Consider the following 115,343-nt stretch of genomic DNA (forward strand, 5'->3'; position numbering starts at 1 on the left):
GCAAAACACCGCTGCGTGCCCATGTGTTGCCGCCATCTGTTGTTTGCAAAACATCGCCGTTATTACTGGTCATATAACCAACTTTAGCGCTAACAAAGGTGATGTTACTAAAGTCTGTACTTGATCCCACCGCACTTACAGAGATAGCCTGCCATGTGTTTCCACCGTCGGTAGTGCGCACAAGCGTACCGGATGAACCGCAGATAAAGCCTGTATTTTTATCGGTAAACCATACGCCGTAAAAGTTACTTTCATAATTGGTGTAGGAAAGCTGATTCCAGTTATGTCCGCCGTCGGTTGTTTTGAATACCGAACTTGGATTGTATGCATTACTGTTTGTAACTACATAACCAACAGAATCAGAAGCGAAATACATATTCGTAAAACCTGACGCATATTGCGGACTTGGCGGCCAGGTAAGCGGAAACCATGTATTTCCGCCGTCTTCGGTTTTAAGCATCGGTGGCGACTGGCCCGATATGTACCCTGTTTTACTGCTGGTAAATTGTACCCTGTAAAAATCATTCGTTATACCGCTATTTACTTTTTTCCAGGTTTGCCCTGCATCATCCGACTTAAGGATTACACCACCCGTTCCCACTGCAACGATACGGGTACCTGCGTAAGTTGCATCATTAAGTGAATAGGTTAAATTTTGAAATGATTTGGCGCAGGCTTCTGCCAGGTTAGCCTGCTGATTGCTTACCTTGATTGCAAATATTTTTTGAATAGTTGAGGTTCCCATGGTAGCCTGTACCCGGATAGAATATGTATTTCTGATCGCAAAATTAAAGATTGAGGCAGATTGCAACGTTCCATTTACTATCGTAAAACTACCGTTATCGGCACTACCGTTGCCTGCTACCAACTGGTATTGGTATCCGGAGCCATTAGTCACCCCGAAAGCTCCTATTGAGGTATTTACAGGTAACTTTTCGCTGATGACCTTATTTGATAAGGTAAAAGCGGCATTGCTGTCGGCAAAAACAATCTCTTTATTAAGCCCCCCGGAAGGAACTACGGGCGTTTTCATCACTGTACCAGACGCCGTGCCGTTTAAATTATATATAAAGTCCGTTTCGCCGCTGTTATCATTACTTTTTATTGTTAGCAACGCGCCAACCTGTTCGGCTTTAAGTGGCGAATATAACAGGTTAAAACTTGTTTGGCCGCCCGGCGGTAAAGTTTGGGGCGGAGTACCATTTACATAAAAGGACGCTCCCGAAACGCTTATTTCGCTAAAAACAAGTGCATTGTTACCTGTATTGGTCAGATTTACCTGATTAGTCACCACGCTATCTGGTTTTGATGCAATAGCTGATGTAGCCCCATTAACCAGTTTTTGTTGTTTCATGCTAACTTGCAACTGTCCGGCCGGCTCATTATTCCAAAGCCCTACGGGATAATTTGAATTAATTGTAAAGTAAAGATGGCCGTTGCCATCAAACAAACCTTGAGGCTGAGTTGGCTGATTGATGGCCTGACTGGCTGTAGTGCCGTTGTAACTCCATAATGCGCCCTGACTGCTAAAAAATAATTTACCGTTTGATACTACGGGCGTAATATTGTAGTCTACCATAGCATTTGCAGCTTGAACAGTACCTGCGGCAGTTCCATCCGAAGTATATAGCTTAGCATTAGAGGTAGCAGCAAAGTATAATTTGTTATTAAAATTGACAAAGTTGCGCATATTATTGTACGCAAGCCCCTGCGGCCAATCGTATGACCCAACTATTTTTGTACCGGCTGGGGTGCAGTCACTCGTCCATAAAACATCAGTGCCGCTTGAACCTATACCGCTGGTGCGGATGGAGAAAAAAAAGTTGGATCCCACCGCGGTTATGTTGTCGATAGTACTGGTAGAATAACCGCCCGGGTTAAATGACTGAAGCAGAACAGGCTTACTGCTTGATGGCGACAACGCATAAAGATTCACGTTCTGAAAGTAGTAGTTTTCATCAGTAATGAAAACCAGATTATTGTTTATATTGGTCAGCATACCAAGAATCTGGTTATTATCGACAGGGATTTGTTTAGTACCGGCAGCCGTACCGTCTGATGCCCAAAGCCCGTTTTTGCTAAAATATAACTTATTACCCGCCACTACTAACTGTGAAATAATAGAATAGTCATTTACAGTTACCTGCACCGTACCATTTGATGTGCCATCAGTTTTCCAAAGCGAAAAGGTGATCCCATCGGATGTTCCTACAAAATAAAGAAGACCATTGTAAGTTGTAAACAGCCTGGGTTGGAAACCGTAGCCTGTAGGTGTAGGGCCTACATTTTTAACCATCATTGTGCCATTGACTGTACCGTCGCTTCTCCACAACTGTGTGCCATGAATACCATCATTGGCTGCGAAATAGGCGTTGCCTTTAAAAATGCCGATAGATGTTATGCCCGATCCGTTTGTGCCGGTGTAAATGTCTTTCACCATCACCGTGCCGGCTACTGTACCATCTGTTTTCCATAATTCCGGTCCGTGTATGCCATCATCACCAGCAAACAACATCCCGTTGCCGAATTGTACAAAAGCCGACACCGAATTGAAATTCTTTATAAAATTTTGCGAATGAGCTTCGGTAACCCCAATAAAACAGGCAATAAAAAACAAGCCTAATTTTTTTATCATAACAATAATTGTAATAAGCTACTTAGTTAACAAGGTTATAATCAAACATGAGTAAATCACCGGAAACATAACAGGAATGATGTAATGCGTAGGATTAATAGGCGCAGTACCTTTGTTAAGAATTGTGATAAATATATGTTTAGTTATGCGTACTAAGTTAAGTCATATTTTCATAATGTACAAAGGAGAACTTTTAACAGAAAAAGATAACATTAAAGCATTCATCGGTATCCCGCATAAAATCTATAACGGCATGTAAATGACCAAAAAAACCAATCAGTATCAGTTGTTGGCAATACTTACAAATCTTGCGGGAAACATTTGGCAGAATTAATACCTAACTAACAACTTGAGTTAATTAATAAAAAGTCAGTTAAAATATCTTACAGCTACAGCTTGGTTATTTTGCAAAAAAAAACCGCCCCATAACAGGGCGGCCTTCAAACCAAACTAACTACTTTATGAAAACAGTCTTTAATTATTTTACAGCTATTTCTCTTGTTTGAAATTTAGCTTCTTCTCTTTTTGCTACAGTAAGTTTCAAAATACCATCGGTATAATCTGCTTCAATTTTTGATTGATCGGCACTTTCAGGTAATGTGAATGACCTTACAAATGAATTGTAGCTGTATTCACGTTTGCTAAATTTTTTACCTTCTTCAACATTTTCGGCTTTCTTTTCTGCAGCTACACTTAATACATTTTTGTCGAGATTGATTTTAAAATCTTCTTTCTTTAAGCCAGGTACAGCCAGTTCAACATGAAACTCATTTTCGGTTTCTGCGATGTTAGCTGCAGGCACACGGGCAATCAGTTTATCACTTAAAAATGAATCATTGATCAGTGAATCAAATACATCACTAAAAAATGGGTTAGCTGAAGTGTTTTTAAGGCCGTTGTTAAATTTTACTAATGTCATTTTTATATCCTCCTAAAGTTTTGTTTTTTGTTAACTTCGTAACCTATTGATCAACTGCTGTACCAACAGCAAAACCGCCTATATTAAACGACAAAAAGTCACTATTAAATATTTTAGGCAGACAAAATGACCGAAAATGGCTGAAAAACTTACAGATTATAAATATAAAACCCTTATCCCTATCCGCTTTTCGGATATCGATTCATTTGGACACGTAAACAACGCAGTATATCTTACTTATTTTGAAATAGCCCGGATTGGTTATTGGAAGGAAATTATCAACTGGGACTGGAGCAATACCGGCATTATCCTGGGCCGGTCGGAGATCAACTATCTTAAGCCTATTACTGTTCAGGATAATATTGCCTGCTATGTACGTACCATCCGCATAGGCAACAGCAGTTTTGATATGATGCATGTATTGGTAAAAATAACCCCCAATGGCGAAGAAATTGTAACAACCGGCAAAACGGTTTGTATCAGCTACGATTACTCGGCCAATAAATCTGTTTCTATCCCATCACCTGAAAGGCACAGGATGATCAATTATGACGAACCGAGGTTAATTCTGAATACGAATTGATGTATTGATGTGCAAATTTCAAATGTGCAGATGAAACGTGTATTGTACAAGATTTCAAATGTACGAATATGCATATGTAGCTTATCTACGCTTACATATCTAATTCAAGCATTTGCACATTTGAAATCTGCATATTTGCACATCCATAATCTGCACATCTGAAATCTAAAATATCTTTCCCGGGTTCAAAATTCCTTTAGGATCAAACACGTGCTTTATTCCTTTCCACAACGCAAAATGCATTTCCGAATATTTTATCGGCATAAACTCTTTTTGCACCAGGCCAATTCCGTGCTCACCCGACAAGGTGCCGCCAAGCAATACAGTTAATTCAAATATCTCCTGGATGCCGGATTTGAGCTTATTATTCCAATCTTCATCGCTCATGTTGGCTTTAATGATATTTACATGCAGGTTTCCGTCGCCTGCATGGCCATAACAAACTGATTCAAAGCCGTATTTAGCACCCGTTTCTTTTATTCCTTTAATTAATTGTGGCAGTGCAGCACGCGGCACAACGGTATCTTCCTCTTTATAAACCGAGTTTGATTTCACCGATACTGCCATGGTACGCCTTAAACGCCAGAGTTCTTCTTTTTGAGCGGTCGAATCGGCAAACAACACATCGCGGCAGTCAAACTCTTCAAGCACTGCATTTATTTTTTCACAATCGGTAAAAATCACGTCCTGGTTGGTACCATCTACTTCAATCAATAAAAACGCTTCAATACCATCCTGCAAATCAAAAGCAATATCATCATGCTCCTTAACCCACTCCACTCCTCTTCGCTCCATAAATTCCAGTGCAGACGGGATGATCCCTGCCCTGAATATAGCCGAAACAGCTGCGCAAGCCATTTCATTGGTTGGGAATGAGGCCAGCATCAAAGCATCTAAAGTTGGAGCAGGAATAAGCTTTACCACAATTTTGGTAACAATGCCAAGAGTGCCCTCCGAACCAATCATCAATTGGGTTAAATTATAACCCGATGCATATTTAAGGGTGTTTGCACCCGTCCATATGATCTCGCCCGATGTTAAAACAACCTGTAAGTTCAACACATACTCCCTGATGGTACCATATTTAACAACGCGCGGCCCGCCTGAACCATGGGATACGTTGCCTCCAATAAAGCAACTGCCTTTACTGGCCGGGTCAACAGGGTATAACAAGCCTTTTGCAGCCACTGCGTTCATGAACTCCTCGGTTATAACACCGGGCTCGACAGTGGCCTGCAGGTTTTGTTCATCAATTTCAAGGATTTTATTAAAACGTTCCATGGCTATCAGCAAACCACCATTAACCGGCAGGGCGCCACCGCTTAAACCAGTACCTGCCCCGCGCGGCGTTACCGGGATCAGGTTTTCGTTACAGATTTTCAACAATGCAGCAACCTCTTCGGGGCTTTGCGGGCGGGCTACTACTTCCGGATAATAAACCAGGTCTTCGGTTTCGTCATGGCTGTACTTTTCAAGGCTTTCGTGGCCGGTTAAAACATTACCGGTGCCAACAATTGCGGTTATAGCCTCTAATATTTGAGCCGATATTTTATTGAATTCCATGATCAGGATTTCTTGTAATTTATAATAACAGCCGAATGCGCTACCTTACCGCTTAAGGGCGGAGTAAGTTTTTTAATGGTAACCTCAATACTTTCAACAAACGGGTATTTCTTTTTTATACGATCGATAATTGCCTGACCAACGGTTTCAATCAATTTACGTGGTTGTTTCATCTCTTCGCATGTTATAATATACACACGTTCATAATCAACAGTTTTGCTTAGATTATCTTCCAGCAAATCGCCGGGAGGCACAAAACCAACATTCACATCAACTAAAAAACGGCAACCTATTTTTTGTTCTTCGGGATAAAATCCATGGTACGCGAAAAACTCCGCGCCCTGCAAGGCTATATTGATCATGGCCAAAAATAAAAAAAAGCCCTCTCTAAATCTCACTCTCTATAGAAAGACTTTTCAAAATATTTTTATTTCGGCTGATTTCCAGCACCTCAAAAAATATTTTGCAATCAAAAACATGCTTTAAACCGTTTAAACCTGCTTTTTACCATAAAGTGGCTTCACGCATCAAAAAACGGCCTTTTCGACTTGCTTTTACCGGCGATAAATGCTTTATATTTGCCCACCAACTATAATATTATGGCCAAAACAGATCTGTACGAAGCCCCCGATTATTATTTATTAGATGAGTTACTAACCGATGAGCATAAACTGATCCGCTCATCAGTTCGTGATTGGGTGAAGAAGGAATTGAGCCCCATTATTGAAGAATACGCTCAAAAAGCTGAATTCCCTTCACAGCTGTTAAAGGGCCTTGCCGAAATAGGCGCTTTTGGGCCTACCATACCGGTAGAATATGGCGGAGCAGGCTTAGATTATACTGCTTACGGCATTATTATGCAGGAATTGGAGCGCGGCGATTCGGGCATCCGTTCAACAGCATCTGTTCAGGGTTCGCTGGTGATGTATCCCATTTATGCCTACGGCAGTGAAGAACAGCGTAAAAAATATCTGCCCAAGCTGGCGAACGGCGAATTAATGGGATGCTTTGGGCTTACCGAGCCCGATCATGGCTCAAACCCTGGTGGCATGACCACCAACATTAAAGATGCCGGCGACCATTATATCCTTAATGGCGCTAAAATGTGGATCTCCAATTCGCCTTTTGCTGATATTGCAGTTGTTTGGGCCAAGGATGAAGCTGGTAAAATTCGCGGGCTGATAGTTGAGCGCGGCATGGAAGGTTTCACTACACCTACAACCCATAATAAATGGTCGTTAAGGGCATCGGCAACCGGTGAGCTTGTTTTTGATCATGTTAAAGTCCCCAAAGAGAACCTGCTACCCAACGTAGCTGGTATAAAAGGCCCCTTGGGTTGTTTAAACCAGGCTCGTTATGGCATTGCCTGGGGTGCATTAGGCGCCGCGATGGATTGTTACGACACAGCCCTCCGTTACACCAAAGAACGTGAGCAGTTTGGCCGGCCAATAGCAGGATTTCAGCTTCAGCAAAAAAAACTGGCCGAAATGATAACTGAAATTACCAAAGGACAGTTGTTAGTTTGGCGCCTTGGGGTACTTAAAAACGAAAACAGGGCTACTCCTGCCCAAATATCAATGGCTAAGCGAAACAGCGTTGAAACGGCCATTACTATAGCCCGTGAAGCCCGGCAAATGCTCGGCGGTATGGGCATTACCGGCGAGTATCCTATTATGCGGCACATGATGAACCTTGAATCGGTAATAACTTATGAAGGTACGCATGATATCCACCTGCTTATTACCGGTATGGATGTTACCGGACTCGATGCTTTTAAATAATGGATAATCAATATACTTTGACTTTTAGCAGCGCCGGTGTTATTCATGCGCATAAATATTGCTCATTATAATTATGAGCGTTATATTTGTTGTGTAACCACTTAATGTTGTCAACCCCTGATAGCCCAGTTAGTTTAAACAAACTGCTGGTCAACCATTTAATTTGGCTGGCCCTCGCTTTTCTATTGATATTTAATTCCTGTGCAAATAGCATCAATGATACAGGCGATTACTCCAGGCAGTTTAAAACAATATTTGATACGGTAAACCTGTATAATGGCGAAAGGTCTCAACCACATAAGGGCATTCGGTACCTTGACTCAGCTTACCGTACTATAAAAAACCCATTTGTAAGCGACAGGTTCCGTTTTTATGCCTTCCATTTTCTTTACAATTTAAAAGGGCTGCATGACCCTAAAAAAGCCATGCTTTATGCTGATACGATGCGGGCTGTGGCTACCGAAAGTGTTACCCCGGATCAGCATATTAAATTAACTGCCGAAGCCGATTTCGCTACCGGCGATGCCTATTCGGCCCTGGTAAGGTACGATCAGGCTTACAGGTATTTTTACAAGGGTTACTCTATCGGCAAAAACGCCATTGACGATGCCATCCTGGCCGAATACACCTACCGGATGGGGATGATCATGTTTAAACAGGGGCATTTTAGAGAAGCGGCCAATTATTTCAAGATCAGCCACAGGCAAAGCTATGCCTATCCCGATGATTTTCGCGCCTTTTACCAGCGACAAGAACTTTTGGATAATATTGGCGAGAGCTATAAAAACAGTGGCGATATTGACAGCTCAAGCTTTTATTTAAATAAAGCGCTTGTTTATATCAATGAAAACAGTTCCAGGTTTGCCGAAAGAGCAAACCTGCTTGAAGTTGCAAGAGGTGTGGTATACGGCAACCAGGGCGATCTGGCTTTATTAACCCATAATTATAACCAGGCACACGAATTACTGAAAAAAAGTATCGCCATTAATTTAAAACAAGGTTATGACAACCGCGATGCCGAATTAACCGAAATAAAACTTGCCCGGCTATATTTAATAACCAATAAACCAAACGACCTTTTTGAACTGCTGAAAAGACTCCGCGCCCAGCTCGATGCTATCAAAAATGATGACGCTGAAACCAACTGGAATGGGTTAATGAGTACTTATTACCTGCAAAAAAAAGATTACCAGAATAGCTTGTTGTATTTAAAAAACTATTCATCATTAAAAGATTCGGCAACAAAAAGGACTTCATCGTTAAAACGGACGGATATTAATCAACAACAGGCCAATTTTGATAAAGAAAATCAGATAGAAGACCTTAAAAGCCACAATAAACTGCAATTGATATACATTTACCTTGCTGTGCTTTTTTCAGTGATGGCAGTGATCATTATCTTCCTTGTTTTTCGTAACCTTAAAAGGTCAAAAAGAGATATCGTAGCTATAAAAACACTAAATGACCAAATTAAGCTGCAAAAAACGGAATTAGAAAACACACTTGAAGAAGTAAACCGGGGTAGCCGGGAAAAAGACCGAATTCTACGGGCTGTAGCACATGACCTCCGCAATCCGCTCGGAGGAATAGCATCGTTATCGGCCTCAATGGTTGATGATGCACGTGATGAAGAACAAACAGACCTGATCAACCTCATAAAAGAAACTTCCTATAATTCCCTCGAACTCATTAATGAAATCTTAGAGGCGGCAAATACTGCCAACATGACTTTTAATAAAGAATGGGTTGAAATTAACAGCCTCATTAATAAAAGTGTTGATCTGCTGCGGTTTAAGGCGGCCGAAAAAGACCAGGATATCATGCTTAGCTTATTGGATACACCTACTGAAATATTGATAAACAGGGAAAAAATATGGCGGGTTATCAGCAACCTTATCAGTAATGCCATAAAGTTTAGTCCCAAAGGTGCCGTTATTTATGTAATTGTAAACCAAAAACATCAAGGCGTTGAAATATGTGTTAAAGATTACGGTATAGGTATTCCTGATAAATTACAGCAACAGGTGTTTAATATGTTTACCGAAGCTAAACGGCCTGGCACCGACGGCGAAAAATCATTTGGCCTCGGGCTTTCCATCTGCCGTCAAATAGTTGAAAAACATAGCGGCAGGATCTGGCTAAAAAGTGAATCAAATAATGGTTCAAGTTTTTACGTCTATCTTCCGGCTCAGGCGTCTTAATATATCAGTTATTCCAAACCGATTTACTTTGAACGGATGATAAATAGATAAAAAAATTGGTAAAACGGCCTGGTCATTTTTATTTTTTTTATAGATTACCCTTGTTTTACAACTAACTCTAAACCTCGCATAATTTAATATTGATGTTTATATACACAAGCTTCAGGCAAATATGGCTAACCGGTAATATACAGGGTTGTTTGCTTTTTGTTTGCTTTTTGCTGATAACCACTTCATGCGGGCAACAGTCAAAGGGCTTTCTTTCGTCTTCAGCATATAATAAAGCCGTTGACACTGCAACTATAATGTATGATAATGGGCATCATAAAGCAGCAGTAAATTATCTTGATTCAGCTTTCCGTCATTCAAGCAACCTTAGCTTCAAACAAGTTTATAATTACTATTATTTTATCTACAATTATGCTTCGCATATAAAGGCCGATCGAAAAATGGCTTTGCTGTACGCCGACAGTATGCTCAATGTTTTCGATACGCCGGAGAAGAAGCTAAAATTTACCAGTGAATATGGACAGGCTCATCTTGCCAAAGGAGACGTGTTATTTGACGAACATCGTTACAACGAAGCTTACGGTTATTTTTACGAAGGGAAAGTAATTGCCAATAATAACCTTGATGAATGTACCATGGGTGATTATAGCTATCGCATGGGCATGATACTATATAAGCAGGAACATTACAGCCGGGCCGCAGAATATTTTAAGGAAAGCTTTGATGAAACCAGGTCATGCGAAGGGAACTTCAATTATTTTTATCGCAGACAGGAATTATTGAATAATATAGGTTTAAGCTACAGTAAAATGTTGATGAATGATAGTGCCATGTATTTTTACAACAAGGCCCTTGATTACATTAATGATAACACAGCAAGGTTTAAAGACAGGCCCCAAATGGGGGAAGTATCCAAGGGCGTTGTATATGGCAATATGGCTGATATAAGTATCAGGCAAAAAGATTATAACAAGGCTAAAAGCCTGCTTAGAAAAAGTATAGCTATCAATCTGCGCAAAGGAAACGATAATAATGACGCTCAACACTCCGAATTAAAACTTGCATCTATATACGATCGGCAAAACTTAAATGACTCTTTATTAAACCTCCTCAATATTATCAGCCTCCAGTTTGATAGTGTTCAAAGTCGGGAAACCAAACAAAACTGGCACTTATTGATGTCAAATTATTTCGAGAAGCAGAATAATCATCAGCAGGCAATGACGCACTATAAGCAATACGATGAGCTTAAGGACATCATAGTAAATGAAAACAAAAAACTAAAAGAAGCCGACGTTGCAGAACAGGTTAAAAGCCTTGAAAAAGATAACGAGTTTAATAACCTTAAAAAAAACAATGAATTGCAGCATATTTATCTGAGAGTAACTGTTGTTTTTGCCCTGATGCTCATTATTATCATTTCCCTGGTATTTTTAAACTGGCAAAAATCAAAAAAGAACATTAAAACACTTGGAAGCCTTAATAACCAGATAAACCATCAAAACCACCACCTTGAAAGCGCCCTCCGTGATTTAAAACTCAATAACCAGGAAAAGGACCGGATTTTACGCACTGTTGCACATGATCTGCGCAACCCTATAGGCGGAATAGCCTCGCTTACCAGCGTAATGACAGAGGAAAATTACAGCGACGAACAAAAAGAGCTGCTAAATATTATCCGGGAAACTTCATTTAACTCCATTGAACTAATCAATGAAATTCTGGAAGCCACTGAATCCGCTTCGGCTATATTACATAAAGAAGCGGTTGAAGTTAATTCCTTATTGAGCAATAGTGTTGAGTTGATGCGTTTTAAGGCCGCTGAAAAGCAGCAGATTATCAATACTTTCCTGTTAAATTCACCACTCGAAATTTACATTAGCCGTGAAAAAATATGGCGGGTGATCAGCAATCTGATCAGTAATGCTATTAAATTCAGTCCGGAAGGATCGGCTATTTTGGTTATGGCCATTGATTTGGAAAACGAAATCCAGATTTCAGTAAAAGATCACGGTATAGGGATTCCCGAAAAGCTAAAAAACCAGGTGTTTAACATGTTTACAGATGCCAAACGGCCCGGAACTGCGGGCGAAAAATCATTTGGCCTTGGCCTTTCCATCTGTAAGCAAATTATTGAAGATCATAACGGCCGTATCTGGTTTGAGAGCGATACCGAAAATGGCACGTCTTTTAATTTCACGCTCCCTAAAAACTAACAGCTTATTTCAAAAATCCAGCATACCACCTGCCGGATGCTTTAACCGTGCGCTGCTGGGTTGCATGATCAACATGGATCAGCCCAAAACGCGGATGATAACCTTCGGCCCATTCAAAATTGTCGGTGAGGGTCCACACAAAATAGCCATTAACCTTACAGCCTTCATTTTTTGCCTTTAACACCTGTGCTATGTAATCCTTTAAATACTTTAATCTTTTGGGGTCATTTACTTCACCATCAGTAACCTCGTCGGGAAAAGCTGATCCATTTTCCGTAACGATAATCTTTTTAACATTAGGATATGCATCATATTTTTTGATCATATGGTAAATAGAAGGCGGGTAAACCTCCCAGCGCATAGCTGTAAGATCAACGCCCCTCTTTTCGGCTTTGACCATACTTGCTTTGATATAGGGCGTAAAAAAAGAATATTTTACAATTTCGCGGGTGTAATTCTGTATGCCGATAAAATCAAAATCAAATCTCAGCTTATCCTCGTCGCCGGGGTAAAAATACTTTTTCAGGTCGTTAAGCGCAGGCAGGTCTTTTATTGGGTAACCCATGCCCAACAAAGGTTCAATATATAGCCGATTGATCAGCGCGTCGGCACGAACGGCGGCAGCTATATCCCTGGGTTTATCGGTATAAGGCTCTATTTGCGAACACGAAAATGTGGTACCTATTTGCGTTGTTGAGGACAGCAATCTTCGCAGGATCCTGCCACCTTCAGCAATACTCATGGTAACGTGATGTATGGCGGGTACAAAGTTTTTCATACCACTGCGTCCCGGCGCATGGATGCCAAAAAAATAGCCGGCTCCCGTAAAAACTACAGGCTCGTTCATTACCATCCAATGTTTTACCCTATCGCCAAAGTTTTGAGCACAGATAGTGATAAACTCACTAAACCAGGTTATTGCTTCACGATTTGTCCAGCCGCCTTTAACTTCAAGCACATGCGGAAGGTCCCAGTGATAAACAGTTAACCAGGGTTCAACGCCTTGCTTAAGGCAGTAGTTAATTACCCGGTTATAATAATCAATGCCGGCCTGGTTAATTTTCCCGGTGCCTTCGGGCAAAATACGGGTCCAGGATATAGAAAAACGAAAATTGGGGATATTAAGTTCTTTTATGAGGTCGATATCACGCTCATACAAATTGTAAAAATCGCAAGCAGTTTGTGCATGGTCGCCATTCAGGATCTTTCCTTTTTTTGTGGTAAAAACATCCCACACAGATTGTCCTTTTCCATCGGCATCATGAGATCCTTCTACCTGAAAAGCAGCAGTTGAAACGCCCCATTCAAAGTCGGCACCAAAAAGATCTTTGCTTAAATGTATTTCCCGGTCAGTAAGTTCCATTAATTTGAGCTGCAAAAGCCCAAAAGTGCAATTATATTTATAAATGAAGAATTATAAGTGATAACTTAATGTATGAACGACGAACGCATACTTTTAAGCATAATCCACTGACGGAAATTGATCAGCAGTTTCGAAATATTGATAATGAATTTCATGCCCTTATGTTATTTAACTTTAAAAATAAAGGTAACAAGCAGATGTTTGCTGAATGTGACAACTATGTTATTTAATTGTTAACCAGCATTTTCATAAATATACAAAATTGCTTTAATACATTAGCCATTAATTTACAAACGCTATGAAAACACACTTTATAAAAATGTTTGGTTATAACCTGTTTGCCAATCAGCAGTTGATACAGACAATGGAAGCAAACGGTTCGCCGGAGGTAACGCTTAAACTGATGGGCCATCTGCTGGCCGCCGAACAGGCATGGCTCGAAAGATGCAAACTTATCCCTTCTTCTCTGCCTAACACATGGCCCGAAAATGTTACAATTGAGCAATGCAAAAAACAGGTACCGGAGCGTTATGAAGCATGGGTCACATTTTTACACGAAATCAATGAGGAAGATCTGAATAACATAATTCCGTATCATAGCTTTACCGGCGACTATTTTGAAAACCAACTTGGCGATATTATTACGCAGGTTCTTAATCATGGTACACATACCAGGGCCCAAATTGGGCAACAGCTAAAGTTTGCGGGTACAAAAACTTTACCTGTTACAGACTATAGTTATTATTTAAGAGTGTTAAACAGCTAAACATTTAGCATATTTGCCAAGTTTTATCACGCATCAAAAACCATGAAAAAACATCTATTCGCATCCGTGGGCGTTGCCCTGCTATTAGGTTGTACCGACACTAAAAAACAGGAAAAAGATCTTTTGAACCAGGTAATTGCCGTACATGATAAAGTAATGGCCAATGACGAGCAATTGATGAAAAATAAGATGCTGCTGGATAGCCTTGTAAAAAACAATGCCCCAAATATCAATAAAGACACAGCAAAAGTGTATTTAAAACTGGTGGATGATGCCGATAATGCCATGAGCGACTGGATGCATAAATTTGATGCGGAAAATAAAGGCAAATCGCACCAGGAAATTATGGACTATCTTGAAGCTCAAAAGAAGCTCATCAGCAAAATAGATACGCAAATAAATGTAGCTGTTACCGGCTCAACTAAATATATAACCCAAATACCGGCAAAAAAATGAGGAAATTGTGGATAGGCATTGTGATATTAATGCTTTTCAATGCCTGCAAATCAAATACTAAAACCGCCCTTCCCATATTGGGTTATAAAACTCCGGTAACTAAAACGGTTAATGGCAAAACAGTAACAGATACTGAGTACGCCACTATCCCACCCTTCGAGTTTGTAAACCAGTATGCTGATACCATCACTCAGAAAAACCTGGATGGAAAAATTTATGTAGCCGACTTTTTTTTCACCACCTGCCCTTCTATTTGCCCGGTGATGCACCGAAATATGCTTAATGTATACAAGGAGTTTAAGAATGATGATAACTTCAGGATCATTTCGCATACCATCGATCCCAAATATGATACCGTGCCTGTATTAAAACGCTATGCGGATAAATTAGGGATTGCGGGCAATACCTGGTGGTTGCTGCATGGTGAAAAAGGCGATACTTATAAAATTGCCAAAAGCTACCTGCAAAGTGTATCTGAAAAAAATCCCAAAGGCGAATACATTCATGATGGCTTCTTTATTTTAATAGATAAACAGAAACGCCTTCGCGGTACTTACGAAGGAACAGACCCGGCAGAAGTAACCAAACTGATTGCCGATATCAAAACCCTGAAAGCCGAACCTGACCAAATTGCCGCCAAATGAAATTAAAGGTAATAGGCATTATAGCCATTTTGTTAGTTGTAGTTGGCGCATCATGCCAAAGCGATGATCAAATTGAGTTTAAACGCTATTACTCGGGCGGGAGCCTTGTTTACCAGCAGCATTGTCAAAATTGCCATGGCGATAAAGGACAAGGTTTATCGGCACTTATTCCTCCATTAACAGATTCAATTTATTTAAAAAATAATAAGAGAAAACTTGCCTGCTTTATCAAAAATGGCCTTAAGGGAAAAATAACCGTAGCAGGCCGCTCTTTTGACGACCAAATGCAGCCTGATGATATAGCCCCTCTTGAAATTGCTAAAGTGCTTACTTACGTTACAAATTCTTTTGGTAATAATATGGGAACTGTTACATTGCAACAGGTTCAGGATGATTTGAATAATTGTCAATAGTTTTTGTTCATAGATGATAGTTCATGGTTCATAGTTTATGATAAATACCCTAAGCTATGAACCATGAACTACAAGCTTTTGCTATGATCTATGAACCATCAACCATGAACTAAACTAATTTCCCTATCTTTACAACCGCAAAACGTTCTATCGCTGCCAGCTTGTTTGGCGGAGGAAAGTCCGGGCAACACAGAGCATCCTGCTTCCTAACGGGAAGGCGCCGGCAGCCGGCGACAGCAAAGTGCCACAGAGAAAATACCGCCCGCTTAGGTGGGTAAGGGTGAAAACGTGAGGTAAGAGCTCACGGCGTAACCGGGCGACCGGATATGACGGTAAACCTCAGGAGTTGAAAAACCAAATAGGTCCTGAAAGCGGAGTTGCTCGCTCCCGTATTAGCCCAAGGGCTAATCGTTAGGATGGGTAGGTTGTTTAAATCTGTTAGTGATAACAGGGCCAGATAAATGATAGAAGTTGCCCTTTAACAAGGCAAAACAGAACCCGGCTTATAGGTTTGCTGCTGTATAACCCCTTGCTGTAAAGCGAGGGGTTTCTTTATTTACACCAATTTATTTTTAATAAATTTTTACAACCCCTGCAAACATTTATCCGCCTTAAACCTTTATAGCACATTAAAAGTGTTTGTTTTTCTATACAAACCCATATATTAGCAAACAACAATTACATATCGGTACATAATTACAAAACATGGCTAAAATTTTAATAATTGATGATGAACGGTCTATTCGTAACACGCTTCGCGAGATTTTAGAGTATGAAGATTACGAGGTTGAAGATGTAGACAACGGGGTTGACGGCCTTCAGTTAATTGAAAAAAAAGACTATGACCTGGTACTGTGCGACATTAAAATGAACCGCATGGATGGTATGGAGGTACTTACCGAAGGACTCGCCATTAAGCCCGATCTACCTTTTATTATGATATCAGGCCACGGCACGGTTGAAACCGCTGTTGAGGCCAGCAAAAAAGGCGCGTTTGACTTTATTTCAAAACCACCTGACCTTAACCGCCTGCTTATTACCGTTCGTAACGCGCTTGATAGGGGAAGCCTTGTTGTTGAAGCTAAGGTACTTAAACGTAAAGTATCAAAAGTACGCCCCATTTTAGGCGAATCGCAGGCTATCCTCAAAATAAAAGAAACTATTGACCGGGTGGCCCCAACCGATGCCCGTGTATTGGTTACAGGCGCCAATGGTAGTGGAAAAGAGCTGGTTGCACGCTGGCTCCACGAAAAATCAAATCGTTCAGCCGCACCCATTATCGAGGTAAACTGTGCTGCAATCCCTTCAGAATTAATTGAGAGTGAGCTATTTGGCCACGAGAAAGGCTCATTTACATCCGCCATCAAACAACGTATTGGCAAGTTTGAATCGGCAAATGGAGGAACGTTATTTTTGGATGAGATAGGTGATATGAGCCAGTCGGCCCAGGCTAAAGTTTTGCGTGCCTTACAGGAAAATAAGATTACGCGCGTAGGTGGCGAAAAGGAAATTGACGTTGATGTACGTGTAGTAGCGGCAACCAACAAGGACCTGCTAAAAGAAATTGAAGCCGGTAATTTCCGTATGGACTTGTATCACCGCCTAAGTGTAATACTAATCCACGTACCACCGCTTATTGAACGCAAAGACGACATCCCGCTGTTAACTCAAAGCTTTTTGGATGAGATTTGCAATGAATATGGCATGCCGGTTAAAAAGATCTCTGATGCTGCACTTGAGGCCCTTAAAGCCCTGCCATGGACCGGTAATATCCGTGAACTCCGCAACATGGTTGAGCGCTTGATCATCCTAAGTGATAAAGTTATTACAGATAACGATGTTAGAGCGTTTGCAAACCCATCTGCACCGGCAGCAGTCGGCACTGGCAGCACAGCCGCTCCTGCCCCGCAAACAGATTTTGATCAGTTCAATAACTTCCAGGAATATAAGGACTTCGCCGAGCGTGAATACATCAAATTCAAGCTGGAGAAAAACAACTGGAATGTGTCAAAAACTGCTGATGATATCGATATTCAACGCAGTCACTTGTACAGTAAAATTGAAAAATTTGGCCTTAAACGCGGCGAATAAAATAAACTTTTGAAATTATTTTAAAAAGCATCGGCAAATATGATAGCCGGTGCTTTTTTTATGTTATTATTGTATCTCAATAACCTTTATTAACACCATGAAAACCTATTACTTAGCATCTTTTTTACTGTTCGCCCTATGCTCATGCGGTAACCAGCCAAAGGCAACTACAGAAACAACCGAACCGGCCGGTAAGCTTGACGGGACCTGGCATCTGATATCAAGTAAAAGCATTATGAAGGGCGATACTACAGTAACCACCCCTCCCAAAGACCAGGAAATGTTTAAGATGTTTAACGCCACTAACTTCGCCTTCTTCACGCATGACCTGGTACACGGCAAAACAGCCAAACCGGTTTATTCGTCGGGCGCGGGCACTTATACCCTATCCGGCGATGATTATACCGAGCACCTGGCTTATTGCGATGCCCGCGATTGGGAAAACAGGGATTTCAAATTTAAGCTCACTATGAAAAATGACACCTTGACTCAAAAAGGAATTGAGAAGATAGACAGCCTCAAGGTTGATCATGAGATCATTGAAACTTATGTAAGAGTGAAATAAACCTTAAAACTTATATTTAAAGCCCGGCGTGTTCCGGGCTTTTTATTTGCACAGTCCCGTCCTAAACGAACCGAACAGCATTTCACCTCTACAATAACAATAAATCGTAACCTGCGCGGTAACCCATTCGTTAAAACCTAAATTATCCCTGTTTATAATAAGTTAAACTTTATTGGAAAGCCTTCACAAAAAGTTAACCGGTTGTTGTTTGCAAACGATGGAATTTATCGGAGAAGTCTTTTTATCGGCCCGGATTTAATTGTAGTTTACCCGCTAAAAACCAGTCAGAGAATGAAGCTGTTAATTAACCATAAGATGCTGTTAGTGTTATCGTTATTTACTTTTTCATTTAATCGCTGCCGGCCGCAAAAAAGCTCAGAAAGCATTACAACTATTAAATCTATTCACACAATTTCAGCTACGAGTTCAAATATTCCGCTTAAAAACATGTTTGGCATAAACGCGTATGAATGGAATTTTTTGCAGGATCCCGCCAATCCGGAGCAAAAAGGAGCCATTTACGAAACCAACATGAACCTTATCAAGTCATTCAGTGCAGTAAGGCATTATTTAGGCTGGGCCCGGATGGAAAGCACTAAAGGCAGCTATACCTTCAACCCCACTCATAAAGACAACTGGAACTATGATCTCATTTATAGCCGTTGCAAACAGGAAGGCATATTGGTTTTGGCAGATATAAAAAATTGTCCGCCATGGTTGGTTAATACTTATCCTAACAATATGCGGGATCTTGAAAATGCGCCGCTTATTTATGGCTTAAGTAAGGCTGATCCGGCAAGCTATATTGACCAGGCGCACATGGCCTTTCAATTTGCCGCCAGGTATGGTTATAATACTAATATTAACAGGGCATTGATAAAAGTTGACACCAGCATGCGATGGGCAGATGACTCGCCTAACCAGGTAAAAGTGGGCATGGGCCTTATAACTTACGTAGAGTGTGATAATGAGCGCGATAAATGGTGGAAAGGATCGGCAACACAACAAACCGCTGAAGAGTATGCAGCTAACATGTCGGCCTTCTATGATGGCAACAAGGGGAAGTTAGGAAAAAATGCCGGTGTAAAAAATGCTGATCCTAATATGAAAGTGGTAATGGGTGGATTAGCTACAGCCGACATAAATTTTGTAAAGAAAATGGTAGAGTGGTGCCGCATCAACCGTGGTTACAGAGCCAACGGCAGTATCAATCTGTGTTTTGATATTATTAACTACCACTATTACAACAATAACGGTAATATTTTAACACATCAGCCTGCCACGTTTGGCCTGCCGCCGGAATTGTCGATGGCGGGGCAAATTGCTGATTCGTTTGTTCAGTATGCAAATTCTTTTGTTAAACCAATCCCTGTTTGGGTAACCGAGTCTGGCTACGATATAAACAAGGGAAGCTATCAGAGAGCTTTAGATGTAGGGCAAAAGACATCGAAAAACACCCAGGCAGATTGGATTTTAAGAACTTCGCTTCTTTACATCAGGCATGGTATACAACGTGTATTTTATTACCAGCTTTTTGACGATGCTCCTAATGTTGCTGTTCAATATGCTACATCTGGTTTAGCCGAAAATGGCAAACGCAGACCTGCTGCCGATTTTATATTGCAAACATCAAAATTAATGGGTAACTACACCTACACAAGTACCATTAATGCCGATCCACTGGTTGATAAATATCTATCGGGATCACAAAGCATGTACATATTAACCATCCCTGATTATCAGGCACGTACAGGTACATATACACTTAATCTTGGTACAGCTAAAGCAAATGTTTATACACTAAAAACAGGTGCCGGTAATGTTGTTAAAACAACCCTAAAAACAGTTAACGGGAAACTTATTGTTAAAGTAACCGAAACACCAGTCTTTGTACAGGGCACAAACTAACTAAATGCCGCAAGATTATCCCTTACCTCGTTGGCGTACGTACCGCCAAACAGGTTTACGTGAACCAACAGCGGATAAAGGTTCCAAAGTTTAAGACGCTGTTGCCAGCCAGGCCGTAACGGAAATTCCTGGTTATAAGCCTCATAAAAAAAGCGGTCAAAACCACCGAAAAGCGTGGTCATCGCAATATCAAACTCACGATTGCCATAACTAACCGCCGGATCGATCAGGTAAGGTTTGCCACTGGTATCAATCAAGTAATTACCTCCCCAAAGGTCTCCGTGCAGTAATGCGGGTGGTTCTTCCGTAAATAAACCTGGAAGCTTTTTATAAAGCTGATCAAACTGGTGAATATCGGTCCGGGAGAGTTCCTTTTTGTCTACCGCCATTTTTACCATCGGCTGCAACCGCTGTTCAATGAAAAAATCGCTCCACGTAGCATACCAATTATTAGTTTGAATTAGCGAACCCATATAATTGTCAATATAAAAACCAAATCGGGTATTGGTTTTTTTATGCATTTGAGCAAGCTGCATTCCCAACTTAGAAGAAGCAGGCGCATTAGCAGAACCAACATTTATCCACTCTAAAACAAGGTAACTATCATTGCCTAACTCTCCCTGCAAAACAAACTCAGGAACTGCAATTGCATTAGTTTGGCGAATAGCCTTCAACCCCTGCTGCTCTTTCGCAAACATATTGGGGAACTTATACCTGTCATTTACTTTCAATAAATAACTGTGATCGTCGCATTGCAAATGGTAGATATCGTTTATATCACCACCGCTCACTGCATTAACATTAATGATTTTAATATTGAGTTTACTTTGAATATAACTTAATAAAATATCGGGGATGAAGTTTTTAAACATAGGCGATAATAAAATCATCAAATCTTACCAGGCTAAATTATTTGTTTTAGCACACAATTAAATTGCAATAATTATATTCGTGTAATATTTAAGTCCTTATCACAAAATTAAATGGAGAATCAAATTCCTGCAGCTGTTCAATTAACAGAAAACTGCGCACACTGCAACACGCAAGCAAAGCCCGAAGACACCTTTTGCACCCAATGTGGCTATCCGCTAAAGGGGACTGAAGCCGAACAAAACATATTTATTTCAGAACGGCAGGTTGAAGAAATAGACATGTTTACCTATAATAAAACGCTTAAACAGGCGGGTACAACATTATATTACCTGGCAGGAGTTTTTATTTTGAGCGGCCTGGTTTATTTTTTCATGCATAAAGATGAAGAAGATGTAGTAGCTGTAGTCATAACCGATTTAATAATGGCGGCTATGTTCTTGGTTTTGGGCGCTTACAGCAAAAAGAAACCCTTAGCCTGTCTCATATCAGGCTTGTCGCTGTATGTGATTGTCCAGTTGTTAAACGCCATAGTTGATCCTATATCTATTGCCAGGGGTATCATCATAAAAATAGTGATTATTGGCTATATGATCAAAGGCATTAAATCGGCAATGGAAATAGAAAAAATCAGGAAAGAAAAACATATAGCTTAGTCTTTTGCTGTCCGAACAACACCAAGCAACAGAAGCAGTACATTGCATACAATGTGGTGCATCAAACGCCGTCAACGTAAAGTTTTGCAGCAACTGCGGCTACCGGCAAGAGGATCCGGCAATCGATGAGACCGCCCATAACTGGCAATTGCTTAAGCAAGCTGCTTTGTTTTACGGGGTTTACATCGTGGTATGTGCATTGTCGTCGTTTGTTGACTACTTTAAAACAGTTGGCTGGTTCCTGGTAGTTGAAATTATCGGTGCCGGAACCGCGGTATTGTTTTTTACCTATAACTGGAATGATTATAAAAAACAGCTCCGCTGGCCTTCATTTTCATGGCAAAAGTTAGCTGCTTATGGATCGATTGCAATGGCCAGCAACCTGCTGATCCATTACATTTCAAGTTGGATCAATATTATCATCTTCTCGCGAGACTATTACTATTACTCCATTTTTGCCGGCATGCCTGGCGCTGCCTATTTGATTATATTTTTCACTGCGATAACTCCGGCTTTGTTTGAAGAACTTGGCTTTCGGGGATATCTGCTGCAATCGTTGTTAAATATTGCCGATACCGGGCAGGCTGTTTTCATTTCAGCTTTCTTGTTTGGTATTATTCACCTCAACTTCGTTTCCTTGTTCTGGTTAATCCCATTCGCTTTATTTCTCGGCTATGTTAGGGTAAAGGAAAACACTATCTGGTATGGCGTATTCTTTCATTTTTGCTTTAATTTAACCGCTTGTTTATTTGAGTTACTATAGTGTTAAAGAAATAAAAAGCCAATTAAAAACTCAATACCAAATTATCATCCTAAAAAGCTATTTTTGCGGTTCAATGGAGCACATTCGTAATTTTTGTATCATAGCACACATCGACCACGGTAAGAGCACACTTGCCGATAGGTTATTAGAATATACCAACACTATTACCCAGCGCGAATCGCAGGCACAATTGCTTGACGATATGGATTTAGAACGCGAACGCGGTATCACCATTAAAAGCCATGCCATACAAATGGATTATGAGCTCGATGGACAAAAATATGTGCTCAACCTGATCGATACGCCCGGGCACGTGGATTTTTCATATGAAGTATCACGTTCAATTGCTGCCTGTGAAGGTGCATTATTGATAGTTGATGCAGCACAGGGCATTCAGGCACAAACCATCTCAAACCTGTACCTGGCTTTAGAGAACGACCTGGAAATCATCCCTATCCTGAATAAAATGGACCTCCCCGGCGCTATGCCCGAGGAAGTAAAAGACCAGATAGTCGATCTTATAGGTTGCAAACGTGAGGAGATCCTTGCCGCATCGGGCAAAACCGGCATGGGTGTTCATGATATTCTTCGCGCTATTGTTGAGCGTGTGCCCGCTCCGGTAGGTGATCCTAAAGCTCCGCTGCAGGCCCTGATCTTTGATTCGGTTTTTAACTCGTTCCGCGGTATTATAGCTTATTTTAAAGTTGTAAACGGTGAGATCCGAAAAGGCGATAAAGTAAAATTCGTAGCCACCGAGAAGCAATATCTTGCTGATGAGGTTGGCACGCTTAAATTGCGCCCGTTAGCTAAAGACGTAATCAAAACCGGCGACGTAGGTTATATCATATCAGGTATAAAAGAAGCAAAAGAGGTTAAGGTTGGTGACACCATTACCCATGTTGACCGCCCTTGCGAAGAAGGTATACAAGGTTTTGAAGAGGTAAAACCAATGGTATTCGCAGGTATTTATCCTGTTGATACCGAAGATTATGAAGAACTTCGTGAGTCAATGGCTAAATTACAGCTCAATGATGCATCGTTGGTTTTTGAACCGGAGTCATCAGCGGCTTTAGGCTTTGGTTTCCGTTGCGGTTTCCTGGGCATGCTGCATATGGAAATCATCCAGGAGCGTTTGGAGCGTGAGTTTAACATGACGGTGATCACTACCGTTCCCAACGTGTCATACCTGGCCCATACTACAAAAGGCGACTCGTTCACTGTAAATAACCCTTCAGATCTGCCGGATCCATCAAAAATTGATTTTGTGGAAGAGCCTTACATCAAGGCTACTATCATCACCAAATCGGAATTTGTTGGCCCGGTAATGTCGCTTTGTATTCAGAAACGCGGCACCATCACTAATCAATCATATCTTACATCGGAGCGTGTTGAGCTGATCTTCGAGATGCCTATGGGCGAGATCGTATTTGATTTTTATGACAAGCTGAAAACCATTTCAAAAGGTTATGCTTCGTTCGATTATCACCAGATAGGTTATCGTCAGTCAGATTTGGTTAAACTCGATATCCGCTTAAACAGCGAACCTGTTGACGCACTTTCATCCCTGATCTTCCGCGGTAATTCATATGATTTTGGTAAAAAGATCTGCGAAAAATTAAAGGAACTTTTACCCCGCCAGCAGTTTGAGATCATTATCCAGGCTTCTATCGGCGCTAAGATCATAGCCCGCGAAACAGTGAAGGCCTTACGTAAAGACGTAACCGCCAAATGTTATGGTGGTGATATTTCCCGTAAGCGTAAACTGTTGGAAAAACAGAAACAAGGTAAAAAACGCATGCGTCAGGTAGGTAACGTAGAGATACCGCAGTCGGCATTTATGGCAGTTTTAAAGTTGGATTAATCTCTTAATTCCTTTGAAGGGGAGCGAGAGTGAATAAATTAATATATTCTGTACAGGTTAGTTACATATCTTACAGCAACCGGATTTGTTAAACATATTCATTTAGGAGACTTTGTTTATGGCAAATGGATTGTGTACGATTCCAACGAACCGAAATATTACATTGATGCTTTCAATAAAGACGCAGATTCAAATAAAATTATATTTGAAATGCTCTTGAACAATAAAACAGAAACTATTGAAAGTATCATTAACAAGATCAATCAAAATCACACATTAAAACTATCCCTGGATAACAGGCCTTTTATAAGAATACGAGTAAAATCAGAGCCGGTAAATTTAAGTTTGCCTCCGTTGCCTGATCACTTGGTTAAACACATTTAATAATGCAGCTTTTAGACGGAAAATACGTTTCAGAAAAACTTAAGGTTGAAATAGCTGAAGAAGCAGCTAAAATATTAGAAAAAACCGGCCGGAAGCCTCACCTGGTGGCAGTATTGGTTGGTCACGATGGTGGCAGTGAAACTTATGTAGCCAGCAAAATGAAGAACTGCGAAAAAGTTGGCTTCAAATCATCGCTGGTGCGTTATGAAGACGATGTTACTGAAGAAGAGTTGCTGAAAAAAGTTGAAGAGCTCAATGCTGATTCTGATATCGACGGTATTATCGTACAACTTCCGCTACCAAAACATATCGATCCCGAAAAAGTAACCGAGCGTATCGACCACCGCAAAGATGTTGATGGTTTTCACCCGGTTAACCTGGGCCGTATGCAACGCAATTTACCATCGTTTATACCGGCAACGCCTTACGGCATTACTTTAATGCTTAAAGAATACGGTATTGAAACTGCCGGTAAACATTGCGTGGTTGTTGGCCGCAGCAATATCGTTGGCTCGCCAATGAGTATCCTCATGGCACGCAACACTATGCCGGGCAACTGTACGGTAACCATTTGCCACAGCCGTACACCCGATATCAAAAAATTCACCCTCGATGCAGACATACTGATCGTAGCTATCGGTAAAAAGAATTTCATTACGGCCGATATGGTTAAAGATGGTGTAGTAGTTGTTGATGTGGGTATGAACCGCGAAACCTCAACTACAACAAAATCGGGCTTTAAACTTTACGGCGATGTTGATTTTGAAAACGTAGCACCAAAATCATCATGGATTACCCCTGTACCGGGCGGCGTAGGCTTGATGACCATTATCGGTTTGCTTAAAAACACATTAGCTTCGGCTAATAAAGAGGTTTATAAATAGTAAGTAGTTTATTGGGTTGATTAGGTGAATAGTTTTAGTTTATAGAATTAATTATTCACTTAATCAACCATTTACTTAAACCCAGACTTCAGCTTGTCCCAAAGCGTGTTTACACCTACGTACACACCATCGTCCCTTACTTCCACAGGATAAGTTTCAATAAAATCATTTTGCCCTTCGCCACCTTTTCCTGTTTCAAGATTATAAGTATGGCGATGATATGGACAAACTATCAGCTTCCTCACGCACAGGCCTTCGCTTAAATCAGCTCCGGCATGAGGACATTTAGCCGATACTGCATAAAGCTTACTTTCAAAATTTACGAGACAAATATTCTTGCTGCCTGCCTTAGCCTTTTTTATAAATGGGTTGCTGATATCCGAACTTAGTTCAATTTTATGCCACTTCATTTGACCAGCTTATGAAATATATTCGAGCGAAGCTTGGAGATACTCGCTTCCTTGTAATAAACCAAAAACCTCATATGCGATACGCGATAATAATATTTTCACTGCCGTAGCATCCTTAAAATCATTCATATCAAAAAAATAAACGATCCACTCTGACTCGCCCACTTTTTCAAATCCCATCTTTTTTAAGATAAAAAGCTCCCGTTCGTTGTCTTCGTCATCATAATTCTCTTTATCATATCCATACATTTCCATTATCTCTTGCGAACTCATGAAAATATTTAGCATGTTTCCAGCACTCAATTCAAAATACATATATAGATCGCTTGGCTTATTTAGACAGAGCTTGAATTTCTTAAACTTCCCTTCGTATAAATTAAATAAAGCATCGTCAAGTACTTGAGTATCATTAAAATAATACCTTTTCGACTCACTTATTTTTATCTCACCTTCCTTTTCAGTTATTCTACGTCCGAAGCTGAACCTTACACGGTCATCCTCAGGAAATTTGTTAAACATGTCCCTCAATCTTTCAAGTTCTTGCTTTTTAAAATATAATGGATCCTTTAAATAATGCAAATGAGATAATTGCCTGTCAATTCGCCATAACTCCTCTTGTTGATAGTGAGCATACAGGTAATCTTTTTCTAAAAGATAATTATTGATTGAAGATGTAAGAGCAATTTTTTCACCTTCAAAATATTCGATAATTTGGTCAAGGTCAGATTTCATGAGTACAAGTTATGCACTGCAAGTTTCAAAATCTAATATTTACGCCAACATTTCTGAATCTTATTGAGCCAACCAATTTTAAAAATCAATTTTCAGATTCATCACATTTGGATTCTTAATTACCTCGTCCATGCTGGTAACAAGCGTGACTTCCCTCCTGTCGGCCGAGAGCATTGCCTTTGAATTATTGATCTTCTTTACCGGGTGAGCAAACCTCAGGATCACCTTATAAGGCATATCGATCAGCATCGCCTTTGCCATCATAAAAGTAGCCTGGGTTTTCTTTAAAAAAGCGTTAAACTTAGCTTTATCAATGATGCGGTAAAATTTATGAGGAGTTATATCATACGAGTAGTAGTCCTGCCCTCCTACCATTTGCCGCGCATCAAATGGCTTATTCGTTTTATCGGTGGTAGTAATAGCGCTTATCTGGGTATTAAGTGCAATCTTTGATACATTTTGTAAATAATATTGCAGATCTGCTGCATTTTTGGCGGTATGATTAAGTGTTACTTTCATAACACTCTTTTTAAGGTTCATATTCACCGTTAGCTCACTGCTTTTGGCCATTTCAACTTCTTCAGTTTTTAGTTTCTGCTGCGCACTGTCGGGTATTGCACTATAAAAGTTAAGCGTAGTGTCCTTAACCAAACTAAATTGAGGCGTTTCCTTAACCGAATCAGACATCAAATTAACCAATACCGATACTGCCCTACTCATATCAAAGGCGTAGGCAACTTTACAGGTTCCGTCGCTTTTAAAATCGTAATGCTCTTCAATATCTACACATGAACTAAAACAAAGCACTGCCATTAAAAATAAAGGAAGGTAAAGCTTTTTCATCTCCGGATATAAATTAAGCGTTAACGATACAGTTATTGCATTTTACGAAAAGGGATTTAATTGGTTATCTTAAAATTAAAGTAATTATAACAATTATAAATGAAAATAAAAAAAGGCAAAAGGATAAAGGTGAAAGGCAAAAGGTATTTTAGCGTGTACTTTTATTTTTTTTATAATGTACTTTGATGATAAAGCCAAGACCTTTCACCTTTGGCCTTTTACCTTTCGCCTTATTAAGGTACTTCCATATTAGTGTAACCTTTTGGCTTTCACCTTTTAGCTTTCGCCTATATTTCAGTACCTTTGCACCCTCAAATAACTATGGCACACCAAATACCAAACGACGGCACGCTGCTTCCTTTAATGGAAGAGTTTTATACGATACAGGGGGAAGGGTACAATACGGGCAAAGCCGCATATTTTATTCGCCTTGGCGGCTGTGATGTAGGTTGCCATTGGTGTGATGTTAAAGAAAGTTGGGATGCCGAGTTGCATCCCCTTACCGCGGCTGATACAATTGTGAGCAACGCCGCCCTTTATCCTGCAAAAGCTGTTGTGGTTACCGGCGGCGAGCCGCTTATTTACAACCTTGATTATTTGACCCACAACCTGCACGAAAAGGGAATAAAAACATTTATTGAAACTTCAGGTGCGTATCCGCTTTCAGGCGATTGGGACTGGATTTGCCTTTCACCCAAAAAATTCAAAGCGCCTACGCCAAACGTGGCCGAATGTGCCCACGAGTTAAAAGTGATCGTTTTCAATAAATCCGATTTTGAATGGGCCGAATATCACGCCAAAATGGTATCGCCCGACTGTAAGCTTTACCTGCAGCCCGAATGGTCAAAATCCAAAGAAATGACCCCGCTGATTGTGGATTATGTAAAAGAAAACCCGCAGTGGGAAATTTCACTACAAACACATAAGTATCTGAATATTCCATAATCTTTGTAACTTACGGTATTAATTATCCTAAGTTACAAATGAAAATTGCAGTATTATTGGTGCTTGCATTGTGTTTACCTGCTTTGCTTGGCGCCCAGCAGCAAACCCGGTATTCGTCATCCAATAAAGAAGCTGTAAAATATTTTGCTACCGCTTATCAAAACCTTGATGAACATCTTTATGATGAGGCGATTCAAAACTCGCTTAAAGCTATTAGCGAAGATTCAAAGTTTATAGAAGCGCGGTTATTACTCGCCGACCTGTACCGAATGAAGCGCATGTACAAGCCAGCTGTTGAGCAATACGCTAAAGTAATTTCACTTAGTCCGGAATTTAACAGGGGGGTGTACCTCAAAGCCGCTGAAATGGAAATCCACGATGCAAGCTACGCACAGGCTCAGCAACATCTCGAAAAATACCTTACTTACCCTGATATCAGCCCTCAAAACAATACCTACGCAAAAAAACTGCTTGCCGATGCCAAATTCAGCATCCAGGCGATGACACATCCTGTGCCATTTAAACCTATAAATATCGGCCCTGAAATAAACACTGCCAATGACGAGTACCTCCCGGTTGCTACAGCCGACGAAGGCACGTTGATATTTACCCGAAAGATCAATAACAACGAAGATTTTTATAAAAGCGAAATGATAAATGGCAAGTGGAATACTGCCACTTATTTAAGCAACCAAATTAATACTGAAAAATATAACGAAGGTGCGCAATCCATATCGCAGGATGGTAAATACCTGTTTTTCACGGGATGCAATCGCCCCGACGGTTTAGGCCGTTGTGATATTTATATCGCTCAAAAACGGGGAAATGACTGGGGGAAACCTGTTGACCTGAACCCACCGGTAAATACGTCGGGCTGGGAATCTCAACCCTCGATAAATGCCGATGGCCGCACGCTTTATTTTGTAAGCAACCGTAAAGGCGGTTATGGCGGATATGACATTTGGAAAAGCACGCTGGGTGAAAAAGGCTGGGGCGAACCTGAAAACCTGGGCCCCAATATTAATACCCCCTACAATGAATTATCACCGTTTATTCACCCTGATGACAGTACACTTTATTTTAGCAGCGATGGCTGGCCGGGTTTAGGCAGCAAGGACCTGTTTGTTAGCCGCATGGATAAAGACGGTAAATGGCAAAAACCCGAAAACCTTGGATATCCTATCAATACCAGTGGTGATGAGGGCGGCTTATCATTAACTGCCGCCGGAGATTATGCTTTCTTTTCATCGGATAATTTAAAGGGGTTGGGCGGTTATGATATTTATAAGTTCGAGCTGCCTGTAAAGTTGCGGCCCCATTTGGTAACGTATGTTAAAGGCTTTGTAAAAGACGTAAAGACGAAAGCCCCCCTTGAAGCTGCAATTGAGATTATTGACCTGGAAAGTAATTTGCCGGTTTACCAGGATTACAGTGACGATGAACAGGGGGACTTTTTAGCCACACTAACGTCGGGCAAAAACTATGCGCTTAATATTTCAAAAAGCGGATATCTGTTTTATTCCGAAAACTTTTCGCTTAAAAATTATAAGATTAAAAGCCCGTTTAACATTGTGGCACTGTTATCACCCATTGAAATTGGCAATAAGGTAATCCTTAAAAATATTTTCTTCGATACCAATAAGTTTGACCTTGAAAAGGAATCAAAAGCCGAACTTGCCAAGCTCATTGAATTTTTAGGGATAAACTCAACTACCCGTATTGAGATCTCAGGCCATACAGATAATACAGGTAATCACCAGGGTAACCAAACCTTATCTGAAAACAGGGCAAAGTCTGTTTATCAATATCTCGTGTCGAAAGGAATTGCCCCTACCCGCCTTGTTTACAAAGGATACGGTGAAACGCAACCGATAGCATCCAATACAACAGAGGAAGACAGGGCAAAGAACAGGCGTACGGAATTTATGATCATAACTAAATAAAATTAAAGCCAACAGCAGTAATCAGGGGAAAAGCAAAAAGCCTTTAGAATTGAATCTAAAGGCTTTCTTTATCAGAACTTTTACACCCCTAATTCCCCAACTCCGACATGAATTTGATACGCATTAACTGCACCTCTTCACGGGTGTAATCATCACTGCCCAGTTCAGCTAAGGCTTCATCAATAGAGTCGGCTTCTGCAGTGCGGAAATAATCAAATACTTCTTCCTGCTTATCTTCGTCAATCACCTCATCAATATAGTAGTTCAGATTAAGCTTGGTTCCTGAGTTAACGATAGTTTCAACTTCTTTCAGGATCTCCTCATAAGTAAGACCTTTTGAAGCAGCAATATCATCAAGGTTTAAATGCCTGTCGATATTTTGGATAATGAACACTTTAAGCGCCGATTTATTGGCAGCACTCTTGATCACCATATCAATTGGCCGGTCAATATCATTATCCTCTACATATTTCTGGATCAAATCCGTAAAAGGTTTACCAAATTTTAGCGCCTTGCCTGCACCAACACCCGAAATTTGTTTAAGCTCTTCGGTGTTGATCGGATAATGGGTGCACATCTCTTCTAACGAAGGATCCTGGAATATTACAAACGGTGGCAATCCTTTTTGTTTGGCCAGCTTTTTACGCAGCTCTTTAAGCATTTGCAGCAACTGGGTATCAAGTGCACCGCCACTTTGTTTTGGTCCGTCGTCATCGTTGTCATCGTCAGCAGCCTCCATTACCTTATTCAAAACAAAACGGATACTGTGCGGATTCTCAATAAAGCCAATGCCACTTTTGGTGAGCCTTAAAAGCCCGTATTGATCAATGTCTTTTGAAATGTAATTGTTGAGTAACGCCTGCCTTAAAAGCGAGTTCCAAAGATTTTTACCTTGTTCTTTGCCCGAGCCGTAATAGTCAAGCTGATCATGCTCATAATTTTTGATCTGAGCATTTTCCTCACCCATTAATATGCTGAGGATATGGTGGTCGTCAAACTTTTCGCCAATATGCTTAATCAAACTTAATGCCCTGTGCAGGTGCTCCTCCCCATCAAAATGTTCTTTATGGGTACAGCAATTATCGCACATGTTATTACAGCCTGCTTCATTAAAGTTTTCGCCAAAATAATGCAATAATTGTTTACGGCGACAAACCGACGACTCGCAATAATCGATAACTTCCTTAAGTATCTGAGTACCTATTTCACGTTCTGAAACAGGCTTGTCTTTCATAAATTTCTGAAGCTTATCAATGTCCTTCTCCGAATAAAAAGCCACGCAAACACCTTCTCCTCCGTCACGCCCGGCCCTTCCTGTTTCCTGGTAGTAGCCCTCCATACTTTTAGGCACATCATGGTGTATAACATAGCGAACATCGGGTTTATCAATACCCATACCGAATGCAATCGTAGCAACAATAACATCAACATCTTCCATCAGGAATTTGTCCTGCGTTTCTGCACGCACTTTAGGATCAAGCCCTGCATGATAGGGCAATGCCCTTACCCCGTTAAGGTTCAACGCCTCGGCTACTTCCTCAACCTTTTTGCGGCTAAGGCAATACACAATTCCCGATTTGCCCTGGTTTTGTTTTACAAATTTTACAATCTCTTTGATAACATTACGCTTGGCCCTAACTTCATAAAACAGGTTACCCCGGTTAAATGACGATTTAAATACGGTTGCGTTATTCATTTGCAGGTTTTTTTGAATATCCTGCTGAACTTTTGGGGTAGCTGTAGCTGTTAGAGCAATTATGGGGATATTTTCGCCTATGTTACTGATCACCTGGCGTATTTTACGGTATTCGGGCCTGAAATCATGCCCCCACTCCGAAATGCAATGCGCTTCATCTACCGCCACGAATGAAACGTGGTTAAGGCGTAAGAAATCAATATTTTCCTGCTTGGTTAACGATTCGGGTGCCACGTATAATAACTTGGTTTTCCCCGCAAGTACATCTTCCTTAACCTTGCCTATCTCTGATTTTGTAAGTGATGAATTTAAAAAATGGGCTATACTATCTGATCCTCCAAACGCCCTGAGCTGATCTACCTGATTTTTCATCAGGGCTATCAATGGTGAAATTACGATTGCCGTGCCATCGCTCATCAAAGCTGGTAACTGATAACACATCGATTTGCCGCCACCGGTAGGCATAATAACGAATGTATCATTACCGGCCAGGATGTTGGTTATTATCGCTTCCTGTTCTCCCTTAAAATTATCAAACCCGAAAAAATTCTGGAGATTGTCAAATAGCGATTTCTTTGTTTCTATCATTATTTTAACAAATTCTTAAATTGTATTTAAAAGTTTAAAGTAACAAAATTTTCTAAATAAACGATGGATTTACTTTTAAATTTTGTGCAAAAATGATGATTAGATGAAAAACAATTTCATTGCTTGTTCATTTAAAGAACCAGACAAATTTGTGGTTATGCCCACCGTTAAATTATTTAGCTACACTTAATGGATAATTAACAAATTATTACACATTTTTACGGTTGATATACCAAATTAAAATTCTTTACTTGCTCATGAATAAAAACTATTATGCGATAATTATGGCTGGAGGGATTGGAAGCCGCTTTTGGCCGATAAGCCGTACATCGCACCCCAAACAGTTTATAGATATACTTGGTACCGGTAAAACCTTAATACAAAATACCTACGAACGTTTCCTGAAAGTTTGCCCCAAAGAAAATATTTACGTTGTTACTAACGAAAACTACACCAAACTGGTAAAACAACAATTGCCAGATATGGAGGATCAGCAGATCCTTACCGAACCGGTAATGCGAAACACCGCACCTTGTGTTGCCTATGGCTGTTTTAAAATTGAAAGTCTTAACCCTGATGCCGCCATTGTTGTAGCCCCTTCCGATCAGCAGATCCTGGATGAGGATGCTTTTATTGCCGCTATCGAAAAATCATTGCAAACCGCCGCTTCAAATGATTATCTGATAACCTTGGGCATTAAACCATCAAGGCCCGATACCGGTTACGGATATATCCAATACACTGATAACGTTATCAATGATGAGTTTCATAAAGTAAAAACCTTTACCGAAAAACCCACTCTTGAAATAGCTAAAACCTTTATTCAAAGCGGCGACTTTTTATGGAACGCCGGCATCTTTGTTTGGTCGGCCAAAACTATTGTTAAGGCCTTTAGCCAGTACCTGCCCGAAATGCATGAGATCTTTGCTGATGCAAAACCGGTTTATAACTCGGACGATGAAAAGTCTTATATACACAAGGCTTACCAGCAATGCGTTAATATCTCGATAGATTATGGCATTATGGAAAAAGCAGATAATGTATATGTATTACCTTCGGATTTTGGGTGGAGCGATCTGGGTACCTGGGCATCAATATATGACCTTGCCGAAAAGGATTATGTAGGCAATGCCGTTATCCCTGCCGAAAAAGTGATCATGTATGACTCTTCAAACTGCATGGTAAACGTGCCGGGCGAAAAACTGGTAATATTGCAGGGCCTGCATGATTATATCGTGGTAGAATCGAACAATTCCCTGCTCATTTGCCCCCGCGACCAGGAACAAAACATCAAGCAGGTTGTGGCTGATGTAAAAAGTAAATTTGGAGCGAAGTATATTTAGCCCCCTCCGCCCCCTAAAGGGGGTACCTACTTACAATCACTCTTTAGCTGTAATGCTAAACAAGAAAAGCTTTGCCACGGCAAAGCTTTTCTTGTTTAAATACTTTTAAGTTTAATACGACAGATAAAAACCAGCCGTAAGTAAGCACCCCCTTTAGGGGGCGGGGGGGGTTCTCTGCCTCACTGCCTCATACAAAATCACCCCGGTTGATACCGATACATTCAACGATTCAATTTCGCCGAACATAGGAATCTTGGCCAGGTGATCGGAGATCCGGATGATCTCGTTACGGATTCCGTCTTCTTCCGATCCCATAACGATGGCCGTAGGTACGGTATAATCCGGAGTGTAAATATTGTCCTGTGTTTTTTCGGTGCAACAAACCAGTTGCAAGCCCGATTCCTGGAGGAAGCGTACAGTTTGCATAAAATTATCATGCCGGCAAACAGGGATTTTGTATAATGCGCCGGCCGATGTTTTAATGGCATCAGGATTTATCTGCGCCGAACCTTTGGCTGGGATCACGATGGCATGCACACCGGCACATTCGGCAGTACGGGCAATGGCACCCATGTTCCTTACATCAGTAATGCTGTCTAAAACTAAAATTAATGGAGTTTCCCCCCTCTCAAATATTTCCGGAATAATGTTCTCTATCTTTTGATAAACAATAGGCGAAATCACAGCTATAACTCCTTGGTGATTTTTCTGGGTAATGCGGTTTAGTTTTTCAACCGGGACCTGCTGTGCAGTTATCTGATATTCGTTCATCAGTTCTTTAAGCTCCTGTATCAGGCCGCCGCTTATGCCTCGCTGTATAAATAACGCCTCAATCTCTTTACCCGAACGGATCGCTTCTACTACCGCCCTGATACCAAAAACCATTTGATTGCTTTCACGCTGAGGCCTTGAATTAAATGCCATTTTATGATTTAAATTTTGGCAAAAGTAGCTATATTAATTGATTAAGCCGTTATTGAACTGATAACCCTTTTGGGTTTACCGAGGTTTGAGTGCAGATGCTATCAACACTTCAAAACTTTATTAACATTGGCTCAATTAGCTGAAAATCAACCAGCCCAAATTTCGTTAAAAAGTTATCAACATTGAGGTGTTTATTAAAAACCTTAAAATTATCATCCTGTGTATGATTATTTTAAAATGCCGATACACTATGTTAGGTGTTTCCTTTGCCTGTCGAAGCATTTTTTGTATATTTTTGTACCCTTATGAGTTTTGAGAATAACAACCAGTATAACAAGCCGAATACTTTTGAACGCCGCAGCCGGATCCCAAATCCTACGCCATTCATTGCAGGCGGAAAATTGCAGCCGCAGGCTACTGATTTGGAGGAAGCCGTTTTAGGTGCCCTTATGCTGGAGAAAGACGCCCTTTCATCTGTTATAGATGTTTTAAAACCCGAAGTTTTTTATCAAACCAATCATCAAAAGATTTTTTCTGCAATAAAAATCTTGTTTGAAAAAACACAGCCTGTAGATATCCTTACCGTGACTGCCGAATTGCGCAGGCTGGGCGAGCTTGAAATGGTTGGCGGTGCTTACTATATCACTGAACTTACAAGCCGCGTTGCATCGGCCGCCAATATCGAATTCCATTCGCGCATTATCATTCAAAAATTTATCCAGCGCGAACTGATCCGCATTTCTACAGAGGTGATCAACAATGCATATGAGGATACCGCCGATGTATTTGACCTGCTGGATATGGCCGAAAAAAATCTGTTTGAAATAGCTCAGAGCAATTTACGCCGAGATGCCCGTAATATGGACGATCTCGTTCATGAGGCCCTGCGCGATATTGAAGCCCTGAAGGATAAAAAGGATGGCTTAACAGGTGTTGCCTCTGGCTTTACCAACCTTGACCGGATGACCTCAGGCTGGCAAAAATCAGATCTGGTGATCATTGCGGCACGTCCGGCGATGGGAAAAACAGCTTTTGTATTAAGCTGTGCCCGTAATGCAGCCGTTGATTTTGACAAGCCAGTTGTGGTATTTTCGCTGGAGATGTCGTCTGTACAGTTAGTTAACCGTTTGATAGCCGGCGAAGCAGAAATTGAGCAGGAAAAAATCCGTAAAGGCACGCTTGAAGAATGGGAATGGCAGCAGGTACACTCTAAAATTGGCAGGCTTGAAAAAGCAACGTTCATCATTGATGATACACCTGCCCTAAACATCTTTGAGTTCAGGGCAAAATGTCGTCGTTTAAAATCGCAATATGATATCCAGCTTATCATTATCGACTACCTGCAGCTGATGCATGGCAAAGCTGAAGGCAAAGGTGGCGGGGGTAACCGTGAGCAAGAGATCAGCAGTATTTCACGTGCTTTAAAGTCGGTTGCCAAGGAGCTCAACGTACCGGTTATCGCACTTTCGCAGTTAAGCCGTGCGGTTGAAAGCCGGCCGGGCAACTCAAAAAGGCCAATGCTTTCAGACTTACGTGAATCGGGCGCTATTGAGCAGGACGCCGACATGGTATTGTTCCTTTATCGTCCCGAATATTACGGCCTGACCGAAGATGAGGACGGTAACCCTACCCAGGGCGTAGGCGAGGTAATCATAGCCAAGCACCGTAATGGTGAAACAGGTACTGTTCGACTTAAATTTGTGGGCAAATATGTTAAGTTCGCAAATCTTGAAGAAGGTATGGATGGCTTCCCTCCTCCGGCAGGTAACGCTTTCGCAGGCCTTGCCCCTTCACAGGATTTTGAAAAGCAGAGTAACTTCATTATACGTCCTTCAAGAATGGACGACATAGATGATGAGCCTCCGTTTTAGCCTCTCGGCTCCCCTAAAAGAAGAGTGTCAAAAGATATACAAACAAGAAAAGCTTTGCAATTGCAAAGCTTTTCTTGTTTGTAATAGTGAAAACAAACCCGCATATATATCATTTCAAAAGTTAGAGGTCGAGTTTATCCACTTAGGTTATAAAGTCACAAAACTGGCACAAGCTCCATCAAAGTTTGGAGGAGTAATCTACCCGGTACTCGCTGTCAAATAAACTACCATTCTGTTGGCACCTGTTCATCTTCCAATTACTCTTTTTGCTTTGTTAGCTGATTGTTATAAACCCTGGTGTCCTGACAGTCTTTTAAACTTATCAACTGATCAATATTTTTAATACTACCAGTTGTGGTTATTTTATTCCCTGTAACTTTAATTCCGGATGTACTTGAAGCCTCAAAAAACTGAGCGTCCTTTAAAGTTATTTTATTACGGATTACCTGGATTCCGGAATGAACCCGAGCTGTTGATTTCACTCTGTTTTCCGGTGACAAGGCTATAACCGGCCCTCCACATTTATAAAACGTATTGTTTTTAATAGTAACATCTTTTACCGCTCCTGATTCATACCAGCTTGACGCATCGTCATTGATCATGATTGCGCTGTTGTGGGTCCGGTTAATGATATTGTTTTCAATTACTACTTTCCTGGGAGTGGTAACCAGGATACCCCTTGTCGGGATCTTTTCAATGGTATTGTGATGGATCCATACCCGTGGCGTGGCGGTAATGTTCTCCACCACATCTCCTGTTTGCATATCATCGGGCATCGGGTTGCTAAAATTTAGCAAAAATTCCCTGTTATTAAGCTTCTCAACTTTCGATACCTTATTATTTTGATAAGTAAGCAGGTTCGCCGGGTGAACAAGACCAATACTGTCATTAGCTGCAAAAGCATCAAATCCGTAAGTTTGATCATGCATGAACCTTACTTTGACCTGAGTTAAGGAAAGTTTTTCTGTTATTTTAAGAAAAGTGCCATGCACATTAATTGCATCGTCATTTGCTGCCGACAGGTATGAGCCTCCAATTTCAATTTTGCCACTACAACCCGAAAAATGCAGAATATCTGCCCAGGCAGCACACGTGCGGCCATCTTTAGCCTTTACTACAACATGATTGAAACTTAGATTCTTGCTAAACTGGCTTACTATTCCCATGCCATGCATAAAGTAAATACGGATGTTGTTTAAATTGATATTGCTGCTTTTTTGTATGAAAAAACCGGCACAATCACGGGTGACATCACGATTTTGATAGGTTAAGCCTTTTTTAAAGCCCGGATTGTTCTTGAAAAATATTCTCAGGCTATGCTCTCCTGTGGCTTCATAGCGGAGCCCCTCCTGAGGGATTTCCATTCTCGATAATTCGTTGGTGGCATGGTTATACACCTGCCAGTATGACCCGGGCTGATAACTCCAGCCTTCTCCAAGCCATGTTAATGTACTGTCTTTAATACTGAATTTGTATTCGGTGTTAACCGCAGCATCGGCATATTTTGATGTGGTTGTTACCACACTGAACTCGGAAACCGTTGGACGCTGGTAATCAAAACTCAAATCGTTCAATTTAATATGATGACTGTTATTGATATATGTTTCGATCATTTTTCCGCGAAGGCCTACTGTTGCGCCGGCACCGTCAATATCCACAAACCTGCTACTATCAAGCATTAATGCAATTGCTTTTAATCCGTAAGGAACATCGTTGGTATTGGAAATCTGCAATTGGGCTTTGTAAGCGCCGTCCGGAAAAAAATCATACCACCCGGGGGCAAACCAGATCTTTACCGGCCTGTCTTTCGTTCCGTGGGCCATAATTGACAACGTTTCGAAAAACCCTCCCGGCGATAGTATTTCCACAACATCACCCGGCGATAAAATAAGCCGGTTGATACCTTTAAATGTTTTCCATGGCTTTAAACTGGTTAACCCGGTGTTGCCATCATTGCCCTTAACAGGATCGATATAATAGGTTCGATTGCCCGGAGAAACACTTCTTCCGGATGGAGCTAAATATTCAACAAGTTTATTTTGAGCTTTTAATACGTTGCATATCAGAAACGGACTTAAAAGTAACAGGCATTTTATTGTAAAATATCTCATGGTAAATATCAGGTTACTAATATATGGCGTATATGGTATAACATTTACGCTTAACATCTATAATTTTGGCCATCCACAACCAGCATTTAAAAATTACCTTGTCTTTACTCCATAACTTATGGTTAAAACAGCGATCCCTCTTTTATATAATATCCCATACATTTAACATAAGCGAAAATCATTCATTAAAATATAGGTTAAATATTTACCCCTGCACCAAAAGGCACTGACAGTCAAACGTGATGTCCATCGGTGATTATATTATTTTTATCATTATCATTGTTCTTCAAAACCATTAGCAACGACGGTATCAATTTCAGATTGACACCAGCCGGAACACTGATGAAAATAACTATATGAACGTTTTATCAAGAAAGATACTGCTTGCTTTTTTAGCCTTTACCATAATTTTAGTTATCGCTGCCCTTTTTGTAAGAGACAAGATCACAGAAAGATTAGCCCATACGGCACAGATCTCGCACCTTATGGACCTTAATAATTCCAGGCCCCAGCAGGCGCTGCTTTTACTTCACCAGGCCGAGGATTTATTTCAATCCTCACTCGTAGATGCCGACGCTACTAAGGCTCAGGCTTATCAGGCCAAACTTTCACTGGCTTTTGCTGAAATTGATACCCTGTTAAACATGCAGCATGACACTACCAAACTAAATGCCGAACAGCGTTCTCAACTTCATACATGGCACAACCAAAAGGTAAAACTATCTGCCGATCTTCTTTCTGCCCGGCACGACTTTGATTCCCTGCTCACAACCTATTCAGATTACAGCACAGCGACCGTTCAAAATAAACTTGCCGTTAAAAGTAGCCGTACGGTACAAAACAGCAGCGACACCTTAACCCAACCCGGCCAGGTAAAACGAAAAGGTTTTTTTGCAAGAATTAAAGAAGCCATAAAGAACAAAAACGCCTATGCAACCAATTCGGGAGGTGTTGTTATCAACCACCGGACCCGAATTTATGTCGACTCGGTTACGCAAAAACTCCGCAATAAAGATCAATCCAACTATCTCAATAAAATCAGGCAATTACAACAAAGCAACCACAAATTACAGGAAGCGCAAAGACAGCTCATCGCCCTTAATATGCGCATTACCCATAAAATGGAGCAGTTAATTAGTACCATTAAGGATATAAATTACAGCATGACCGATGCCTTTAAGGGTTTAGCCTTTAACAGTTACCTGGAAACAACACGTTTGCTAAACAGGCTTTACCTTGTTGCACTTTTGTTGCTTCTGGCTTTTGCAGTGTTGTTGATTGTGTTTGTTATTAAGCTGGGGCGATCTGAAGAGCTTTTGCTGAAGGAGAACGAACGGGCCGTAATGATAGCGCGTCAAAAAATGGACCTGCTGCTGCACATGAGCCATGAAATCCGTAATCCGCTCACATCTATAAATGGTTTTTTATACATTTTCAGCAGAACGACGCTCACTCCAAAACAATCAGAAATGTTGGGAACAGTGCGGGCATCATCCGATTTGCTACTGCAAACGCTCAATGATACCCTTGATGCCGCAAAAATGGAAAGCAGCGAACTCAAGATCCATCATGATCCTTTTTGCCCGGATAAAACGTTAAAAGAAGTAATTGAAAGCATGGCATTTAGTGCTGATAAAAAACAATTGGAATTAAATTATCATTTTGAAGGCGATCCGGAAGCTGAAGTTTTGGGTGATAGTTTCAGGTTAAAGCAGATTATCGTAAACCTTGTTAGCAATGCTATCAAATATACCGATACAGGAAACGTAAAGATCAAAGCAGCGCTAAAATTATCCGACAGCAAAGGCGGACTAACAGTTGATATTAGCGATACAGGAGCCGGTATAAGCCAGGAACAACAGATTAACCTGTTTTCAAAATATTACCAAACCAATTCGGCAAAAGGAAATACCGGTACAGGTCTTGGTTTATACATTTGCAAACAATTGATTGAATTGCAAAAAGGTAATATCACCGTAAAAAGCGATGCGGGCAAAGGAAGTACTTTTAGTTTTGAAATCCCTTACGAAAAGTATAAAATAGATTAACTGCCGGCGTTTTACTTAAAATTGACGTATATACCCAGAATCTTAAAAACTCTTTATTCTCCAGCTAATTATAAGTTACACCAGTACGTCCATTTTAACGTTAACTGTCTGTTTTTTACTGTATACGGTGATGGCGTGGTATTATCGCCGTAAACAATAAACAGGTCGGACGCAGGCTTATAGCGCCATTGCAGGCGGGTATTAATGTTGATATTATCCACCTGCTTATTATATTGTATATAGGTGGTAAAATACAAGCTATTGGTGAAGGTAACATCAATTTTTGGCCCTACCAGCCAGAACGTATTATGGCCAAATGGCTGCGGCAACCTTAAATCATTGAAGGAGGTATTGATAGCAATATTTACATAAGGTTGAAAACGATAGCCTATTAAACTTGTAACGCTATTGCGTACGCCCTTATCATAATACCCACCGTGCGATGCTTCCAGCAAATAGGTAAACACATTTTGCGGCTTCGATACAAACTGCACATCAATAGTGTTCCAGTTATGCTCAGAGCCGGTAGGTAATAAACCTTTACCGATATTAGTTGGATCATAAGGCCTCAGAAGGCGCACATAATCATTTATACCGGACACCGACAGTGTTGCCCGGTTACGGAATGTGATCAAATATGACAGGATACTTTCATTATCAGTACGGTGAAACGACTCATCGAAGAAATAATTAGAGGTAAGCTGGATGCCATGGCTTAGAATATTACCTTGCTTAGGAAAAAAATTACGGAGTAACAGCGGGCTTAACTTCACATAACCAACACGGGGAACATAGCCTACTTCGGCATTGTAATTTTTACCTACGTACTCCTCCTGCATATAAAGCGTCCAGTATTTGCTCAGGTATTGGAAATGATCGGATACCACGTAATCATGCCCGCTCACGCCGGGCGTAAATGATTTAAGGGCCAGTACTTTGCCTGTCCAGATATTACTGCGCGAGGCAAGGTTAAACTCTGCGCCTATATTACGGTTATAGGCAGTTGAACCGGTATTGGTGCCGGGAATATTGGCAGTAGCGTCCTTATTTACAAACAGGAAAGCGATGTTTGAGCGATCAAGGATCCGTCTTTGCAGGGTAATGATGCCATAATTTTCAGAAGCCTGCTGGGCGCTGCCCGAGCCGCCTGTTTGAATATCCATAGCGCCAATACGCCAGTCCTTATCTAATTTGCCGGTCAATCTTGCTCCAAAATCAATCGGTACGTTGAGGCCTATCCGCCTTGAAAAAAAAGGGCGAATATCAGAGTAACCAAAGTTGGCAAACAGGTCACCGTTTTCTAAAAAGAATTGCCGTTTTTCGGGGAAGAAAAGTTCGTATCTGTTGATGTTGATCACCTGTTGATCAACATCAACCTGCGAAAAATCGGGATTGACTGTTAAATCGAGGTTAAGGGCTGGTGTAACGGAGATCTTGGCGTCCCCTCCTATTTCATGTTTATATTCGGTTTTGGTATTATGCTGATAATCTTTAGATAAACCCGTAAGCGCGTATGGGATTATAGATACGTTGCTGCTGGCTGTTGGGGGCGCTTCGTCCCAAACAAGTGTGCCGGTATAAGCCAATGAAGCTGTAGGGAATTGCCGTGGGATGGGTGTCCAGCTTGATTTTTCGGCAGTCTTGAGATCATTACGGCTAAAGTTGATCCCCCATTCCTTTATGCCTTTTTTATAACGGATACTCTTAAATGGGATGGATGCTTCCCAAACCCATTTATCAGGATAATTTTTTACTGCCGAATACCAGCGGTTATCCCAGCTCAGGTCAACCTTGCCGCCTTCATACATGCTGCCGTCCCACTGCCCTCCCGCCGCGTTGGCACCAAAACTAAAGCCATCGGTGCGGGCATCAAATGGATCCATGAAAATCAGGAAGTTATCATTTTTTACAAAACTGAAATCACGTTTTAACGATTCAACCATGTAAGGCCCCGGTACCGAATTATAATTGATAGCTATGATGTACAGGTTTTTATCATCGTAGGTCATCCGCACCTCGGTTTTAACAGTAGCCTTGCTGGTATCCATCGGCAGCACCATGAAAAAATCTCCCGCCGAATCAGCCTGCATCCAGGCTTGCTCATTCATCACTCCGTCTATATTAATAGCCGAAGCAGCCCTGCGGATATGGTACTTATACCCCGCGTTCTTTTTTTGAGCCGATGCATAAAAGGAGGTTATACAGCATAAGATGATGAGCAAGAATGTTTTTGCCGAAAGCCAGCAGTAGCGTTTTAAGGGCATTAAGATAAGGGTATATAAACTTATTGGTTCACGAATTTTAAAACTACATTTTTTTAGTAAAAATCAACGCCTTGTATCATATAATTTACGGCCTGGGTTCTACACAAACAATTACATATCTGACAATCAGTACATTACGCACAATTCGTATAAAGTAGAGTTAATCTTATAACCAACAGCCCGCTTAACCGATTGGTTAAGCGGGCTGTTGGTTACCCGTTATCATATGTTTGAAATCCTGCGGGCTTTGAAAGGCAATAACAAAGCCGAAGAATCCAGACTTACGAAGTTTGAAAAGTTCTTAAGTCTGGATTCTGCAACAGAATTATGGGTAACTTTTTATTTTTAAAATGTTAATTAATACTTTCCAACATCTTAATATACAACTCAATGCCTTCCCTGATCTCATCTACATAAACAAACTCATCGGCAGTATGTGAACGTGCGGAATCGCCGGGGCCAACTTTAATGGACGGGATATCCAGCAATGATTGATCGGATGTTGTCGGTGAGCCATAGGTGATACGGCCAAGAGCTACGCCAGCCTGAACTATGGGATGTTCCTTAGGGATAGATGATGGTTTTAACCTGATAGAACGCGGTTTTACATCGCTGGCAACATGCTCACGGATAATCTCCAGTACTTCCTCATTACGATAAGCATCGGTTACACGCACGTCAACAGTATACACGCAGTTGGCAGGCACAACGTTGTGTTGTGAGCCGGCATTAATAATAGTCACCGACATTTTTATCGGTCCAAAAACTTCTGATTCTTTCGGAAATTTAAAAGTACGGAACCATTCAATATCTGTTAACGCTTTGTAGATAGCGTTCTCCCCTTCTTCGCGGGCGGCATGGCCGGCACGCCCATGAGCGGTACAATCCAACACCATTAAACCCCGTTCGGCAATTGCCAACTGCATCAGGGTTGGCTCACCTACTATACCAAAAGATAGTTGCCCCAAATCGGGAATAATCAGTTCTAGACCATTTACGCCTGAAATTTCTTCTTCAGCGGTAGTCGCCAGGCAGAAATTATATTTCAGGTTTCCCTTATCATGAAAATAAAGAAATACCGCTATAAGTGAAACAAGACAGCCTCCGGCATCATTACTACCAAGGCCATATAATTTACCATCTTCAATTTTGGCATCGTAAGGATCGCGTGTATAGCCCGAATTGGGTTTAACGGTATCATGATGTGAGTTAAGGAGGATAGTTTCTTTAGCCGGGTCGAAATGTTTATTCCAGGCCCAGATATTGTTAAGCTTACGATGAGTGGTTACCCCATGCGACTGCAGGAATTCGTTGATCAGATCGGCGGTGCGGTCTTCCTCTTTACTAAACGATGGAATGGATATTAGTTGTTGCAGTAATGTTACCGCCAGTTGAAATAAATTGCTTGTGTCAGTCATAAATTTAAGGGTTATCCCTTGTAATGAACGGGCAAAATTAACACTTTTTATTTATGTGGATGAAATACATTTCCTGAACATTAAGTCACTTTAATAGATTTACAAGTAACTTAATATTCACCTAACGCAAACATTACATATCATTTGTAATCTGCACATTTTCAAATCTGCTCATCTTCCATTTTTGAATGTTTGCGGGTATCATTCATGGTGATATATAAAACCAACGATAGCCCGATACAAACAGTTACATACCAATAAAACCATTGCGCATGATGTTCATTTTTGAACCACAGGGCAATATATTCGGCAGTGCCGCCAAACAGGGATACGGCTATTGCATAAGGAAAACCTACGCCCAGGGCGCGCACATTGGCCGGAAAAAGTTCGGCCTTAACAACAGCATTGATCGAGGTATAGCCGCTTACAATGACCAGCGCGCAAAGGATCAGCGCGAATGCAACCCATACATCTTTAGTATGGCTTAGCAATGTCATGATAGGAATTGTACAAAGCGTACCCAATATGCCGAAACCAATTAATAATGGTTTCCGGCCAACTTTATCCGACAGTAAGCCAAATAAAGGTTGTATCACCATAAATACAGCTAATGTTAAGGTTGAGATGAGCGTAGCGGCGCTCTTACTGAAGCCGGACGTATTAACTAAAAACTTTTGCATATAGGTGGTAAAGGTGTAAAACGACAGTGTACCGCCAATGGTTAATCCAATTACCGTAAAAACAGCTTTAGGGTGCTTTGCTAAAGCTTTTATAGTGCCATTCAGGGCATCAGCTTTTTTACTTTCTTTATCAAACGATGCCGATTCCTGTAAGCTTCGCCTTAAATACATAGTGGTGACAGCCAGTATTGCCCCGATTCCAAACGGAATGCGCCAACCCCAGTCATGCAATTGTTTTTCAGATAAAAACGCTCTTTGCAGCAAAACCAAAACACCCAATGCCAGTAATTGCCCCATAATGAGCGTTACATATTGAAAGCTTGAGTAAAAACCACGGTGCTTTTTTGTAGCCATTTCACTCAGGTAAGTGGCGCTGGTTCCATACTCCCCTCCTACACTCAGGCCCTGGATAATGCGGGCCAACACCAGCAGTATAGGTGCAGCAACTCCGATGGTTTTGTAGCCAGGTGTTATAGCAATGATCAATGAACCAACGCTCATAAGCAATACAGAAAATGTAAGCGCAGTTTTACGGCCGCGCTTATCCGCAAAGGTCCCCATTACCCAACCGCCTATAGGGCGCATTAAAAAGCCGATGGCAAAAATACCGGCTGCGTTTAAAAGCTGTACGGTTTGATTATCTGAAGGAAAAAAAGCATCTGAAAAATAAAGGGAAAAGGCAGTGTAAGCATACCAATCATACCATTCAACCAAATTTCCCAGCGATCCGCCGATGATGGACTTGATGCGTCCGCCCGTGGTTTGGGGTATTGGTGATTTTATTTCATTCATAGGTTTGGCAGATATTGTTGGTTTCCGTAATATTAGGAATTTTAAAATAGAGGCGCAATACCAATATAATAACCGGCATATTTGCTTTAATAAAAACTTATTCAACCTAATCTAATACGCTCAACCATTCACCCAAACCACAACCATGCTTTTCACCGAAGATTTTTTGCATTACATCTGGAAATTCAGGCTTTTTGAGCGCGAAAACCTTCAAACTATAGATGGTGAGGAACTGGAGATCTTTTCGGCAGGGCTGCACAATTCAGATTCAGGTCCCGATTTTCATAATGCGAGGATCCGTATTGGCGAGACTGTTTGGGCAGGTAATGTAGAAGTGCATCTTTCCGCGTCCGACTGGCAAAAGCATGGCCATACTAATGATGGCGCTTATGATAATGTGATATTACATGTGGTTTATCGTAACGATATACAGTTGTTTTTACCAAACGGGCGCAAAGTTCCAACACTTGAACTGCAAAGCCGTATTAGTGAAGAGCTTTATAACAAATATCATAAGCTGGTTTTCGGTAACCAGAGTTTTATACCCTGCGAAAACGGCATCGCTACAGTGGATGCCCTCACCATGCAAAACTGGCTTACCCGCGTGCTGGTTGAGCGGATGGAAAAACGATCGGCAAATGTGGCAGCGGCTCTGGCACTTAATAAAGGCGATTGGGAGGAAACTTTTTACCAGTTTTTAGCGGCAAACTTTGGTTTTAAAGTAAACGCCCTACCGTTTGAGCTGATGGCTAAATCGCTGCCTCAGCTTATCCTTGCCAAAAACAAAAACAGCCCGATGCAAATTGAAGCCTTGATATTTGGGCAGGCAGGCTTTTTAGAGGGTGAATTTAAAGATGATTATCCCCTCAAACTTCAAAAGGAGTATGAATATCTGCGTAAAAAATACAACCTTAAACCTATAGAAAGCCACCTGTGGAAGTTTATGCGGCTAAGGCCCCAAAACTTTCCAACCATCAGGCTGGCGCAATTTGCCGCGCTTATCGTACAGTCAAACCACCTGTTATCTAAAATATTAGAGATTAAAGAGGTAAAAGCACTGCGTAGTTTATTTACAGAGATCAAAGTAAACGATTACTGGGAGGACCATTACCGGTTTGATGTGCAATCCAAGCCGTCATCAAAAAATATGGGCGATGGTTCTGTTGATATTTTGCTGCTCAATGCAGTGACCTTGTTCCTGTTTAGTTACGGCAAGCAGCATCAGCAGCAACATTATATTAGCCGTAGTCTTAAATTGTTAGAAAATTTACCGGCCGAAAAAAACAATATTATTGCTGATTTTGTTAACTTAGGAGTGAAAATTGAAACTGCGTTTGAATCACAGGCATTGCTTGAGTTAAAAAATAATTACTGCAATTATAAGAAATGCCTGCAATGCGGCGTTGGTAATAAGATACTAAAACTGGCCTGACACCATGCTACAGCGGATACTTACTTTTTTTGAACGGTACTCTTTTGGTGTATGCACCTACCTTGGCGAACGCTTTAATATCTCGATCTCCAAGATCAGGCTTTTCTTTATCTACTCCTCATTCCTGGCGGTAGGCTTCCCGCTTATATTTTATTTTTTTGCGGGTGTTGTATTGGATATCCGGAACTTCATTAAACGCAAGCATACCGGGGTTACTGATCTTTAACCGCTGATCATTTCTGATTACGTTGATTTCGCTTATTTTTATTGGGAGATTTCACCGATTATTCCCTGCTTTCACCGATTTTGATTAGTGAAAGCACATCTTCTCATTAAACCAATTTGCCAGTTTTTACAGCATCTTGTAAGTTGCGCACCTTAAATTTGGGAGTATAGCAATATTGGGCCAGTTGTTTAACCCATGTAGTATTGTAGCCAAACATCAGTTTAATAACTTTTACCCGGGTTGAGCCTTTGGGATAGCCATATTTATACCAACTGAATTTAGATGGATCTATATTGAACTGTTCGGCAAAATCAGCAAGAAAAAGGTCTATCTCAATGTCAAAAATATCCAGATCAAGATCGATACTGGTATCGAGGTTCAGGCTACGCGGATCAACCTTATGGATCTTATACCTGTTGCAATAATCAACTATAAATTCTTTTAAGGGTGGCAGTATCTCTTCCATTTAAACGAATGTTAATTTGACCATTTAAGTTATGAGACGTAGCTTTTTAAATAAGGTTGCATACAAATTTACTTTATTTTTAAATCGTTTAAATTGAACCTGATAGTTAATAAATGTTAAATATTTATTGCTGTACAATGGAGCTTTATGCTACTAAAATCAACCTGATGTATTATTATTGCACCAGGTAAACCAGATACTTCAAATGAACCTAAAAGTAATTGCCTTTGATGCCGACGACACCCTTTGGGTAAATGAACCTTACTTTCAAGCCACCGAAGAAAGGTTTTGCAGTCTGCTCGAAAATTTTTCGCCACAACACACCATTTCCAAAGAGCTTTTTAAAGTTGAGGTTGATAACCTCCCACTTTATGGCTACGGGATAAAAGGCTATATCCTCAGCATGATAGAGGCTGCGTTAAGCATTTCTGAAAAAAATATCAGTGTTGATGTAGTGGAAACCATATTACAATATGGTAAGGACATGCTCAACCAACCGATAGAGTTACTGAACGAGGTAGAACATGTTTTATCCTCATTAAAAGATCATTACAGGCTGGTGGTAGCCACCAAAGGCGATCTGCTTGACCAGGAGCGGAAGCTCAAAAAATCAGGGCTGGCACATTACTTTCACCATATCGAAATTATGAGTGATAAAAAGGAGGATGATTATATCAAGCTGATCAAACACCTTGACATCAATCCCGATGAGTTTATGATGATCGGCAATTCCTTAAAATCAGATGTAATGCCCGTGATCAACATTGGCGGGCATGCTGTTCACGTACCCTATCATACAACCTGGGCGCACGAACACGTAGAAACCGTTTTAACACACGAAAACTTCAAACATGTGCATAAGATCAGTGAAGTATTGGAATTTGTGAAGTTCTAAGTCTTGAGTCCTAAGTCGATTATACCAATTTAACTTTTGACTCAAGACTTAGAACTTAGGACTTAAACGCTCTTCTCCATTACAATTAGCTCAATATGCTGTTTGGCGTCACCAAAACGGCCATGCGCATGAAAAGGCTGGATTTCGCCGGTTGGTTTGTAGCCGCGGCGCTCATACCAGCTTATCAGTTCGGAACGGATGCTGATTACTGTCATAGCTAAAGTATTGCAGTTATGCTTACGCGCGTAAACTTCTGCTTCTTCTATCAGTGCGCGGCCCACACCTTTATTCTGCAATAGTGGCGACACACTAAACATGCCAACATACAACTTTGGAGTTCTGACTTCAAGATAAACAGTACCCGTAATATTGCCATCCTCATCAGTATGCTTTAAAATGATAATATTTTCATTATTCATATACCCTGCAAGAGTTTGTTCATCAATGCGGGCACCACCAATTAAGTCGGCCTCAGTTGTCCAACCCCGTTTGGAGCTTTCACCACGGTAAGCGCTGTTTACTAAAACATTAAGTTCGGGTACGTCGGTAAGTGTAGCTTGGGTTATTACAGGCATATGATTAATTTAAGAATGCCAAAGGTAATGGTTGTACGTTCTAAATAAAAGGCCTCAAATTACCATTTTGAAGTTTGTACCTTAATTAATTCTGCTTAATTCATAAATCAGCAACCTTTCGGCGCTTCACAAAGCCTATCCCGATAATCGTTAAAGGCAATAACAATAATACATCGGCCACATGGGCTAACAATAAGATCCTTAAAATCCGGCTTACCGGGAAAGCTACAGCTGCAAGGCCTACCAGCAAACCAAGCCAAACAGGTACTGCTTTTTTACGGACAAGGTTTATAGCTAACACCAATAGACTTAACGGGAACAACGGGCCTGCCCAAAAAAGCAACAAACCCGAACTGACGGGATATTGCTGTAAAACACCGAGATAATTATGATGAGAAATTTTAAATATAGTTGATAAATATCCCAACATGCCAAACCCTATCCCACCCATACAGCATCCATAAATCGCTATCAACAAACCTATCGCTGAATAAAACGGCATGTTGTGCTTTAACAAGCCAAATAACCCATACAAAGCCGGGATCCAAAATACTGTTGACAGGCAGATCAGCGTTGCGGCCGTTACCCCGTATTGTCCATCTACCCAAAAAAATGTTGATATGCAAAACAGCAATGGTGCTGTAATAAGGCACAAGCCAGGCAATATTTGTTGCTGGAAATCAATTTCGGCTTTCATAATTTAAAAGATTTACCAGCTATGACCGTAACATGCTATCGTAGGTTACACTTATATCAAATGACATTAAAAAAGCCATAAGTTTTAAAACCAAGCTGTATATTTAGTAGTTAATAACACATCTGTTTATATTAAACCCCGCCATGGCTTTTATAGATTATTACAAAGTATTAGAGCTCGACAAAAATGCATCCGAAAAGGATATTAAAAATGCTTACCGTAAACTGGCCCGCAAATATCACCCCGATCTTAACCCTAATGACGAAGATGCCCACAAAAAATTCCAGCAGCTAAACGAAGCAAATGAAGTATTAAGTGACCCGGAAAAGCGAAAGAAGTACGACAAATATGGCGAAAACTGGCAGCATGGCGAAGCATACGAACAACAGGCGCGCCAACAGGCCGGTGCACAAGGAGGTTTTGGTGGCTATGGGGGCTTTAACGGAGCCGAAGGATTTGGTAGCGCCGAAGGGTTTGGAAGTGACGATTTTTCAGATTTCTTTCAATCGATGTTCGGCGGTGCAGGAGGCGCGCGTAGCGGCAGGCAGGCAAAATACCGCGGGCAGGACTATAACGCCTCGTTAAGTTTAAACCTTCGAGACGTTCTTGAAACACATAAGCAAACGTTGACTGTCAATGGCAAAAACATCCGGATAACTATACCCGCAGGTATTGAAAACGGGCAAACTATCAAAATAGCCGGGCATGGCGCCCCGGGTGTAAACGGCGGCCCCGCCGGAGATCTGTATATTCAGTTTAATGTTGCACCTGATGCAAATTTTAAGCGTGATGGTAATAATTTGTACACCACGTTGAAACTTGACCTGTACACTGCAGTTTTAGGTGGAGAAATAACTGCCGATACATTAAACGGCAAAGTTAAAGTGAAAGTAAAACCTGAAACTCAAAACGGCACTAAAGTAAAACTCAAAGGCAAAGGTATGCCCGTTTATAAAAAAGAGAATGAATTTGGCGATCTGTACCTGACCTATGATATCCAAACCCCTACCAACCTTACCGAAAAGCAGAAACAATTATTTGAAGAACTGGCAAAATCCTCAGCCTAAATTAAAAACATTATGAAAACAGCAGAATTAATAGCAGCAAACGATTTTTGTGTATATCATAATGTTGAATACACGTTCATCACATCTTTACATGAAGCAGGCCTGGTTGAGGTAACCACCATTAATGAAATCGTCTTCATTCCTCAAACTGAACTTCAAAAGCTGGAAAAACTGGTGAGCTTGTACGAATTGGATATTAACGTAGCCGGCATTGAAGCTATCTCCCATTTGCTTGACCGGGTTGAAAAATTACAGGAAGATATGCGGTATTTAAAAAACAGGTTGAGCTTATATGAATAAGAAAGCTTTTTTTTCAGGAATGCTTAAACCAAATATTTATTCATCATCCGCTCGCTTACAATATTTGCTTCATCGATAACAGGTTCTGGATATCCCATGGATTTGAGTATGGCGATTCCGTTAGTGTTTTTAAGCAGGCCCTGCTTCAGGATATAGTCAAATACCAGCATGCGCCCGTCTTTTGATTCTGAAAAGGAATATACAACAAAATCTTCGTCGAGCAGTTCGGCCAGTTCAAGGTCATGGGTTGATACAAAAACAAAATTTTGGTTAGCGGTAATGTACGAAAGCACAGACTTAGCCGCCGCTATACGTTCGATGGTATTGGTACCCCTGAAAATCTCATCGATGATCACAAGGCTTTTTATATCCTCTTTCTGAGAACTGTTATCAATGATATCTAAAATAGCTAAGGCCTGTGCCTGAAAATAACTCTTGTGTTCATCAATGTTATCGCTGGTTTTGATGCTGGTTTGTATTTTGAGAAAAGGAGCCTTATAGGCCTTTGCACAACTTGTAAATATAGTTTGCGATAGCAGCGTATTTAATGCCAGCGCTTTAATAAATGTAGTTTTGCCAGACATGTTTGACCCTGTGATCAATGCGCCCCTGTCTGCATCAGTTGTATAAAGGGAGTTGGTTACACAGTTAGCTACTAATGGGTGAAATAGTTCGGTAATCTCTATTTTGCCATCAACACCCGTAAACGCGGGTTTTGAATAAAAAGGAATACCGTCACGTATTGATTGTATGGCTATCAGCGTATCGGCCCGGCCAATAAATTTATACACTTCTTTAATGTCCTCACGGTATTTACTTACTTGTTTTAATGATGATGTATAAGTATTGGGCTCAATCACAAAAAGCAGTTTAAATAAATGGAAGGCTGCGTAAGCAATATCACTTTTACCATTCACGAAGCCGCTTTCTATATTTACAAACTTAAGTGCTCGTTTTAAACCTCGTAGGCTGGTAAGGGAACGCTTTACCTCGGGTACCTGACCAAATTTCCCACTTTTAACTAACGCCACTGCAACTTTATACATTACCAGCAATTGCGGTAACGATTTGGTATACCCTGAAATAGCCTTGCGGTTGCTGAAGTAAATAACAATGTTGTACGCAAACAACAATAGCAAAAAGATAAAGCTAAAAATGTTAGGAATAACAATCAGCGATAATAACGCAGCCAGGATCAGAAAAGGTGAAACCTTTATATAAAAATTAATTACCGATGCAAATACCGGTTCATGTGCCCTGAGAAAAAGATCGGCTATAAAATAAGCATCGGGGTGGTTAAGTTTTGACAATTCCACTTCAAGCAATTCGCGGCCGGGTATATCCATGTTAAGATCCTCAATATCATTGTCGAGGTCATGCAAAACATCAAGCTCGGTTGTAGAGCAATGTAATAAATTAAACAAGTATTGTTTACCAGGCTTACTGTTTGTTCTGTCGATATAATTGAAAACACTTATCAGGTCAAGGTCGTCGGCTGTTTGAGCCGAAAGCTTGTTTTTACTATCTTCCGAATCCAGGTAAATCTTTATTAAATCAAAGTTTCGGCGGGCGTTAACCGGTTTGCCCCACTTCTCCTGAATTTTTATCAGCTGCTTTTTTGCCCAGCGTAATTTATCATAATACGACTTAATATAAAGCACTCCAATTACGATAAAGACAACTATCGCAGAAAAAACAAAGTAATACATATCTAAAAATATAAAAATTTAATTAAACCAACTTATCTATCGCCAGTCATAATTATGTATTACAATTCAGGTATTAACTAAAATTTACGACCATGAAATTTATCCGATTTTCAATAATAGCTTTTGTGATGATGTTTTCATTTCAATTTGCAAAAGCTCAAAGCATAAGTATCAGCGCGCATTTTGGCCGTCCTTATCATAGGGTAGTTTACACAAGTGGATATTACGAAGCACCTGTTTACTATGGCAGGGACGTTTATTATGACCGTCCTGTTTATTATGGTCGTCCGCGCTATTACGCAGCAAGATATTATGATGCGCCGGTATACTATCAAAGACACTATCGTGTTCATCGTTATTGCAGGCACTGGTAAAAAAATAAAGCCTCCGGGTTGCCGGAGGCTTTATTATAATATGTAACTATGCCAGTATAAAACGATCATATACATTAACCAATGCCATTTAGATGTACACAAAATTAGCCCCCGTTAAAAATGAGAGGTTTTAAGGGTTGTGTAAAAATACAGGCAGTTATTACTCAAATATTACTTGGTTCTATCCTTAAAAAAAGAATGTAATGCCCGTTGCGTAAATTCTGATAAAACCAGCTCACCACTTATAGCCGCACGTTGTTTAAGCAATTCATCCCAATCAGCAGTGCCTTCCCAAAGTACCTGTTTTAAGCCAGTAAGTGCTGCCGGGTTATATGAAGCTAATTTTTGAGTAAGCTCATATACAGCCGCATCAAGACTAGGAGTATCTTCATAAACCTCATTATACAAGCCGTTTTGCTTTGCCCATTGGGCAGTTTGAAAATCTGACGCGCTGATAGTGAGCTGTGAAAATGCTGATAACCCTATTTTACGGATCACAGCGGGGGCTATCACAAAGGGGCCAATACCTATAGTAAGCTCACTTAACTTTATTGATGCCGCCTCGCTGGCCAGGCTATAATCGGCAGCGGCGGCAAGGCCAACCCCACCTCCAACTGTTTTACCCTGTACCCTCGCAATTATTATTTTAGGGCATTTGCGGCAGGCACTAATCACGTTAGAAAACCCTTCAAAAAATAACGCGCCGGTCTCCCTATCCTTAATTTGCAACAGCTCGTCAAAGCTTGCCCCCGCGCAAAAAGTACGATCGCCCGTGCTTTTTAAAACAATGACTTTTGTTTCCGGATCATTACCGGCGCTGAATACCGCATCGGCAAGTTGTTTTAATAGCGCCGAGGGCAGGGAGTTTTGTGCCGGATGATAAAAACAAATGGTAGTTACACCATCAGGCTCATTTACAATGGATACATTTCCGTTTTCGGCAGGCATATTTTATTTTTTATATCAGATGGTTTTCCAACCAATATCAGAAGTATTTATGTCAACTGCAATTTTGAGCCTAAAAAACAGTCATTTACTTTTCAAGCAAGGGCAGCTCAAAATAAAAAGTAGCGCCTGCACCAAGCTCACTTTCTACCCCTATATCGCCGTTATGATTATTAATGATCTCAGCCGAGATATAAAGCCCCATACCAAGGCCGCTCGTCATAAATTTTTTATCTTCGACACGATAAAACCGCTCAAAAATATGCTCGATTTGCGCGGCAGACAATCCGATGCCAAAGTCTGTTACTGATACACGCACCTTACCGTTTATATTCCGGGTTTCAATAATGATATTTTTATTCCCGGTTGAATATTTTACAGAGTTGTTAATGAAATTTACCAGTACCTGCTCCAGCCGGCCAGCATTTCCATCTATAAAAAAATCATTTTCCGATTTATTGATAAAATTAAATTCGGGATAAAGGTGGATAGCATTTTCTAAAGTTGACGCTACCAGTTCACGAAGGTTTACTTTCGCCATGGCATATTCAAGGCCTCCCGCATGAATTTTGCTTACATCAAGCAAATCGTTAACCAAACGCTGAAGCTTATTTAAAGCAGTGCCGGCCTTTTCAATATATTGTTTTACTATTGATGGTACTTCCTCCTTTTTATAGGCCAAAATAAGCTGTAAATAACCTTTCAGGCTGGTTAAAGGTGTTTTAAGTTCATGGCTGGCCACACCAATAAACTCATCCTTCAAATCAAGCTGCTTTTTCTGTTCCTCAATGTCGGTCGCGGTACCTACCCAAAAAAGGATTTCCCCGTTATCATCTCTTAACGGCACTGCGCGGTTAAGGTGCCAGCGATAAGTATTATCCCAGCGGAGGTACCTGTTTTCCAATTCATAAACACTCCCGCTTTGCAAAGATTCGAGGTAAGCACTCATTGTTTTTTGCAGATCATCTGGGTGTACGATCTGTTGCCAGCCCCAGCCTGCTGTTTCACCATATCGCCTGCCCGTATAATCAAACCAGCGCTGATTATAAAAATCAACTTCGCCACCGGGCAAATTCGTCCAGGTCATTTGAGTAATGTTATTAGCCAGCAACTTAAAATGTTCCCTGCTGATAAGCAAATCATTGGTACGCTCCCTCACAGTATCTTCCAGATCATTATTCAGCCTCTCGGCAATATTCTGGGCTTCTTCAAGCTGATCATTTTTAATTTTCAGCTCCCATTCGGTTTCCTTTTGAGCAGTCAAATCGGTCAGGATCAAACTCAATGCCGTTCCTTCATCAAGGTCAAGCGTGGTAGATGATAATAAACAGGGAGTCAGTTTACCATCCCGATTTGATAATAAAACCTCGCCCTTGCAATCGGCATTCCAGCCATCCCTGATTATCTGCTTATACTTCTCCACCGAAACTTCGGCAACAAAAGTGTTCAAATCCAGCCCGATCACTTTTTCCAAGGGTTCATTAACCATAGCCGCAAAGCTCGAATTGCTATATAATATCGTACCATCGCTATTCAACGTAACAGCTCCCTCGTTCATTTTTTCAATGAAAACGCGGTAGGTTTGATCGGCCGTTTTCAACGTATAAAGCTGGTGGCCTTCATCATCTTTAACTATAAAAGCATCAACCTGACCATTACGAATAGCAGAAATGACGTCGGTAGCTTCTTCTAATTGATATCGAAGCTTATTGTTTTCCGCAAGCAACTGCTCATATGTAAGTTTGTCCGGCTCCATAATTAGCTTTCTGTAAGTATTCCCAGCCCTTTTAAAACTTTGTCGGTGTTTGACATATCTCCGATAAGCTTACGTTCGACGCCGGGAGATTTTTTAATAAGTAAAGGCAATGCTATGATCTGTTCTTCCTTGGCAATGAGCGGTTGCTGATAGACATCAATTATCTCGAGCTCGTAATTAGGCTTAAGGTACTGCTCACAAATAATTTTCAAGTTGGCTATTGCCCTGACAGAATTGGGCGATGCTCCAATTACAAATAAACGCAATCGGAAAAATTGACTTTCTCCCTGATCTAAAGGCAACTGGTTTTGCTCGGTCATCTAACTATTTACTTACTGGTATTATATTCAATCCAACCAAAACTTTTTCCTCGTTGCTCAAGTCGCCTATTATTTTGCGAATCGGTTCAGGTACTTTTCTTACCAGCGTGGGGATTGCAAATATTTGATCCCCTTCGGCCAGTTGAGGCTGCTGCAGCAAGTCAATTACTTCAATAACATACTGACCTTTCAAATGTTCTTCACAATATTTTTTTAGGTTGGTGAGCGCGGTAACTGATTTAGCAGTTTTGCCCGCTACATACAGCCTTAACTCATATTTTATAACTTCATCCAGTTCCATTATTTTTTACTTTTTGATTTACTTTTAAGCGTATCCGCATTTCCGCGGCGGATATCGGTTATCTCCTGGCGGTTTCTTTCTATAATATTCTGTTTTAATTCTTCTTCCAGGTATATTTTATTTAATTCCTCCTCTGTCGATTCAAATTCGGCCTGCAAGCTTGCAATTTTTGATTCAAGCATCATACGCCGACGCAATATCTCTTTATCTTTACGGGATATTGCGAATTCCCTCAATGCGACGCCTGTTTTTTCTCTTAATTTTTGTGCTTCCCTGGCCGATCCTGTAAGCACTCCATCAGGGCCAAGATAAACATCAACCAGGCTTAACCCTTTATCGGTAATGGTAAACTCGCGTACCTGGTTTGAGTGGCTCATCCCACGCGATTTCATAATATATAACCCCCTGTTGCGTTCACCGTTCGATTCGATATCCCTTACAAGCAGCCAGGTATCAACTAATGATGAGACGCCTTCGTCGGTTTGTTCACTTACCACCGTATTTAAACTGAGGGCAGTAAACATAACCGTGATCTGTTCGTCCTGTAAAAAATCTATCAGCCTAATCAGCATCGATTTTACTTCACTTACCGAACCCACCGTAATGAGGTTTGTAATCGGGTCGAGGATCACCGCTGCGGGTTTAAATCTTTTAATAATCTTATAAATAGCAACGAGGTGCATTTCAAGACCGTAAAGCGTAGGACGCGAGGCATGAAATTCAAGTAAGCCATTGTCAATGTGTTTTTGCAGGTCGAGATTGATTGATTTCATATTGCGAAGGATCTGCTTAGGCGATTCCTCGAACGCAAAATAAAGGCACTTCTTTTTGTTATTGCAAACCTCATTGGCAAAGCAGGCCGCAATACTTGTTTTGCCGGTGCCGGCCGTGCCCGAAACCAGGATACTGCTGCCCTGAAAAAAACCCTTGCCTCCAAACATGCTGTCAAGGGAAGGTATCCCCGATGAAATTCGTTTTGATGATACTTCTTTTTCGAGAACTAAAGATGTTACCGGAAGCACGGAAATGCCATCTTCATCAATTAAAAATGGATATTCGTTGGTACCATGCTGTGTACCACGATATTTTACCACGCGCAAACGACGGGTCGAGATCTGATTTACAACCCTGTGATCAAGCAGGATCACACAATCTGAAACATATTCTTCAAGCCCCTGCCGTGTCAATGACGAGCCGTCACCTTTTTCGCCGGTTATAATAGCAGTTACACCTTTTTCCTTTAAAAAAGTAAAAAGCCTTCTAAGCTCGGCCCTCAATATAATTTGGTTTGATAAACCCGAAAAAAGATTTTCCAGGGTATCCAGTACTACTCTTTTTGCCCCGATGCTGTCAATAGCAAAGCCCAAGCGGATAAACAAACCTTCCAGATCATATTCGCCTGTCTCCTCAATCTCGCTTCGGTCTATATGCACATGATCAAGTCTTAATTTTTTATCATCCTGGAGTTTAATTAAATCAAACCCAAGCGATGCTACGTTCGAAGCCAGTTCATCTGCCTTTTCTTCAAAAGCCATAAAAACACCGGGCTCATTAAACTCGGTAGCTCCCCTTACAATAAACTCAAGCGACATAAGAGTTTTACCGCAACCCGCTTCACCACATATCAGTGTTGGTCTTCCATTAGGTAAACCACCGCCCGTTATTTCATCTAAACCGGTAATACCGGTAGGAGTTTTGGGCAATTGCTCAAACGTTATAAGCTGCTGTTTTTTATGCAATTTGGTCATAATAAATCCAATCTGTTTAAACTACCCGTATACCACAACCATCAAGTATACAGGATTTTGTTTTATTGGTATGGTAATAGTGATACTTATAAAATTGTTTTGGCATAATTGATTTTGTGAAGTAAAAAAATCAAAAAACTTGGTGAAATTACTGTCCCAGATAAATCTCCCCATTATACAAACCTTTGAAACCTCATATCACCAAATTCTCTAAAAACAGAAGTAAACATTTATACAGGTATACCGTTTAAAAAACAAGGCATACGCTTCTGTAACCCGTTTTTATCAATAATTGCAGTTATATTAATATAACTGCATACTCATTAATTGAAAGTTATGATGTATGAATTGAGATTTTGATCTTAATTATTATAGCCTATATTTATAAATATTATTTATATAATGAATAACGACGCCGGCCTTCATCAACAATTAAGCGAAGATATTTTCCGTATGCTGATAAGGGAGTCTCCTACCCCGGTAGCATTATATATTGGCGAAACAATGGAGATCAGGATTGCCAATAAAGCCATGATAGATATATGGGGGAAGGGCGATGATGTTATTGGGCATAAATATTTTGACCTACTGCCCGAATTCGAAGAGCCGGGCTTTCATGCAATATTATCAAATGTATACGATAACGGTACGGCTTATGAATGGAAAGAGCAAAGGGTTGATGTTATGGTTGACGATAAACTTGAAGAATTTTACTTCAACTTTATTTTTAAACCATTACGGAACAATGATGGTAAAGTTTGGGGTGTGCTGAATACAGCTACAGATGTTACCGAACTGGTTAACACCCGCAAAAAGCTGGCTGAAACTGAACAGCGTGCTCAATTTGCCCTGCAAGCTGCCGAACTGGGTACCTGGGATTTAAACCCCAGATTAGAAACCGCAACATGGGATGACCGCTGTAAAGAGCTTTGCGGTTTTCGAAAAGATGATGAGATAAAGTATCATGATCTGTTGAAATTTGTCCACCCGGAAGATGAGCAACGCTTGCGAACAGCAGTAATGCAGGCTTATGATCCTGTAGGCAATGGTAATTATGATATAATCGTCCGCACTGTTGATGACACAGGACACTTGAAATACTGGATTCACCTGAAAGGTAAAGCGTATTTTAACGATAATCATGAGCCCATCCGCTTTGCAGGTACCGTACAGGATATAACCCGCGAAATATTAGATAAACAGGAACAACAAAAACTGATTGCGCTGATTGATAAAACAGCCGACGTGGTTGCAGTAGGCAGCATGGACGGTTCTGTAACCTATATCAATAAAACGGCATACACTATATTAGGTATCGGGAGTACAAAGGAGGCTTTAAAACCCGGCGTTGAATATTTTGCAGATCATGAAGCAGACAAAGTAATTAATGAGATAAACCCCGCTGTACAGCAGTACGGTAAGTGGGAAGGTGAAATGCACTACCGGCATTTTAAAACAGGAGAGAATATTCCGGTTTACGTTAACTGTTTCAGAATCGATGATCCGTTAAATGGCTTGCCTATTGGTATGGCATCCGTGGCCCGCGATCTGCGCCCCGAAAAAGCGGCAAGAAATGAGCAGTATAAATTATTGTCGCTTATTAACCATAGCTCAGATTTTGTAAGCCTATCCAACCTTGATGGTAATGTAACCTATGTAAATACCGCCGGGCGAAAAATGTTAGGTATAAAAGGTGCCAACGGGCACAGGAGGCACAACAGTGAATATTTAATGCCTGATGAGCTTGATAAGCTGAGGGACAAAGTAAATCCAATTTTAATGAAGCATGGTAAATGGAGCGGTGAAGTACTTTACCGTCATTTCCAAACCGGCGAAGCCATACCTGTGTACGGTACCACCATGCTGGTTTATGACGCTGTAACCGGCTTGCCACAAGGCCGGGCTTCAATTGCAAGGGATCTGCGAAGGGAAATTGCCGATAAAAAAGCCCTTACTGATAGTGAACGATTGCTTAAAAACATTACTAATGCATCGCCAACAGTACTTTGGATGGCCGATGCTGAAGGTAATATCACTTACGTAAATCAAACCTGGGTTGATTGGACCGGCATTAAATATGAGGATAATATGGGCGCAGGATGGATCAACGCGCTTTTAGAAGAAGACAGAACCAGGGCTGCTGAAAAGTTCTTAACCGATTTAAATGCCCGCCGGTTCTATGAAGTTGATTTTAGGATCACACGCAGGGATGGTGAAATAAGATGGTGTATAGCCACCGGCAATCCGCAATACAATGAACAGGGGGAATTTACCGGGTACATAGGTGCTTGTACTGATGTCACCGATAAAACACTTGCCGAAAGCGAAGTGAAATTACGTAACAGGGAATTGAATAACCAGATCAGGCAGTTTGAGTTTGTTACTGGTTTTATGCCAGTGCAACTTTGGACGGCCCGCACGGATGGTCAGGTCGACTACTTCAATCAACGTGCTGTAGATTACTTTGGCGCCCAAGCAAATGAAATAGCAGCATCCTGGCTCAATGCTATTCATCCCGATGATAGGGATGCTTGTGTTGAGGCTTGGAACTATGCAGTGAACACGGGTAATGTTTACCAATGTGAATTTAGATTAAAAGATAAAGATCAAAACTACAAGTGGCATTTGTCCAGGGCTTTACCCTTTATCATTGACGGTAAGATCATTAAATGGTTTGGCACTAATACAGATATTGATGAGCAGAAACAACTACAACGGCAAAAAGATGATTTTTTAGGTATTGCAAGTCATGAATTGAAAACCCCGGTTACCAGCATAAAAGCATATGCCCAGGTATTGGGTGCTATGCTTAGCAAAGAAGGCGAGCAAAAAAAAGCCGAAATGGTACTTAGGATGGATGCCCAGATTAACCGTCTTACCAACCTCATAGGCGATCTCCTTGATGTTACCAAGATTAACTCGGGGAGGCTACAGTTTAATAAAACATGGTTCGATTTTAATGAAACACTACAGGAAACTGTTGAAGACCTGCAGCACACTACCCAAAAACATAAACTTATCCAAAACTTTACCCCAACAGGCCGTATCTATTCAGACAAAGATCGTGTAAGCCAGGTTATTACCAACCTTATTACAAATGCTATCAAATATTCTCCGCATACCGATACCATCATCATCAGCACCCGCCGCGAAAACAATGAGGTGATTGTTTGTGTGCAGGATTTTGGCATCGGCATACCCGAAGACAAGAAGGACCGGGTGTTTGAGCAATTTTACCGGGTAAGCGGGAATAAGCAGCATACTTTCCCCGGTTTGGGGTTAGGATTATACATCTCTTCAGAAATTATTAAGCGAGAAGGCGGCAGAATGTGGGTAAACAGCATTGAAGGCAAAGGGTCTACTTTTTGCTTTGCATTACCTGTAGATGATATCAACAGTTAATGATCTGTTGGATAGTTTACAATCAGGTAAATTTATCACAGCTAATTTCAGAGGGTTTAACCAAGCCCTTACGCCTAAAATGGATACAAAGAACAAGAAAATCATGATTGCGGATGATGACCCCGGCATTGTAGATGCTGTGGAAATGCTGCTTGAATTTGAAGGCTATGAGGTAACGTCAACCGTAGATGGTACAACAGTACTTGATATGAAAGACGAACTCCCCGACTTGCTACTGTTAGATATCTGGATGAGCGGCGAAGACGGTCGCGATATCTGCAGGAAGCTAAAACAAGACGAGCTAACCAAAGATATACCTGTTATCATGATATCGGCAAGTCGCGATATACGTGATTCTGCAATGATGGCCGGTGCAGACGACTTTTTAGCCAAGCCTTTTGACATGGATGATTTACTAAAAAAAGTGGCCTATTTTGTTCAAAAACCTTAATAATAGACAACAAGCATCAATCAACTAAATAAACATTACCCCTCTTCGGAAAGAACCTTATGGCGGCCGTCTCACCCGGCCGCCGGTTTTTCCCGTTGCTTAAGTATCCCTTTAAAATTAATATAAAACTGACATGCTAAAATGCTATTACGCCTCTCCGGGATAAGTCCTCGCGATGGCCGTTTTATCCGGTCGCCGATTCATCCAGTTGTATTTTATGGCATGTAGTTAAACTGGTCATTTCACTGGTCAACCTAACTAAAATATAAAAACATTAACCCATATGATACGTTATTTATTAAAACAAAACAATAACGCCATGGGAGTTTTACAGCACGTACAACATCAGATCTCGGCACTGAACGATCTGATCAAGATAAATAACGACCGGATAGCCGGATATCACAAGGCTACCGAAGCAACAGATGAAACCGGATTGAATTTACTTTTTAATGAATATATTGATCAAAGCAAAAATTACGTTAGTGAAATACGCGATTACATTCATGTATTAGGAGGAGATCCAGCAGACGGTACTACCCTCGCGGGGAAATTTTATCACGCCTGGATGGATGTAAAATCGGTTTTTGTTAGTAAAGACAGCCGCTCGATACTTTCGGATTGCGAATATGGCGAAGATATAGCAAAAAAAGCTTATCGCGCCGCGCTTGACGATAAAGAGTTGATATGGGAAGATGAGCAGGTTGTAACCCTGCTTAATAACCATTTAGAAGGTTTAAAAAAAGCGCATGATACCATTAAATCGTTAAGAGATACGGTTAATGCCTGATCATAATTTTTGTTATATTGAGCAAATGAACAATTCAAATCAATCATTTTTTTCGGCATGCCGCATACCTGGTCAATACGCTAAGGTTGCCTGCACACAGGATAAGGTAATTTATACGCTTTCGCAATTAAAGCAGGCCACAGTTGCTGATATAGCGTTGAAGTTAAGGGAGTATGAACCAACGGTAAATACTTTCACACATGAGAAAAACACAATTGAAGTGCTTGACTATTTGTTTGCCCGCGGTTTGGTAAAGATCACCAAACAAAACGGCGAGTTAAACTACAACCTGGTTAAGGCTTAAGCAGGCTGTAGTTTAATGCATTTTATTACATACCTGGCGCAAGTGGTTTGGCCGAAACTACGCTGTCAACTACAAAAACGCTCACCCCTCTCCATGGCAGCGTGTGCAGGTATTCTTTATAGTGAAGTTCTAAAAATGAGCCAGCGTTGCTGCTCAGTTCTTTTGCTACTTTTTCGTCGGTTACCGAAAATATAAATTCATTTGAGCCAATTGTGCCCCCTGTAACCTGTGTGCGGAGCCCGCTTTGAATTAACCTGCCTTCATAAGTTTTAAATACGTAACCTTTCTTTACAAAATAGTTCATAGTACCGGCTTTGGTTCCCTCGCCAAAAACAAAATAATATCGATAGTAAAAAAAGCCTACTATAATCAGTAGTAATATAAGGGTGATAATAACCTTAGTTTTTGTTTTCATCGGAGATTTTATTTGCTAACTAAGCTACAAAAACTTAGCAGGTAAGCAAACATTTATATCATGACAATGGCCTGTTTAGTTTGCCGGCTTCTCTCCTTCTTTGATTTTCGTGAGGGTCACTTTTTTAAAAGACTCCACTAAGAAGGTAACCAAACCGCTTAGGCTAAAAGGTGGATCATTGGTAGTTAGCGTAAGTTTGTCCTTATTGTTTTCAAAATCGATATCCAGGTAATAATTAGGTGCATCTGTAACCTGGCTACCCTGTTTCCAATCGTACATCTTTTTTAGTTCGCTCCGTTTTAGCCAATAGTTGAGGCTATCAAGTTGCTGGTTAGTAAGCTTCCCGGCATAATCTCCCTTATAGGGATCTGCAAACTCGCCGCCTTTTAATCGATAAGTGCCATCTGCCCAAATATTGATCAGTAATTGAGGGCAATTGCCATAACAGGTTGAGGAGAGGAAACGAAGTTTTGAAAATTTGATCCCGTTATCGAAACTGGCCTTATAATTTTTAAACTGTAAGGGAGGGCGACCAGCTAATTTTATAGCATTATCATTAACAGCTTTGATAGTCAATTTTTTGCCATCAAAATAGTTGATGATAAACTTAGAAACATCAATATGCTGTTGTTTAAAATTATCTGCACTGGTAGTATATGTATCAATTATTTTAAGCGTATCATGCTCTATTTTGTATTTGTTTTCGTGTTTCTTATATCCATCCAAATTAAAATAAACCTTGCCGCTATTAAAATAAAGATAACCGAGGTCTTCGGTAATCCATTGTTCCGACTCAACAGTTGCATGCTGGCCCGATACTGTGCCACATAGGATAGTTAGCAATAAAACAAGCAGGGATACGCTTTTCATTTAAATTTAACTTACAAACTCAAATAATATTGGGTAAGGGATTCAAAATCGTCAAACTTATGATCATAGTCATCCGTATTACCAAAGCCGTAACTAACAAACACAAATGGTATACCGGCAAGGCGCGTTTGTTCAGCATCGCCATTAGTATCGCCTATGTAAACCGGGTTCTGCAAATTGTGTTTATTCATGAGCAGATGCATATTGTGGTTTTTAGGCATCTGGTTGGTGCCATAAGCCATACTATCTGTAATAACTTCATTAATGCCTGCCCATGTTAAAAACAACGGAATAATACCAACAGCACAGTTACTTAATACAAATAATTTGTATTTGCCTGCCAATTGTTCCAGGCCTTTAGTAACTCCTTTATACATAATACCACCGCTGGTTGGTAATATTTCGCGCCTTACCTGGTTTACCGCATTGTAGATCTCCATCCCCTTTTCCTCATCAAATTCGGGCAGCATTACCCGTGTAAGCTTTTTACCATCCATACCTATCACGTGCAGCAGTTCATCTCGTTTAATAGTCCTTTGAATATCAAGCTTTTGAAATATCAGGTTCCATGATTCGGCGTAGGTATCAACGGCATCCCAAAGGGTTCCGTCCATATCAAAAATGAGGCTATCGGGTTTCTGCATTAGCTAAAAGTATGTTTTTCGCTAAGATGAAAAATTAACGGCAATTAATGTTCATGTTTTCTTCATTATTAATCCTCACCTTAGCATTGTGATAAGGTTAACGCGGGTCGGCTTAGCAGGAGGCTGAGCCCGCAAAGAACCCCCGCCTCTCGGCGGGGGTTTCTTTTTATACAGGTGGCTTTAAAGTCGTAAGTCCTAAGTTCAAAGTCTTAAGTCGTCACGATAATGGTTTATAATCCTCCAAGTTAAGACCTGGGGCCTCAAGACTTCTGACTAAATACTTATCCCGTCCCCTACTTTATAAATTTCATGAAACTTGATTCCTTGCTTGTCAAAATGTTTTTTGTACGCGGCGTAACGCTGAAGTATGAAAAAATCTTTAGCAAACCCGTCGTGCACAGGCAAAATTTGCTTAGGATGCAGCTCATCGGCAAAGGCCGAAATTGTTGGTTCATTGGCAAATGGAGCCATCGAAACCATGATCAGCAACTCGATACCTTTAAAATTCAAAAGCTTCTCTTCCATCGAATCAACGGGGTGCAATACTTTGTTATTGATTAGGAAGCCCGTCATTTGAGGTAGCGGATTATCCATGATAAGTTCGTGCCTCACCGGGAAAGCCTGGAGTTTAAATGGCCCGGCTTTATGAGTTCCCTCTTCAAGCAATGTATATTTAAAATTGATTTTCTCCAGCTCCTTTCCTACCTGCGAATTAGTGACAACCGCTGCGCCGCTTAACTCTACAATACTTTTTAAGATATCTATATCGAAATGATCGGGGTGGATATGGGTGATCACAATAGTTTTTACATCAACAAACAATTGTGGTGTAACCAAACCTTCGGCAAATGAAAACTTTCCGGGGTCAAACAAGAGCTGATAGCCGTCTAATTCAAAAAGCAGGCATGAATGAAGGTATTTTGATATTTTCATAAGCGCGTAGGTTTATTTCCTAAAGATACACAGGAAAGACTTATGAAGTTTTAAAAAGTTGATCCCGATTGAAAAGCGGATATCACGCTCGGTGTTTGGACTCCAGGAATTTAGGGAGCGAATTATAAAAGCGCAAAGCCTTACTAAGTTAAAACGTTGCAAGTCTGGCTTTACAACAACTCCGTTGCCAAATTGGCCAGTTCGCTCCTCTCCCCTTTTTGCAGGGTGATGTGAGCATAAAGCGGATGCCCTTTCGCTTTATCTATTAAATACGACAGTCCGTTACTTTCAGCATCGAGATATGGGGTATCTATCTGATAAATATCACCAGTAAATACAAATTTGCTGTTTTCACCGGCCCTGGATATGATAGTTTTCACTTCGTGCGGGGTTAGATTCTGCGCTTCGTCAACAATAAAGAAAATTTTACTAAGCGTGCGCCCGCGAATAAAAGCCAGTGGAGCTATCGAGATTTTATCATTATTGACTAACTCATCAATTTTGGCCTGCATTTTTTCGTCGTCACCGAACTGATCCTTTATAAATTTTAGGTTATCCCATATTGGGGCCATATAAGGATCAATCTTTGATTTAATATCGCCAGGCAAAAAGCCTATGTCTTTATTGCTTAAAGGAACAATAGGGCGGGTAACAAAGATTTGACGATAATATTTGCGTTGCTCAAGTGCGCTGGCCAAAGCTAATAGCGTTTTACCCGTGCCGGCGTTTCCTTGTATAGTTACTAATTTTATATCCGGGTGCAATAACGCATGAATAGCAAAAGACTGCTCGATATTACGAGGGTGAATATTTAAAACAGGTTGCTCGGTAACTTTTTCAAGCTGCTTAGTTTGTGAATTGTAAAAACCTACAGTATCGCCTTTTTTTCCTTTTAATACATAAAAGTGATTGTTGGTGTACGAACCTATCTTTAAATTTTCGGCCGGTAAATTTTCATTTTTATTCAGGGTGGTGATCAGTTTTTCCGTCACCTTATCTACATCGGTTTTACCTGTATAAAGCTCCTCCAGGTTTTTGATCTTGCCCGTTTCATAATCTTCGGCATGCAGGTTAAGGGCTTTGGCTTTGAGGCGAAGGCAAATATCTTTTGATACCAACACTACCTTTTTGCCAGGATTTTCTTCCTGTAAGCCAAGGGCCGCGTTGAGGATACGGTGATCCGTTTTATCTGAACCAAAAATCTGCTCGGCATCCTGGCCGGTAGTTTTAGTATCCATTGCAACTTTAAAGCTGCCTTTAGTTTTACCGTTAAGCGGGATCCATTCGTTGATCAGTCCATTGTGCGACAGGTCATCCATCAACCGGATAAAGCTTCGGGCCTCAAAATTACGGGTATCATTACCGTTCTTTTTATTATCGAGCTCCTCCAATACCTGGATGGGTATGGCAACATCGTGCTCCTGAAAGTTTTGAAATGCGTTGTGATCATACAGGATCACAGAAGTATCTAAAACAAATATTTTCTTCTGGTTACGCTGACCGTCCTTCATATCCGCCTAAAATAACGATTTTAAGGCTTGAAGAAAAATTTCTCCTCAAACAAAAAACCTGCAAAAGCGAAAACGGGAGTCATCTCTTGCGATTTGAACTCCCGTTTCCAAACTGTTGTTTAACCGTAGTTGCCCAACAGCATCAAGTTTTGTGTATCTCTTACCGACATGATCTTCGTCCGTTGCTCTCACGAGCGGTCGACTATTTTCAATGTCACCGGTTTCTGTTGTTTCCCTCCGTAGAGTTCTTCTTCTTAATTCCGGTACCTCCTTTAATTGCTTTCTTTTTTCAAAAGACTTTCGCCTTCTTCATTTTTTCTTGCAACTCAGGGACTTCCCTTGATCTTTAGTTCCCCCGAAGGTTCACCCGATTCAATTTCTGTTTTCCTGAAAGGCTGTCAAAGTACGTCGTTCTTGATGATTTCAATATCGGGACATTACCGTGATTTGGCAAATATTTTTGATTGTTTTTATTAACAGGTTATTAACAATAAACCAACACTTATCAACATTAAATTCCAATCCTTCTCAAGTATAAATCAAGGTAATTAACTGAAATACAGGCTACATTATTAACATTGCCCTTTATTAACAAAATGCATGAAAAACCATTTGTATCGAAAAAGGAAAAACGCGTAAAATCATAAAAACGTTAAATTTTCTCTGTTAAATGCCGCCAATATCGCCTCGGAATATGACGCACATGAAGCCTGGTATTTTTGCGTGAAGCGATGTTTATGCTATTAAAATAATTCTTCCAAAGGTCTTGATAGACACCTTCATCCTCGCTATAAGCCGCAATTACATTAACCGGTTTACTTAACTCATCAAAATTCATTTCGATGAATTGCGTGTCATGAAGATCGTAGTACAGCCCATAATTTCTTTTAATATCATAGATCATCCATTTTTGATCGGTATAGCGGCTTTTAAAATGCTTAATCAACAATGGCAATACATTAAAATCAGGTTCGATGGCAGCATAAAAAGTACCATCATTTAGTTTTTGAAACCTAACAAAAGCTTCCATCCTGTGTTTTTCGCGCCGCACCATCTTTAAAATCTCCGATAGTCGCATCACATATCTATTCCCGTAATCTTCTTCAATATTTTGGTCGCTGTCAAAAACATGGCGGATAAAACCCAGCACATTGCAGTCTTCGCCGGCAATTTCGGCCATGTGACTAATGTAAAGGCGCTGCACCCCGGCAGCTGAAAGTTTTTTCCGCAATCCCTTTAATACCCGGCCGGCGCGCGCCTCGTCAGTAACAATAGGAATTACCTCTTCAAACAACGCACAGCTGCGCCACTCCCCTTTCAATAACTTTACAGGATAGAGTTTACGTTCGTAAATCTCGAACACGGCTGTAAGCAAGCCTTCAAACGATCCGTCATAAACCAGCGTGTTCATATTAAAACAAGTTAAGTTGGGTTTGTGTATTTTTAATGTACTTGCTTTGCGATTGGGCCATAATAAACTGTTTGATATTTTGGCCTGTTAAATCGCGCCGTTCAAATTCATTGCTTTTGCAGGTAATAAAGTACCGCGCGCGGTTAATGGCCACTCCTATTTTTTTTAGCTGTTCCCAGCCCAGCCCGGCAAATTTACGTGCAGCCACAATTTTTTGTGCCGATAACAAACCGATACCTGGCACCCGGAGGATCAGCTGCAAATCAGCCTTATTGATATCAACAGGAAAAGCCTGCATATTGCGGATTGCCCAGCTGAGTTTGGGATCAATATCCAGATCAAGTAACGGGTTTTGATTATTGACGATCTCGTTTACATGGAAACCATAAAAACGCATGAGCCAGTCGGCCTGATAAAGACGATTTTCGCGCACCAGTGGCACCGCGGTATTCAAAGCAGGCAGGCGTCGGTCGGCCAATACAGGTACATAACCCGAATAATACACCCGTTTCAAGTTAAAATTTCTATAGAAATAATTAGCCGATTGCAGCACCTGCTGATCGCTCTCAGGCGTGGCGCCAACAATTACCTGGGTACTTTGCCCTGCAGGTGCAAACATGGGGGCGTTTTTGAAAAGCTTTTTCTCTTCTGTGTTCCGGATGATCTCCCGGCTCAAAAAATGCATCGGGTCAATCATGTCCTGCCGGTTTTTATCAGGTGCAAGCAGTTTTAATCCGGCTTCTGTAGGCATTTCTAAATTCACACTGAGCCTGTCGGCATATAACCCGGCCTCCTGCATCAGCTCCGCACTTACACCGGGAATGGATTTTAAGTGAATGTATCCGTTAAAGTTATGCTCAGTTCGGAGTTTTTTAGCTACGTGCACTAATCGCTCCATGGTATAATCAGCATTTTTAAAAATACCAGAGCTTAAAAACAAGCCTTCAATGTAATTGCGGCGATAAAAGTTAATGGTAAGGTCAACTACTTCCTGTACCGTGAACGCGGCCCGTTTGATATCATTATTCTTCCGCGACACGCAATAAGCGCAATCAAAAATACAATGATTAGTAAGCAGGATCTTCAATAACGAAACACAACGCCCATCTTCCGTATAACTATGGCAAATTCCGTTACTGGCATTTCCCAAACCCTTGTCCTTATTTTTCCTGTTACTTCCGCTCGACGCACATGATACATCATATTTAGCCGCGTCGGCCAAAATATTAAGCTTTTCCGTTATCCTCCCTACATTCATATCAGCCAAAAATACTAATATTTTTAGCAATTAATTCAAATTGCGGGATAAATAAATGGGAAGGCTATTTTTTTGCTGTATGCCTCAACAACTTTTTCCTTCACGGCATTGATACCGCTTTTAGCACTATTGTTCATATTTAGTTCCAACACTGCGTGAGCATCTATAGCGAAAACTGGAACCGCCTGTACATTGTTGCGCAATTCAATATTTTTTTTAAAAAAGCTCCGCAGCGACACAGATAAGCCAGATCAAGCGTTTTGGAGGCAATCAACGCAACAAACTTTAATGTATTTGCAACAAGCGCAAAGCACTTTCAATGAACTCATAGTGTGCAATGTTCGAACCAATTAGTACATTGACCGGATTCACTAAAAATTATTTTCAATTCAAATCAACAAAATAAACACTATAGAAATTCATGACCGATGTTTATACAGAGAGAGTCAATAATATCTATCGTTAATACAAAAAAAGCGCTCCGTATCTCACCCCGGAGCGCTATTCAATGTTCCTACAAACACTGTTCAACTAAACTCAGATCTCTACAATCTAAGATTCATACTGTTCAATAACGTATGCTATAAAAGCAAGTGTACAGAAAACAGGGGCAATAATCGCCCATATATCATAATATTTACAATTCAACAGAAAAATAAATTTGAAATTCAAACAAAAATCAACTCCGACTTATTTTTTCACAACAAATACTACTATTTCTTATATGAAACATGACAATATCAATCAACAGAATGGTATTTAATATAACATCATAAGCATAGTTTCGATGTAAGCTCATACGGAAACAAGCAGTTGCAGGCAACTCGAAAAAAGAAAACTAGGGAGTTATTTAGCAGTTAGCCTTGGGCGGCTGTTTGGGTGTTTTTATAGAGCGGGTGGTTTCAAACTCAAAACTGTACGCATCAGCTGATGTAAGCTTTGTTTCAAAAACCCTGAAATCAATGGATTGAAATGACTGGGCAATCAATACATCTGCAAAGGAGATGCCTACATAAGGTACATGTTCTTTTTGAGGTACGGGTATACCTTTTACCGGCGCTGCATGCAATACATTATCCGCATTAAAACGCGTTTCCGCATAAGTAGGGATACATTTTAAGTATAATTTCTTACTTGTAACCCGCATTTGTATGTAATTATATGCCTGCTCTCCAAACTGGATCTGCCCCCTTATATTCTCATAATGCTTCCAGTCATGAATGCCCGGAAGGTTTACAGGGATAGCTATTTCTTTCAGATCGTGAATATCATACAAGCCTTTTGATGCCTGCTCATTATAAAAATTCTCCGTCCGCCATGACAGATATTGATGCATAATCAGCGATCCGCCCGAACCATAGGTGTGCACGATCAACAATAATATGGCAACAAGTTTCTTCAAAGGCAGTATAGTTTGATATCTGTAAATATAGAAAACCTGCAACATTTATGCAACAATTCACAAAACTATTTATTAAATTATTACAGGTATTTTTAAACAAAAACACTCTTTTGTCTATTATTAAAATTTATATCTTCAGCTTTCCCGTATTGGTTAGCAAAATAAATGGCGCAACCGGATTCCATCCCGGCTTAACCCCCTGCTGATTAATAAAACCCGTAGAATAATTACCGAGCAGGATATCCGGTTTGCCATCTTTATTAAAATCGCCCACATCCATGCAGATCCATCGCCCTTCATGCTCAATCGGTAAATTATGCGGCATAAAATGCAGCGGACTGTCTTGCTCAAAATACGTAAAGCCTTCTGCAGGGTTATTTTTCAAATCTGAAAAAAAGGCGATCACCGCAATATCCTGCAAGCCATCTCCATTGAAATCAGTCGCTACTGCTTTTGTAGCACCGTTAACCGGGAAGAAATAAGCCTTTTTGTATTTAAAATCACCCTGATTCAGGAAAATGTAAACACCATGAAACGGTTTCAACACACGGGAATAATCGCTGTTATCACCACTTGTATACAGGATATCCAGCTTTCCGTCTCTATTGAAATCAACCAGCTGAAAACTGCTCGACCCGTAAAATGGCGGAAACCGCAACAAATTGCGTGTTGTAAAACCACCTTTGTGATCATTCAGAAACAACCAGATCCCTTCGTCGGCCTGGGCAAACAAGCAGGCTACATCCGGCCATCCGTCATGATCAAAATCTCCTGTTACTGCCTGCTCAGCTCCTGGTATTGAGCTAACAACATGCTTTTCAAATTTTTTATCGGGTAGCTGCTTGTATAAATACAAGCCTCCTGTGTTATGGCCAAACCCGCATATTACAAAATCATTCAATCCATCTTTGTCAAAATCGGCGGTTAATGATTGAACAGGTCGAGGCAAACCGTTTGTTATTTCTTCATCCTGCCAGGTCCCATTGTCATTGAATGTAATATCAGTCAAAAAGCCGTTGAACACATCAACTGCATCCATCGATCCGATAAAAGTAAACAAGCCATGTTCTTTGCCCGTTGCATCTTTTGCAAAACGGGCATCAACAGCAGGCGAGCTATACCGGTGCGCCGAAAGCTGAACCAGTTTATCAGACCATTGGTAGATACTGCTGCTGTTACGGTCGCTGGTATAAACCTTGCGCCCAATAGTATCAAAGACAATCATTGTGGTTGTGGCATCGAGGGGTTTGTAACCGCTGGGCTTTTCCAAACTAAAAACACCCCAATCTTTAACCGGCTTAACAGGTTGCTGTGCCGGCTTAAGTGCCTTCGGTGCCGATTTGCTATAATAATCTACTATTTTCAGCCACTCATCATATGACAAAGCCGATTTTGCTGATGGGTTGTTCACATACTGATCATCATCATAAACCTGTATCCCAAGCCGGGGCGCCATTACAGGCAATACATGTTTAACCCATGTTTCTTTATCAAGAAATTGCGCTTCCGGATACTCATGACAACTTTTGCAGTATTTTAATGATAGCGACTTACCATCGTTTTTTGCCAGGTCGCCCTCGGCTGCCGGCTCTCCGCAGCTAAACTGCATAAAGCATACTACAGCACCAATCAAAAATACACAAAACGATAACCGGCGTTTTCTCAGATCCATTTAAGCTTGCTTATACCTTACCACAATATTAAAATACAAGAAAGAGGCAGCAACAAGCACCACCTCTTTCTCGCTAAAAACAGAATGATTGAAATTAATATTTAGGATTTTGCTTTAAAATAGAAGTTCCACCTATTTTTTCAAGATCTATCTGAGCTTGCGGTATCGGATAAACCTCGTTTTTTCCAGTTGTAAAATGAGCACCTGTAACATCGGTAATCACTTTACCATCAAAAGCAAAGTATACTCCCAAAGCTGCTTGTGCTATCCCCCAGCGCGAAAGGTCAAAGAAACGATGTCCTTCCATGGCCAGTTCCAGCTTACGCTCAAAATAGATTGCTTTTAAAGCGACATCCTTACCTGTAAAAAAGCCCGCAGGATATTGACTTACTACATAGTTAGCCGCCGGGGTGGTGGTATAACCGCCCATAGGATTCGCCGCATCTTTATAAGTGTATACAAAACTGGCTGGGTTAGCCGCACGTGCACGCACCTTGTTTACATAACTTAAACCCAAATCACCTGTTCCTAATTGTGCTTTTGCTTCGGCAGCCATCAGCAGCACATCTGCAAAACGGATTACGTTAACCTGGTTTGCATTGCCCGGGGCCCATGAATGGCTGTCGGCATATGTGCCCTTGGTAGCCTGGTAATAAACGTTCTTTTTAGGCGAATACGGACCTGCCGAACTTTGTTCACGGATCCAGTTCATACCCGGATGGTTACCCCAATCAAGATAAGGGATACCACGACGACCAACAGTCCAATCCAAACGCGGATCAAGGTTACCGGCATCCAGTGTAAATGATTTATCTGATGCAATGTTCATATCATTTGCAACCGGATGTGAATTATAATCGTCAAGATATGGCAAACCGGCGGCGTTAGTCCTGAATGAGTTAGCAAGATCTAAAGTAGGCTGAAAAAATCCGCAGCAACCGAACGGGCTGTTGTACGGATAATTCAACATATCACCATTGTTGGCCTCACCAATGGTATTGGTACCATCATTTGCCGCTTGCTGGATAGCAAACACCGTTTCCTTGTTGTTTTTGGTAGCAGCGTTGAAGTTATCAAAATAATTATCAGTTAATCCGTACGCTACGCCCTGCGAGTTAGTACCCCCGCTGATCACCTCGGTAAATATCTTATCGGCATTGGTATAATCTTTTTGATACAGATACGTTTTCGCTAGGTACGCACCTGCTGCCCATTTATTTACACGTCCCTTTTGTGCTTGCGTGCCGGGTAAATTAGCATAAGCATATTTAAAATCATCAACTATTTTAGGCCAGATATCTTTGTCGTTAGGTTGTACATAGTTGGTTGTCGTTTCGTCAATATAGGGCACATTGGCAAACATCTTTTTCAAATCAAAATAGTAATGCGCGCGCAAAAAACGAGCCTGGGCTATAATATTGGTTTTATCGGCATCAGCAATCCCGCTCGCTCCCGCAGCTGCCTTTAACACGTTGTTGGCGCGGCTTATACCCTCGTAATCGGCCTTCCATTTACTGTTTAAAAATCCATTACTGGCATCAACAGTGAAAGTAGCAATGGAGTTAATAGCCGGCTGATCGATACCAGAACTGCCTTTATGCGCATCGCCTCCGGCAACGCTGCCGTAAATCCAGTTATCCGGCGATACCTCCCAGGCACTACCACCACCTAAACCGGCATTATTTCCGTTACCTCCCTGCCCGTCAAGTGCAGAATAAGCTCCTATCAGCAACCCGTCAACGCCGGCTTTTGTAGTAATTTGCGCTGAGCTAAGCGCCCCAATGGCTGGCTGATCGAGATACGCCTTTTTACATGAACCCTGTAAAATACCAGCGGCAATTAATGCTAATACTGATACACGTTGTATATTTTTCATAATGATTTCTCTATTTAAAATTTAGCCTGAACACCTAATAAATATGTACGATTTGGAGAATAGTTACCACGGTCAACACCAAAGTTTGTGCTGCTGTTGGTGTTGCTGGTGGTACCTCCGCCAACAATCTCCGGGTCAACTCCCGAGTATTTAGTTATGGTAATTAGATTTGCGCCTGATAAGTATACACGCAAGCTGCTCAAACCAATTGATTTGATGATTTTAGGAGCAAACTTGTAGCCTATTTGCATGTTTTTCAGTCTCAGGTATGAGCCGTTCTCAACATAAAAAGAGTTAGGAACCGTGTTGGTGCTAAATGAGCCATCAATTTCCTGGATAGGAGCCTTGGCATTGGTGTTTGACGGTGTCCAAGAATCATATAAAGCATTTTTGCTTTTTGCACCGGCAAAGTTGGCATAAAAATCTGTCCACCACCTCACGTCATTCCAGATCTTGTTGCCGTATGATCCGTACCAGAACATATTAAGATCGAAGTTTTTATAGCTAAAATCAAGGTTTAAGCCACCTGTGAATTTAGGATTAGGATTACCCAATAAGGTACGATCGTCGGCAGTAATTTTTCCGTCACCGTTTATATCTGCGTATTTGAAACGGCCAACTGCGGCATCGTTCTGATAAGTTCCGCCAGCAGCCGTATTTGCGGCGTCAATTTCAGCTTTCGAATCCCAGAAACCGTCAGTTTTATAACCAAAGAAACCGCCAACCGGGCCACCTACGCTGTTTCTAATAATCGAGCTGCCATTAAATCGGCCAGAGTTTTGCTCAAAGTAGGTTTGTCCGAGAGTTACTTGCTTAATAACGTTGTGATAAGTTGTAAACGTTAAGGCGGCATTCATTTTCAGATCGTGGGTTATATTGGTGTGGGTACCAATTGTAATATCCAAACCGGTATTATTCATTGCACCTACGTTGCTGTACGGTGCAGTTGCCGAACCGGCAGTACCAGGAAGTGCAGGATTAAATAACAGATCGGTGATGATCTTTTTATAATAATCGGCAGAGATGTCCAACTTTTGACCAAAGAATGAACCATCAAAACCAACGTTGAAGTTTTTATCTTTTTCCCATTTAGCATCAGGGTTACCTATGCGGTTTTGAGCGAAACCGGCAACCGTACTTGTAGAGGTACCATTAATATCGTAGTAGGAGTTTGTTTTGTTACTGCCAAATGTAGTAAACGCATTTGCAGGGTCAACGTTGATCTGGTTACCCATAATACCATAACCACCCCTGATCTTCAAATCGTTAATCCATGATACACCTTTCAGAAAATCCTCCTGCGATATACGCCAGCCCGCACTAACGGCCGGGAACCATCCATACTGGAAAGACTTGAACCTGGAAGAACCGTCACGACGGATAGTAGCATTCAACAGATATTTGTCGGCAAAAGTGTAATCCAAACGGGCAAGCAGTGAAAATATCTTATCGCGTGTTAATGTGCTGTAAGCAGTTGGTGTACCGGTACCTGTAGATATGGTGGTATAATCCTTATCAAATGTAAAGTAACCGGTATTGGTTGCGCCTAAGGTTTCGTACCTATTTTTATAAGCTTCGGTACCTGCCAATACTTTGATATCATGTTTCCCAATTGTTTGGTGATAAGTTAAAGTATTTGTCCAGGTATAGTTATATCCGTTAAATGAGTTTTCCGAATATGAATTGGTCGAGTTGTTTTCAGAGTTCTCATATTCCGGGAAGGTAAAGCTATGATTATAGTCTGAATAATACTCACCACCAAACTGCGTGCGTAAAGTGAAGTACCTCAGGAAATCCACCTCGGCAAACGCATTGCCAAAAAGCCTGTTAAATGCACCGTAGTTATTTTTAGTACGATCCATAATGGCTACCGGGTTACGTGCATTACCTAAGTTGGCAGTATTTGAACCCGCGTAGTTGCCTTTGATGTCATAAACCGGAATAATAGGCTGCTCGCGGAATGACATGCCGATAGCCGACCCCTCATCATTTTCGTTGATCAGCGGGTTTTCGGTTAATGAATATGACAAGTTCTCACCTATCCTGATATGTTTGGATACGTTGTAGCTTGTATTAGCCCTTACGGTGTAACGCTTATCGTAGGTATTTTTCAAGGTACCCTTTTGGTTAAAGTAATTCAATGAAAACAAATAAGTAGCGGCATCAGTGCTTCCGCTCATAGCCAGGTTATGGCTTTGAATCGGCGCCGATTTAAATATCTTGTGGTACCAATCAGTACCGCCCTTGTTTGCTCTTGTAATACGATAAAAACCTGACGCATCGCCTGATGTATAAAATGGGTTTACATTGTATTTAGCTGGATCAACAGCCGGGTCACCATCATGAACTCCAGCCGGGCCTACGCCACCTGCACTGATATAATCAGGCAAAACATCACCATTAGCGCCGTAAAGGTTGCTGCTAAGGTCAACAGGAATACTTTTAAGTGCTGCGGTATTTTTTATAGCCAGGGCTCTTAATTGCATCATCTCGGTTGGATTGAGCAAATGGAACACATTACCGCCTTTCGGCACCTGTGTACCATAGTAGGCATCGTACGAAACGTTGGTTTTTCCGTTACCTTTTTTGGTAGTGATTACGATTACACCGTTTGACGCCCTTGCACCGTAAATAGATGCCGAGCTCGCATCCTTAAGTACCTGCATGCTTGCCACGTCATTGGGGTTAATATCGCTTACGTTGGTTGTTGGTACACCGTCAACCACGTAAAGCGGCTGGTTATTGCCAAACGTGTTAGCACCACGGATTTTTACAGAAGGATTTTCACCCGGTTGCCCTGAAGCGATAACGGTAACACCGGCCGCCTGGCCTTGCAGCTGGCTTTCAACCGATGAAACCGGCTGACGGGTCAGTGCAGCAACGTCGACAACGGCTACAGCACCCACCAGGTCTTTTTTACGTTGTGAGCCGTAACCTGTAACCACCACTTCATTAAGTGCATTGCTGCCCGCAGTAAGCGTTATCCTTAAATTAGGATCGGTCCCTACGGTAACTTCTGTTGTTTGATATCCAATATAAGATATCACTAATACATTGCCTGGTTTTAAGCTGAGTGTAAACTCGCCATTAACATCGGTCACCGCACCTGTCGTTGATCCTTTGAGCCTGATAGAAGCACCAACAACCGGCTGCTTGTCATCGCTGCCGATAACCTTTCCTTTGTACTTTGTTTGGGCCATAACTACCACCGAGGATATCAGGCAGCACAACAGTACAGCCAGAAACCTCCCTCTGAGAAGTAAATTTTTAAGCATGATTTTAATTTAATTTAGTTAATATATTTGATTAAGAACATAGCCCAAAAAGCTGAAATACAGCAACTTGGTTTCGGCAGTGGTAGAGGCAGCGCCTGGGATTTTTTTAGTTTTTGGCTTAAAGCAATGGTAGAGACATTGCTGCGAAATAAATACTTACTCCGGCAAATACAACGTTACAGGCTATCGTGTAGGACAAAGCCATATAACAACCAAAAAACAAATGCGATACTGATTATTGTGTAGGCAATAACAGTTTTAAATTTTAATCAAATGGAAATCATTGCTCCGTGACTGAATGTGAGATAAGCCTTGCGGCAGTAGCACGAAAAATGAAATTCATTCATCTAACACGTAAGGAAAAAATGCCTTCTATCATATGGTTGCCTCGGATTGAATGTGAGATAAGCCTTGCGGCCGTAATCCAAAAACTAACAATGATCAAAACATTTACTATCCTTTCAAAGTACTAAAAACTTAATTTTTACTGGTGATAAAATAGTATTAAATAAGGTTATTTATAGTGTTGGTTTATTTCTGTTTGATTAAATCTAAAATAGGCATAGTGTACAATTTGCACAAATCACTTTTTAGTTTTACGAATTAAATATTAAACAAAGCATAATATTATCAATAATGAAAGCAAACTATTGTTTTAAAAAAACATTTCGGCAAAACTGCCACTTTTATTAAAAATCGATTTTTACCTGTATTTTTTACATTAATCATATATCGGGATAATATGCGATAAAAAAAGAGTGTTTTTTATAAACCCAGCTGTTTGTTAAAAATAAAAACATAACATCAGCTGAATTTAATGTTAAAATAGCATTACATAGACCTGCAGATAAATTTCAAATTTTTCTGTTAGATATAAGATATGGCACTTTGCGCCCAGTCGGGGATTAAAAAAATAAAATGATATAAAAGAGTCTCCTATTTTGCTAAAAGATGACATGGCATCGTTTGTATTATTTACTTAAATCGGTAAAACATAGGAGGACACGATCCATTCAATGCACGATGCCACTTTCAAACCGGGCCATGACCGCTCAAACTGGCCATTTGGTTTCCTCGTGGAAGAATGATATTAAACTTGATATAGCAACTGCACAGTTTATTTTACAGACCCTACAATTCAAAATTCTGTCTTTTATCATCCAAAATCAACCTAATTACCCACTTTAGTATTATAAATGGCAGTTACTATAAATTGATTTACTGCGACGGCTGGTATCGTAATTGTGCTTGTTCTGCTCAATCTTGCTATATTAATGCCCAAAAACTTTCCGGTGATATCAAATACGGCCCCTCCGCACTCCCACGGTTTTATTCTTGCATCATGAACAAATACATTCCCAAATCCATCTTTTCGAATGCTTTTCCCCCCTATGAAGTGGTCGGCCGGATGATTGGTAATTTTTTGGGGTGGATATTTTAGGGCGACTTTTTTTATTAACTTTTCTCCCTTATGATTGATTGTCATTAAAGTAGTATCGCCGGCGCGGAATTTTAGAAGGGCTTTAAACATATCCAGTTCGTCATTTACAGTTTTGTCATCAATTGCTAAAAGCTCATCGCCGGTTGTTAGTCCGGCAGCCTCAGCCGCGCTGTTGGGCTGAATAAAAGTAAATAATAACGCCTGTCCCTTTTGCCGGGCAACAGCTCCCAAATAGCCGTAACTGGTTTTTTTTGGCAAGCTTACGCCAACGCTTCCCAAAACACTACTACAATACGGAGAATCAGCGCGAAGAGAAATCAAAAAACTACCCAAATCGTTATCACTAAGTGTATCTGCCAATAACATTCCAAGCCTGATACCTTCCTTCCCTAACTTTGAAACGGGCAATAATATCGCAAGGTCATTAATTCTGTCTCGTCTGATAATATTTGCCTTAATAGTCTTGCCGCCCGATAATGTGATAAAAGGATCCTCGCCAATCATTGAGCTTTTAGTCAAAACGACATCTGAATTTTTGAAAGCAGCTTTTACATTGATATTATCTAAAGAAAAAATAGTCCCTGCTATAGTCTGTTCCTTACCATCAATAACACTCTTAATATTTACACAAGTTGTTTTAAAACGCTTGTCCACACTTTTAAAATACTTATCTGGATTTTCAGCTACCGGAAAATCATTGGCCGGCCGATTTTTTGAAATCACGTTTGTATCCAAAGGCAGGGAAGTATAATTCTCTAAACGGGTTAGTGCTGTATAATATTTACGATAGGTATCTACGGGGATTTCATAATTAATATCCTCCGACCGTTCGATGCCGCTATGGATTCCGATCAAACGACCAGACAGATCAAACAGGGGGCCGCCTGAATCTCCCGGCTCCATCACGCAAGTTGATTCCATAAAACCATACCTGTTATTTAAATTGGTGATATGTCCAAACCTTACATCAGGTTTGCGTTGTTCCATGCTTTCCGGGTAAGCTATGCTAATACATGGCTGGTTGATTTTGACATCTGAATACCAGCCCATTTCGACAAACGGCCAATCCCCTTTTGGGATTATTTTGAGCATGGCTGCATCCGGCAGCATAAATATTGGGGGAATAGTAATACGGCCCAAACCACGGGCCAGGCACACTTTCCCATCGGGGAACATTACCTGGTAGGTTTTGCCGGGCATTACCACATGTGCTGCGCTTAAGATCTCTCCTCCTTTCGAGACTACAACACCACTAAACTGCGCACTCATCCGGCTATACTGTAAAGTATCATATTCCCACATCAATACACTGGCAGCATAACCTTTTTTTATCGCAGTTTTTATATTATCCTGTAGTTGCGTAGCTCCGGGCTTTTGTATCCGCTTATCAACATTTTGCGCATTAATAGCCTGCAGGTTCCATAAGCACTGCAGGAAAAAAAATAATAAAAACCGTTTTGTCATTATACATTATAATTGAACCGTAGCGTTGTCCAAACGCTGCTGTTTAGGGTACCTGCCGATGTAAAAAGAGCCGGTATTAAAACCGGCTCTCCGGAAATTAAACTAAAACTGATGGAAAACGTCCTACAGGGACTGTCTTTACGATAGCCAGTGCTATCATTTTATAATTTCTTAACTGTTAAAGATCTTTTTGAGCTGTATATCGATATCAGAGGAAGTGGGATTTATTAAAATCACATTCCCCTCAGCATCCAGTACAATTGCAAAGGGTACCGACTGGATACCTAAAGCATTCGTCATCACTGATGCATCTTTACCCTCCTCATATTTATCTATTCCCTGTTGCCAGGGCATTGCTTCTTTAAGCATGGCGTTTTTCCAGGCCTTACTGTTCTGGTCGATCGAAACGCTAACTATCTCAAATCCTTTAGCGCGGTATTGTTTATATAACTCCTTAAGGTGCGGAATAGCCGCCCTGCAGGGCATACACCATGAAGCCCAGAAGTCAACCAATACAACTTTACCTTTAACCGATGACAATTTGATGGATTTACCACCGGCAGTTTGTAACTCAAAAGCCGGCAATGGTTTTCCAACTAATAAATTTTGACTTGCTGTAACAGTATCCCGCTTCTCTAATGATGAAGCTTTTACATCCGCCTTCCATCCGATGCTTAGGGCAAGCATTACCGGTGTTATCAACAGCAACTTTTTAAAGTTTATTTTCATTTAGCCTGACTATAAAACCTGTAATTCAATTACCTTTCTTTTAGGCGGAAAACATTTGTTGTTATCACAAACCTGGTAATAAAGCCCGCATTTGACTACCATGCCAGTCTTTAATGAAGCCGCACTTATCTCGGTTTTAAATGTTGCTATGCCCTCCCAAACAAACATGCCTTCGCCGCCGATAAATGGCACACCTGCCGATGCCTGCCACTCGCCGCTTGTTACACCTTTGGGTAACTCAATAATAGGTTGTGTGGTAATAAAAGGGCTGTCCTTAGGTACATAGGCGTAAATATGCCAGCCTTGCAAAATCTCAGCCTTAACAACTACCTGTTTTTTCCCGTTTGCTTCATCAATCAACATGGCGCTCACTGTCACCGGATCGGTACGGGTTGGTACTGTTGCCGCATTTGCAGTTTTAATGTCGCCGGTTGATGCGGGTGTTATTGCCGCCGTTTCTGTTTTATAGGTATTCACCATAAATTTAAACCCTCCGGCTTCGGTATAATAAAGGTTGGATTTGTTTTTGGTTAACCAAATGCGCCATTCTTTGGCAGATGTGAATTTTTCGGTGGTATATCTTTCCAATACCCTTTGGGCCAGGGCAGGCTCCTCTCCTTTCTCAAGCATATTGATACATTTTTCAAGCAGCTCAATTTTGCGGTTGGAGATCCCCAGTTTTTTTGCATCCTCATCAACCTGTAACGAGTAAGCATCAACCGGATAAAAATACTCGAGGTTATCCCGATAGTACTTATGATAGGCCTCTACGTTAGTACCAAAAGCATCATACATGCCGCTGCCAGTCCAGCTTTTAAGATATTCATCAAAACTTTGTACATCATCCGATACCGGCATCTTTAAAAACGCCTCGTTACCTTTACCAATACCCTCGCCTTTGGCTTTACGATCTTTAAGTTCCTGCTGCATTTTTAGCAGGCGGGCGTTACCCTCTTTCCGGGCTATCAGCGTTTTTTGATATAGAGCTTTATCACTGCGGTAAATCATTTCATTTACCCACTCACGGTTTTCAATTTGTACTTTTTTCATGATGGGCGCCTGGTGATCAAACTTTTTGATGTAGCAAACTGTGTTCACAAATACATCTTTAGCTTCATCGGTCATATGATTTGGCGAAGCAGAAAAGCCCCACATAAAATAATTACCCTGACGGCCTAACGCTACTGCTTCAGCATTTTTTAAGCAAACACCGCCGCTTATAGCTTCGGCATCCGGCGAATCATTAAATCCCTCGCCATGCGCCACCATGCCGATAATGTATTTATCCTTAGCTGCAGGATCTTCTTTGATCACCTTCCACATAGGCAGTTCCTTCGGGGTAGTTGCTCCCTGAAAGCCGTTAAAAAAAGAACCCGGCGTAGGCCTGTTAACTAAAGTTAACTTCACTTTTACAGGTGTATTAAATATGGCATGACTGGTTTTGATGTTCAGCGCATCGTCTTCCAAACACTGACAATACCAATCAAACTTAAGTCCTATCGGCATGCCCACATCGGGAGCCAGCTGATGCATCAAAATAATAGGCCTGTCAAAATTGGCAGGTAATTTTATCGGACCCGCATCGGCAATTGTTACGTCGACATTGGCAGACATCGAAGCATCGTAATCCCTCACATCCACAACTTCAACTTTGTCAAAGCGCGTTTCTAAAAAAGCCTTAAAATCGGCCATACGGGTTTTCCAGGCCTCATCTACCGCGCCCGCGGCTGTGCTATAGTAAGTAATATGTTCGGGCTTAGGTTTTGCCGGATCATATCCTACATATAAAACATGAAGTGCTATTTTGCCCGCTCCGTGTTTTATGACGTTACCCAAAGAGGCTACGCTAAACATAACACAAAGCAGAAAAGCCAAAATGATCTTTTTCATACCTGCTTAATTAAAAAGTTCGGCAAGTTTATGATTGAGGTCTTCCCCGCGCAGATTTGTGCTAATAAGTTTGCCGTCGCGGTCTACCAGGAATGTAGCAGGTATAGCCGAAACGCCATAAAGACGGGCAACGCTGTTGTTGTTGCCATTCAAGTCGCTAACCTGCGGCCATGTCATACCCTCCTGTTGCAGAGCTTTCAGCCATTTGTCACGGCTGCTGTCAAGCGATACCGAAAGGATTTCGAACCCTTTATCCTTGTACATTTTATACTGACTTAACAGATTTGGGATTTCCTGACGACAAGGTGAACACCAACTTGCCCAAAAATCGACCAAAACGATTTTGCCTTTATAGTCGGCTAACGATAAGCGTTTGCCGGCAGGGTTGACCTGAGTAAAAACCGGCGCCGGGCCACCTATTTTTAAACGGTAATGTGCATCAATAAATTCTTTGATAGTTTTACCATTATCAGTTGCCTGGATTGCCGGACTGAAAGTTTTGAACACCTGTTCGGCTACTGTAACCGTTTTTTCATTAGATGCAGTGCCGAACAGCGCTACCGGTGCAAAGAACGAATCGGGGTGCGTTTTGGCAAAATCGAGATTTTTGCGCTGAAAATCGGCAATCATTTTATAGTGATGGCGGGCAACCGAATTGGTAAATGCGGTATCATTCACCAACTCGGGCGCTGCCGCAATTTCAGCATTAGAAATATGATCGATGTCCCATGGCATCGGTCCTACAGCTTTCACATAAGCCGAATATTCATCATATGTTTTGGATCCGCTCATCTGGGCGTTTGCCAGGGAATCTTTAGAAACTATATTAAGCGTTTCATTAGAAAAATTAAAGTAGAGAATATCGCCGCCATGGGTGGCAATTTCCCGGCCGGCGCCTTTATGATCAAGTGCAAGGCGTACAGAACTGTATGGGTTCATCCTACCTGTGAAATGAAAAGCGCCGTTAACTAATGTGGTCGAATCTTCATGCCCCTTGCCGCCTGTCATAAAGCTTAAATAAACTTTCTGACCGTTTAGATTGCCAATCTGCCCATTAATAGCGAACTGGTTAGTTTGACCGGCGGCGTTCAACGCAGCCATGCTCAAAATTAAGTTTAGTAGTTTTTTCATTTCTTTATATGTTATACATCGAGTCGACAGGTTACGTTATACTTTTCAAGGATGAAACGCTCTTGTTAATGTCATGACTGCGGCCAACAACACAAAAATCATTCATGCTGTTGGTTAATCTTTTATATGGTTTTGATTAGTTAGTTTTTTATCTGCTCACGATGTCAATCGGTTCGCCCGGTATACCGGTTATTGTTTTGGTGATATTACCGGTTTTAGAAACACTTACGTCAAGCGTATAAACTGCCCCATCTGCGCCAACAGTAAGGGTGTTGTCATCCAAACTGATCTTCATCATGGATACCTTTTTACCGCCAAAGTCTGCGTCGAGCTGTCTTATATCTTCATTAATTGGGTTATAGCGGTAAATTTTCCCTTTTGATGAAAAATAAAACACATTTAAGCTATTCACCACCCATTTGGTATTATCATCAATTAAGGCGCTGCCTTTGAATGTGCGTTTGCCCAGCCCTTTAAATGTCCGGTCGTCGCCCATAGGGTAGCTAAAACTTAGTTCGGTTATGGTACCTGTCGCTGTTTTAAAGAAAGCATAGGAAGGGCCACCTTCTGTAGGTTTCATGAACAACAAATTATCGTATCCTACATTTTTAGGGTCAAAGCCAGTGCTTGCGGTATCAATCTGGTAATTGGTGCCAGAGTAAGTACCATCGGCCCCGAAGGTAATAAAGGCTTTTCCTTTAAGATTGTAACCGATAAAAAACGAGCTTCCATGTGTAAAATATTTAGACATGGTGTAATCACCGCCCTGTTCGTTGGCAAATTTGCCGTAGTCATCAGCAAATGGCGCTGTTGAGGATACACCTACATATAGCTTAGCATTGATAACTCCCGTTGGCACTGTCCCCATTTGTACAGGGCCTAAAAATGGCTCCAGGTAACCTGTATTGATAACAGCCGGCGGCGAGAAGAATTGCGCTGCAAAATCTGTTCGTTTTAATAAGGTGCTGGCGTCAAGCACCACTCCGCTTTTATTAGGATCGTTGCTTAGCACCCAATATTCCTCTTTGGTATTGGGTTGATAAGGCAGTGGTTTTGAATAGTACAACTGAACCGGATTGATAGGCAAATCGCCTTTATTAAGTGATTTATAAATATCGCCCAACACTGTTTTATCCGGTTTTACGAACGATAATTTGGTAACCCCATTATCGTTACTCAACACCAAAATACCTGCCGAAAACTGCGTCGTACCTGTAATTTTGAAAGGGAACGTATAAAATAATCCATTCCGTTTGTCGGTAATGGTGAGTTTACATGCGCGGTCGCCGGGGCCTAAATTGTAGACCATTTTCAAAGGGTAGCCTTTGAAAACTGCTTCCCGGAGTTCTTCTTGTACGGTGATGTGCCATTCAAAATCAAGATCCTTTAAGGGATCCGCACCGGCCAAAGTAACCTTGGGGTTTATGGTGAGCGTATCGCCGAGCAGGGCTGCAAATGTGGCGTTATTAATGCCGGTAACTACCGGCTCTGAAGGTGGCGAGTATACATAATTGCCGAGGTCTTTTTTACATGAAGTATAAAATACCGTTATGAGCGCCAATATAGCTATCGATTTAAATTTCATGACCTAAGTGTTTAATTGATAATAACCTGCTGACCATTTTCATCAACAAAAAAGTACTTGCCTGCCTGCGCATAATACTTGAGGTAAAACTTCTTACCGGGCGAAGAAGAACTATAAAAATCATAATCGTTGCTTCCATCGGCCCTTTTGGTAAGTATGTAGCCTTTTTCGGGATATCGCGCTACCCAGGCAAAAGGGTCATTAATAAAGGTCCTCACGTTATCTATATAATACAGCGTACGCGGGATCTGGAGATAAGCATTAGGTTTTGACATATCAACCAGATCGGTAGTACCCGAAGAGATCAGGAACAATTGGTGTTTTATCCTGCTGTAAGGGCCCAGATTACCCATCCAGTAAATCCACCAGGCCGGTTGCTCCAGACGCGACGAATAAAGGATAGACCTCATCCTCAACGCTACAGGCAATGACGAATTAAAATCCTGACCACCCGAAACAAGAATGGTAAGCACAACCGATTTATTTGCAAGTTCTGGGTCGGTATTTTTGATGATGACAGGTACCTTTACTGTGCCCGAATCAGCAGGCATAGTGTACGAGGGCTTAAGCGCTTCATAGTGCAAACCGGCTTTGGCCGTGGTAGCGGTGTCAACTACGGATATCGCAAACCTTCTTTCGGTTTTTGACCTTTGCCCCGAAATGATCACCGGTACCCAAATGGTATCCTGCGCCAGGGTTGGATTATAGGCGAAAGAATATGTTAATACCGACGTATCCTGGTTGCCGTCTTTATCCTTATAATTCAGATAAATATTATCCCTGGAGCCGTATGTAAGTAATTGGTCTTTTTTGCAACCGAAAAGAGCTGCAAAGACCACTAAAACAAAAAATATATTTCTTTTCATTGTCATAAATGGTATGAGATCAATTATTGTAAGCCGTTTCGTCGTCGGGGATCGGGAACACGTATATGCTGTTTGATGCCGGATAGATCTGGCCACTGGCCGCCACTATATCAAGGTTTAAGCGTTTATACATGTAAAATATCTGGCTCTCGCCGTAAAACTCTTTACGGGCTTCTTTAACCAGCTCATGCATAAAAGCTGATTTGCCCAAAGTATTCGGCAATAAATCGATAATGCCCCTATGGGTACGTACTGTATTTAAATACTCAATGGCTTTTGTTGGGTTACTATCATAGCTTGCTTCAGCTGCTATATAGTAGGCCTCAGTTAAGCGAAAAGACGGCGCCATTAACGGGTGCAGGTTTACCTGCGGCGAACTGTTAACCAAATATTTAACCAGGTAACTACGGTTTGGGGTTACATCTGTAGCTGTAAAAAACCATTCTCTGTAGCGCCAGTCCTCGGCACCAACAGTGCTTTTTTCATAGATATTATCTAACTGCAACGGTGTTGGCTGATATTGAGCAGTATTTGTGGCACTGAATAACGTAACAAGCGCGTTGTTATCGTTGGCATGTGGTGCATACCAGCCAAATACCAGCTCGTTATAAAACACCCTGTCTTTTTGCTCAACGTTGTTGTTAAAGGCATCATCTTTTTGAGTCCAGGGGAATTTATTAGCAGTTATTACATCATTGGCGTTGGAGAGTGCATTCTGGTAGTCATTTTCATACAGGTAAATCCTTGCAAGTTCGCCGCATACGGCATAATAATTAAGCCTGTGCCTGCGGTTTTGCAAAAACAGGGTATTACTTGTGGTTTCTGTTTGTTTGCGGCCTGTATAACCGCCGGGATAGGTTTTGTTGGGATATCCAACTATGTAGCCTGGAGAAAGAATGGGATCAGTTGTACTTAGCAACGCACGTGCATTACGCAGATCAGCTATAGCGTTGTTAATTACCTCAGCTACTGATGAAAACGGTGTACTTTTAATACTAACATTGGTTACATATGGGATGCCTTTGGCGTTCGGATTGGATTTATACGAAGCCGCGAACATGCGCAAAAGATCAAAATGCAGGTATGCGCGAAGGGCGAGCGCTTCGCCTTTAATGATGGCATAGTTGTTACCCGAAAACACAGCCTTTTGTTTATCTATCACCTGTAATATTTCATTACAATTACCGATGGCGTTATAAACCGCCGACCAGATCTGGCTGTTTTTATCCTTTAAAATGCTTTGGCTGTACTGAAAAGAAGCGATCTTTTGAAAATCAGTATTCGAAAACGAATAGTTCTGCGCCATGATATCCAGGTTGCTAAACGTGAGGTTGCCACCGTACATATCTGCTTTGGTACACCTGGTGTAAACACCATTCAACGCCTCCTCAAAACCATCTTCAGTGGTAAACAGTTGCTCTTTGGTTACATCAGATTCCGGCTGTACATCCAAAAACTTTTTGCATGAGGTAAATACCAGCAACGGGATTATAAAAATTAAATATCTCTTCATGGTTATGTGTTAAAATGAACCCAATAATGAAAATGTTAAGCTGCGGGCAAAGGGATAATAGATCCCACGCTCTGCCTGGATAGTTGAAGTCCTGAAAACATCGTTTGCTGTGGCTGCCAGCCTCAAATTTTGAAGCCCCAAACGACGAATAGCGTTTGGCTTAAAATCATATGACAAGTAAAGCGACTGCAGCTCTATCAGGTTATCTTTTTGTACAAATCGCGATGACACATAAGTATCGGTTAGGTCAGTAATATTTTTGAAAAATGTGCGATCGCCGGGCTGTTTCCACCTCTGCTCCAGCACGCGGCTATCAACATTAAAACGGGGATCAGCATTTTCAACCCTGTCGATAAGCGTTTGGTTAAAGGCTTGCCCACCAAAACGGTAATGGAAGCTAAAGCTCAGCATAAACCTTTTGTATGATACCGTACTACCAAAAAAGCCCTCGGCCTTTGGCGTGGTATTGCCCACGTCCTGTACATCCTTAACATCCCACACATAGGTTAGGGTACCATCTTTTTTCACCAGGATCTCTTTGCCGTTTTCAGGATCAATACCCAATGACCTCACAGCGTAAATGGTATTCAGTGATTTACCTTCAACATACCGCGTTAGCGGGGTTGAAAAAGCGTTGTTATCCTTATTGGTCTGGAAGTTATCTATGTTATTATTGAAGGCTTTAAGCGCATCAGATATGCTCACTATTTTGTTAACGTTATGAGCAAGGTTACCGGTCAGGTTAATGTTCCAGTTGGATGTATGGAAAACCTGGGCTACGAGGTAAAGCTCATAGCCTTTGTTTGACATGTCACCAAGGTTATCTTTATAAGTTGTAAAACCTGTTGACGGCGCAAGATTGATATCAGTAATTAACCCTTTGGTAAGTTTGTAATAGTATCTTGGCGATATAACTATCCTATCTTTAAACAACCCAATGTCCATACCCACATCAGAGGTACGGGTTTTTTGCCATTCCAGGTTGCTATTGCCGTAGCCCAGGATGGTAGCGCCGATACCGGTTGAATACCAGTTTTGTGTATCATATGAATAAATTGAGCGCGACTGGTATGCCGGGAAGCTGATAGAACCAAGCGTTGCGATACTGCCTTTAAGGCGCAGCTGGCTTATTACTTTTGAGCCCTGAAAAAAGCCTTCCTTATGAATATTCCAGCCAATCCCAAGGGATCCGAAAGGAGCATAACGCCTGTCGGCCCCGAAAGCCGATGAACCATCAACCCTTACCGATGCATCTAACAGATATTTGTTTTGGAACGCATAGTTGCCAGAAAAGAAAGCACCTGCCGTTCTTGACTTGGTAACATCTCCGTAAGGGCCTGAATTTTCTTTGTAAATACGTGCAAAGCCAATATTGGTAAACCTGTCGTTTGAAAAACCCTGGGCCGAAAATGATTTAACATCGGCCTTTGAAGCCAAAATATTAGCACCTAACACAAGGTTGAAATAATGATCGCCCAACTGCTTGTTATAACTGATAGTTACGTTTCCGTCAAGGTTAAGACTGGCATTTGTTCCGTAATCATAAGTCCCCCTGTTGTTCAGCCTATCAGACGCGTAGTTGTAAAAAACACTACTTAAGGGCGATACATAATTATCAGATGTTGAATTGGTTTTGTTTACGCTCATTAACGCCCTTAACCTCAGGCTTTTTGTCATCTTATAATCAGCAGAGAACGACTCCAGTATTTCTGTATATGCCGCTTTATTAAAACTGCTCAGGCTGGCTTCATATAAAGGGTTAAACACATTTTCGGTAACATATTGATCAGTTCCTGAACGGCCGGTGTTTACACGCCAGTTGGCCAGTTCCTGTACCAATCTGCCTGTACTGTCCCTTATCGGGAAATATGGGTTGGCATTTACATAGGTCGAAAAATCGCCGTAAGGAGAATTGGCCTGGTTAACCTGTGTAATGGTCAGATCATTCCTGATAATAAGCTTTGAGCTTGGATTATAGGTAAAATCAATCCCGCCGCTATAACGCGTATTGTCAGAACCCTTCATAACCCCCGGTTGTGTCTGGTATCGCAAGTCGATACCATACCTGAACGATTGATCGCCTCCCTGCGCGTAAACCGAATGCTTCTGCTGATAGGCGTTTCTTAAAGGCTGCGACAACCAATAAGTATTAACACCGCTCGCCACATTTTTTAAGCGCGTGAACAACTGGGCGTCAAGCTCGTCCTGTTTAGTATCACCGCTGGTAGATGTCTGTGTGTCATATAAACCCACAAGCTGCTCATAGGCCACTTTTTGTTTAGCATTAAGCACGTGATAGTCGGACAGATCCGGGCCGTTGAAGGTAAGCTCGTAATTGTATGATAACTGCAGTTTCCCGGCAACAGGCGCTTTGGTAGTGATCACCATTACACCGTTGGCTGCCCTTGAACCGTAAACCGCAGTAGCCGCACCATCTTTCAATAAGGTAACCGATTCTATCCGGTTAATATCCAGGTCAACTACTTTTTGAAGCGATACTTCAAAGCCATCAAGGATAAAGGCCGGCAGGTTATAATTGCTTGAAAGGTTATTGCGGTCAAGTATTTTATCATTGATGGAAGGGATAGCCGTGGCGCCCCTTACGTTTATCTTTGGCAGCTTGTTTGGATCCGAACCGATAAAGTTATTATCAAGTACTTTAAACGACGGATCAAACGAGGCTATACTTTTGATCACGTTTTGCGGGTTATTACGCTTCAAATCTGCACCGCTTACCGTGATGGCATTACCGGTATAATTATCTTTTTTAATAACCTGGTAACCGGTTACCACTATGTCTTTAATGTTATTAATATCAGGCAAAAGCCTCACTACAATCGATTGCCCTGCTACCACCTTAACTTCTGCGGATTTGTAGCCCATAAACGAGAATATTAATGTTTGCCCTGCATCCGCCTGTACATTAAACTCCCCTTTATCATTGGTTTGGCCTATTACTCCCCTGCCGCCTTTAATGGCAATGTTTACACCGGGCAAAGTGGTTTTACTCACCGAATCCAGAACACGGCCACTCACCGGAATTTTGCTCATCGGCGCAGCCAGTTCCGGCCGCGGTTCGGGTATTTTATTTTGGATTACGATGGTTTTAGATACAATGGTAAAACTCAGATCAAAATCTTTAAGACACGTGTTAAGCACATCAACAAGCGGCGCGTCATGAAAATTGGCATCAACTGTTTTGCCTTTTATATTTACTTTTTCGCTGTAAAAAAACAAATAGCCTGTTTGTTGTTTTATATCCTTAAAAACCGATTCGAGGCTTTTATTTTTACCGGATATGGTTACCGTTTGAGAATAACTTGCAGCCGATAAGTGCAACACGCCAACAAGCAACAGTATAGTGGTGAGTTTCAATACTAATAAGAATTTGCACTTTACCCCCCGCATTGCGCATACGGCGTTGTAAAGAAAAGTTAATTTCATATTTTTGAATAAGATTGGGTTAATAAAATGCAGCCCAGGGCTTCGACATCTTGTGCTGCCTGACCTATTTTAAACCGGAAGCGGTGAGAGGCTTCCGGTTAATTTTTGGTCTGTTGATATGAGATTGGTCTGAGATTTATCGTACTTGTTTATCCATTAAGTTTTGTTTTAGTGATTAGCATTTAGTTTTGTTAGTTGTTAGTATAAAGTTTAAGTTAAATATCATTTACCGTAGGACACCTTCACTGTTTTGCCCTCCACCGAAAATTTCATGTTGTTAAGTTCCAGGATTCTAAAAACGTCGGTCAGTTTACTGCTCCTTGAAATTTCACCGAAAAATTTCTCCGTTGGCATATCGCCTTCATAAACCACATCAATATCATACCAGCGGCTTACCTGGCGCATAACCTCGCGGATATCCTCATCTGCAAATGAGAATACCCCGTTTTTCCAGGCAACTTCTTTGTCAAGGTTCACTTGTTGTTTACTGATGGTACCGTTACCTGTACGGCCTATTACCGCCTGCTCACCGGGAACAATAAGTATTGAGTTTGTTGCCGATGTTACCTTTACCGAACCTTCCAACAGTGTGGTTTTAACCAAAGCTTCATCGCCGTAAGCATTGACATTAAAATGCGTACCGAGCACCTCAATAGTTTGCAATGCCGATTTAACCCTGAATGGCATTGCTTTATTTTTTGTTACTTCAAAGTAGCCTTCGCCATTGAGCGTTACCTCACGTTCCGCTCCCTTAAACACGGTTGGATAAGTTATTGACGATGCCGCGTTAAGCCACACGTTAGTGCCGTCGGGCAGGATGACCTTGTACTGCCCGCCGTTAGGTGTGGTAACCGTGTTTTGAACAGCTTGATTTTGCCCGTTTGCGTCGGCCTGGTAAACGATCTGCCCATCGGCCGTTTTGGTGATTTTCACCCCGGCCTGTTTAGCTATTTGCCCGTTGGCAGCATCATCAAGCGATATGGTTGTGCCATTGGCCAAAGTAAGCGTAGCCTTGTTGGTACCAGGTACTATACCTTTGTAAGAGTTTGCGGCCAAATTATCGGCCTTATACCGGTTACGAATAAAAAAGTAAGCACCAACCGAAAGAAACAACAGAATTGAGGCGGCCACGGCATATCTGGTCCAACCCGATCTTAAAGGCATGGTAACCGGCTTTTTTTCGTATTGCGCTATCCTCTCATCAACCTTTGCTTTAATGGCATCTTTCAGATACAGGTAGTCGGCCTCATTTTCATCGGTAATGAGGTCATCGTTCAAATCAAACAGGTTATAGTACGATTCCAGGAATTTAATTTCTTCCTGAGTAGCCTCACTACGCCTGTATTTTGTTAGTATCTGTATAAAATATTGCTTGTTCGCCTCGTCCATTTACATCCTTTATATATACATGAGTCCGCAAAATGAAAATAGCCCATGTTAATTGAAAATATTTTTAATGTTTTATTTAAAAATAATGCAGGTTTAAAATCAAAATGATAAAATATCATCAACCAATCATCATAATTGATAAAAATAGGGCATCTTCATTAAAGAAAAAACGTTTTATCAACCTTGTTGATAAAAATAAAGCAATACATGAAGTAAGAAAAGTGATTTACGAAGTGTTGCAAGGGCCTTCCCCATTTGGTTACGAACAGTTTTGGGGGAGATTTCCAGTTGATCGGCAATTTGCTGGCTTGAGAGGCCTTCATAAAAGCGCAAATTGAATATGATACGCTGTTGAGCTGGTAACGTATCAATAAGCTCATTAAAAGCTTTCAAAAATTCATCATGAAGCACATTAGCATCGGCGCGGCCAAGATGGCTTTCAATTTCATGGACTGTATCGGGCAAGGCCGCATAGCGCGATTCCTTTTCCATATATTTAAAAACGCCATTGCGAGCGGCAATCAATAAATAAGCCGGCAGGTTTTCAATCGGCGACTTTGACGCACGCATCCATAACTGCACAAATACGTCCTGAGCAATATCCTGAGCGCGTTCAATATCGTTAACCCGTTTGTATGCTGCGTTATAAACCTGTTTCCAATATTTGGTATATAATACATCAAAGGCAGGTTTGCTACCTTCACTAATGAGTTTCAGAAGTTTGGCATCGTCGGCTGACAAGTCAAGAGGGGCCATGCGTTATTTTAATTTCCTATATTGATCAGGTTAATTACACAAACATCATGGTGTTTTAATGCTCATTGTATATGTGTCAAATCCAAATATAGAAATTATCTGGCAAAATAAAATCTTATAAACGGGTTTAACCCCGATGGCAGAGAATTATCAGCTTAGCATGGCAAGAAAACTCCGATTTCCGTTAGTATGATGGTCTCTTCCCTATTATTGTAATTTTCCATGAGCCAAACCATTACAATCAGGAAAGGGCAAACCAGCATCCTACTGCCCCTGCTATTGTTTTCCTCATTTTTTACAGTTGCAAAACGGCAAAATGGACCGTATTGGTTACACCGTTATACATTTGTGCATAAATGCCCCTACAGAATAAGTTTAAGGCTTAATGGCTTAACAGAATCCCAGTACAATATATCCTATAACATTTACTACATTTATACTTAAGTTATCAAAATCTATGGATCTTATTATCAAAGTACTCATCGGCCTGGTAGCCTTTATCCATTGTTATATATTATGGTTGGAAATGTTTGCCTGGACAACCCGTGGCCCCAAGGCATTCAACAAATCATTGCAGGAACTGGAAAACAGCAAAGTTTTAGCGGCTAACCAGGGTTTATACAACGGATTTTTAGCAGCAGGTCTGATTTGGACATTCTTTATCAGCAACGCACAATGGCATAACTATGTGGCCCTGTTTTTCCTGAGTTGTGTGGCCGTAGCTGGCATTTACGGGGCACTTACAGTAACCAAAAAGATCTTCTATATACAGGCCGTACCTGCATCACTGGTCATTTTATTGATCCTGATGAGGTAGGCGCATTTATCAACCCACGCGATCTTTTATGTGGGTCGAAATGGAAAAAACTATCAAGGGATTGGTCATGCTATAGCCGGTTACAACAAACAATTCACGGTTTCGATTGCTGCCTGGATAAAAACCAACAACGTGTCGAACTTACGACCAAGCGTGGCATCGCCCCCGAGGTTTGTGAACCGGCTGCTCAAAAGGTTATGGGAAGTAGCGAAGAAGCCCACATTAACAAATATTAGTACCGTTGATAGTATAAAGCTGTTTATAATACTCATTTGCCATCCGGTTACTGTCAAAGAGAGGGAATATATCCTGCATGCTGCGCCTAATTATTTCAACCCATTTATCCGGATGATCGTAATACAGGGGAATGACTGTTTTTTGCAGCAAATTGTACAAGTTATGCGCATCGGTTTCATCCTGTTGAAATTTATGCTCACTAATTTCAGTATTAGGTATAACAAAACCGTTCACTCCATCCACAACAAATTCCGGAAACCAGCCATCAGGAATCGAAACATTAACACATCCGTTCATTGCCGCCGACATCCCGCTCGTACCTGAAGCTTCGTGGGTCAGCCGCGGCGTGTTGAGCCAGACGTCTGCCCCTTGTTTAAGTAATCGTGATAAACGCAATTCATAACCGACTAAAATCGCGCAGTTTGGGTAATCCTTACATAAGTTTACGATCTTATTAAAACTGGCTATCGCATCATAATCCATTGGATAAGGCTTTCCTGCCCATATCATTTGGATCGGCATTTTATTGTTAGTTAGAAGTTGGTGAAAAAAGTCCATATCATGCAATAGCAATTCCGGCCTTTTGTACCCGGCAAACCTTTTCGCAAAAACAATGGTGAGCACTTCAGGATCGAGGAGAACACCACATTGGTCCGCTACCTCGTCAAAAAGTGCACGTTTACCTGCCTTTTTCCTTTCCACCAGCTTTTGCATCTGATTAGTTTCCAATGCCGCATACATTTCCTTGTCTGCCCAATAAGAATAGCTCTGGGCGTTGGTTATAGAAGTAAGTTCACAAATGCCGTTATTTCCATTCCATATTCCCTGTAGCGTGTTTAAATGCATTTTTGACACAGCATTGGCTTTGCCGGAGAACCTAAACGCAGTTAAGGTATGATCCATAACGTCGCCCTGACAACCCGCTATTTCCTTCACTTCATCTATTGGAATATCCCCCCAAAACCCCATTTTATTAAGCAGGAACAAATCAGACCGTTGGTTGCCGCCAGGCTCGGGTGTATGGTTAGTGAAAACCAGTCTTCTTTTTACTTCCTCAACGGACTTATATTTTTTATATAAATAAAATGCGATGGGTAAGGCATGCGATTCGTTCAGATGATAAATATCTGGTTGGAAATTGATTGCTTCTAATAAGCGTGCCCCGCCTTCACCCAACAATATCGCAGCAGCAGTCCCCGTTTCAGGATTACTGTCATAAAGCTTATGTGAAATGGTTTTAGCCAAATAATCATTCTCCGGCAGATCTGTTGTCAGGAAAAACAGAGGAGCCGTTTTAAAAATTTCAGGCTTCAGGTAAAACGCGGTAACCCAAACATCGTGGCCGGATACCTTAATAGTAAATTTAATGCCGGTATCAATGAGGAAGTGATATATTTTTTCCTGGAAGAGTACCTCCATGGTTTCATCACCCTTTCTTCCCTGGTTATAATAACCATATTTCCACAAGATTCCGATACCTATAACGTTCTGCCTGAGTTCATAGGCGCTCCTCATAAAAGAGCCTGCAAGATAGCCGAGGCCACCTGAGTAGGTTTTAAGGGGCTGATGGACGGCATATTCCATGCAAAGATAAGCGACCGGCATTTTGTATTCCGGGTTTATTGGGTAAGGATGCTGAAAGGAGAAGCTCATATGATTTAAAAAAAAGACCCGTAGCTATTTTAAAGCTGACGAGTATATTAGTATTATAGACTATTTTGATTTCTGTTTTTCACAAGTTGTGATGAATGTTTTTTCAAATGTTGGTGTTTATCTGCTAACCGGGAATGACACGGATCAGGGTATTATATGACAGTACGCACAAAACACTCAAATTCAAACGATGGATTAAGAGCCAAATTTGAAACCGGCCCGCAATTGACTTTAATAAGTGACCTCACTCCTACATACTTTAAAACAGAAAACCGCTTTTAATATTTCCGTTTACAAAATTCTTTCACAATGATACCCTTTCCGTGTAAGTACTTTCGTCATTCCCGTGTTTTCCAGTCTGAATATGAAAAAAGGACCAAATGCGGCTGCGAAGACCTTCGGGAGCTCATTTTGAGCCTATCGCGCATATTAATAAATGATTAAAACTTAATAATCATATGATCTGCGTCAAAAACGATTGTTTATTAATTGTTACTTTTGTATAGTTTTGAAAAAGTTCACGGCCATATTGCTTTTAACAACCTTCCTGTTCTCAACAACTGAACTCCACCAGTTGCTGAAATTGCCTGTGGTTTTTGAACACTTTGCCGAACACCGGAAGGAAAACAAGAGCATTTCATTCCTGCAATTTCTGGACATGCATTACATGCATGGCAGCCCGAGGGATAAAGACTACAGCGAGGATATGAAGCTGCCCTTCAAAACAGCAGATAATTGCACAGCGACGATATCACCCGTGCTGGTTCCTCAATTATTCCAGCCACTCGTCCCTCCCCTGGTATTCTCAACGAAAACGAAGTTACATGCCTTCGATCAGTCGTTTAACCACTCAACTTATTTATCCAGCATTTGGCAGCCGCCAAAATCCTAATTAGCAGTCATTTCTATGTTATTTACAGCGCTTAGCCTGGCTATTCCTGCTATGCGCTGCTTTTTGAATTGCTAATTTTCAAGATCTTATTTTATGTTAAATCATATTATCGCTTTTTCCGTGCGGAATAAGCTGATCATAGGGCTTTTTATTATCGCCCTTATTGGCTATGGCAGCTATCAGTTTACCAGGCTGCCCATTGATGCCGTACCCGATATTACCAACAACCAGGTACAGGTTATTACCATCGCCCCATCATTCGGAGCTACAGATATCGAACGTTTGGTCACCTACCCTATAGAGCAGGCGAACAGCAATATCTCGGGCTTAAAAGAGATCCGAAGTTTTTCCAGGTTTGGCCTGTCGCTGGTTACCATTGTTTTTGACGACGCTACAGATGTTTACTGGGCGAGACAGCAGGTTGCCGAACGTTTGCAAAAAGTGCAAAGCCAGATACCCGCCGGTATCGGCACACCCGAGTTGGGCCCGGTAAGCACCGGGCTGGGCGAAATTTACCAATACGTAGTGCGCCCCAAAAAGGGCTATGCCGGTAGGTATAACGAAACCGAGCTCCGTACGATACAGGACTGGATAGTTCGCCGCCAGTTACTCGGCGTCAAAGGTGTAGCCGAAGTGAGCAGCTTTGGCGGGAAGCTTAAACAGTATTCTATTGAAGTTGATCCTAATAAACTGCTTTCCCATAATATTACCATAACCGATGTTTTTAAGGCCCTGGAAAGTAACAACCAGAACACCGGCGGCGCTTATATTGAAAAAGGCCCGACGGTGGTATATATCCGTAGCCAGGGGCTGATCGGCAATATGGAAGATATCAATAATACGGTAATTAAAAATACTGCCGATGGCTCGCCGCTTTTTATTAAAGACGTGGCTGACGTTAAAATAGGCTATGCTACCCGTTATGGTGCGATGTGCTATAACGACGAAGGCGAAGTTGCGGGAGCGGTTGTCATGATGCTGAAAGGTGCCAACAGCAGCGAGGTGATTAAAAACGTAAAGGAACGTATAGCACAAATCCAGAAAACTATGCCAGAAGGCGTTGAGATTGAACCTTTCCTGGACCGTACCAAAATGGTGAACAACGCTATCGGTACTGTGGAGCGCAACCTGCTGGAGGGGGCACTCATTGTGGTATTTGTACTGGTATTATTTCTTGGCAATTTCAGGGCAGGTTTACTCGTTGCCTCTGTGATTCCGTTGTCAATGCTGTTTGCCATTATTATGATGAACCTTTTTGGCGTAAGCGGTAACCTGATGAGCCTTGGTGCGCTTGATTTCGGTTTAATTGTAGATGGCGCCGTAATTATTGTAGAAGCCGTAATGCATACCCTTAGCCATAGCAAACATTTTACATTAACTGACAAGATTGGGCAGAAAGAAATGGATCAGGAGGTGAACAGTTCTGCCAGCAAAATGATGAATAGCGCTGTTTTTGGCCAGATAATTATATTGGTAGTATATCTGCCGATCTTCACTTTGCAGGGAATCGAGGGTAAAATGTTTAAGCCTATGGCGCAAACCGTAGCGTTTGCGCTGTTGGGCGCTTTTATTTTATCACTCACTTACATCCCTATGATGAGCGCCGTCTTCCTGAGTAAGAAGATCAAGCACAAGCCCAATTTTTCGGATAGGTTAATGGCGAAGGTTGAAAGAATATATCAAAAAACATTAAGCGGGGTAATTGCATTTCCCAAAGCTGCATTATTAACTATTATCGGTCTGTTTATATTTTCAGCCTATATTTTAACCACACTGGGCGGTGAGTTTATACCTGCACTGGAAGAAGGTGATTTTGCGGTTGATACGCGGGTGCTAACCGGCAGTAGCCTGAATACTACTATTACCAATACCCAAAAGGCCGCCCACATCTTAAAAAGCCAATTCCCCGAAGTTGAAAAGGTGGTGACCAAAATAGGCAGCGGCGAAGTTCCGACCGATCCTATGCCGATGGATGCAAGCGATATGATGGTGATCCTAAAACCCAAGAACGAGTGGACATCGGCTAAAACCTTTAATGAATTAGCTGAAAAAATGGGTAAGGCCTTACAAGCGGTTCCGGGTGTTACCGCAGGCTTTCAGTACCCGGTTCAGATGCGTTTTAACGAACTGATGACCGGCGCGCGTCAGGACGTGGTTTGTAAAATATTCGGCGAAGACCTGGATACCCTCGCTGCTTATGCGAATAAACTGGGTAAGATCATCAATACGGTTGACGGCGCTAAAAACCTCTTTGTGGAAGCAGTTGCCGGCATGCCACAGATTATCATTAATTATAACCGCAATGCCATAGCACAATACAACCTCAATATCGCCGATATTAACAAGGTGGTTAACACAGCACTTGCCGGGCAAAGCACCGGAACCCTGTTTGAAGGTGAAAAGCGCTTTGAAGTAGTGGTCAGGATAAGCAGCGAGCAAAAAAAAGACTTGAAGGATATTCAAAACTTGCTCATCCCGACACCGAGGGGTACACAGATCCCTTTATATCAATTGGCCGATGTACAAATAAAAGACGGCCCCAACCAGATACAGCGCGAAGATGCCAAACGCCGTATCGTGGTTGGCTTTAATGTGCGCGGCCGGGACGTACAAACAATCGTAAACGAGCTGCAGGCCAAGGTAGATAGGCAACTTAAATTCCCGGCCGGCTATTATGTAACCTATGGTGGTGCTTTTGAAAACCTGAATGCTGCCAAACAGCGCCTGATGATAGCCGTGCCGGTTTCGTTGCTGCTTATTTTCTTACTACTCTATTTTGCTTTCAACTCCATTAAGCAGGGATTATTGATTTACTCCGCCATTCCGTTGTCAGCTATCGGGGGCATCCTGTTCCTCGCTTTGCGCGGTATGCCTTTCAGCATCAGCGCAGGTGTTGGCTTTATCGCTCTGTTTGGCGTGGCAGTGCTAAACGGCATTGTATTGATATCGGAATTTAACCAGTTAAAAAAAGAAGGTATGACCAATTTGAAACATATTGTGTTATCAGGCACCAAGGTAAGGCTAAGGCCGGTACTCATGACCGCATTTGTGGCTTCCCTGGGTTTCTTTCCGATGGCTGTCAGTAACGGTGCCGGTGCCGAAGTACAAAGGCCCTTAGCTACGGTAGTAATAGGTGGCTTGCTGATCGCGACTTTCCTCACCTTGTTTGTGTTGCCCGTTTTGTATATCATGTTTGAAAAAGGCTTTAAAACAGTGTTATCGAAAAAAACGGCCACTTTGTTTTCCATTGCTTTGCTGACTGTATTAAGCCAACCCTCGGGGGCGCAAACGCCCATCACCCTTAAAGCCGCTATAGATACTGCTTTAAAAAACAACTTACAAGTTAAACATGAACAGTTAAAGTCGAAGTATCAGCAGGTACTGATCGGCACATCAGCCAATATTTCGCAGGCTACGCTGTTTGGGGAGGTTGGGCAAATCAACAGCAGCTACAACGATACGAAATTCGGTATTTCCCAGTCTTTCAGCTTTCCAACTGTCTATAGCAGGCAAAAAGAACTTTTGCAAGAAGACTGGAAAAACAGCATACTGAATATCGCGGTAAATGAGGTGCTGTTAAAAAAGCAGGTTAGCCAGGTTTTTAACACCCTGGTATATTTGGAAAACAAGCGAATGTTACTACAGCATGCCGATAGCCTGTATTTGAGCTTTTATAAAAAAGCCGAGTTGCGGCTGGCCAAAGGCGAAGCCAATATCCTGGAGAAAACAAGTGCTGAAACATTATTGGGACAGGTGCAGATGCAGCTAAGCCAGTTAAAAGAAGATGTGGCCATCATACAACTGCAATTCCAGTTGTTGCTTAATTCTACAGAGCCCTTAACCCCAGACAGATCCGACTATAAATTGGCCGTTACATTGGCTTCAGATATTTTGACCTTGAAAAATCACCCGGTAATAAAACTAATAGCTCAGCAGCAGCAAATTGCAGACGCTGCTATCCGCATGGAAAAGAGCAAGCTTTTGCCTGATCTGGCCATAGGATATAACAATACCAGCATCAAGGGTATTGGTGCTGATAATAAGCTTTACAATGGCTCAAACCGGTTTAATTCAGTGCAATTGGGTATCGGCATACCTATTTTTGCCGGGGCGCAAAAGGCGCGGATCAACAGCGCGAGAGTAAACAAACAGATAGCCGAAAGTAGTTATGCTATGGAACTTCAAAGCATGACAACGGCTTATCAATCTGCCGTTTTTCAATACCACAAGTACCTGCAAACGGTTCAGTATTTTGAAAGCAAGCCGTTAAAAAATGCCGCTTTAATAACCGTTACCGCCAACCAGCAAATTGCCGCCGGAAACATCAACTACCTGGAATGGACACAACTGATTAACCAGGCCACTACAATTAAAAATGATTACCTGGATGCTGTTCGCAACCTTAACGAGGCCATCATTCAACTCAACTATTTTTCAAACAACTAAAAATATGATCATGAAATCCATTATATATCTATCAGTCATTATTATCCTGCTATCTGCCTGCGGCGAAAAAAAACCGGCAACAGATAATACAGATAAAGCAGAGAATACTAACATCGTAACCCTGACGGATGCGCAGCTAAAAAATGCATCGATACTTACAGGCAAGATTGAGCAAAGGGAAATATCATCTGTGTTAAAACTCAATGGAAAAATCGATGTTCCGCCGCAAAATATGGTTTCCATTAGTGTCCCCCTTGGTGGGTATTTAAAATCAACCAAGTTGTTGCCGGGCATGCATGTGAATAAGGGTGAAGCCATAGCGATGATAGAGGACCAGCAATATATCCAGTTACAACAGGATTATCTTACAGCAAAGGCCCGGATAGGATACCTGGAAAATGAATATAACCGCCAAAAAGACCTTAACCAAAGCAAAGCGAGCAGTGACAAGGTTTTTCAGCAAGCCGAGGCCGAATACCGCAGCCAGCAAGTTTTAATTAGTTCATTAGCTGAGAAATTACAACTCATTGGTATCAACGTACGAACTATCAGCGCCTCAAAAATATCCAGGAGCGTCAATATATACTCTCCTATCACCGGCTTTGTATCTAAAGTAAATGTCAATATCGGCAAATACGTATCCCCAACGGAGGTGCTCTTCGAGTTAGTAAACCCAACAGATATCCACCTGGCGCTAAAAGTATATGAGAAGGATCTGGATAAATTATATATCGGTCAAAAACTGGTGGCCTATACCAACAACCAACCGGCAAAAAAACACGAAGCCGAGATATTACTGATTGGCCGTGATCTTTCTGCCGACAGGAACGCAGACGTGCATTGCCATTTTGAAACCTATGATAAAACACTGGTTCCGGGTACTTATATGAATGCAGAAGTACAAGTAAAAAATACTAAGGCATATGCCATAGCTAACGAAGCCATTGTTCAGTTTGAAGGTAAACAGTATATCTATAAAGTTATCGGGAACCGACAGTTTGAGATGACCGAGGTTAATATAGGCGAAAGTGAAAACGGCTTTACAGAAATACTATTGCCCACAAAGGTTATGACCGCGAACGCTGTTTTTGTAACCAAAGGTGCGTATTCATTATTAATGATGATGAAGAATAAGGCGGAATAAAATTAAATAGCGTTTAAACTAAGGCCTGTCAAATATGAAAACTAATATCACGATGAAATTAGTCATCTCAGTAGTCACCATCACTATATTATCATCATGCGAAAAAGCTATTGTATATAATGGGAATGTTACTATTACGGTACAATACAACCAACAACCTGTGCCGGATATTCCTGTTTATTACTATGTCGGGATACCTGAAAAAGACAACTCAGGCAACATTAGATATCAAGGAATGCAGCTTTCCGCTATTGATGGAAGTGCAACTTTTAGCCAATTACCCCCCGGGCAATATCACTTTACTGCATCTGGTTTTTTGAAGCCTGCCCAAAAAACGGTAGCAGCAGACACTGATGTCACAGTAAGAAAGCGTTACCGGGACGAAAGTAATTATCAGATACTACTCCCCCTTCGTTAAATTAAAGTCCGGAAACAGAAAATGCCTGTTGGCATTTTCTGTTTCACCCGGCCCCGTTGTCGTAATAGGATAAATTGCTAAGTACTGCAGGTCGGTTTTTGCAGTGTGGCTTTTGGGGTACAGGGAATTACATTATGTCCAGATCTGCATATTTATTGAATCAGGATCCGCAATAAACCCCTGGTTATCATAGTGATTAGATTAAGCATACGTGCAACTTCTGGCCTTCGAAAATTTCACCTTTCAAGCTTTCCACCGCCAATTTCTGATTTCGGGCATATCCTCACCATTAACATTGATGTATTGTTTGTGCTCAACCAATTTGTCCATTAGGTTTTGTTTGAGATATAAGCCTTTACTGCCCAAATGCGGCAATCGATCGATTACGTCCATTACGAGATGAAACCTATCCATTTCGTTAAGCACGGTCATGTCAAAGGATGTCGTTATTGTGCCTTCTTCTTTGTAACCTCTTACATGAATATTGTTATTATTGGTCCTATTATAAGTAAGCCTGTGAATAAGCCATGGATAGCCATGAAAAGCGAAGATCACGGGTTTATTGACAGTAAAAAGTGCATCAAAATCATGGTCGTTCAAGCCATGTGGATGGCTGGATTGCCTTTCCAGCTTTAGCAAGTCGACAACGTTTACAACCCTTATCTTTAAATCAGGAAAATGTTCACGTAATATGGATACAGCAGCCAGCGTTTCTAATGTAGGCACATCACCGCAGCAGGCCATCACAATATCTGGCTCACAGTCCTGATCATTACTTGCCCAGTCCCATACCCCAATGCCTCTTGAACAATGAACCACAGCCTCATCCATACTTAACCATTGAGGAGAAGGGTGCTTCCCTGCTACCATAACATTTACATAATGTTTGCTACCCAGGCAATGAGCCATAACCGACAAAAGGCAGTTAGAATCCGGCGGCAAATAAACCCTCACAATTTCTGATTTCTTATTAATGACGTGATCAATGAATCCCGGATCCTGATGGGTAAAACCATTATGGTCCTGGCGCCAAACGGTTGAAGTAAGCAGAATATTCAGGGATGCTATCTTTCTCCGCCATGGTATCTCCCGCGTCATTTTCAACCATTTGGCGTGCTGGTTAAACATCGAATCGACGATATGTATAAATGCCTCATAACAATTGAATAGCCCGTGCCTGCCGGTTAGCAAATACCCTTCGAGCCAACCTTCGCACTGATGTTCGCTGAGCATCTCCATTACCCTCCCCTCTGGGGCAAGGTATTCATCATTTACATTAATATCAGCGTTCCACTGACGGCTGGTAGTTTCAAAAATTGCCTCTAACTTATTTGAGACAGTCTCATCGGGACCAAAAACTCTGAAATTTTGAGGATTAAGAGATATTACATCCCGTAAGAAACGACCGGTGACGTGCACATCACCTTCGCCTGTGATACCCGGATGATCAACATTAACTGCATATTTCTGAAAATCAGGAAGCACCAACTCTCTAAGCAAAAGCCCCCCATTTGTGTGCGCATTTGCTCCCATCCTTCGATTGCCTTTTGGTGCTATTTCCGCAATTTCCTTCTTTAAGCAACCGTTAGTATCGAATAACTCTCCGGGCCGGTAACTCTTCATCCAGCTTTCGAGCATTTGCAAATGACTCTCCGGGCTTGACCCGGAAACGGTAAGCGGTATTTGATGAGAGCGAAATGTGCCCTCTATCTGCTTTCCATCAACAACCTTTGGCCCGGTCCATCCTTTTGGTGAATTTAATATGATCATTGGCCATTTTGGTCGCTCCTGCCCTGGATGCTCTATGGCATTGTATTTTATTTGCTTTAGAAAGTGTACTGCTTGCTCTAAGGCCGCAGCCATAGCCTGGTGCATAATTGCAGGGTCCGAACCTTCGACAAATAAAGGAAAGTAGCCATAACCATGAAATAATTGTTCGAGCTCGATGTGGGGAATGCGGGCCAAAACCGTTGGATTTGAAATCTTATAGCCGTTCAAATGCAAAATTGGTAATACAGCGCCATCGGTAATCGGGTTCAGGAACTTATTAGAATGCCAGGCAGTTGCCAGCGGACCGGTTTCGGCTTCTCCATCGCCCACAACACAAGCAGCAATGAGGTCCGGATTATCCAGCACAGCGCCAAATGCATGGCTTAACGAGTATCCAAGTTCGCCCCCTTCATGCATTGACCCCGGTGTTTGGGGCGAGGCGTGACTGGATACACCACCTGGAAATGAGAACCGTTTAAACAAATTTTTCATACCCGCGCGGTCCTGGCTAACTTCCGGATAAACTTCGCTGTAGGTTCCTTCCAGGTATGTACCTGCTGCTACGGCAGGTCCGCCGTGCCCGGGTCCTGAAATGTAAAGCATATTTAAATCATATCTGTTAATGATCCGGTTAAGGTGAGTATAAATAAAATTCTGCCCGGGGGTGGTACCCCAGTGGCCTAACTGCATTTTCTTGAGATGTTCTATTTTTAATGGCTCTTCCAAAAGCGGATTATCGCAAAGATAAAGCTGGCCAACAGACAAATAATTAGCTGCGCGCCAATAAGCATCTAATTTCTCCAAACATTCACCGGTTAACGGCGCGTTATCGATTGATGTGATATCAGTTATCATTGTCATTTTAATTGCTTTAAATAATTTTAAATGCGGTTTATTTCATTCACGATCCACACCATCATCAGTTCCTCATCAGTTGGTATTATATAGACGTTAACCCCTGAATCATTTGCAGATATATTCTTATTTTGGTCAGATTTCATTATTCACTGATTTGACATTATCAACAAATATCGAATGACTGGGATTCTCAAAACATGACCGCCATCACTAATTCCGATGAGTAACAGCATTTAGTTAACCTTTGGATTTACCCGAAGAAAGACTGATGATATGTCTAACCTTAAAAGAAATAACCACTCTGAAAATACCTGCTCCCAAAAACGCCATTCCAGTCCATACGATCAGGTTAGCGATACCAAAAGCAGGATAAGCAAGAATGCCAACTGAAAAGAAAATGATAACCAAGCTATTAAACATGATCCAGCCCCAACTCCCGATACCGTAAGCACGCATATCAAGCGCGCTTCCTATACCCATTATGCCTCTTACAAGCAACCAAAATCCAACAATAATCGGAAGCAACATCATGGTTATTGTTGGGTAGGTAAACAAATAACTACCTATAGCTAAATCAATCAACCCGCTTGCCAGCAGCCACCCCCAGCGCTCAATATGCCGGATACTTATCATTGCAAAAACAGTTTCAAAAAGGCCGGTCATCATCATTCCTGCGGCAAACGTAATACTAAGTGAAAGATACGACTGCAGCGGCGATAGAATCACCCAAAACCCAAGAACACAAAGCAGGATACCAGATAACAGCATCAATATCCAATATCTGGACGGGACAATTACCCTGTTATAAACTACAGCTTCCATAGTTTGATATTTTTTGCGGCGTTTGATCAAAGAAGAAGTTGCACCTGTACAATCAAAGTACAGGCGCAACGCGGTTGATCAGTCAATGTTAATTTTCTTTTTCTCTGCAACAGCAGGGGTTGTTTTACGAATATCAATAGTCAGCAACCCGTTCTTGTAATTTGCTTGAATGTGGTCATTATCCACATCTCCGGGTAAGTTGAAGCTTCGGGTAAAGGAACTGCTTGAAAATTCTTTGCGGGTGTAATTCTCTTTTTCCTCATTATGTTCCTCGCTGGTTTCGGCACTGATAGTCAGCAAACCATTTTCAATACCGATATTGAAATCATCTTTCTTGAAACCCGGGGCGGCAACTTCAAGTTCATAATTCTCTTTCTTATCACGGATGTTTACCGCCGGCAATAGCTCCCGATTGAAGAAAGGATGATTAAAGAAATTGTCGTTGTTCCAGAAATCCTCCATCATTGAACGCAATGAGGGGATGTTGTTTGATTTTACTAATGTTGACATAGCGTTGTATATTTAAGTTTATGGATCAAAATTCGGAATGGATTATTCAACCGCACATGACCGTGCTCACAAAGAGCTATGATTGTGAGCATTAAATGCAAGGCTGCGTTTAACCATTCATGTTTAAAGTCAAATTCAGTCATGATCATGGTCATTTATAATGAGGACTGAGATGTGAATATTTGTGTAATCAAATCAGTTACTTAAAAATTCAATCCATTATCATGAAAACTATCCTCGCACTCACCGATTTTTCCGATAATTCATCAAACGCTGCAAATTTGGCTGTACTACTGGCAGGTAAATTGCATGCCAACGTACTTTTGTATCATAACTATGAAACCATAGCGGTAGCGTCCACTTTTTCTGGAGGTCCCTACGTAGACGAAGAGTTTTTTTTAGCCACTGCCGAAATAAAGAAAAAACTTGATCATCAATTAAACACACTGCAATACATTGCAGATGGGATTGATAAAACCGAACGAAAGCCAACACTTAAAGGCTTAAGCGGTGACGGTAACCTGAAAGATAATCTCAAACAAATACTTGATGAAAACCAAATTGTGTTTATAACGATGGGGGCCCCATCAGGTACCTCTATCGAACACTTGTTTTTCGGCAGCGAAACCAATAAAATAATTCAACATACACAACGCCCGGTGTTGGTTGTACCAGCCAGTACCAGTGTTACCGATATTAAAAAGGTGGTATTCGCTACTACCTTCGATGAAGCGGATATAGCGCCACTCCATTTCTTAATTGGCCTGGGAAAGATCTTTAAGTTCAGTATTGAAGTGGTACATGTAAACCAGCCAGTAAAAGATAAGAAACAGCAAATTGAAAAGGAAGGAGCTTTCCAAAAACATATTGCCAAATTCGGGTACGACGATATTTCGTTTAAGGACCTCGGAGGCCGCGAAGTTGCGGACCGGCTACACCGTCATTGCGCTGAAGAAAAACCTGATCTCCTCGCGGTAGTTCATCACCAACATTCTTTTTTCAGGCGCTATTTTGAACATAGCACTACCAAAGAAGCTCTTAGCGACCTAAAATTGCCGCTGTTCATTTTCCCGACTATTATTTAAACCCGGTTCAATTTATTAAAAGCGGTCCATTCAAAAATGGGTACAATCCATACTTTGAATGGACCATTAATATCAGTTACATGAAGCGGTTTATTCAACCGGAAATTTCATTTCGAAAAAGGCGCCATCTCTAAGGCTTGTATCCAAACAATTCGTCAGCAGCTGGATTGGCATAAATGATCTGTCCGGTTTTATCAATTATAATAATACCATCTATCACATGATGTATAACAACTTTTAGGAAATTCAGATCATTCATATTGATAGCGATATTGATAATAAAACTATTAAATGCGTTCCAAAAGCCACTTTATAGGAGTGATCGGCTTTGCGGGCTTTAGCCCAAACGTTTTGATGCACTTTTCGGAAATTAAACTAACGGCTTCTTCTATATCATCAGTTATCAAATACAACTTCATATCACCAGGCCCTATTGTTCCATTAGCCTTCATGAGATCGATATGTTCAACAAGTTTGCAATAGTATTCTTTACCGAAAATAACCACCGGGAAGTCTTTTATCTTGTGTGTTTGGATCAGGGTTAGCGCTTCAAAATATTCGTCCATTGTACCGTATCCCCCAGGCATAACAACAAAGGCAAAAGAGTATTTGACCAATAACACCTTCCTTACAAAAAAATGTTTCATGTAAACCCATTTATCGAGGTATTGGTTAGGCTTCTGCTCTACAGGAAGCTGGATATTACAGGCAACAGACCGGCCGCCAACATCCTTAGCTCCCCTATTAGCCGCTTCCATAAGTCCAGGCCCTCCCCCTGTCATAATTGTAAAACCAAGCTTCGCAAATTCGGCAGCAGCTTTCCGGGTCAGTTCATAATAAGGATGGTTTTCCTTAAATCTGGCCGAACCAAATACCGTAATGCAGGGGCCAATAAAATGTAATGCACGGAATCCTTTTATAAATTCCCACATTGTTTCGAACGTAAAACGTAGCTCCTTAAATCGCGAATGGGGGCCCTCCAGGAATGCGATCTCAGATTTATTGCTCTCTTTAGACATCACTAATTATAATTGGCATAATATTACGCCTGCCCTTATATTTTGAGCAATATTTACAGCATAACTTGCCGCATTTTTTGCCTGCGCCGAAAAATCTGTTGGAACTAAAATCGTTTTCATAATTTTTCAAAATCATAATAAAAACCGCTCACTTTGTTTTATTGACGGGTTTAAGGCCATAAAGCTCATTTTCGACCTTGTTGTCAAGGTTATATATGTCTTCATATTTTACAATCTGGCCATCCACAATAGCAGTAGTGATATAAGTAATCTTGATTGGGACAGGCTTTTTAAGTTGAAAAACTTTAATTTCCCGATCCATCAGGGCCCGGTGCATGGATTTTATGTCTGTTTTATTTCCGGCTGTTGCTAATAACAATTTGGCAAGTTCTTCTCCCCGCTCAATTCTTATCGCCCCGTTACTCGTCGCTCTTTTTTGCTTCCTGAATAAATTCTTATCAGATAAACCCAACAACTCTATACCTGCCTTATTGCCGGGCATGAAATATATATAATTGCCATTTTTTTGATTGCCTGTTTTTTGTTTAGGAAACAGATTATACGGAATCATTTTGTCTCTCTGATTAGTTTTGGGATTTACAGCGCCTGTTCCGGTAGCAAAATCTGTAAGCGTACTTACCATTAAGGGTGTTGGTGTAGCAGCAGCCCCTACCACTATTTTGAAATTAAACGTTGTATCCGGCAGGACTAATTTTAATGTATAAGTTGGAATATTAATCTGGATATAAGTACTATCGTTTATTTCGGCCCACCGTAACCGCTCCATATTCACAGCAATTTTTCTCACATCGGCTTCCGGCGTTTCATAGCAGTCTCCCTCATAAAGCCCTTTAATCAAATGTAACTGATGTTGAAATATTGCGTACTCTTTGTTTAAAGGTTGCACTTTTACTACTGCATCCATAAAAGCAGGTAATTTGAGCGCATTAGTTAATATTTCTTCGCTGTTAAAGCCGTTAATGGTTGCCCTATCAATTTTCGCAGGCGGATAATATGGGTTCAGTTTGCCGAAATGCAGGTTATTCATAAAAGCGAGCATAGCGTCGGTGAGGAATATCTCAAACCGGGCCTTTTGCTTGTTGTTTACTTTACCGGGTTGTTCGAGTATGGTGTGCAAGGTGGTATACTGCAGCTCTTTAGGATGATAATCTTCGTGCCTTAAACCAAATTGCAACACACAATCAATCAGGAGCATGGCAGCCCATGTTTTATTTTGATCTTTTTGTTCCACTGTCCATACCGGAGCAAAAGCCCGTTTTTCGTAAAACCGCTTAGCTGAAACTGGAAAATACAAGCCATTATTCAATGCCTTATCATTTAATTGCCCGGCGATCTGTGCTGTGATCGAAGTATCAGTTGTATTGCGAATAATGTTTTTTCCTGGTGCATAGCTTTTTGACAAGGCTCCTGCCGGCATAAAAAAAATGCACAAAACAAACAGCCAAATAAGGGTTTGTTTACTGGCGGCAAAGCTTATTTCAACTATTTTCATAATTTCTTTTTTATGACGTAAAAATGCAATGCCTGGTAGGTTAAATTAGTGACGACGGTCATTTATCCAACTGATCCTGAACACTCAAAACAGTTTCAACTTTGTAAACTCAATATGGAAAGACAAGCACCGGGATGCCTACTTGCACAGGAACGGAAATATCGCTCCCCTCGGTTCTCAACTGCTCACAATGAAATCGGTGATGTACAACCGCCAGCAGATCGGCATGCATATTATGTATCATAACATCAACAGCCCGTGACATATCACGTTCTTTTGTATTACTAAAAAACAGCCTCTCATAGCCGATTTTTTTACTTATCTCGTCGCTAAAGAGTGTTAGCGCGTAATTTTGTTCCAAATGGGGCAAACCCTTTGCCGAAATATGAGCGAGTAACAGATCTGCCTGAAAGGCCTGGGCCAAAGAAGCAAGATGTTTCAAAACATTTAACCGGCAATATCGTAAATCAGCTGTGTAAACCAAGCGCTCAAAACCACCATCAAATTTCACAGGAACAAGCATCACCGGGCAAGATATCCGGTTTAAAACCGCCTGCACCTTAACGTCCCGATTAAATGGTGCCGATTCCGGCAACCCTTTTATAACCATCCAAACGCAATTTTTATTGATGTAAGCAATCAATTGCGCTTCCGTATCACTTGACACTTCAAGTTCTTCAATTAGCGGCATATGTTCACCTTCTTTTAAGGACAAATTGGCCGGTTGGCCCCGTAACGGACCGGGTATGTAACCATCAGCGGCAACGTACCCCGCCAATTGCAATGCTTTAGAAAACGATGGTTGTTTTACCGCATATATCCGGGCCAAAACTAAATTAGCTCCAATGCGCTTTGCTATGTTGAAGGCAAGATGCGTGGCATTTGTAGCAGACGCAGAACCATCGTCAATTACCAGGATCGTTTTCATAGGCTGTGTTTTCAGGTTAATAATTGAAGTACGATAGCAAAATTAGGCATAGGCTCATTTTATCCACTTGATGTAAATCAACGATTTACGTGATTTTCCTCATACATTTTGCAGGCCTTATAAAACGACTTTTTCATGGTAGCCCTTGAAATGGCTAAAAACATTAATATTCCGTTGCTGATATTAAATGCGAAATAGAATTTAACATGCACATAACTGTATATGGGTATAATATCATCTTAAGCTACGATAGCGATTTGCAGACAGCTATTACTATGTACGTCGGACAAAGAGGTTATTTAATTTTTTTATAAAACCATCTCTTGGCAAGTTCAGCCGATAGAATATATGCAGTAACAGTTGCAAGCATCAACATATAGTATTTCCAGGATAGTGGTACGAAACCAAATATTGACGCCAATGGCGAATATGGAATCATTAACACCAATAGCAATATTGCGATGGTAGTTATCGATAGATATCTGCCGGGAAGGCTTTTAAAGAATGACAGTCGGGTACGTACTATCAAAACAATTAAAACTGCAGAAACCACCGATTCGGTGAACCACCCTGTTTGAAAAACTCTTTGATTAGCATGCAAAATAAAAATGAGCACGGCAAATGTTAAATAATCAAAAACGGAACTCAATAAACCGAAAACGATCATAAATCGTTTAATAAAACCGAGGTTCCACCGTTGCGGCGTTTTAAGATTAATATCATCAACCTTGTCTGAAGATATGGTCATTTCAGGAAAATCGGTCAACAGGTTGGTAAGCAATATCTGCTTTGGCAACAAAGGCAAAAAGGGCAAAAATAACGATGCACCGGCCATACTAAACATATTACCAAAATTTGCACTGGTAGCCATAAAAATATACTTCATGGTATTTGTAAATGTTTTACGGCCTTCTATAATCCCGTCACATAATACATTTAGGTCCTGATCTAACAAAACGATATCAGCCGCCTCTTTTGCAACGTCAACCGCCGAATTTACTGATATACCCACATCGGCCGTGTGCAGTGCCGGCGCGTCATTAATACCATCTCCCATAAAACCAACAACGTTCCCTGCTTTTTTCAAAACACTTATGATACGTTCTTTCTGGCTGGGCTCAACCTCCGCAAAAATATGAGTCAGGGGCGCCTTATGACGCAATGCTGCACTACTCATATTACGTATTTCCTGACCGGTAAGGACCTGTGCGGATGAAAGCCCAAGCTGTTTAGCCAGGTTTCTGGCTACCGGTGCGTTATCCCCTGTAATAATCTTAAGTCTGACGCCGAGATGTTGCAGTTTTTTAATGGTTTCAGACATGCCGGCACGCGGAGGGTCAAATAATGTTATAAACCCAAGGAAAACCATATCATGCTCATTTTCCCTGGTGAAAATTTGATCAGGAGCAACTTCCTTATATGACACTCCAAGCGTGCGCAATCCCGAATCACTTAAAAGCTGATACTGAACTAAAATCGCTTCTTTATGGTCGCCTATATCCGCAAGAATACCTGCCGATGTTTCAACCCGATTACAAATATCAAGAACCTGACGCAAAGCACCTTTCGTGATGGCTATATTGGCTGCCGGGATTTTCACCTGTACTGTAAGCCGTTTACGCACAAAATCATATGGCACTTCTGTAATCGCCGAAAAATCCTTCGCTTCATTTCCCTCATAATGGGCAGAACAGATGGCTTTATCGATCGGGTTGACAAATCCTTGCTGGCAGCTGGCATTAAGCCAGGCATATTTAAAAACTCTATCGCTGGGTGCGCCTTTAAAATCAAGTGTCTCTTTTAAAGTTACTTTACCTTCTGTAATTGTCCCTGTCTTATCAGAACACAAGATATTCATG

91 protein-coding genes and 1 other RNA gene (2 of these 92 only partly in view) are annotated in these 115,343 nt (G+C 41.2%); 37 read left to right on the top strand and 55 right to left on the bottom strand.

The genetic code is table 11. From position 1 onward, the window contains the following. Both IEX80_RS06065 and IEX80_RS06070 read right to left on the bottom strand, forming a co-directional pair. On the bottom strand, positions 1–2,635 hold the 5' portion of the coding sequence (locus IEX80_RS06065; protein ID WP_188832323.1) for a YCF48-related protein. It extends 2,357 nt beyond the left edge of the window; 2,635 of the gene's 4,992 nt are visible here — the first part of the coding sequence; the start codon lies at positions 2,633–2,635; its stop codon lies off the left edge, out of view. Positions 2,636–3,113: 478 nt separating this feature from the next. Beyond that, entirely contained in the window at positions 3,114–3,554 is a 441-nt protein-coding gene (locus tag IEX80_RS06070) for an Hsp20/alpha crystallin family protein (RefSeq protein WP_188832324.1), read from the bottom strand. Positions 3,555–3,690: 136 nt separating this feature from the next. Here IEX80_RS06070 and IEX80_RS06075 point away from each other — a divergent pair, with 136 nt between their 5' ends. Next, complete coding sequence (locus IEX80_RS06075) at positions 3,691–4,137, top strand: acyl-CoA thioesterase (protein ID WP_090525969.1); 447 nt, start codon at positions 3,691–3,693, stop codon at positions 4,135–4,137. Between the two features lie 165 nt (positions 4,138–4,302). Here the strand turns inward: IEX80_RS06075 and IEX80_RS06080 are convergent, their stop codons facing one another. Beyond that, on the bottom strand, positions 4,303–5,700 hold the full coding sequence (locus IEX80_RS06080) for an FAD-binding oxidoreductase (protein WP_188832325.1): 1,398 nt from the start codon (positions 5,698–5,700) through the stop codon (positions 4,303–4,305). A 2-nt stretch (positions 5,701–5,702) separates the two neighbouring features. Beyond that, positions 5,703–6,062 carry a dihydroneopterin aldolase gene (gene folB / locus IEX80_RS06085; protein ID WP_090526249.1) on the bottom strand — a complete coding sequence of 120 codons (360 nt, stop codon included), beginning with the start codon at positions 6,060–6,062 and terminating at the stop codon, positions 5,703–5,705. Positions 6,063–6,299: 237 nt separating this feature from the next. On the opposite strand from folB, the gene IEX80_RS06090 reads away from it, so the two are divergent. The 3 genes from IEX80_RS06090 (at position 6,300) to IEX80_RS06100 (ending at position 11,907) form a co-directional block, all read left to right on the top strand. After that, positions 6,300–7,481 carry an acyl-CoA dehydrogenase family protein gene (locus IEX80_RS06090; protein ID WP_188832326.1) on the top strand — a complete coding sequence of 394 codons (1,182 nt, stop codon included), beginning with the start codon at positions 6,300–6,302 and terminating at the stop codon, positions 7,479–7,481. A 104-nt stretch (positions 7,482–7,585) separates the two neighbouring features. After that, positions 7,586–9,682, top strand: coding sequence for a sensor histidine kinase (locus tag IEX80_RS06095; RefSeq protein ID WP_090525973.1), 2,097 nt, complete (start codon positions 7,586–7,588; stop codon positions 9,680–9,682). A gap of 143 nt (positions 9,683–9,825) precedes the next feature. Next, positions 9,826–11,907, top strand: coding sequence for a tetratricopeptide repeat-containing sensor histidine kinase (locus tag IEX80_RS06100; RefSeq protein WP_188832327.1), 2,082 nt, complete (start codon positions 9,826–9,828; stop codon positions 11,905–11,907). A 4-nt stretch (positions 11,908–11,911) separates the two neighbouring features. Here IEX80_RS06100 and IEX80_RS06105 read toward each other — a convergent pair whose 3' ends face one another. Further along, a complete protein-coding gene (locus IEX80_RS06105) occupies positions 11,912–13,270 on the bottom strand; it encodes a GH1 family beta-glucosidase (protein ID WP_188832328.1) in 1,359 nt (452 codons plus the stop codon). Between the two features lie 298 nt (positions 13,271–13,568). On the opposite strand from IEX80_RS06105, the gene IEX80_RS06110 reads away from it, so the two are divergent. The 8 genes from IEX80_RS06110 (at position 13,569) to IEX80_RS06145 (ending at position 20,113) form a co-directional block, all read left to right on the top strand. Next, a complete protein-coding gene (locus IEX80_RS06110) occupies positions 13,569–14,036 on the top strand; it encodes a DinB family protein (RefSeq protein WP_188832329.1) in 468 nt (155 codons plus the stop codon). A 42-nt stretch (positions 14,037–14,078) separates the two neighbouring features. Next, the gene (locus tag IEX80_RS06115; RefSeq protein WP_188832330.1) at positions 14,079–14,492 is read left to right on the top strand and encodes a hypothetical protein; all 414 of its coding nucleotides are present in this window, start codon (positions 14,079–14,081) and stop codon (positions 14,490–14,492) included. Further along, the gene (locus IEX80_RS06120; protein ID WP_188832331.1) at positions 14,489–15,136 is read left to right on the top strand and encodes an SCO family protein; all 648 of its coding nucleotides are present in this window, start codon (positions 14,489–14,491) and stop codon (positions 15,134–15,136) included. Before IEX80_RS06115 ends, IEX80_RS06120 begins: the two co-directional genes overlap by 4 nt. Further along, entirely contained in the window at positions 15,133–15,549 is a 417-nt protein-coding gene (locus IEX80_RS06125) for a c-type cytochrome (RefSeq protein WP_188832332.1), read from the top strand. Before IEX80_RS06120 ends, IEX80_RS06125 begins: the two co-directional genes overlap by 4 nt. A 134-nt stretch (positions 15,550–15,683) precedes the next feature. Next, an RNA gene (rnpB, locus tag IEX80_RS06130) (RNase P RNA component class A) lies at positions 15,684–16,071 on the top strand. Between the two features lie 183 nt (positions 16,072–16,254). After that, positions 16,255–17,640 (top strand): sigma-54-dependent transcriptional regulator, encoded by a 1,386-nt coding sequence (locus IEX80_RS06135; protein ID WP_090525980.1) that lies wholly within the window; start codon positions 16,255–16,257, stop codon positions 17,638–17,640. 97 nt (positions 17,641–17,737) lie between these two features. Next, a complete protein-coding gene (locus IEX80_RS06140; RefSeq protein ID WP_090525981.1) occupies positions 17,738–18,205 on the top strand; it encodes a DUF4488 domain-containing protein in 468 nt (155 codons plus the stop codon). A gap of 447 nt (positions 18,206–18,652) precedes the next feature. Then, positions 18,653–20,113, top strand: coding sequence for a hypothetical protein (locus tag IEX80_RS06145; protein ID WP_188832333.1), 1,461 nt, complete (start codon positions 18,653–18,655; stop codon positions 20,111–20,113). Here IEX80_RS06145 and IEX80_RS06150 read toward each other — a convergent pair. Then, positions 20,110–20,985, bottom strand: coding sequence for a fructosamine kinase family protein (locus IEX80_RS06150; RefSeq protein WP_188832334.1), 876 nt, complete (start codon positions 20,983–20,985; stop codon positions 20,110–20,112). The two genes, IEX80_RS06145 and IEX80_RS06150, sit on opposite strands and share 4 nt — an antisense overlap. Before the next feature lie 111 nt (positions 20,986–21,096). Here IEX80_RS06150 and IEX80_RS06155 point away from each other — a divergent pair, with 111 nt between their 5' ends. The 4 genes from IEX80_RS06155 to IEX80_RS06170 all read left to right on the top strand — a co-directional run bounded on the left by IEX80_RS06155 (position 21,097) and on the right by IEX80_RS06170 (position 25,531). Beyond that, complete coding sequence (locus IEX80_RS06155; protein ID WP_090525984.1) at positions 21,097–21,639, top strand: zinc ribbon domain-containing protein; 543 nt, start codon at positions 21,097–21,099, stop codon at positions 21,637–21,639. A 4-nt stretch (positions 21,640–21,643) separates the two neighbouring features. Continuing rightward, positions 21,644–22,402: a CPBP family intramembrane glutamic endopeptidase gene (locus IEX80_RS06160; protein WP_188832335.1), complete on the top strand. Its 759-nt coding sequence runs from the start codon at positions 21,644–21,646 to the stop codon at positions 22,400–22,402. Between the two features lie 73 nt (positions 22,403–22,475). Beyond that, positions 22,476–24,263, top strand: coding sequence for a translation elongation factor 4 (lepA, locus tag IEX80_RS06165; RefSeq protein ID WP_090526250.1), 1,788 nt, complete (start codon positions 22,476–22,478; stop codon positions 24,261–24,263). A gap of 386 nt (positions 24,264–24,649) precedes the next feature. After that, positions 24,650–25,531 (top strand): tetrahydrofolate dehydrogenase/cyclohydrolase catalytic domain-containing protein, encoded by an 882-nt coding sequence (locus IEX80_RS06170; protein WP_188832336.1) that lies wholly within the window; start codon positions 24,650–24,652, stop codon positions 25,529–25,531. A 71-nt stretch (positions 25,532–25,602) separates the two neighbouring features. Here IEX80_RS06170 and IEX80_RS06175 read toward each other — a convergent pair whose 3' ends face one another. The 3 genes from IEX80_RS06175 to IEX80_RS06185 all read right to left on the bottom strand — a co-directional run bounded on the left by IEX80_RS06175 (position 25,603) and on the right by IEX80_RS06185 (position 27,516). Then, positions 25,603–25,941, bottom strand: coding sequence for a Rieske (2Fe-2S) protein (locus tag IEX80_RS06175; RefSeq protein ID WP_188832337.1), 339 nt, complete (start codon positions 25,939–25,941; stop codon positions 25,603–25,605). Positions 25,942–25,950: 9 nt separating this feature from the next. Continuing rightward, positions 25,951–26,673 (bottom strand): hypothetical protein, encoded by a 723-nt coding sequence (locus tag IEX80_RS06180; protein WP_188832338.1) that lies wholly within the window; start codon positions 26,671–26,673, stop codon positions 25,951–25,953. A 78-nt stretch (positions 26,674–26,751) separates the two neighbouring features. Beyond that, positions 26,752–27,516: a hypothetical protein gene (locus IEX80_RS06185; protein WP_090525990.1), complete on the bottom strand. Its 765-nt coding sequence runs from the start codon at positions 27,514–27,516 to the stop codon at positions 26,752–26,754. A 321-nt stretch (positions 27,517–27,837) separates the two neighbouring features. Between IEX80_RS06185 and IEX80_RS06190 the strand changes: the two genes are divergently transcribed. Together IEX80_RS06190 and IEX80_RS06195 are read left to right on the top strand one after the other, a co-directional pair. Then, on the top strand, positions 27,838–28,461 hold the full coding sequence (locus IEX80_RS06190) for a 7-carboxy-7-deazaguanine synthase QueE (protein WP_188832339.1): 624 nt from the start codon (positions 27,838–27,840) through the stop codon (positions 28,459–28,461). A gap of 38 nt (positions 28,462–28,499) precedes the next feature. Further along, positions 28,500–30,404 carry an OmpA family protein gene (locus IEX80_RS06195; protein WP_188832340.1) on the top strand — a complete coding sequence of 635 codons (1,905 nt, stop codon included), beginning with the start codon at positions 28,500–28,502 and terminating at the stop codon, positions 30,402–30,404. Between the two features lie 88 nt (positions 30,405–30,492). On the opposite strand, the gene recQ is transcribed toward IEX80_RS06195, so the two are convergent. Next, a complete protein-coding gene (gene recQ, locus IEX80_RS06200; RefSeq protein WP_112659158.1) occupies positions 30,493–32,685 on the bottom strand; it encodes a DNA helicase RecQ in 2,193 nt (730 codons plus the stop codon). A 260-nt stretch (positions 32,686–32,945) separates the two neighbouring features. On the opposite strand from recQ, the gene IEX80_RS06205 reads away from it, so the two are divergent. Continuing rightward, positions 32,946–34,031 carry a mannose-1-phosphate guanylyltransferase gene (locus tag IEX80_RS06205; RefSeq protein ID WP_188832341.1) on the top strand — a complete coding sequence of 362 codons (1,086 nt, stop codon included), beginning with the start codon at positions 32,946–32,948 and terminating at the stop codon, positions 34,029–34,031. A gap of 153 nt (positions 34,032–34,184) precedes the next feature. On the opposite strand, the gene rlmB is transcribed toward IEX80_RS06205, so the two are convergent. Further along, the gene (rlmB, locus tag IEX80_RS06210; RefSeq protein ID WP_188832342.1) at positions 34,185–34,955 is read right to left on the bottom strand and encodes a 23S rRNA (guanosine(2251)-2'-O)-methyltransferase RlmB; all 771 of its coding nucleotides are present in this window, start codon (positions 34,953–34,955) and stop codon (positions 34,185–34,187) included. 305 nt (positions 34,956–35,260) lie between these two features. On the opposite strand from rlmB, the gene dnaB reads away from it, so the two are divergent. Beyond that, positions 35,261–36,826, top strand: coding sequence for a replicative DNA helicase (gene dnaB / locus IEX80_RS06215; RefSeq protein ID WP_090525995.1), 1,566 nt, complete (start codon positions 35,261–35,263; stop codon positions 36,824–36,826). Between the two features lie 257 nt (positions 36,827–37,083). On the opposite strand, the gene IEX80_RS06220 is transcribed toward dnaB, so the two are convergent. After that, the gene (locus IEX80_RS06220) at positions 37,084–38,937 is read right to left on the bottom strand and encodes a right-handed parallel beta-helix repeat-containing protein (protein ID WP_188832343.1); all 1,854 of its coding nucleotides are present in this window, start codon (positions 38,935–38,937) and stop codon (positions 37,084–37,086) included. Positions 38,938–39,293: 356 nt separating this feature from the next. Here IEX80_RS06220 and IEX80_RS06225 point away from each other — a divergent pair, with 356 nt between their 5' ends. After that, a complete protein-coding gene (locus tag IEX80_RS06225) occupies positions 39,294–40,985 on the top strand; it encodes a sensor histidine kinase (protein WP_188832344.1) in 1,692 nt (563 codons plus the stop codon). Positions 40,986–41,053: 68 nt separating this feature from the next. On the opposite strand, the gene IEX80_RS06230 is transcribed toward IEX80_RS06225, so the two are convergent. From IEX80_RS06230 to IEX80_RS06240, 3 genes are all read right to left on the bottom strand, one after another. Then, a complete protein-coding gene (locus IEX80_RS06230; protein WP_188832345.1) occupies positions 41,054–43,249 on the bottom strand; it encodes a carbohydrate binding family 9 domain-containing protein in 2,196 nt (731 codons plus the stop codon). A gap of 353 nt (positions 43,250–43,602) precedes the next feature. Then, complete coding sequence (locus IEX80_RS06235) at positions 43,603–44,667, bottom strand: M20 family metallo-hydrolase (RefSeq protein WP_188832346.1); 1,065 nt, start codon at positions 44,665–44,667, stop codon at positions 43,603–43,605. 161 nt (positions 44,668–44,828) lie between these two features. Continuing rightward, positions 44,829–46,139 carry an MFS transporter gene (locus tag IEX80_RS06240; RefSeq protein WP_188832347.1) on the bottom strand — a complete coding sequence of 437 codons (1,311 nt, stop codon included), beginning with the start codon at positions 46,137–46,139 and terminating at the stop codon, positions 44,829–44,831. Between the two features lie 145 nt (positions 46,140–46,284). On the opposite strand from IEX80_RS06240, the gene IEX80_RS06245 reads away from it, so the two are divergent. Next, on the top strand, positions 46,285–47,571 hold the full coding sequence (locus IEX80_RS06245) for a DUF2851 family protein (RefSeq protein ID WP_188832348.1): 1,287 nt from the start codon (positions 46,285–46,287) through the stop codon (positions 47,569–47,571). A gap of 4 nt (positions 47,572–47,575) precedes the next feature. Then, a complete protein-coding gene (locus IEX80_RS06250; RefSeq protein ID WP_090526003.1) occupies positions 47,576–47,797 on the top strand; it encodes a PspC domain-containing protein in 222 nt (73 codons plus the stop codon). Between the two features lie 106 nt (positions 47,798–47,903). On the opposite strand, the gene IEX80_RS06255 is transcribed toward IEX80_RS06250, so the two are convergent. Next, positions 47,904–48,263 (bottom strand): DUF1493 family protein, encoded by a 360-nt coding sequence (locus IEX80_RS06255; RefSeq protein WP_112656909.1) that lies wholly within the window; start codon positions 48,261–48,263, stop codon positions 47,904–47,906. 205 nt (positions 48,264–48,468) lie between these two features. On the opposite strand from IEX80_RS06255, the gene IEX80_RS06260 reads away from it, so the two are divergent. After that, the gene (locus IEX80_RS06260; protein WP_090526005.1) at positions 48,469–49,158 is read left to right on the top strand and encodes an HAD family hydrolase; all 690 of its coding nucleotides are present in this window, start codon (positions 48,469–48,471) and stop codon (positions 49,156–49,158) included. A gap of 62 nt (positions 49,159–49,220) precedes the next feature. Here IEX80_RS06260 and IEX80_RS06265 read toward each other — a convergent pair whose 3' ends face one another. Both IEX80_RS06265 and IEX80_RS06270 read right to left on the bottom strand, forming a co-directional pair. Then, the gene (locus tag IEX80_RS06265) at positions 49,221–49,733 is read right to left on the bottom strand and encodes a GNAT family N-acetyltransferase (RefSeq protein ID WP_188832349.1); all 513 of its coding nucleotides are present in this window, start codon (positions 49,731–49,733) and stop codon (positions 49,221–49,223) included. A gap of 100 nt (positions 49,734–49,833) precedes the next feature. Further along, complete coding sequence (locus tag IEX80_RS06270; RefSeq protein ID WP_090526007.1) at positions 49,834–50,430, bottom strand: hypothetical protein; 597 nt, start codon at positions 50,428–50,430, stop codon at positions 49,834–49,836. Between the two features lie 143 nt (positions 50,431–50,573). Here IEX80_RS06270 and IEX80_RS06275 point away from each other — a divergent pair, with 143 nt between their 5' ends. Together IEX80_RS06275 and IEX80_RS06280 are read left to right on the top strand one after the other, a co-directional pair. Beyond that, positions 50,574–51,497 (top strand): DnaJ C-terminal domain-containing protein, encoded by a 924-nt coding sequence (locus tag IEX80_RS06275; RefSeq protein ID WP_090526008.1) that lies wholly within the window; start codon positions 50,574–50,576, stop codon positions 51,495–51,497. A gap of 12 nt (positions 51,498–51,509) precedes the next feature. Next, on the top strand, positions 51,510–51,797 hold the full coding sequence (locus IEX80_RS06280) for a chaperone modulator CbpM (protein WP_188832350.1): 288 nt from the start codon (positions 51,510–51,512) through the stop codon (positions 51,795–51,797). 23 nt (positions 51,798–51,820) lie between these two features. Here the strand turns inward: IEX80_RS06280 and IEX80_RS06285 are convergent, their stop codons facing one another. Further along, positions 51,821–53,506, bottom strand: a complete 1,686-nt coding sequence (locus IEX80_RS06285) for a MutS-related protein (protein ID WP_188832351.1) — start codon at positions 53,504–53,506, stop codon at positions 51,821–51,823. A gap of 92 nt (positions 53,507–53,598) precedes the next feature. Here IEX80_RS06285 and IEX80_RS06290 point away from each other — a divergent pair, with 92 nt between their 5' ends. Next, on the top strand, positions 53,599–53,880 hold the full coding sequence (locus tag IEX80_RS06290) for a hypothetical protein (RefSeq protein WP_139159947.1): 282 nt from the start codon (positions 53,599–53,601) through the stop codon (positions 53,878–53,880). Between the two features lie 171 nt (positions 53,881–54,051). Here the strand turns inward: IEX80_RS06290 and IEX80_RS06295 are convergent, their stop codons facing one another. The 5 genes from IEX80_RS06295 to kaiC form a co-directional block, all read right to left on the bottom strand. Continuing rightward, positions 54,052–54,828 (bottom strand): enoyl-CoA hydratase/isomerase family protein, encoded by a 777-nt coding sequence (locus IEX80_RS06295; protein WP_188832352.1) that lies wholly within the window; start codon positions 54,826–54,828, stop codon positions 54,052–54,054. Positions 54,829–54,913: 85 nt separating this feature from the next. Then, positions 54,914–56,581 carry a PAS domain-containing sensor histidine kinase gene (locus tag IEX80_RS06300; RefSeq protein ID WP_090526012.1) on the bottom strand — a complete coding sequence of 556 codons (1,668 nt, stop codon included), beginning with the start codon at positions 56,579–56,581 and terminating at the stop codon, positions 54,914–54,916. A gap of 2 nt (positions 56,582–56,583) precedes the next feature. Next, entirely contained in the window at positions 56,584–56,901 is a 318-nt protein-coding gene (locus tag IEX80_RS06305) for a circadian clock KaiB family protein (RefSeq protein WP_090526013.1), read from the bottom strand. Between the two features lie 4 nt (positions 56,902–56,905). Next, positions 56,906–57,202, bottom strand: coding sequence for a circadian clock KaiB family protein (locus tag IEX80_RS06310; RefSeq protein ID WP_090526014.1), 297 nt, complete (start codon positions 57,200–57,202; stop codon positions 56,906–56,908). Further along, positions 57,202–58,950 carry a circadian clock protein KaiC gene (gene kaiC, locus IEX80_RS06315; protein WP_090526015.1) on the bottom strand — a complete coding sequence of 583 codons (1,749 nt, stop codon included), beginning with the start codon at positions 58,948–58,950 and terminating at the stop codon, positions 57,202–57,204. Before kaiC ends, IEX80_RS06310 begins: the two co-directional genes overlap by 1 nt. A gap of 402 nt (positions 58,951–59,352) precedes the next feature. Here kaiC and IEX80_RS06320 point away from each other — a divergent pair, with 402 nt between their 5' ends. The 4 genes from IEX80_RS06320 to IEX80_RS06335 all read left to right on the top strand — a co-directional run bounded on the left by IEX80_RS06320 (position 59,353) and on the right by IEX80_RS06335 (position 63,897). Continuing rightward, positions 59,353–62,352 carry a PAS domain S-box protein gene (locus IEX80_RS06320; RefSeq protein WP_188832353.1) on the top strand — a complete coding sequence of 1,000 codons (3,000 nt, stop codon included), beginning with the start codon at positions 59,353–59,355 and terminating at the stop codon, positions 62,350–62,352. Next, the gene (locus IEX80_RS06325; RefSeq protein ID WP_308421683.1) at positions 62,336–62,803 is read left to right on the top strand and encodes a response regulator; all 468 of its coding nucleotides are present in this window, start codon (positions 62,336–62,338) and stop codon (positions 62,801–62,803) included. The genes IEX80_RS06320 and IEX80_RS06325 overlap by 17 nt, the downstream gene beginning before the upstream one ends. A 283-nt stretch (positions 62,804–63,086) precedes the next feature. Further along, entirely contained in the window at positions 63,087–63,593 is a 507-nt protein-coding gene (locus IEX80_RS06330; RefSeq protein WP_090526017.1) for a ferritin-like domain-containing protein, read from the top strand. Positions 63,594–63,618: 25 nt separating this feature from the next. Continuing rightward, the gene (locus tag IEX80_RS06335) at positions 63,619–63,897 is read left to right on the top strand and encodes a hypothetical protein (protein WP_139159948.1); all 279 of its coding nucleotides are present in this window, start codon (positions 63,619–63,621) and stop codon (positions 63,895–63,897) included. Between the two features lie 25 nt (positions 63,898–63,922). Here IEX80_RS06335 and IEX80_RS06340 read toward each other — a convergent pair whose 3' ends face one another. The 21 genes from IEX80_RS06340 to IEX80_RS06440 form a co-directional block, all read right to left on the bottom strand. Beyond that, positions 63,923–64,312: a hypothetical protein gene (locus IEX80_RS06340; RefSeq protein WP_090526019.1), complete on the bottom strand. Its 390-nt coding sequence runs from the start codon at positions 64,310–64,312 to the stop codon at positions 63,923–63,925. Between the two features lie 75 nt (positions 64,313–64,387). After that, positions 64,388–65,182, bottom strand: a complete 795-nt coding sequence (locus IEX80_RS06345) for a DUF6438 domain-containing protein (RefSeq protein ID WP_176627070.1) — start codon at positions 65,180–65,182, stop codon at positions 64,388–64,390. An 11-nt stretch (positions 65,183–65,193) separates the two neighbouring features. After that, a complete protein-coding gene (locus IEX80_RS06350; RefSeq protein WP_176627072.1) occupies positions 65,194–65,826 on the bottom strand; it encodes an HAD family hydrolase in 633 nt (210 codons plus the stop codon). A gap of 273 nt (positions 65,827–66,099) precedes the next feature. Then, a complete protein-coding gene (locus IEX80_RS06355; protein WP_090526022.1) occupies positions 66,100–66,759 on the bottom strand; it encodes an MBL fold metallo-hydrolase in 660 nt (219 codons plus the stop codon). A 170-nt stretch (positions 66,760–66,929) separates the two neighbouring features. Beyond that, on the bottom strand, positions 66,930–68,270 hold the full coding sequence (locus IEX80_RS06360) for a PhoH family protein (protein WP_090526023.1): 1,341 nt from the start codon (positions 68,268–68,270) through the stop codon (positions 66,930–66,932). A 652-nt stretch (positions 68,271–68,922) separates the two neighbouring features. Continuing rightward, entirely contained in the window at positions 68,923–69,681 is a 759-nt protein-coding gene (locus tag IEX80_RS06365) for a TIGR03915 family putative DNA repair protein (RefSeq protein ID WP_090526024.1), read from the bottom strand. A 1-nt stretch (position 69,682) separates the two neighbouring features. Further along, positions 69,683–70,939, bottom strand: a complete 1,257-nt coding sequence (locus IEX80_RS06370; protein WP_188832354.1) for a putative DNA modification/repair radical SAM protein — start codon at positions 70,937–70,939, stop codon at positions 69,683–69,685. An 850-nt stretch (positions 70,940–71,789) separates the two neighbouring features. Beyond that, positions 71,790–72,341 (bottom strand): hypothetical protein, encoded by a 552-nt coding sequence (locus IEX80_RS06375; protein WP_188832355.1) that lies wholly within the window; start codon positions 72,339–72,341, stop codon positions 71,790–71,792. Positions 72,342–72,468: 127 nt separating this feature from the next. Continuing rightward, positions 72,469–74,013: an FG-GAP repeat domain-containing protein gene (locus IEX80_RS06380; protein ID WP_176627086.1), complete on the bottom strand. Its 1,545-nt coding sequence runs from the start codon at positions 74,011–74,013 to the stop codon at positions 72,469–72,471. 94 nt (positions 74,014–74,107) lie between these two features. Then, positions 74,108–75,889, bottom strand: a complete 1,782-nt coding sequence (locus IEX80_RS06385) for a RagB/SusD family nutrient uptake outer membrane protein (protein ID WP_176627088.1) — start codon at positions 75,887–75,889, stop codon at positions 74,108–74,110. 14 nt (positions 75,890–75,903) lie between these two features. Next, positions 75,904–79,164, bottom strand: coding sequence for a SusC/RagA family TonB-linked outer membrane protein (locus IEX80_RS06390; protein WP_188832356.1), 3,261 nt, complete (start codon positions 79,162–79,164; stop codon positions 75,904–75,906). Positions 79,165–80,335: 1,171 nt separating this feature from the next. Next, entirely contained in the window at positions 80,336–82,069 is a 1,734-nt protein-coding gene (locus IEX80_RS06395) for a trypsin-like peptidase domain-containing protein (RefSeq protein ID WP_188832357.1), read from the bottom strand. Positions 82,070–82,240: 171 nt separating this feature from the next. Continuing rightward, a complete protein-coding gene (locus IEX80_RS06400) occupies positions 82,241–82,798 on the bottom strand; it encodes a TlpA family protein disulfide reductase (RefSeq protein ID WP_188832358.1) in 558 nt (185 codons plus the stop codon). A 9-nt stretch (positions 82,799–82,807) separates the two neighbouring features. Next, a complete protein-coding gene (locus tag IEX80_RS06405) occupies positions 82,808–84,688 on the bottom strand; it encodes a protein-disulfide reductase DsbD domain-containing protein (RefSeq protein ID WP_188832359.1) in 1,881 nt (626 codons plus the stop codon). A gap of 6 nt (positions 84,689–84,694) precedes the next feature. After that, a complete protein-coding gene (locus IEX80_RS06410; RefSeq protein ID WP_188832360.1) occupies positions 84,695–85,819 on the bottom strand; it encodes a TlpA disulfide reductase family protein in 1,125 nt (374 codons plus the stop codon). 148 nt (positions 85,820–85,967) lie between these two features. Then, positions 85,968–87,404, bottom strand: coding sequence for a PKD-like family lipoprotein (locus IEX80_RS06415; protein ID WP_188832361.1), 1,437 nt, complete (start codon positions 87,402–87,404; stop codon positions 85,968–85,970). Between the two features lie 11 nt (positions 87,405–87,415). Then, a complete protein-coding gene (locus IEX80_RS06420; protein ID WP_188832362.1) occupies positions 87,416–88,270 on the bottom strand; it encodes a DUF4843 domain-containing protein in 855 nt (284 codons plus the stop codon). 19 nt (positions 88,271–88,289) lie between these two features. Beyond that, on the bottom strand, positions 88,290–89,783 hold the full coding sequence (locus tag IEX80_RS06425; protein ID WP_188832363.1) for a RagB/SusD family nutrient uptake outer membrane protein: 1,494 nt from the start codon (positions 89,781–89,783) through the stop codon (positions 88,290–88,292). A gap of 9 nt (positions 89,784–89,792) precedes the next feature. Next, the gene (locus IEX80_RS06430; RefSeq protein ID WP_188832364.1) at positions 89,793–93,227 is read right to left on the bottom strand and encodes a SusC/RagA family TonB-linked outer membrane protein; all 3,435 of its coding nucleotides are present in this window, start codon (positions 93,225–93,227) and stop codon (positions 89,793–89,795) included. A 222-nt stretch (positions 93,228–93,449) separates the two neighbouring features. Next, positions 93,450–94,616, bottom strand: coding sequence for a FecR family protein (locus IEX80_RS06435; protein ID WP_188832365.1), 1,167 nt, complete (start codon positions 94,614–94,616; stop codon positions 93,450–93,452). Between the two features lie 177 nt (positions 94,617–94,793). After that, on the bottom strand, positions 94,794–95,372 hold the full coding sequence (locus IEX80_RS06440) for an RNA polymerase sigma factor (RefSeq protein ID WP_188832366.1): 579 nt from the start codon (positions 95,370–95,372) through the stop codon (positions 94,794–94,796). A 457-nt stretch (positions 95,373–95,829) separates the two neighbouring features. On the opposite strand from IEX80_RS06440, the gene IEX80_RS06445 reads away from it, so the two are divergent. Then, positions 95,830–96,189 carry a DUF1304 domain-containing protein gene (locus IEX80_RS06445; RefSeq protein WP_090526042.1) on the top strand — a complete coding sequence of 120 codons (360 nt, stop codon included), beginning with the start codon at positions 95,830–95,832 and terminating at the stop codon, positions 96,187–96,189. A 222-nt stretch (positions 96,190–96,411) separates the two neighbouring features. Here the strand turns inward: IEX80_RS06445 and glgP are convergent, their stop codons facing one another. Further along, positions 96,412–98,079 (bottom strand): alpha-glucan family phosphorylase, encoded by a 1,668-nt coding sequence (gene glgP / locus IEX80_RS06450; protein ID WP_090526043.1) that lies wholly within the window; start codon positions 98,077–98,079, stop codon positions 96,412–96,414. A gap of 508 nt (positions 98,080–98,587) precedes the next feature. On the opposite strand from glgP, the gene IEX80_RS06455 reads away from it, so the two are divergent. The 4 genes from IEX80_RS06455 (at position 98,588) to IEX80_RS06470 (ending at position 104,979) form a co-directional block, all read left to right on the top strand. Then, the gene (locus IEX80_RS06455) at positions 98,588–98,971 is read left to right on the top strand and encodes a hypothetical protein (protein ID WP_090526044.1); all 384 of its coding nucleotides are present in this window, start codon (positions 98,588–98,590) and stop codon (positions 98,969–98,971) included. A 93-nt stretch (positions 98,972–99,064) separates the two neighbouring features. Next, positions 99,065–103,417, top strand: a complete 4,353-nt coding sequence (locus tag IEX80_RS06460) for a CusA/CzcA family heavy metal efflux RND transporter (RefSeq protein ID WP_188832367.1) — start codon at positions 99,065–99,067, stop codon at positions 103,415–103,417. Positions 103,418–103,427: 10 nt separating this feature from the next. Next, on the top strand, positions 103,428–104,561 hold the full coding sequence (locus IEX80_RS06465) for an efflux RND transporter periplasmic adaptor subunit (RefSeq protein ID WP_188832368.1): 1,134 nt from the start codon (positions 103,428–103,430) through the stop codon (positions 104,559–104,561). Positions 104,562–104,595: 34 nt separating this feature from the next. After that, positions 104,596–104,979, top strand: coding sequence for a hypothetical protein (locus tag IEX80_RS06470; RefSeq protein WP_188832369.1), 384 nt, complete (start codon positions 104,596–104,598; stop codon positions 104,977–104,979). A gap of 243 nt (positions 104,980–105,222) precedes the next feature. On the opposite strand, the gene IEX80_RS06475 is transcribed toward IEX80_RS06470, so the two are convergent. The 3 genes from IEX80_RS06475 to IEX80_RS06485 all read right to left on the bottom strand — a co-directional run bounded on the left by IEX80_RS06475 (position 105,223) and on the right by IEX80_RS06485 (position 108,939). Then, complete coding sequence (locus IEX80_RS06475; RefSeq protein WP_188832370.1) at positions 105,223–107,604, bottom strand: phosphoketolase family protein; 2,382 nt, start codon at positions 107,602–107,604, stop codon at positions 105,223–105,225. A gap of 240 nt (positions 107,605–107,844) precedes the next feature. After that, on the bottom strand, positions 107,845–108,429 hold the full coding sequence (locus IEX80_RS06480) for an HdeD family acid-resistance protein (protein ID WP_139159949.1): 585 nt from the start codon (positions 108,427–108,429) through the stop codon (positions 107,845–107,847). A gap of 78 nt (positions 108,430–108,507) precedes the next feature. After that, positions 108,508–108,939: an Hsp20/alpha crystallin family protein gene (locus tag IEX80_RS06485; RefSeq protein WP_188832371.1), complete on the bottom strand. Its 432-nt coding sequence runs from the start codon at positions 108,937–108,939 to the stop codon at positions 108,508–108,510. 224 nt (positions 108,940–109,163) lie between these two features. Between IEX80_RS06485 and IEX80_RS06490 the strand changes: the two genes are divergently transcribed. Then, positions 109,164–110,024, top strand: a complete 861-nt coding sequence (locus tag IEX80_RS06490; RefSeq protein ID WP_188832372.1) for a universal stress protein — start codon at positions 109,164–109,166, stop codon at positions 110,022–110,024. Positions 110,025–110,154: 130 nt separating this feature from the next. Here the strand turns inward: IEX80_RS06490 and IEX80_RS06495 are convergent, their stop codons facing one another. From IEX80_RS06495 to mgtA, 6 genes are all read right to left on the bottom strand, one after another. Further along, positions 110,155–110,283 carry a PAS domain-containing protein gene (locus IEX80_RS06495; protein WP_188832373.1) on the bottom strand — a complete coding sequence of 43 codons (129 nt, stop codon included), beginning with the start codon at positions 110,281–110,283 and terminating at the stop codon, positions 110,155–110,157. A 28-nt stretch (positions 110,284–110,311) separates the two neighbouring features. Further along, positions 110,312–110,956, bottom strand: a complete 645-nt coding sequence (locus IEX80_RS06500) for an LOG family protein (RefSeq protein ID WP_229701533.1) — start codon at positions 110,954–110,956, stop codon at positions 110,312–110,314. A 93-nt stretch (positions 110,957–111,049) separates the two neighbouring features. Further along, entirely contained in the window at positions 111,050–111,163 is a 114-nt protein-coding gene (locus tag IEX80_RS06505) for a universal stress protein (protein ID WP_090526052.1), read from the bottom strand. Positions 111,164–111,191: 28 nt separating this feature from the next. Continuing rightward, positions 111,192–112,556 (bottom strand): L,D-transpeptidase scaffold domain-containing protein, encoded by a 1,365-nt coding sequence (locus tag IEX80_RS06510; protein WP_188832375.1) that lies wholly within the window; start codon positions 112,554–112,556, stop codon positions 111,192–111,194. A gap of 109 nt (positions 112,557–112,665) precedes the next feature. Beyond that, entirely contained in the window at positions 112,666–113,484 is an 819-nt protein-coding gene (locus IEX80_RS06515) for a putative universal stress family protein (protein ID WP_188832376.1), read from the bottom strand. 295 nt (positions 113,485–113,779) lie between these two features. Then, positions 113,780–115,343, bottom strand: partial view of a magnesium-translocating P-type ATPase gene (gene mgtA / locus IEX80_RS06520; RefSeq protein WP_188832377.1) — the 3' portion only. It continues 974 nt past the right edge of the window; 1,564 of the gene's 2,538 nt are visible here — the last part of the coding sequence; its start codon lies beyond the right edge, outside the window; it ends in the stop codon at positions 113,780–113,782.

Source organism: Mucilaginibacter rubeus, assembly GCF_014643835.1.
GTDB classification, from domain to species: Bacteria; Bacteroidota; Bacteroidia; order Sphingobacteriales; family Sphingobacteriaceae; genus Mucilaginibacter; species Mucilaginibacter rubeus.

Excerpts from the sequence above, each read along its gene's own strand:
- IEX80_RS06070 (WP_188832324.1), bottom strand. The coding sequence starts at position 3,554 with ATGACATTAGTAAAATTTAACAACGGCCTTAAAAACACTTCAGCTAAC.
- IEX80_RS06075 (WP_090525969.1), top strand. The coding sequence starts at position 3,691 with ATGGCTGAAAAACTTACAGATTATAAATATAAAACCCTTATCCCTATC.
- IEX80_RS06080 (WP_188832325.1), bottom strand. The coding sequence starts at position 5,700 with ATGGAATTCAATAAAATATCGGCTCAAATATTAGAGGCTATAACCGCA.
- folB (WP_090526249.1), bottom strand. The coding sequence starts at position 6,062 with ATGATCAATATAGCCTTGCAGGGCGCGGAGTTTTTCGCGTACCATGGA.
- IEX80_RS06090 (WP_188832326.1), top strand. The coding sequence starts at position 6,300 with ATGGCCAAAACAGATCTGTACGAAGCCCCCGATTATTATTTATTAGAT.
- IEX80_RS06095 (WP_090525973.1), top strand. The coding sequence starts at position 7,586 with ATGTTGTCAACCCCTGATAGCCCAGTTAGTTTAAACAAACTGCTGGTC.
- IEX80_RS06100 (WP_188832327.1), top strand. The coding sequence starts at position 9,826 with ATGTTTATATACACAAGCTTCAGGCAAATATGGCTAACCGGTAATATA.
- IEX80_RS06105 (WP_188832328.1), bottom strand. The coding sequence starts at position 13,270 with ATGGAACTTACTGACCGGGAAATACATTTAAGCAAAGATCTTTTTGGT.
- IEX80_RS06110 (WP_188832329.1), top strand. The coding sequence starts at position 13,569 with ATGAAAACACACTTTATAAAAATGTTTGGTTATAACCTGTTTGCCAAT.
- IEX80_RS06115 (WP_188832330.1), top strand. The coding sequence starts at position 14,079 with ATGAAAAAACATCTATTCGCATCCGTGGGCGTTGCCCTGCTATTAGGT.
- IEX80_RS06120 (WP_188832331.1), top strand. The coding sequence starts at position 14,489 with ATGAGGAAATTGTGGATAGGCATTGTGATATTAATGCTTTTCAATGCC.
- IEX80_RS06125 (WP_188832332.1), top strand. The coding sequence starts at position 15,133 with ATGAAATTAAAGGTAATAGGCATTATAGCCATTTTGTTAGTTGTAGTT.
- IEX80_RS06135 (WP_090525980.1), top strand. The coding sequence starts at position 16,255 with ATGGCTAAAATTTTAATAATTGATGATGAACGGTCTATTCGTAACACG.
- IEX80_RS06140 (WP_090525981.1), top strand. The coding sequence starts at position 17,738 with ATGAAAACCTATTACTTAGCATCTTTTTTACTGTTCGCCCTATGCTCA.
- IEX80_RS06145 (WP_188832333.1), top strand. The coding sequence starts at position 18,653 with ATGTTTGGCATAAACGCGTATGAATGGAATTTTTTGCAGGATCCCGCC.
- IEX80_RS06150 (WP_188832334.1), bottom strand. The coding sequence starts at position 20,985 with ATGTTTAAAAACTTCATCCCCGATATTTTATTAAGTTATATTCAAAGT.
- IEX80_RS06155 (WP_090525984.1), top strand. The coding sequence starts at position 21,097 with ATGGAGAATCAAATTCCTGCAGCTGTTCAATTAACAGAAAACTGCGCA.
- lepA (WP_090526250.1), top strand. The coding sequence starts at position 22,476 with ATGGAGCACATTCGTAATTTTTGTATCATAGCACACATCGACCACGGT.
- IEX80_RS06170 (WP_188832336.1), top strand. The coding sequence starts at position 24,650 with ATGCAGCTTTTAGACGGAAAATACGTTTCAGAAAAACTTAAGGTTGAA.
- IEX80_RS06175 (WP_188832337.1), bottom strand. The coding sequence starts at position 25,941 with ATGAAGTGGCATAAAATTGAACTAAGTTCGGATATCAGCAACCCATTT.
- IEX80_RS06180 (WP_188832338.1), bottom strand. The coding sequence starts at position 26,673 with ATGAAATCTGACCTTGACCAAATTATCGAATATTTTGAAGGTGAAAAA.
- IEX80_RS06185 (WP_090525990.1), bottom strand. The coding sequence starts at position 27,516 with ATGAAAAAGCTTTACCTTCCTTTATTTTTAATGGCAGTGCTTTGTTTT.
- IEX80_RS06190 (WP_188832339.1), top strand. The coding sequence starts at position 27,838 with ATGGCACACCAAATACCAAACGACGGCACGCTGCTTCCTTTAATGGAA.
- IEX80_RS06195 (WP_188832340.1), top strand. The coding sequence starts at position 28,500 with ATGAAAATTGCAGTATTATTGGTGCTTGCATTGTGTTTACCTGCTTTG.
- IEX80_RS06205 (WP_188832341.1), top strand. The coding sequence starts at position 32,946 with ATGAATAAAAACTATTATGCGATAATTATGGCTGGAGGGATTGGAAGC.
- rlmB (WP_188832342.1), bottom strand. The coding sequence starts at position 34,955 with ATGGCATTTAATTCAAGGCCTCAGCGTGAAAGCAATCAAATGGTTTTT.
- dnaB (WP_090525995.1), top strand. The coding sequence starts at position 35,261 with ATGAGTTTTGAGAATAACAACCAGTATAACAAGCCGAATACTTTTGAA.
- IEX80_RS06220 (WP_188832343.1), bottom strand. The coding sequence starts at position 38,937 with ATGAGATATTTTACAATAAAATGCCTGTTACTTTTAAGTCCGTTTCTG.
- IEX80_RS06225 (WP_188832344.1), top strand. The coding sequence starts at position 39,294 with ATGAACGTTTTATCAAGAAAGATACTGCTTGCTTTTTTAGCCTTTACC.
- IEX80_RS06230 (WP_188832345.1), bottom strand. The coding sequence starts at position 43,249 with ATGCCCTTAAAACGCTACTGCTGGCTTTCGGCAAAAACATTCTTGCTC.
- IEX80_RS06235 (WP_188832346.1), bottom strand. The coding sequence starts at position 44,667 with ATGACTGACACAAGCAATTTATTTCAACTGGCGGTAACATTACTGCAA.
- IEX80_RS06240 (WP_188832347.1), bottom strand. The coding sequence starts at position 46,139 with ATGAATGAAATAAAATCACCAATACCCCAAACCACGGGCGGACGCATC.
- IEX80_RS06245 (WP_188832348.1), top strand. The coding sequence starts at position 46,285 with ATGCTTTTCACCGAAGATTTTTTGCATTACATCTGGAAATTCAGGCTT.
- IEX80_RS06250 (WP_090526003.1), top strand. The coding sequence starts at position 47,576 with ATGCTACAGCGGATACTTACTTTTTTTGAACGGTACTCTTTTGGTGTA.
- IEX80_RS06255 (WP_112656909.1), bottom strand. The coding sequence starts at position 48,263 with ATGGAAGAGATACTGCCACCCTTAAAAGAATTTATAGTTGATTATTGC.
- IEX80_RS06260 (WP_090526005.1), top strand. The coding sequence starts at position 48,469 with ATGAACCTAAAAGTAATTGCCTTTGATGCCGACGACACCCTTTGGGTA.
- IEX80_RS06265 (WP_188832349.1), bottom strand. The coding sequence starts at position 49,733 with ATGCCTGTAATAACCCAAGCTACACTTACCGACGTACCCGAACTTAAT.
- IEX80_RS06270 (WP_090526007.1), bottom strand. The coding sequence starts at position 50,430 with ATGAAAGCCGAAATTGATTTCCAGCAACAAATATTGCCTGGCTTGTGC.
- IEX80_RS06275 (WP_090526008.1), top strand. The coding sequence starts at position 50,574 with ATGGCTTTTATAGATTATTACAAAGTATTAGAGCTCGACAAAAATGCA.
- IEX80_RS06280 (WP_188832350.1), top strand. The coding sequence starts at position 51,510 with ATGAAAACAGCAGAATTAATAGCAGCAAACGATTTTTGTGTATATCAT.
- IEX80_RS06285 (WP_188832351.1), bottom strand. The coding sequence starts at position 53,506 with ATGTATTACTTTGTTTTTTCTGCGATAGTTGTCTTTATCGTAATTGGA.
- IEX80_RS06290 (WP_139159947.1), top strand. The coding sequence starts at position 53,599 with ATGAAATTTATCCGATTTTCAATAATAGCTTTTGTGATGATGTTTTCA.
- IEX80_RS06295 (WP_188832352.1), bottom strand. The coding sequence starts at position 54,828 with ATGCCTGCCGAAAACGGAAATGTATCCATTGTAAATGAGCCTGATGGT.
- IEX80_RS06300 (WP_090526012.1), bottom strand. The coding sequence starts at position 56,581 with ATGGAGCCGGACAAACTTACATATGAGCAGTTGCTTGCGGAAAACAAT.
- IEX80_RS06305 (WP_090526013.1), bottom strand. The coding sequence starts at position 56,901 with ATGACCGAGCAAAACCAGTTGCCTTTAGATCAGGGAGAAAGTCAATTT.
- IEX80_RS06310 (WP_090526014.1), bottom strand. The coding sequence starts at position 57,202 with ATGGAACTGGATGAAGTTATAAAATATGAGTTAAGGCTGTATGTAGCG.
- kaiC (WP_090526015.1), bottom strand. The coding sequence starts at position 58,950 with ATGACCAAATTGCATAAAAAACAGCAGCTTATAACGTTTGAGCAATTG.
- IEX80_RS06320 (WP_188832353.1), top strand. The coding sequence starts at position 59,353 with ATGAATAACGACGCCGGCCTTCATCAACAATTAAGCGAAGATATTTTC.
- IEX80_RS06325 (WP_308421683.1), top strand. The coding sequence starts at position 62,336 with ATGATATCAACAGTTAATGATCTGTTGGATAGTTTACAATCAGGTAAA.
- IEX80_RS06330 (WP_090526017.1), top strand. The coding sequence starts at position 63,087 with ATGATACGTTATTTATTAAAACAAAACAATAACGCCATGGGAGTTTTA.
- IEX80_RS06335 (WP_139159948.1), top strand. The coding sequence starts at position 63,619 with ATGAACAATTCAAATCAATCATTTTTTTCGGCATGCCGCATACCTGGT.
- IEX80_RS06340 (WP_090526019.1), bottom strand. The coding sequence starts at position 64,312 with ATGAAAACAAAAACTAAGGTTATTATCACCCTTATATTACTACTGATT.
- IEX80_RS06345 (WP_176627070.1), bottom strand. The coding sequence starts at position 65,182 with ATGAAAAGCGTATCCCTGCTTGTTTTATTGCTAACTATCCTATGTGGC.
- IEX80_RS06350 (WP_176627072.1), bottom strand. The coding sequence starts at position 65,826 with ATGCAGAAACCCGATAGCCTCATTTTTGATATGGACGGAACCCTTTGG.
- IEX80_RS06355 (WP_090526022.1), bottom strand. The coding sequence starts at position 66,759 with ATGAAAATATCAAAATACCTTCATTCATGCCTGCTTTTTGAATTAGAC.
- IEX80_RS06360 (WP_090526023.1), bottom strand. The coding sequence starts at position 68,270 with ATGAAGGACGGTCAGCGTAACCAGAAGAAAATATTTGTTTTAGATACT.
- IEX80_RS06365 (WP_090526024.1), bottom strand. The coding sequence starts at position 69,681 with ATGAACACGCTGGTTTATGACGGATCGTTTGAAGGCTTGCTTACAGCC.
- IEX80_RS06370 (WP_188832354.1), bottom strand. The coding sequence starts at position 70,939 with ATGAATGTAGGGAGGATAACGGAAAAGCTTAATATTTTGGCCGACGCG.
- IEX80_RS06380 (WP_176627086.1), bottom strand. The coding sequence starts at position 74,013 with ATGGATCTGAGAAAACGCCGGTTATCGTTTTGTGTATTTTTGATTGGT.
- IEX80_RS06385 (WP_176627088.1), bottom strand. The coding sequence starts at position 75,889 with ATGAAAAATATACAACGTGTATCAGTATTAGCATTAATTGCCGCTGGT.
- IEX80_RS06390 (WP_188832356.1), bottom strand. The coding sequence starts at position 79,164 with ATGCTTAAAAATTTACTTCTCAGAGGGAGGTTTCTGGCTGTACTGTTG.
- IEX80_RS06395 (WP_188832357.1), bottom strand. The coding sequence starts at position 82,069 with ATGACAAAACGGTTTTTATTATTTTTTTTCCTGCAGTGCTTATGGAAC.
- IEX80_RS06400 (WP_188832358.1), bottom strand. The coding sequence starts at position 82,798 with ATGAAAATAAACTTTAAAAAGTTGCTGTTGATAACACCGGTAATGCTT.
- IEX80_RS06405 (WP_188832359.1), bottom strand. The coding sequence starts at position 84,688 with ATGAAAAAGATCATTTTGGCTTTTCTGCTTTGTGTTATGTTTAGCGTA.
- IEX80_RS06410 (WP_188832360.1), bottom strand. The coding sequence starts at position 85,819 with ATGAAAAAACTACTAAACTTAATTTTGAGCATGGCTGCGTTGAACGCC.
- IEX80_RS06415 (WP_188832361.1), bottom strand. The coding sequence starts at position 87,404 with ATGAAATTTAAATCGATAGCTATATTGGCGCTCATAACGGTATTTTAT.
- IEX80_RS06420 (WP_188832362.1), bottom strand. The coding sequence starts at position 88,270 with ATGAAAAGAAATATATTTTTTGTTTTAGTGGTCTTTGCAGCTCTTTTC.
- IEX80_RS06425 (WP_188832363.1), bottom strand. The coding sequence starts at position 89,783 with ATGAAGAGATATTTAATTTTTATAATCCCGTTGCTGGTATTTACCTCA.
- IEX80_RS06430 (WP_188832364.1), bottom strand. The coding sequence starts at position 93,227 with ATGAAATTAACTTTTCTTTACAACGCCGTATGCGCAATGCGGGGGGTA.
- IEX80_RS06435 (WP_188832365.1), bottom strand. The coding sequence starts at position 94,616 with ATGGACGAGGCGAACAAGCAATATTTTATACAGATACTAACAAAATAC.
- IEX80_RS06440 (WP_188832366.1), bottom strand. The coding sequence starts at position 95,372 with ATGGCCCCTCTTGACTTGTCAGCCGACGATGCCAAACTTCTGAAACTC.
- IEX80_RS06445 (WP_090526042.1), top strand. The coding sequence starts at position 95,830 with ATGGATCTTATTATCAAAGTACTCATCGGCCTGGTAGCCTTTATCCAT.
- glgP (WP_090526043.1), bottom strand. The coding sequence starts at position 98,079 with ATGAGCTTCTCCTTTCAGCATCCTTACCCAATAAACCCGGAATACAAA.
- IEX80_RS06460 (WP_188832367.1), top strand. The coding sequence starts at position 99,065 with ATGTTAAATCATATTATCGCTTTTTCCGTGCGGAATAAGCTGATCATA.
- IEX80_RS06465 (WP_188832368.1), top strand. The coding sequence starts at position 103,428 with ATGAAATCCATTATATATCTATCAGTCATTATTATCCTGCTATCTGCC.
- IEX80_RS06470 (WP_188832369.1), top strand. The coding sequence starts at position 104,596 with ATGAAAACTAATATCACGATGAAATTAGTCATCTCAGTAGTCACCATC.
- IEX80_RS06475 (WP_188832370.1), bottom strand. The coding sequence starts at position 107,604 with ATGATAACTGATATCACATCAATCGATAACGCGCCGTTAACCGGTGAA.
- IEX80_RS06480 (WP_139159949.1), bottom strand. The coding sequence starts at position 108,429 with ATGGAAGCTGTAGTTTATAACAGGGTAATTGTCCCGTCCAGATATTGG.
- IEX80_RS06485 (WP_188832371.1), bottom strand. The coding sequence starts at position 108,939 with ATGTCAACATTAGTAAAATCAAACAACATCCCCTCATTGCGTTCAATG.
- IEX80_RS06490 (WP_188832372.1), top strand. The coding sequence starts at position 109,164 with ATGAAAACTATCCTCGCACTCACCGATTTTTCCGATAATTCATCAAAC.
- IEX80_RS06495 (WP_188832373.1), bottom strand. The coding sequence starts at position 110,283 with ATGAATGATCTGAATTTCCTAAAAGTTGTTATACATCATGTGATAGAT.
- IEX80_RS06500 (WP_229701533.1), bottom strand. The coding sequence starts at position 110,956 with ATGTGGGAATTTATAAAAGGATTCCGTGCATTACATTTTATTGGCCCC.
- IEX80_RS06505 (WP_090526052.1), bottom strand. The coding sequence starts at position 111,163 with ATGAAAACGATTTTAGTTCCAACAGATTTTTCGGCGCAGGCAAAAAAT.
- IEX80_RS06510 (WP_188832375.1), bottom strand. The coding sequence starts at position 112,556 with ATGAAAATAGTTGAAATAAGCTTTGCCGCCAGTAAACAAACCCTTATT.
- IEX80_RS06515 (WP_188832376.1), bottom strand. The coding sequence starts at position 113,484 with ATGAAAACGATCCTGGTAATTGACGATGGTTCTGCGTCTGCTACAAAT.